The sequence below is a fragment of the Streptomyces sp. NPDC005794 genome (genome assembly GCF_042871445.1).
Taxonomy (GTDB): Bacteria; Actinomycetota; Actinomycetes; order Streptomycetales; family Streptomycetaceae; genus Streptomyces.
In genome coordinates, this window is record NZ_JBIAIN010000028.1 from 1 (window position 1) to 98547 (window position 98547).

89 protein-coding genes, 1 pseudogene and 2 riboswitches are annotated in these 98547 nt (G+C 70.6%); of the genes and pseudogenes, 59 read left to right on the plus strand and 31 right to left on the minus strand.

Annotated elements, in window-relative coordinates:
* From ACFYQ5_RS32570 to ACFYQ5_RS32580, 3 genes and pseudogenes are all read left to right on the plus strand, one after another.
* Window positions 1-389 (plus strand): annotated as a pseudogene (locus tag ACFYQ5_RS32570) (cytochrome ubiquinol oxidase subunit I); the annotation flags it as partial.
* On the plus strand, window positions 386-784 hold the full coding sequence (locus ACFYQ5_RS32575) for a cytochrome c oxidase subunit 4 (RefSeq protein ID WP_389202835.1): 399 nt from the start codon (window positions 386-388) through the stop codon (window positions 782-784). The pseudogene ACFYQ5_RS32570 and the gene ACFYQ5_RS32575, both read left to right, overlap by 4 nt.
* Before the next feature lie 125 nt (window positions 785-909).
* Window positions 910-2166, plus strand: coding sequence for an Ig-like domain-containing protein (locus ACFYQ5_RS32580; protein ID WP_389202837.1), 1257 nt, complete (start codon window positions 910-912; stop codon window positions 2164-2166).
* A gap of 62 nt (window positions 2167-2228) precedes the next feature.
* Here ACFYQ5_RS32580 and ACFYQ5_RS32585 read toward each other — a convergent pair whose 3' ends face one another.
* Entirely contained in the window at window positions 2229-2630 is a 402-nt protein-coding gene (locus ACFYQ5_RS32585; protein ID WP_389202839.1) for a hypothetical protein, read from the minus strand.
* A 187-nt stretch (window positions 2631-2817) separates the two neighbouring features.
* Here ACFYQ5_RS32585 and ACFYQ5_RS32590 point away from each other — a divergent pair, with 187 nt between their 5' ends.
* From ACFYQ5_RS32590 to ACFYQ5_RS32615, 6 genes are all read left to right on the plus strand, one after another.
* Complete coding sequence (locus tag ACFYQ5_RS32590; protein ID WP_389202840.1) at window positions 2818-3438, plus strand: heme-copper oxidase subunit III; 621 nt, start codon at window positions 2818-2820, stop codon at window positions 3436-3438.
* 54 nt (window positions 3439-3492) lie between these two features.
* A complete protein-coding gene (locus ACFYQ5_RS32595) occupies window positions 3493-4302 on the plus strand; it encodes a c-type cytochrome (protein WP_389202841.1) in 810 nt (269 codons plus the stop codon).
* Window positions 4299-5351 (plus strand): Rieske 2Fe-2S domain-containing protein, encoded by a 1053-nt coding sequence (locus tag ACFYQ5_RS32600; RefSeq protein ID WP_389202843.1) that lies wholly within the window; start codon window positions 4299-4301, stop codon window positions 5349-5351. Before ACFYQ5_RS32595 ends, ACFYQ5_RS32600 begins: the two co-directional genes overlap by 4 nt.
* The gene (locus ACFYQ5_RS32605) at window positions 5348-6973 is read left to right on the plus strand and encodes a cytochrome bc complex cytochrome b subunit (RefSeq protein ID WP_389202846.1); all 1626 of its coding nucleotides are present in this window, start codon (window positions 5348-5350) and stop codon (window positions 6971-6973) included. The genes ACFYQ5_RS32600 and ACFYQ5_RS32605 overlap by 4 nt, the downstream gene beginning before the upstream one ends.
* Before the next feature lie 123 nt (window positions 6974-7096).
* A complete protein-coding gene (gene trpD, locus ACFYQ5_RS32610; protein WP_389202847.1) occupies window positions 7097-8161 on the plus strand; it encodes an anthranilate phosphoribosyltransferase in 1065 nt (354 codons plus the stop codon).
* 81 nt (window positions 8162-8242) lie between these two features.
* A riboswitch (SAM riboswitch) is annotated at window positions 8243-8360 on the plus strand.
* A 182-nt stretch (window positions 8361-8542) separates the two neighbouring features.
* The gene (locus ACFYQ5_RS32615; RefSeq protein ID WP_389202849.1) at window positions 8543-9922 is read left to right on the plus strand and encodes an aminotransferase class V-fold PLP-dependent enzyme; all 1380 of its coding nucleotides are present in this window, start codon (window positions 8543-8545) and stop codon (window positions 9920-9922) included.
* A gap of 71 nt (window positions 9923-9993) precedes the next feature.
* Here the strand turns inward: ACFYQ5_RS32615 and ACFYQ5_RS32620 are convergent, their stop codons facing one another.
* Both ACFYQ5_RS32620 and ACFYQ5_RS32625 read right to left on the minus strand, forming a co-directional pair.
* Window positions 9994-10275, minus strand: a complete 282-nt coding sequence (locus tag ACFYQ5_RS32620) for an Lrp/AsnC family transcriptional regulator (RefSeq protein WP_389202850.1) — start codon at window positions 10273-10275, stop codon at window positions 9994-9996.
* Window positions 10272-11009, minus strand: a complete 738-nt coding sequence (locus tag ACFYQ5_RS32625; protein WP_389202852.1) for a rhomboid family intramembrane serine protease — start codon at window positions 11007-11009, stop codon at window positions 10272-10274. Before ACFYQ5_RS32625 ends, ACFYQ5_RS32620 begins: the two co-directional genes overlap by 4 nt.
* Before the next feature lie 170 nt (window positions 11010-11179).
* Between ACFYQ5_RS32625 and ACFYQ5_RS32630 the strand changes: the two genes are divergently transcribed.
* The 4 genes from ACFYQ5_RS32630 (at window position 11180) to ACFYQ5_RS32645 (ending at window position 15503) form a co-directional block, all read left to right on the plus strand.
* The gene (locus ACFYQ5_RS32630) at window positions 11180-11422 is read left to right on the plus strand and encodes a hypothetical protein (RefSeq protein WP_389202854.1); all 243 of its coding nucleotides are present in this window, start codon (window positions 11180-11182) and stop codon (window positions 11420-11422) included.
* 37 nt (window positions 11423-11459) lie between these two features.
* Window positions 11460-12821, plus strand: coding sequence for an NYN domain-containing protein (locus ACFYQ5_RS32635; protein WP_389202856.1), 1362 nt, complete (start codon window positions 11460-11462; stop codon window positions 12819-12821).
* A gap of 296 nt (window positions 12822-13117) precedes the next feature.
* Complete coding sequence (locus ACFYQ5_RS32640) at window positions 13118-14143, plus strand: NlpC/P60 family protein (RefSeq protein ID WP_389202966.1); 1026 nt, start codon at window positions 13118-13120, stop codon at window positions 14141-14143.
* 106 nt (window positions 14144-14249) lie between these two features.
* Window positions 14250-15503 carry a hypothetical protein gene (locus tag ACFYQ5_RS32645; protein WP_389202858.1) on the plus strand — a complete coding sequence of 418 codons (1254 nt, stop codon included), beginning with the start codon at window positions 14250-14252 and terminating at the stop codon, window positions 15501-15503.
* On the opposite strand, the gene ACFYQ5_RS32650 is transcribed toward ACFYQ5_RS32645, so the two are convergent.
* Window positions 15460-16716 (minus strand): glycosyltransferase 87 family protein, encoded by a 1257-nt coding sequence (locus ACFYQ5_RS32650; protein WP_389202860.1) that lies wholly within the window; start codon window positions 16714-16716, stop codon window positions 15460-15462. The genes ACFYQ5_RS32645 and ACFYQ5_RS32650 overlap by 44 nt on opposite strands.
* Before the next feature lie 77 nt (window positions 16717-16793).
* Here ACFYQ5_RS32650 and ACFYQ5_RS32655 point away from each other — a divergent pair, with 77 nt between their 5' ends.
* Window positions 16794-17936 carry a glycosyltransferase family 4 protein gene (locus ACFYQ5_RS32655; protein WP_389202862.1) on the plus strand — a complete coding sequence of 381 codons (1143 nt, stop codon included), beginning with the start codon at window positions 16794-16796 and terminating at the stop codon, window positions 17934-17936.
* Window positions 17937-17997: 61 nt separating this feature from the next.
* On the opposite strand, the gene ACFYQ5_RS32660 is transcribed toward ACFYQ5_RS32655, so the two are convergent.
* The gene (locus ACFYQ5_RS32660) at window positions 17998-19794 is read right to left on the minus strand and encodes an AMP-dependent synthetase/ligase (RefSeq protein WP_389202864.1); all 1797 of its coding nucleotides are present in this window, start codon (window positions 19792-19794) and stop codon (window positions 17998-18000) included.
* 280 nt (window positions 19795-20074) lie between these two features.
* Between ACFYQ5_RS32660 and ACFYQ5_RS32665 the strand changes: the two genes are divergently transcribed.
* From ACFYQ5_RS32665 to ACFYQ5_RS32690, 6 genes are all read left to right on the plus strand, one after another.
* A complete protein-coding gene (locus tag ACFYQ5_RS32665; RefSeq protein ID WP_389202865.1) occupies window positions 20075-20884 on the plus strand; it encodes a metallophosphoesterase in 810 nt (269 codons plus the stop codon).
* 120 nt (window positions 20885-21004) lie between these two features.
* Window positions 21005-21454, plus strand: coding sequence for an SRPBCC family protein (locus tag ACFYQ5_RS32670; protein WP_351282628.1), 450 nt, complete (start codon window positions 21005-21007; stop codon window positions 21452-21454).
* Window positions 21455-21458: 4 nt separating this feature from the next.
* Window positions 21459-22640: an ArsA-related P-loop ATPase gene (locus ACFYQ5_RS32675; RefSeq protein WP_389202866.1), complete on the plus strand. Its 1182-nt coding sequence runs from the start codon at window positions 21459-21461 to the stop codon at window positions 22638-22640.
* 80 nt (window positions 22641-22720) lie between these two features.
* Window positions 22721-23191: a DUF5304 domain-containing protein gene (locus ACFYQ5_RS32680; protein ID WP_389202867.1), complete on the plus strand. Its 471-nt coding sequence runs from the start codon at window positions 22721-22723 to the stop codon at window positions 23189-23191.
* 75 nt (window positions 23192-23266) lie between these two features.
* Complete coding sequence (locus ACFYQ5_RS32685) at window positions 23267-24208, plus strand: ROK family glucokinase (RefSeq protein ID WP_389202869.1); 942 nt, start codon at window positions 23267-23269, stop codon at window positions 24206-24208.
* 72 nt (window positions 24209-24280) lie between these two features.
* Complete coding sequence (locus ACFYQ5_RS32690) at window positions 24281-25042, plus strand: endonuclease/exonuclease/phosphatase family protein (RefSeq protein ID WP_389202870.1); 762 nt, start codon at window positions 24281-24283, stop codon at window positions 25040-25042.
* 78 nt (window positions 25043-25120) lie between these two features.
* Here the strand turns inward: ACFYQ5_RS32690 and ACFYQ5_RS32695 are convergent, their stop codons facing one another.
* Both ACFYQ5_RS32695 and ACFYQ5_RS32700 read right to left on the minus strand, forming a co-directional pair.
* Window positions 25121-25792, minus strand: a complete 672-nt coding sequence (locus ACFYQ5_RS32695) for a hypothetical protein (protein ID WP_389202872.1) — start codon at window positions 25790-25792, stop codon at window positions 25121-25123.
* A complete protein-coding gene (locus ACFYQ5_RS32700; protein WP_389202874.1) occupies window positions 25785-26564 on the minus strand; it encodes an alpha/beta hydrolase in 780 nt (259 codons plus the stop codon). Before ACFYQ5_RS32700 ends, ACFYQ5_RS32695 begins: the two co-directional genes overlap by 8 nt.
* Before the next feature lie 227 nt (window positions 26565-26791).
* Here ACFYQ5_RS32700 and ACFYQ5_RS32705 point away from each other — a divergent pair, with 227 nt between their 5' ends.
* The 4 genes from ACFYQ5_RS32705 (at window position 26792) to ACFYQ5_RS32720 (ending at window position 30740) form a co-directional block, all read left to right on the plus strand.
* Window positions 26792-27511, plus strand: coding sequence for a lysophospholipid acyltransferase family protein (locus tag ACFYQ5_RS32705; protein WP_389202875.1), 720 nt, complete (start codon window positions 26792-26794; stop codon window positions 27509-27511).
* Between the two features lie 60 nt (window positions 27512-27571).
* On the plus strand, window positions 27572-28789 hold the full coding sequence (gene macS, locus ACFYQ5_RS32710; protein ID WP_389202877.1) for a MacS family sensor histidine kinase: 1218 nt from the start codon (window positions 27572-27574) through the stop codon (window positions 28787-28789).
* On the plus strand, window positions 28786-29478 hold the full coding sequence (locus ACFYQ5_RS32715; protein WP_389202879.1) for a response regulator: 693 nt from the start codon (window positions 28786-28788) through the stop codon (window positions 29476-29478). The genes macS and ACFYQ5_RS32715 overlap by 4 nt, the downstream gene beginning before the upstream one ends.
* A gap of 218 nt (window positions 29479-29696) precedes the next feature.
* Complete coding sequence (locus ACFYQ5_RS32720) at window positions 29697-30740, plus strand: 2-hydroxyacid dehydrogenase (RefSeq protein ID WP_389202880.1); 1044 nt, start codon at window positions 29697-29699, stop codon at window positions 30738-30740.
* Here ACFYQ5_RS32720 and ACFYQ5_RS32725 read toward each other — a convergent pair.
* From ACFYQ5_RS32725 to ACFYQ5_RS32735, 3 genes are all read right to left on the minus strand, one after another.
* Window positions 30721-31242, minus strand: coding sequence for a hypothetical protein (locus ACFYQ5_RS32725; protein WP_389202882.1), 522 nt, complete (start codon window positions 31240-31242; stop codon window positions 30721-30723). The genes ACFYQ5_RS32720 and ACFYQ5_RS32725 overlap by 20 nt on opposite strands.
* 75 nt (window positions 31243-31317) lie before the next feature.
* Complete coding sequence (locus tag ACFYQ5_RS32730) at window positions 31318-33180, minus strand: anthranilate synthase family protein (protein WP_389202968.1); 1863 nt, start codon at window positions 33178-33180, stop codon at window positions 31318-31320.
* Window positions 33181-33324: 144 nt separating this feature from the next.
* On the minus strand, window positions 33325-33381 hold the full coding sequence (locus ACFYQ5_RS32735) for a trp operon leader peptide (RefSeq protein WP_124277238.1): 57 nt from the start codon (window positions 33379-33381) through the stop codon (window positions 33325-33327).
* Window positions 33382-33485: 104 nt separating this feature from the next.
* On the opposite strand from ACFYQ5_RS32735, the gene ACFYQ5_RS32740 reads away from it, so the two are divergent.
* Together ACFYQ5_RS32740 and ACFYQ5_RS32745 are read left to right on the plus strand one after the other, a co-directional pair.
* Window positions 33486-34832, plus strand: a complete 1347-nt coding sequence (locus tag ACFYQ5_RS32740; RefSeq protein ID WP_389202970.1) for a class II 3-deoxy-7-phosphoheptulonate synthase — start codon at window positions 33486-33488, stop codon at window positions 34830-34832.
* Window positions 34833-34990: 158 nt separating this feature from the next.
* A complete protein-coding gene (locus ACFYQ5_RS32745) occupies window positions 34991-35260 on the plus strand; it encodes a bacterioferritin-associated ferredoxin (protein WP_389202884.1) in 270 nt (89 codons plus the stop codon).
* 31 nt (window positions 35261-35291) lie between these two features.
* Here ACFYQ5_RS32745 and bfr read toward each other — a convergent pair whose 3' ends face one another.
* A complete protein-coding gene (bfr, locus tag ACFYQ5_RS32750) occupies window positions 35292-35771 on the minus strand; it encodes a bacterioferritin (RefSeq protein ID WP_389202885.1) in 480 nt (159 codons plus the stop codon).
* Window positions 35772-35926: 155 nt separating this feature from the next.
* Between bfr and ACFYQ5_RS32755 the strand changes: the two genes are divergently transcribed.
* Window positions 35927-36559, plus strand: a complete 633-nt coding sequence (locus tag ACFYQ5_RS32755; protein ID WP_389202887.1) for a sulfite oxidase-like oxidoreductase — start codon at window positions 35927-35929, stop codon at window positions 36557-36559.
* Between the two features lie 17 nt (window positions 36560-36576).
* Here ACFYQ5_RS32755 and ACFYQ5_RS32760 read toward each other — a convergent pair whose 3' ends face one another.
* The 5 genes from ACFYQ5_RS32760 to thiO all read right to left on the minus strand — a co-directional run bounded on the left by ACFYQ5_RS32760 (window position 36577) and on the right by thiO (window position 41721).
* On the minus strand, window positions 36577-37434 hold the full coding sequence (locus ACFYQ5_RS32760; protein WP_389202889.1) for a deoxyribonuclease IV: 858 nt from the start codon (window positions 37432-37434) through the stop codon (window positions 36577-36579).
* A gap of 22 nt (window positions 37435-37456) precedes the next feature.
* Complete coding sequence (gene pknB / locus ACFYQ5_RS32765) at window positions 37457-39382, minus strand: Stk1 family PASTA domain-containing Ser/Thr kinase (protein WP_389202891.1); 1926 nt, start codon at window positions 39380-39382, stop codon at window positions 37457-37459.
* Window positions 39383-39509: 127 nt separating this feature from the next.
* Window positions 39510-40304, minus strand: a complete 795-nt coding sequence (locus ACFYQ5_RS32770) for a thiazole synthase (RefSeq protein WP_389202892.1) — start codon at window positions 40302-40304, stop codon at window positions 39510-39512.
* A 2-nt stretch (window positions 40305-40306) separates the two neighbouring features.
* On the minus strand, window positions 40307-40531 hold the full coding sequence (gene thiS / locus ACFYQ5_RS32775) for a sulfur carrier protein ThiS (RefSeq protein WP_389202894.1): 225 nt from the start codon (window positions 40529-40531) through the stop codon (window positions 40307-40309).
* A complete protein-coding gene (thiO, locus tag ACFYQ5_RS32780) occupies window positions 40528-41721 on the minus strand; it encodes a glycine oxidase ThiO (RefSeq protein ID WP_389202895.1) in 1194 nt (397 codons plus the stop codon). Before thiO ends, thiS begins: the two co-directional genes overlap by 4 nt.
* Window positions 41719-41831, minus strand: a riboswitch (TPP riboswitch). (Overlaps the previous gene by 3 nt.)
* A 51-nt stretch (window positions 41832-41882) precedes the next feature.
* Between thiO and ACFYQ5_RS32785 the strand changes: the two genes are divergently transcribed.
* From ACFYQ5_RS32785 to ACFYQ5_RS32810, 6 genes are all read left to right on the plus strand, one after another.
* Window positions 41883-42224 carry a hypothetical protein gene (locus ACFYQ5_RS32785; protein WP_389202897.1) on the plus strand — a complete coding sequence of 114 codons (342 nt, stop codon included), beginning with the start codon at window positions 41883-41885 and terminating at the stop codon, window positions 42222-42224.
* Window positions 42225-42252: 28 nt separating this feature from the next.
* Complete coding sequence (locus ACFYQ5_RS32790; protein WP_389202898.1) at window positions 42253-43494, plus strand: NAD(P)/FAD-dependent oxidoreductase; 1242 nt, start codon at window positions 42253-42255, stop codon at window positions 43492-43494.
* A 59-nt stretch (window positions 43495-43553) separates the two neighbouring features.
* Window positions 43554-43919 (plus strand): Rv2175c family DNA-binding protein, encoded by a 366-nt coding sequence (locus ACFYQ5_RS32795; RefSeq protein WP_031081112.1) that lies wholly within the window; start codon window positions 43554-43556, stop codon window positions 43917-43919.
* 147 nt (window positions 43920-44066) lie between these two features.
* The gene (thiE, locus tag ACFYQ5_RS32800) at window positions 44067-44717 is read left to right on the plus strand and encodes a thiamine phosphate synthase (protein WP_389202900.1); all 651 of its coding nucleotides are present in this window, start codon (window positions 44067-44069) and stop codon (window positions 44715-44717) included.
* A 128-nt stretch (window positions 44718-44845) separates the two neighbouring features.
* Window positions 44846-45763, plus strand: coding sequence for a methylenetetrahydrofolate reductase [NAD(P)H] (metF, locus tag ACFYQ5_RS32805; RefSeq protein ID WP_389202901.1), 918 nt, complete (start codon window positions 44846-44848; stop codon window positions 45761-45763).
* 51 nt (window positions 45764-45814) lie between these two features.
* Window positions 45815-46720: a hypothetical protein gene (locus ACFYQ5_RS32810; RefSeq protein ID WP_389202903.1), complete on the plus strand. Its 906-nt coding sequence runs from the start codon at window positions 45815-45817 to the stop codon at window positions 46718-46720.
* Window positions 46721-46754: 34 nt separating this feature from the next.
* Here the strand turns inward: ACFYQ5_RS32810 and ACFYQ5_RS32815 are convergent, their stop codons facing one another.
* From ACFYQ5_RS32815 to ACFYQ5_RS32835, 5 genes are all read right to left on the minus strand, one after another.
* The gene (locus ACFYQ5_RS32815; RefSeq protein WP_389202905.1) at window positions 46755-48251 is read right to left on the minus strand and encodes a phytoene desaturase family protein; all 1497 of its coding nucleotides are present in this window, start codon (window positions 48249-48251) and stop codon (window positions 46755-46757) included.
* Between the two features lie 31 nt (window positions 48252-48282).
* Window positions 48283-48900 (minus strand): DUF4126 domain-containing protein, encoded by a 618-nt coding sequence (locus tag ACFYQ5_RS32820; RefSeq protein ID WP_389202906.1) that lies wholly within the window; start codon window positions 48898-48900, stop codon window positions 48283-48285.
* A gap of 350 nt (window positions 48901-49250) precedes the next feature.
* Window positions 49251-49862, minus strand: coding sequence for a TetR/AcrR family transcriptional regulator (locus ACFYQ5_RS32825; RefSeq protein ID WP_389202908.1), 612 nt, complete (start codon window positions 49860-49862; stop codon window positions 49251-49253).
* Window positions 49863-49891: 29 nt separating this feature from the next.
* Window positions 49892-51979: a YhgE/Pip family protein gene (locus ACFYQ5_RS32830; RefSeq protein WP_389202909.1), complete on the minus strand. Its 2088-nt coding sequence runs from the start codon at window positions 51977-51979 to the stop codon at window positions 49892-49894.
* Complete coding sequence (locus tag ACFYQ5_RS32835; RefSeq protein WP_389202911.1) at window positions 51951-52727, minus strand: ATP-binding cassette domain-containing protein; 777 nt, start codon at window positions 52725-52727, stop codon at window positions 51951-51953. The genes ACFYQ5_RS32830 and ACFYQ5_RS32835 overlap by 29 nt, the downstream gene beginning before the upstream one ends.
* A 170-nt stretch (window positions 52728-52897) precedes the next feature.
* Between ACFYQ5_RS32835 and ACFYQ5_RS32840 the strand changes: the two genes are divergently transcribed.
* The 3 genes from ACFYQ5_RS32840 (at window position 52898) to ACFYQ5_RS32850 (ending at window position 55004) form a co-directional block, all read left to right on the plus strand.
* Entirely contained in the window at window positions 52898-53437 is a 540-nt protein-coding gene (locus tag ACFYQ5_RS32840; RefSeq protein ID WP_389202913.1) for an SAV_6107 family HEPN domain-containing protein, read from the plus strand.
* Window positions 53438-53539: 102 nt separating this feature from the next.
* Entirely contained in the window at window positions 53540-54298 is a 759-nt protein-coding gene (locus tag ACFYQ5_RS32845; protein WP_389202914.1) for a class I SAM-dependent methyltransferase, read from the plus strand.
* 301 nt (window positions 54299-54599) lie between these two features.
* On the plus strand, window positions 54600-55004 hold the full coding sequence (locus tag ACFYQ5_RS32850; RefSeq protein WP_389202916.1) for a DUF3040 domain-containing protein: 405 nt from the start codon (window positions 54600-54602) through the stop codon (window positions 55002-55004).
* 205 nt (window positions 55005-55209) lie between these two features.
* Here ACFYQ5_RS32850 and ACFYQ5_RS32855 read toward each other — a convergent pair whose 3' ends face one another.
* The 4 genes from ACFYQ5_RS32855 to ACFYQ5_RS32870 all read right to left on the minus strand — a co-directional run bounded on the left by ACFYQ5_RS32855 (window position 55210) and on the right by ACFYQ5_RS32870 (window position 60797).
* Window positions 55210-57630, minus strand: coding sequence for a DUF3488 and DUF4129 domain-containing transglutaminase family protein (locus ACFYQ5_RS32855; protein WP_389202918.1), 2421 nt, complete (start codon window positions 57628-57630; stop codon window positions 55210-55212).
* Window positions 57627-58997 (minus strand): DUF58 domain-containing protein, encoded by a 1371-nt coding sequence (locus tag ACFYQ5_RS32860; protein WP_389202920.1) that lies wholly within the window; start codon window positions 58995-58997, stop codon window positions 57627-57629. The genes ACFYQ5_RS32855 and ACFYQ5_RS32860 overlap by 4 nt, the downstream gene beginning before the upstream one ends.
* Window positions 58997-60043, minus strand: coding sequence for an AAA family ATPase (locus ACFYQ5_RS32865; protein WP_389202922.1), 1047 nt, complete (start codon window positions 60041-60043; stop codon window positions 58997-58999). The genes ACFYQ5_RS32860 and ACFYQ5_RS32865 overlap by 1 nt, the downstream gene beginning before the upstream one ends.
* Window positions 60044-60233: 190 nt before the next feature.
* Window positions 60234-60797, minus strand: coding sequence for a beta-class carbonic anhydrase (locus tag ACFYQ5_RS32870; RefSeq protein WP_389202923.1), 564 nt, complete (start codon window positions 60795-60797; stop codon window positions 60234-60236).
* Window positions 60798-61205: 408 nt separating this feature from the next.
* Between ACFYQ5_RS32870 and rsmH the strand changes: the two genes are divergently transcribed.
* From rsmH to ACFYQ5_RS32950, 16 genes are all read left to right on the plus strand, one after another.
* Window positions 61206-62171 (plus strand): 16S rRNA (cytosine(1402)-N(4))-methyltransferase RsmH, encoded by a 966-nt coding sequence (rsmH, locus tag ACFYQ5_RS32875; RefSeq protein ID WP_014156740.1) that lies wholly within the window; start codon window positions 61206-61208, stop codon window positions 62169-62171.
* A 49-nt stretch (window positions 62172-62220) separates the two neighbouring features.
* Window positions 62221-62763 (plus strand): septum formation initiator family protein, encoded by a 543-nt coding sequence (locus tag ACFYQ5_RS32880; RefSeq protein WP_389202925.1) that lies wholly within the window; start codon window positions 62221-62223, stop codon window positions 62761-62763.
* A 4-nt stretch (window positions 62764-62767) separates the two neighbouring features.
* The gene (locus ACFYQ5_RS32885) at window positions 62768-64756 is read left to right on the plus strand and encodes a peptidoglycan D,D-transpeptidase FtsI family protein (RefSeq protein ID WP_389202927.1); all 1989 of its coding nucleotides are present in this window, start codon (window positions 62768-62770) and stop codon (window positions 64754-64756) included.
* Window positions 64757-64772: 16 nt separating this feature from the next.
* Window positions 64773-66503, plus strand: coding sequence for a UDP-N-acetylmuramoyl-L-alanyl-D-glutamate--2,6-diaminopimelate ligase (locus tag ACFYQ5_RS32890; RefSeq protein WP_389202928.1), 1731 nt, complete (start codon window positions 64773-64775; stop codon window positions 66501-66503).
* 4 nt (window positions 66504-66507) lie between these two features.
* The gene (gene murF / locus ACFYQ5_RS32895; RefSeq protein WP_389202929.1) at window positions 66508-67926 is read left to right on the plus strand and encodes a UDP-N-acetylmuramoyl-tripeptide--D-alanyl-D-alanine ligase; all 1419 of its coding nucleotides are present in this window, start codon (window positions 66508-66510) and stop codon (window positions 67924-67926) included.
* Window positions 67923-68993, plus strand: a complete 1071-nt coding sequence (gene mraY / locus ACFYQ5_RS32900; RefSeq protein WP_389202930.1) for a phospho-N-acetylmuramoyl-pentapeptide-transferase — start codon at window positions 67923-67925, stop codon at window positions 68991-68993. Before murF ends, mraY begins: the two co-directional genes overlap by 4 nt.
* Window positions 68990-70408: a UDP-N-acetylmuramoyl-L-alanine--D-glutamate ligase gene (murD, locus tag ACFYQ5_RS32905; RefSeq protein WP_389202972.1), complete on the plus strand. Its 1419-nt coding sequence runs from the start codon at window positions 68990-68992 to the stop codon at window positions 70406-70408. Before mraY ends, murD begins: the two co-directional genes overlap by 4 nt.
* A 129-nt stretch (window positions 70409-70537) precedes the next feature.
* The gene (ftsW, locus tag ACFYQ5_RS32910) at window positions 70538-71998 is read left to right on the plus strand and encodes a putative lipid II flippase FtsW (RefSeq protein ID WP_389202931.1); all 1461 of its coding nucleotides are present in this window, start codon (window positions 70538-70540) and stop codon (window positions 71996-71998) included.
* Between the two features lie 6 nt (window positions 71999-72004).
* Entirely contained in the window at window positions 72005-73099 is a 1095-nt protein-coding gene (murG, locus tag ACFYQ5_RS32915; protein WP_359466385.1) for an undecaprenyldiphospho-muramoylpentapeptide beta-N-acetylglucosaminyltransferase, read from the plus strand.
* A gap of 49 nt (window positions 73100-73148) precedes the next feature.
* Window positions 73149-73946 carry a cell division protein FtsQ/DivIB gene (locus ACFYQ5_RS32920; RefSeq protein ID WP_389202933.1) on the plus strand — a complete coding sequence of 266 codons (798 nt, stop codon included), beginning with the start codon at window positions 73149-73151 and terminating at the stop codon, window positions 73944-73946.
* Between the two features lie 276 nt (window positions 73947-74222).
* A complete protein-coding gene (ftsZ, locus tag ACFYQ5_RS32925; RefSeq protein ID WP_389202934.1) occupies window positions 74223-75434 on the plus strand; it encodes a cell division protein FtsZ in 1212 nt (403 codons plus the stop codon).
* 17 nt (window positions 75435-75451) lie between these two features.
* The gene (pgeF, locus tag ACFYQ5_RS32930; RefSeq protein WP_389202936.1) at window positions 75452-76192 is read left to right on the plus strand and encodes a peptidoglycan editing factor PgeF; all 741 of its coding nucleotides are present in this window, start codon (window positions 75452-75454) and stop codon (window positions 76190-76192) included.
* A 6-nt stretch (window positions 76193-76198) separates the two neighbouring features.
* Window positions 76199-76918, plus strand: coding sequence for a YggS family pyridoxal phosphate-dependent enzyme (locus ACFYQ5_RS32935; RefSeq protein ID WP_389202938.1), 720 nt, complete (start codon window positions 76199-76201; stop codon window positions 76916-76918).
* A 127-nt stretch (window positions 76919-77045) separates the two neighbouring features.
* The gene (locus ACFYQ5_RS32940; protein ID WP_033303289.1) at window positions 77046-77657 is read left to right on the plus strand and encodes a cell division protein SepF; all 612 of its coding nucleotides are present in this window, start codon (window positions 77046-77048) and stop codon (window positions 77655-77657) included.
* 67 nt (window positions 77658-77724) lie between these two features.
* Entirely contained in the window at window positions 77725-78021 is a 297-nt protein-coding gene (locus tag ACFYQ5_RS32945) for a YggT family protein (RefSeq protein ID WP_389202940.1), read from the plus strand.
* A gap of 49 nt (window positions 78022-78070) precedes the next feature.
* On the plus strand, window positions 78071-79231 hold the full coding sequence (locus tag ACFYQ5_RS32950; protein ID WP_389202942.1) for a DivIVA domain-containing protein: 1161 nt from the start codon (window positions 78071-78073) through the stop codon (window positions 79229-79231).
* Between the two features lie 346 nt (window positions 79232-79577).
* Here the strand turns inward: ACFYQ5_RS32950 and ileS are convergent, their stop codons facing one another.
* The gene (gene ileS, locus ACFYQ5_RS32955) at window positions 79578-82745 is read right to left on the minus strand and encodes an isoleucine--tRNA ligase (protein WP_389202944.1); all 3168 of its coding nucleotides are present in this window, start codon (window positions 82743-82745) and stop codon (window positions 79578-79580) included.
* Window positions 82746-83321: 576 nt separating this feature from the next.
* Here ileS and ACFYQ5_RS32960 point away from each other — a divergent pair.
* The 5 genes from ACFYQ5_RS32960 (at window position 83322) to ACFYQ5_RS32980 (ending at window position 88053) form a co-directional block, all read left to right on the plus strand.
* A complete protein-coding gene (locus ACFYQ5_RS32960) occupies window positions 83322-84152 on the plus strand; it encodes a TraR/DksA family transcriptional regulator (protein ID WP_389202946.1) in 831 nt (276 codons plus the stop codon).
* A gap of 155 nt (window positions 84153-84307) precedes the next feature.
* Window positions 84308-84922: a signal peptidase II gene (gene lspA, locus ACFYQ5_RS32965; RefSeq protein WP_389202948.1), complete on the plus strand. Its 615-nt coding sequence runs from the start codon at window positions 84308-84310 to the stop codon at window positions 84920-84922.
* Window positions 84923-84945: 23 nt separating this feature from the next.
* Entirely contained in the window at window positions 84946-85887 is a 942-nt protein-coding gene (locus ACFYQ5_RS32970; RefSeq protein ID WP_389202950.1) for an RluA family pseudouridine synthase, read from the plus strand.
* Window positions 85884-86360 (plus strand): GNAT family N-acetyltransferase, encoded by a 477-nt coding sequence (locus ACFYQ5_RS32975; RefSeq protein WP_389202951.1) that lies wholly within the window; start codon window positions 85884-85886, stop codon window positions 86358-86360. The genes ACFYQ5_RS32970 and ACFYQ5_RS32975 overlap by 4 nt, the downstream gene beginning before the upstream one ends.
* 106 nt (window positions 86361-86466) lie before the next feature.
* The gene (locus ACFYQ5_RS32980) at window positions 86467-88053 is read left to right on the plus strand and encodes a Na+/H+ antiporter (protein WP_389202953.1); all 1587 of its coding nucleotides are present in this window, start codon (window positions 86467-86469) and stop codon (window positions 88051-88053) included.
* A 26-nt stretch (window positions 88054-88079) separates the two neighbouring features.
* On the opposite strand, the gene ACFYQ5_RS32985 is transcribed toward ACFYQ5_RS32980, so the two are convergent.
* Complete coding sequence (locus tag ACFYQ5_RS32985) at window positions 88080-89222, minus strand: mechanosensitive ion channel family protein (protein WP_389202955.1); 1143 nt, start codon at window positions 89220-89222, stop codon at window positions 88080-88082.
* A gap of 37 nt (window positions 89223-89259) precedes the next feature.
* On the opposite strand from ACFYQ5_RS32985, the gene ACFYQ5_RS32990 reads away from it, so the two are divergent.
* Window positions 89260-89838 (plus strand): dienelactone hydrolase family protein, encoded by a 579-nt coding sequence (locus ACFYQ5_RS32990; protein ID WP_389202957.1) that lies wholly within the window; start codon window positions 89260-89262, stop codon window positions 89836-89838.
* A gap of 53 nt (window positions 89839-89891) precedes the next feature.
* On the opposite strand, the gene ACFYQ5_RS32995 is transcribed toward ACFYQ5_RS32990, so the two are convergent.
* The 4 genes from ACFYQ5_RS32995 to ACFYQ5_RS33010 all read right to left on the minus strand — a co-directional run bounded on the left by ACFYQ5_RS32995 (window position 89892) and on the right by ACFYQ5_RS33010 (window position 94651).
* Window positions 89892-91556 (minus strand): alkaline phosphatase D family protein, encoded by a 1665-nt coding sequence (locus ACFYQ5_RS32995; RefSeq protein WP_389202959.1) that lies wholly within the window; start codon window positions 91554-91556, stop codon window positions 89892-89894.
* A 123-nt stretch (window positions 91557-91679) separates the two neighbouring features.
* A complete protein-coding gene (locus tag ACFYQ5_RS33000; protein ID WP_389202960.1) occupies window positions 91680-92495 on the minus strand; it encodes a DsbA family protein in 816 nt (271 codons plus the stop codon).
* 49 nt (window positions 92496-92544) lie between these two features.
* Window positions 92545-93270: a hypothetical protein gene (locus ACFYQ5_RS33005; protein ID WP_389202961.1), complete on the minus strand. Its 726-nt coding sequence runs from the start codon at window positions 93268-93270 to the stop codon at window positions 92545-92547.
* A gap of 55 nt (window positions 93271-93325) precedes the next feature.
* A complete protein-coding gene (locus tag ACFYQ5_RS33010; protein ID WP_389202963.1) occupies window positions 93326-94651 on the minus strand; it encodes a DUF2252 domain-containing protein in 1326 nt (441 codons plus the stop codon).
* A 169-nt stretch (window positions 94652-94820) separates the two neighbouring features.
* Between ACFYQ5_RS33010 and dnaE the strand changes: the two genes are divergently transcribed.
* Window positions 94821-98366, plus strand: a complete 3546-nt coding sequence (dnaE, locus tag ACFYQ5_RS33015) for a DNA polymerase III subunit alpha (RefSeq protein WP_389202964.1) — start codon at window positions 94821-94823, stop codon at window positions 98364-98366.
* The last annotated feature ends 181 nt before the right edge of the window (window positions 98367-98547 follow it).

A 98547-nucleotide genomic window follows, 5' to 3' on the forward strand; every position in this document is an offset into this window, starting at 1 on the left:
TCCTGGTCCAGCACTGGCTGGGTGCCGAGGGCATGCCGCGCCGTTACGCGGACTACCTCGCCGCCGACGGTTTCACCGCCCTGAACACGATCTCGACGATCTCCTCGTTCGTGCTCGGACTGTCGATGCTTCCGTTCATGTACAACGTCTGGAAGACCGCGAAGTACGGCAAGAAGATCGAGGTCGACGACCCCTGGGGCTACGGCCGTTCGCTCGAATGGGCGACGTCCTGCCCGCCGCCTCGGCACAACTTCCTCAGCCTGCCGCGGATCCGTTCCGAATCCCCGGCGTTCGACCTGCACCACCCGGAGATCGCGGCGCTCGAGCAGCTGGATCACCTGTCCGAGGGTGAGAAGGTCCTCGTCGGCGGCAAGGAGGACGGCAAGTGAAGATCCAGGGCAAGCTCTTCATCTGGCTGAGCGTCTTCATGCTGGCCATGGCCGTCACGTACGGCGTCTGGTCCAAGGAGCCGGTCGGTACCACCGCCCTGGTCCTGTCCTTCGGCCTGACCCTCATGATCGGCTTCTACCTGGCCTTCACGGCCAACAGGGTCGACGCGATGGCCCAGGACAACAAGGAAGCCGACGTCGCGGACGAAGCCGGTGAGGTGGGCTTCTTCTCCCCGCACAGCTGGCAGCCGCTCTCGCTGGCCATCGGTGGCGCCTTCCTCTTCATGGCCGTCATCTTCGGCTGGTGGCTGGCCTACTTCTCGGCCCCGCTGCTCCTGATCGGCCTCTTCGGCTGGGTCTTCGAGTACTACCGGGGCGAGAACCGCACCCAGTAGGACACGCCTTCACCGGACGCGTCGCACCCGCACGGGGGCCCGGCCCGCTCAGCAATGAGCGGGCCGGGCCCCCGTTTGCAGTCACTGAACGCGCTGGATCGGATGAATCTTCTTAGCGTGGGTTCATGAACCACACGCCGCGCATCCGCACCGTAGTGAGCTGCACTCTGCTGGTCGTGACCCTGGTTGCAGGTGCGACCGCCTGTGGCGAGCCCGACGGTCATCCGCTGTCGCTGAAGTCCCACGACGCAGCCGACCTGGTCTCCTTCAACGGCCCTTCCAAGGGCGAGAAGGCCGACCCCGACAAGCCCCTCGAAGTCACCGTCAAGGACGACGACACGAAAGTCACGGACGTGACGGCCGTCGACACCGAGGGCCGCCATCTTGCGGGCGAACTCGACGCCGACGGCAAGCGATGGCACTCCACCACCCCGCTCGCGGCCGGCACCCGATACACCGTCAAGGTCTCCACCGAGAACGGCGACGGCGCTCCCGGCCGCCGTACGTACTCGTTCGGCACGACCTCGGCCAAGAAGTTCCTGAAGGTCGCCTTCGGCCCGCAGGCGGGCACCTACGGCGTCGGACAGCCCCTCACGGCGGAACTCAGCGCTCCGGTCACCGACAAGGCCGCCAGGGCCACCGTGGAACGCGGGCTCCAGGTCCGTTCCGCCCCGGCGGTCACGGGTTCCTGGCACTGGGTCGACGCCAAGACCCTGCACTACCGGCCCAAGGAGTACTGGCCCGCCGACGCCAGCATCGACATCCGCAGCAACCTCAAGGGCATAAAGGTCACCGACGCCCTCTACGGGGCCGCCGCGAAACCTCTGAAGCTCACCACCGGCGACCGCATAGAAGCGATCACCGACGCTTCGGACCACTCCATGACCGTCCTGCGCAACGGCGAAGTGATCAACACCATGCCGGTCACCACGGGCAAGCCGGGCTTCGAGACCCGCAACGGCGTCAAGGTCGTGCTCGCCAAGGAGCAGTTCGTACGTATGCGCGGCGAGAGCATCGGCATCGCCGCCGGTTCTTCGGAGTCCTACGACCTGCCGGTCTACTGGGCGACACGCGTCACCTGGAGCGGTGAGTACGTACACGCGGCGCCCTGGTCCACGGGTTCACAGGGCAACGCCAACGTCAGCCACGGCTGTACGGGGATGAGCACCGCCGACGCGGAGTGGTTCTTCGAGACCGTGCGCGAAGGCGACATCGTCAAGGTCGTCGGAAGTGACGGCGAGACGATGACGCCGTTCGACAACGGCTTCGGCGACTGGAACCTGTCCTGGGAAGCCTGGCAGAAGGGCAGCGCCCTGCACGGCGGCGGCACACCGGACACGGGCACCGACGTCCGGACGGCGCGGCTGCGCCCCCAGGTCTGATCCGGCCGGGAGTGAGCCGCACCCCGGAGGGACACCGCCCACAGGCCCGGGGACGCCCGGCGTCAGGCCTCCACGGACAGCCTCTGGCGCAGCAGGGAGGCCAGGGCGTCGGCGAAGCCGACCGGGTCGACCGGGTGGGTCACAGCGGCGTCCGCGCGGCTCCACGTGGCCAGCCAGGCGTCCTGCGGGCGCCCGATCAGCAGCAGTACGGGCGGGCAGTCGAAGATCTCGTCCTTGATCTGCCGGCAGACGCCCATACCGCCCGCAGGGGCCGTCTCACCGTCCAGCACGCAGACATCGACACCGCCCCGGTCCAGTGCGCTCAGGACGGCGGGCAGGGTGGCGCACTCCAGGTACTCCACCGGTGGGACGTCCGCCGCAGGCCTGCGCCCGGCTGCCAGCCTCACCTGCTCACGGGTGTTGGCGTCGTCGCTGTAGACCAGGACCGTGGCGGTCGGCTGCATTGTTCCTCCGTGACGTCTGTGTCTTCGGGGCTCTCCGGGCATGAACCGATGGGCGGATCGTACTCCGGCGGACTGCCTGTCAGCACCGGTAAGGACAGCGATTCGATGGGCCGTTCGGTGCGGACACACGGCTCTGACACACCGAACGGCACCCCCGGGAGTGAGGGCGGGATAAGCGACCGACATAATGTCGGTCGTGGCGACAGCAACGACAGTAGAAACCGGGCACGCGCACCCGTCGGTCAATCGACCGAACCTCACCAGCGTCGGAACCATCATCTGGTTGAGTTCCGAGCTGATGTTCTTCGCGGCCCTCTTCGCGATGTACTTCACCCTGCGATCGGTGATGGGACCCGAACACTGGAAGGAGATGGCTCACCATCTGAACTTCCCGTTCTCGGCGACGAACACCACGATCCTGGTGCTTTCCTCTCTCACCTGCCAGCTCGGCGTTTTCGCCGCGGAGCGGGGCGATGTGAAGAAGCTCCGCACCTGGTTCATCATCACGTTCGTGATGGGTTCGATCTTCATCGGCGGCCAGGTCCTCGAGTACACCGAGCTGGTCAAGGACGCGGGTCTCTCGCTGTCCTCCGACCCGTACGGTTCGGTGTTCTACCTGACGACCGGCTTCCACGGTCTGCACGTGACAGGCGGTCTCATCGCCTTCCTGCTCGTCCTGGGCAGGACATACGCGGCCTCGAGATTCACCCATGAACAGGCCACCGCGGCCATCGTCGTGTCCTACTACTGGCACTTCGTCGATGTCGTCTGGATCGGTCTGTTCGCCACGATCTACATGATCAAGTAACCGGGCTCGCACCCACCACCATCGACGCAGAAGATCCTGACACCGGGGTAATCCGTGAAAAAGCTCTCCGCACGACGACGCCATCCGCTGGCGGCGGTCGTCGTACTACTCCTCGCGCTGGCGGCTACCGGGGGGCTGTACGCCGCGTTTGCGCCTGCGGGTAAGGCGCAGGCCGACGAAACCGCCCAGTCCCTCGCCATCGACGAGGGCAAGAAGCTCTACTCCGTGGGCTGTGCAAGCTGCCACGGATCCGGCGGTCAGGGCACCACCGACGGGCCGTCCCTCGTGGGCGTCGGCTCCGCCGCCGTCGACTTCCAGGTCGGTACCGGACGTATGCCGGCTCAGCAGCCGGGTGCCCAGGTACCGAAGAAGCCGGTCATCTACACCCAGGCCGAGATCGACCAGCTCGCGGCGTACGTCGCGTCCCTGGGCGCCGGTCCGATCACGCCGACCGAAAGCCAGGTCGACCCCGCGGGCGCGGACGTGGCCAAGGGCGGCGACCTGTTCCGCAACAACTGCGCGCAGTGTCACAACTTCACCGGCAAGGGCGGTGCGCTGACGAACGGCAAGTTCGCCCCGGACCTGGACGGCGTGAGCCCGAAGCACATCTACGAGGCCATGCAGACCGGCCCGCAGAGCATGCCCTCCTTCCCGGACAGCACCATGCCGGAGCAGCAGAAGAAAGACATCATCGCGTACGTCCAGACCGTCAACGGTCATGAGTCCGAGACCCCCGGCGGGCTCTCGCTCGGTGGCCTCGGCCCCGTCAGTGAAGGTCTCTTCGGCTGGATCTTCGGCCTGGGCGGCCTGATCGCCATCGCCGTATGGGTCGCGGCCCACACCGCTAAGGCCAAGAAGTCATGAGTAGCCAACAGATTCCAGAAGAGAACCTGCCGGTTGAGCAGGGCACCGCGCACGGCGCGGTAGAGGGTGCGGGCGACCCGTTCGCCGACCCGGGGCTGCCGGCCCACCGGCCGCGCATCCAGGACATCGACGAACGTGCTGCGAACCGCTCCGAGCGAGCCGTCGCCTTCATGTTCACGCTGTCCATGCTGGCGACGGTCGGCTTCATCGCCTCGTACGTCATTTTCCCGGTCGACCGGATCGTCTACATCTGGCCGTTCGGCCACGTGAGCGCGCTCAACTTCTCCCTGGGCCTGACCCTGGGCCTGGCGCTCCTCCTCATCGGCGCGGGGGCCGTCCACTGGGCGCGCACCCTGATGTCCGACGTGGAGGTCGCCGACGACCGGCACGCCATCGAGGCGGAGCCGGAGGTCAAGGCGAAGGTCATGGCCGACTTCGCGGCCGGTGCCCAGGAGTCCGCGATCGGGCGGCGGAAGCTGATCCGCAACACCATGTTCGGTGCGCTGGCCCTCGTGCCGCTCTCCGGCGTGGTGCTGCTGCGCGACCTCGGTCCGCTGCCGGAGAAGAAGCTCCGCAAGACCCTGTGGGCCAAGGGCAAGCAGCTCGTCAACATGAACACCATGGAGCCGCTGCGCCCCGAGGACGTCGTCGTCGGTTCGCTGACCTTCGCCATGCCCGAGGGCCTGGAGGAGGACGCGCACGACTTCCAGACGCAGATCGCCAAAGCCGCCCTGATGATCATCCGCATCGAGCCGGACAACATCAAGGACAAGCGCGAGCGTGAGTGGGCCCACGAGGGAATCGTGGCCTTCTCCAAGATCTGCACCCACGTCGGCTGCCCGATCAGCCTGTACGAGCAGCAGACCCACCACGTGCTCTGCCCGTGCCACCAGTCCACCTTCGACCTCTCCGACGGCGCCCGCGTCATCTTCGGTCCGGCCGGTCACCCCCTTCCGCAGCTGCGGATCGGTGTGAACAGCGAGGGCAACCTCGAGGCGCTCGGTGACTTCGAAGAGCCCGTCGGTCCTGCCTTCTGGGAGCGCGGATGAGTACTGCGACGGAAACACAGCGCAAGGCGCCCGCCGGTGAGCGGGTTGCCGACTGGGCGGACGGCCGGCTCGGCATCTACGGCCTGGCCAAGGCCAACATGCGCAAGATCTTCCCGGACCACTGGTCCTTCATGCTGGGTGAGATCTGCCTCTACAGCTTCATCATCATCATCCTCACGGGTGTGTACCTGACGCTGTTCTTCAACCCGAGCATGAACGAGGTCGTGTACCACGGCTCGTACGAGCCGATGCAGGGCATCCGGATGTCCGCGGCCTACGCGTCGACGCTGGACATCAGCTTCGACGTCCGCGGTGGTCTGCTGGTCCGCCAGATCCACCACTGGGCCGCGATCATCTTCCTCGCCGGCATGTTCGTGCACATGTTCCGGGTGTTCTTCACCGGGGCGTACCGCAAGCCGCGTGAGATCAACTGGCTGTTCGGCTTCCTGCTGTTCGTGCTCGGCATGTTCACCGGGTTCACCGGCTACTCGCTCCCGGACGACCTGCTCTCCGGTACGGGTGTGCGCTTCACGCAGGGCGCGATCCTGTCGATGCCGATCGTCGGTACGTACATCTCGATGTTCCTGTTCGGCGGGGAGTTCCCCGGTACGGACATCATCTCGAGGTTCTACTCGATCCACATCCTGCTGCTGCCGGGCATCATGCTCGGGCTCGTGGTCGGCCACCTCATCCTGGTCTTCTTCCACAAGCACACGCAGTTCGCCGGCCCGGGCAAGACGAACAAGAACGTCGTCGGCATGCCGCTGCTGCCGGTGTACATGGCGAAGGCCGGAGGCTTCTTCTTCCTGGTCTTCGGCTTCATCGCGGTCCTCTCCGCGATCGCCACGATCAACCCGATCTGGGCGCTCGGCCCGTACCGTCCCGACCAGGTGTCCACGGGCGCCCAGCCGGACTGGTACATGGGCTTCGCGGAAGGCTTCGTCCGTGTGATGCCGGGCTGGGAGATCAACCTCTGGGGCCACACGCTGGTCCTGGGCGTACTCATCCCACTGGTGCTGTTCGGTGTCGTCCTCGGGGCGCTCGCGATGTACCCGTTCATCGAGTCGTGGATCACCGGCGACAAGCGCGAGCACCACATCCTGGACCGTCCGCGCAACGCGCCGACGCGTACCGGGCTGGGTGTCGCCTGGGTGACGATCTACTTCGTCATGCTGATCGGCGGCGGCAACGACATCTGGGCGACCCACTTCCACCTGTCGCTCAACGCGATCAGCTGGTTCGTACGGATCGCCTTCTTCGTCGGCCCGGTCCTGGCGTTCGTCGTCACCCGGCGGATCTGCCTCGGCCTCCAGCGCCGCGACAAGGAGAAGGTGCTGCACGGGCGCGAGTCCGGCACCATCAAGCGCCTGCCGCACGGTGAGTTCGTGGAGATCCACGAGCCGCTCAGCCAGGAGCAGCTGCACACGCTCACGGCGCACGAGCAGTACAAGCCGATCGAGATCGGCCCGACGATCGACAAGAACGGTGTCGAGCGCAAGCCGTCGGCGCTGCAGAAGCTGCGGGCCAGGCTCAGCAAGAGCTACTACGGCGAGGACAACCAGATCGCCAAGCCCACTGCCGAGGAGTACAAGGAGATCACCAGCGGCCACGGCCACCACTGATCACCTCAGCTGACCGCCACAGCGGGAGCCCCGTCCATCCGATGGACGGGGCTCTTCGCTGTCCCGGGGCCTGGATAGGGTAGGGGGCATCCTTGTATCGGCTGTGGACCCCAGGAGCGGACCATGAACGTTGTGACCCCGGACGGCGGCGACAGCGTGGCGGCCCGTACCTGGCCCGGTGTGCTGACCCCGCTTCTGCGCGGCGAGCACCTGAGCGCGGACGACACCGCGTGGGCCATGGACCGCATCATGAGCGGCGAGGCCACGGACGTGCAGATCGCCGGCTTCGCGATCGCGCTGCGGGCCAAGGGCGAGACCGTCGACGAGGTCACCGGACTCGTCCGCGCCATGTACGAGCACGCCCACACCATCCATGTGCCCGGCCGCACGGTCGACATCGTGGGGACCGGTGGCGACATGGCCAAGACGGTCAACATCTCCACCATGTCGGCGATCGTGGTCGCCGGTACGGGCGCGAAGGTCGTCAAGCACGGCAACCGGGCCTCCTCGTCGGCGAGCGGCGCCTCGGACGTGCTGGAGAAGCTCGGCGTCAATCTCGAACTGACGCCGGAGCGCGTCGTCGCCGTGGCCGAGGAAGCGGGCATCACCTTCTGCTTCGCGGTGAAGTTCCACCCCGCCCTGCGGCACGCGGCCAGGGCGCGCAAGGAACTCGGCACGCAGACCACCTTCAACATCCTGGGCCCGCTCACCAACCCGGCACGGGTGCGCGCCCAGGCGATCGGGGTCGCCGACCCGAAGATGGCACCCATCGTGGCCGGTGTGCTGGCGGACCGGGGGAATTCGGCGCTCGTCTTCCGGGGCGACGACGGCCTCGACGAGCTGACCACCACGGCGACCTCGCGGGTCTGGACCGTCCGTGACGGCACCGTCCGCGAGGAGCCCTTCGACCCGCGCGACGTCGGCCTGGACCTGGTTCCCGTCGAGGCGCTGCGCGGCGCGGACTCCTCGTACAACGCGGATGTCGCCCGCCGGCTGCTCGACGGGGAGACCGGTGCCGTACGCGACGCCGTACTGCTCAACTCGGCTGCCGCGCTGGTCGCGCTGGATCCGGGCGAGGGCACGCTGAACGAGCAGCTCGCGGACGGGATCGCCCGGTCCGCGGCGTCGATCGACTCGGGCGCGGCCAAGCGGGCGCTGGAGCGGTGGGTGGCGGCCAGCAACGCCTGAGGGAGCACGTGAGCAAGGGCGCAGTCCGGATCGCGGACTGCGCCCTTGCGCGTCGCCGAGGGTATGGCAAGATACTGCGCAGGTCATGAGTGACAGCGACTACGGCCCCGGCCCGCTGTCCGGCAACCCTCCGTCCGTGGCGGGGTGCCCCGGGTGAAGACCAGGCCGCAGGCAGCGAGGTCTGTGGCAAGCGCGGGCCCCTCGGCATCGTTGGATGCCACCCCTTGGGGTCCTGGTCCCAGGGAGCCTCTTGTGAGCAAGCGAATGCGATAGGGCGCGACGCCCTCCTCCGCACACCCCTTTTTCTTTCTTTTCCCGCGCTGCCGCGTCCTGTCGGGTCGCCGGCGCGAGGATTTCGCCTGCCTCTTACGGGAGTTCGCCATGTCTGTCTCCACCGCTGCCGTCAACCAGTCCATTTGTGCCCCGCTGCCGGTTCTGGGTGCGGATGTCACCGTTCCGCTGGTGACGGGCGGAGATGTCACCTATGCCGCCCTCGACTACGCGGCCAGTGCCCCGGCTCTCCAGCGGGTGTGGGACGACGTGGCCGCCTACGCCCCGTACTACGGCAGCGTGCACCGCGGTGCCGGATATCTCTCGCAGCTCTCCACCGACCTGTTCGAGAGCAGCCGGGTGACCGTCGCGGAGTTCCTCGGCTGCCGCGCGGACGACCAGGTGGTCTTCACCCGCTCGACGACCGACTCCCTCAACCTGCTGGCCGCTACGCTGCCCGCGGACTGCCAGGTGTTCGTGTTCGAGACCGAGCACCACGCCTCGCTGCTGCCCTGGCGCGACGCCCGGGTGACCTACCTCGACGCCCCCCGTACCCCGGGCCAGGCGGTCGCCACGCTGGAGCGTGCCCTGGCAGGCCGTGAACCCCACGGGCCCGCGCTGGTCTGCGTCACGGGTGCCTCCAACGTCACCGGTGAGCTGTGGCCGGTGAAGGAACTGGCCGCCACGGCCCACGCGCACGGAGCGCGGATCGTGCTCGACGCCGCGCAGCTGGCGCCCCACCACCCGGTGGACATCGCCGAGCTGGACGTCGACTGGGTCGCCTTCTCCGGGCACAAGCTGTACGCCCCCTTCGGCTCGGGTGTCCTCGCGGGCCGGGCCGACTGGCTGGTGGACGCGGAGCCGTACCTCGCGGGCGGCGGCGCCTCCCGTAAGGTCGCCCGGCGCACGGACGGCGGTGTGGACGTCGAGTGGCACACCACCGCGGCCCGGCACGAGGCCGGATCGCCCAACGTCATCGGCGTCTACTCCATCGCTGCCGCATGCAAGGCCCTGACCGAGGCCGGATTCGACCGGCTGGTCGCGCGGGAGCAGCAGCTGGTGACCCGGGTCCGTGAGGGGCTCGCCGCGGTCCCCGAGGTCAAGGTGCTCTCTCTGTTCGGCGACGACGCCCCGAGGGTCGGCGTCATCTCCTTCGTGGTCGAGGGGTGGAACAGCTCGCACTTCGCCGCGGCGCTCTCCGCCGAGTACGGCATCGGGGTGCGCGACGGACTGTTCTGCGCCCACCCCCTGGTGCGGACCCTGCTGGGCAGCGAGCCGCAGGAGCCGGGCGAATGCGGCGCGCCGGAGGCGGCCCCGGGGGAGAGGTCCCTCAACGCCATCCGGGTGAGCTTCGGCGCCGGCACGCCGGACGAGCACATCGAGCGGTTCCTGGGCGCGGTCCGGGAACTGGTGAGCAAGGGCGCCCGCTGGAGCTACCGCACCGAGGAGGGCCGCTGCGTGCCCGACCGTGGCGCCGCCGCGCAGGTCTGAACGGGTCAGGACACGGCTCCGGCCGGGACGGGAGGCGTGTCGCCCCGTCCCGGCCGGAGCCGTAGGTCTGCTCAGCCGTCGAGGCCGATGGCGAAGGCCGCCTCGAGGTCGTGCTGCGAGTACGTGCGGAAGGCGACGTGGGTGTCGGTGCCTTCGACGCCAGGGATCTTGCTGATCCGGCCTGGGATGACATCGGCCAGATCGTCGTGCCGGGCCACCCGGACCATGGCGATCAGGTCGTACGTACCGGTGACCGAGAAGACCTCGCTGACGCTGTCCAGCGCGGCGATGGCCTCGGCGATCTCGGGAATCCGGTTCACGCTGGTCTTGATGAGCACGATCGCGGTGATCACGGCTGGCTTTCTCCCTCGGTGGCCGTGGCTGGAGACTTCACTCTAGTCCCCCGGAACCGCGCCCAGGCGTAGAGGAACCCGGCCGCGAAACCCGCCACGTGCGCGAGGTACGCCACGCCCGGGCCGCTGCCCGCGCTCTGCGCCGCCAGCCACTGCAGGACGAACCAGAACACGAGCACGATCCAGGCCGGGAAGCGGAGCGGCAGGAAGAAGAGGAAGGGGAAGAGGCTGGTGACCCGGGCTCTGGGGAAGAGGCAGAGGAACGCGCCGAGCACCGCGGAGATCGCCCCCGACGCGCCGACCAGCGTCTGGTCGGAACCCGCGTGCACCACCGCGTAGGCCACCAGGGCGAAGTAGCCGCACGCGACGTAGAAGAAGGCGAACTCGACGCGGCCCATGCGTTCCTCGGCCATCGCCCCGAACACGTAGAGGAAGAGCATGTTGCCCAGGAGGTGCAGCCAGCTGCCGTGCACGAAGAGCGCGGTCAGCGGGGTCAGGGCCGCGTGGGCGGAGCCGTCCAGCAGCTCGCTGGGGATCACACCCCACCGCTCGAAGTACCCGGCCTGAGCGGCCAGGAGCGAGTCGCCGCCTCCGTAGGCGGGATTGAACCCGGAGAGAGGGCTGATCAGGAACACTGCGCAGCACAGGGCCATCAGCCCGTACGTGACCGGGGCGCCCCCCGCTCCGAGCTCTCTGGCCCGCTCCCGCCAGCCGACTTCACGCCAATCGATCACGTACAGAGCATGACGCACCCGATGAGAACGGGACAGACCGCCTCGCCGTGTCGATAGGTATGCGCAAGGCCGTAGGGTTGCGGCAGGACATCCGCAGTTCGACGGCGCACCGCGAGATCGAAGACCTGGGCACGCACAGGACTCGACGAACGACGAAAGAGGACGCAACGATGACGACGGTTCCCCAGCCGACGGACGGGACCCGCTGGCGCTGCACGCTCTGCGGCAATCTCACCCGTTTCGATGTGACACGCACCTCGAAGGTCGTGGAGTACGTGCATCTCGACCTGGCCGGGGAATCGAGTATCGAGGAGCGCGAGGTGGTCAGTGAGACCATCGAGTCGGTGCGCTGCCGTTGGTGCAACGCCGTGGACCAGATCGAGCTGGTCGACAGGCCTGGTGCCGACTCCTGACGGGGTCGTGCGCACAGACATATTGGGGTGATGGATGGTGGAGCAGCCGACAGGCGGCGCCGAACCGGCCGACGCGGCCGACGGCACCGTGGAGTCGCTCGACCGTCCGCTGCCCGAGGGCGTACGCCGCAAGGTGGTGGCGCTGGTCTCGGAGGCGTTCGGCGGTCTGACCGTCGGCGAACTCCCCTCCCAGCTCCGCCAGTACGCCCGTTTCACCCCGAACAGGCGGGCCAAGTTCGCGGGTAACGCGATGGCCGCCGCCCTGGAGGGCGACCCGGCGTTCCGCCGCCGCATCGGTGAGCGGATCACCCAGACCCAGCCGGAGCTGGCCGACGCGCTCACCTCCGGCGCGCCGCCCGCCGCCGCCGACCCCGTCGACGTGGCGGCGGCCGCCTATGTGCTGCGGCCGGCCGGCTGGGTCAAGCTGGTGGCGGCCGCCGGTGAAGAGGTCCAGAGGGCGCATGCCGAGCGGGTGGACGAGGAGACCAGGCGCGAGCTGGAGCGACTGCGCGAGGAGCTCGACCGCGCCCGCGGCCAGACCAGGGCCGACACCGAACGGCTGCGTTCGGAGCTGGAGGCCGCCCGCAAGGAGGCCGACTCCCTGCACCGCAAACTGCGCAGCGCCCTCAGTGAGGTGAAGCGCGGGGAGGCGGCTCTGCGCAAGGCCGGCGCCGAGACCGACGTCGTACGGTCCGAGGCCGCGGCCCAGGTCTCCGCCGCCGAGAGTGAGTCCCGTCGGCTCAAGGCGCGGCTGACGGAGGCGGAGGCCTCCGTCGAGGCGGGCCGCCGGGCTGCCAGGGAGGGCCGCTCGGTCGAGGACATGCGGCTGCGGCTGCTCCTGGACACCGTGCTCGACGCGGCGCAGGGGCTCCGCCGCGAACTGGCCCTGCCCCCTTCCTCGCTGCGCCCCGCGGACGGCGTCGAGGCGGTGGAGCCCGGCCGGATGTCACCGAAGGACATTGCGGCCAGGGCCCTTTCGGAGACCGATCCGGCGCTGCTCGACCAGTTGCTCGCCCTGCCGCAGGCCCATGTGATCGTCGACGGCTACAACGTCACGAAGACCGGCTATCCGCAGATGCCGCTGGAGAAGCAGCGGTTGCGCCTGCTGGGCGGGCTCTCCGTCCTCGCGGCTCAGACCGGCGCCGAGATGACCTGTGTCTTCGACGGCGCCGAACTGGCCGCCCCGGTCCTGCTGGCGCCACCGCGCGGCGTCCGGGTGCTGTTCAGCAAGGCCGGGGTGACCGCGGACGAGCTGATCCGTCAACTCGCGCGCGCCGAACCGCCGGGCAGACCCGTCGTCGTGGTCTCCACCGACCGTGAAGTGGCCGACGGGGTGGCGAAGGCGGGCGCGAGGCCGGTCACGTCCGCCTTGCTCCTGAAGCGCCTTTCGCGCGTCTGAGGCGTCTTGTGAGGCATGGGTGACATGCCGGAATTTACGGAACGTACCGTCAGGGCAGCGCTACACGCAGTGCGATGAAAGTAAAGAAGTGCCTGGTGTGACGAGATTTTGCCCGTGAGGATTTGAACTGATCACAAGATGGTCACTAGGGTCAGGCCTCGAACCTTCGCACGGTTGATTGCCCACCCGGGGTGACAGCGAAGGAACCGCCGAGTCCGTGAGTGCACGGAGCCGGGGATTCGTTCGTGTCCCCCCACAACCCGGTAGGCGGCTCGAGGAAGAAGGAGCTCGCCTTCGTGGCGTCCCACCGTCGTCCCAAGCAGCCGAGCCGCACCCGCGTGACCGTGCTCACCGTGACCGCCGCAGCAGCTGTGGCCCTGACCTCTCAGACGGCCCAGGCCGACCCCAAGCCGACCAAGAGTGAGGTCAAGGAAAAGGTCGACAAGCTCTACCACGAGGCCGAGGTCGCCACCGAGAAGGCCAACGGCGCCAAGGAGCAGCAGGACGAGCTCAAGAAGCAGGCCGACGCGCTCCAGGACAAGGTCGCCCGTGGCCAGGACGAGCTCAACACCCTGCGCGGCGAGCTCGGTTCGCTCGCCACCGCGCAGTACCGCTCCGGTGGTCTCGACCCGTCGGTCCAGCTGTTGCTCTCCTCGGATCCGGACGACTTCCTCGACCAGGCCTCCGCGCTCGACCAGCTGACGGCCAAGCAGGCCGAGTCCCTGCGGAAGATCCAGGCGAAGCAGCGCACCCTCGCGCAGCAGCGCAAGGAGGCGGAGGCGAAGCTCGGCGACCTCGCCGACGTCCGCAAGACGCTGAACGACAACAAGAAGAAGTACCAGGGCAAGCTCGCCGACGCGCAGAAGCTGCTGAACACCCTCACCGAGGCCGAGCGCGCCAAGATGCAGCAGGACCAGCAGCGCGCCAGCCGCGCCGCCGGTGACCGGGTCGAGCTCGGCAACGAGCTCCCCGCGTCCGCCCGTGGCGCCGCCGCCCTCCAGGCCGCCGCCACACAGCTGGGCAAGCCGTACGTCTCCGGTGGCTCCGGGCCCAACTCGTTCGACTGCTCGGGCCTGACCCAGTGGGCCTACGCCCAGGCCGGCGTCCAGATCACCCGCACCACGTACACGCAGGTCAACGACGGTGTGCAGATCGGTCGCAGCGCGCTCAAGCCCGGCGACCTGGTCTTCTTCAGCAACACCTCGCACGTGGGCCTGTACGCGGGCAACAACCAGGTCCTGCACGCGCCGTACCCGGGCCAGGTGGTCCGGTACGAGGCGATGGAGTACCTGGGCTCCTTCCAGTTCGGTGTGCGCGTCTGACACCCGAACGGTGAATCGCAGCACGCTTCAGTGACACCCGCCCCGTCGGAGACCACAGGTCACCGGCGGGGCGCCGCTGTGACGGCTCGGACCGTACGATCGGCAGGTGGCTGTTCGGAAGCGGGACGCGCGGCGGGGACACTCCCGCAGACGGTGCACGGCGGGTGCCGTGCTCGCCGCCCTGCTGCTCGCGCCCGGCTGTTCCGCCCCCGGGAACACCGAGACCGGCATCACCGCCCAGGAGGTCGGTGCCGCCCTGGACCGCCGGGCCGCGGCGCTCATGGCGCACGACACCGGCGCGTACCTGGCCGAGCTCGACCCCCGGGCCACCTCCTTCCGGGCCGCCCAGCGCACCGAACTGCACAACCTCGCCGACGTACCGCTGGAGTCCTGGGCGTACCAGGTGAAGGACGTGACGGACGAGGGCGCGGACCGGGCCACCGCCGAGGTCGAACTGCGCTACCGGATCAAGGGCTACGACAAGGCCCCCATGTCCTCCTCCCGCACGGTGGAGCTGGTCCGGCGCGGCGAGGGCCGCCCCTGGTACATCGCCGCCGACCGGGCCGCCGACGGATCCCCCGGACAGCTCTGGCAGCAGGGCGACGTCGAGGTCGTACGGGGCACGCACAGCCTGGTCCTGGGGGTCGGCCGCCCGACGGCGGAGCTGCGCGGGATCGCGGCCACCGCGGACCGGGCCGTCCCGGCCGTCACCGGCTCCTGGCCGGAGCCCTGGGCGGAGCGGGTCGTGGTGCTCGTCCCCGAGTCCGTGGAGGACATGGCGGGGCTCCTGGATTCACCCGTGTCCAGCTACCGGGGCATAGCGGCCGTCACCACCGGCGAGGTCGGCGGGAGCGGCCGGGCGCCCGCGGACCGGGTGATCGTCAATCCGCAGGCGTACGGACTGCTGGGTGACTTCGGGCAGCGGGTCGTCCTCACCCACGAGACCACCCATGTGGCGACCCGCGCGCACACCTCCGCCGCCACTCCTGTCTGGCTCTCCGAGGGCTTCGCCGACCGGGTCGCCTACCGCCAGGAGAGCCGGACCGCCGCCGAGGTCGCACCGGAGCTCGCCGAGGCGGTCCGCCGGGGGGAGTTGCCCGCACACCTGCCGACCGACGAGGACTTCGGGTTCGGCGAGGACGCGGGACGGCTCTCCCGGGCGTACGAGGGGGGCTGGCTGGCCTGCGAGCTGATCGCGCGGGACTGGGGCGATGAGGAGCTGATCGCCTTCTACAGGGCCGTGGGGAGCCGTTCGGAGCGGGACGGAGCCGTGGAGCAGGCCATGCACACCGTGCTCGGCACCACGCCCCAGGACTTCACGGCGCGCTGGCGGGAGTACCTGCGCGACCGGCTCGGCTGACGCCCTCCGTCGCGCGCACCTCCCGCACCGCCGGCACGGTGGCCCGCCACAGCCGCCGCCCCGCGCTCAGCGCCGCCACGACCAGCAGGCCGTTGCGTACGGCCATGAGCGCCACGCCCTCCGCGTCACTGGCCACCACGTGCGCGAAGCCCAGCGGGAACTCCAGCAGGGTGACAGCGGTGGCCACCAGGACCAGACACGCGGGCGGCGCCATGCGACTGCCCCGGAACACCAGGCACACCGCGGCGACACCGAGCGGCCACACCATGTACTGGGGGCTGATGACCCGGCTGGTCACGGTGAACAGCAGCACCGCGGTGAACGCCGCGTCCGCAGGGGTGTGCACCGCGAACGTACGGGCCCGCAGCCGCCACACCAGCAGCCAGCCGAAGGCGAGCACGCTCAGCGCCAGGGCCAGCGTGCTCACCAGCGCCACATGAGGGCCGACGAACTCCATCGAGCCGTAGCGGAGCTCCACCCGGCCCTCCCAGCCGAACTGCCGGGCCACATGGAAGACCAGTGCGCCCAGGGACTCGAGCTCCAGCCCCCGGTCCCGCTGGAACGTCAGGAAGGCGAACGCGCCGGGCGCCGCCACCGCCGCCGCCAGGACCAGCACGGCGGCCGTCACCGCCGCCGCCGACCAGGACCGGCGTGTGGCCCTCCCCCTGGCGGTGCCCACCAGCACCAGCACCGGCCACACCTTCAGCAGCGCGCCGAAGGCGGCCAGCGCCCCCAGCACCCTGGGACGGCGCACGCCCGCCAGCAGCGCCGCCACCGCGACGGCCGTCACCATCAGGTCGTAGCGGGCGTACACCGTCGGCCCGAGCAGCGGCACACCCGCCACCCACAGCCACGCGCCCGCCTCGCGGAAGCCCGGACGGCTTCCCGCGTACAGCAGGAGCCCGAACACGAGGGCGTCACACAGCAGGACGAGGGCGAAGAAGGCGGAGGCGTACTCCAGGAAGGGCAGCAGATCGGGGGAGAGCACGGCGAGCGCCGCTGCGGGCGGGTACTGCCAGGTGACGTCGTCCAGCGGATAGGTACCGGCGCGGAGCACCTCGTACCAGCCCCGGTAGATCACGGAGACGTCGACCGTGACATCCGGGCCCGGCACCGTGAACACCTTGAAGACGCAGAGCAGCAGCACCGCCCGGGTGAGGCCCCACACGGCGAGGGACAGCCCCCGGCCACTCGTACCCGTCCTGACCGTCATGCACGCCATGATGCAGGCCACGACTGTGCGGGAGCCGTCAGGCAGGGCCGTCGGGCCGCCCGGTACTGTCGGCGGCGATGGACAAGACGCTGATCGTGACGAACGACTTCCCGCCCCGCCCCGGCGGCATCCAGGCCTTCCTGCACAACATGGCCCTGCGCATGGACCCCGAGCGGCTCGTCGTCTACGCCTCCACCTGGAAGCGCGGCACGGAGGGCACCGAGGCCACCGCCGCCTTCGACGCCGAGCAGCCGTTCACCGTCGTACGCGACCGTACGACGATGCTGCTGCCCACCCCGGGGGTCACCCGGCAGGCGGTCCGGCTGCTGCGCGAACACGGCTGCTCCTCCGTGTGGTTCGGAGCGGCCGCGCCCCTCGGCCTGATGGCGCCCGCGCTGCGCAAGGCCGGCGCGCGCAGGATCGTGGCCACCACGCACGGCCACGAGGCGGGCTGGGCCCAGCTGCCCGCGTCCCGGCAGCTGCTGCGCCGTGTCGGTGAGGGCACCGACACGATCACCTACCTCGGCGAGTACACGCGCTCCAGGATCGCCGCCGCGCTCACCCCGGAGGCCGCCGGACGCATGGTGCGGCTGCCGCCCGGTGTCGACGGGAAGACCTTCCACCCGGCCTCCGGCGGCGACCGGGTCAGGGCCGGGCTCGGGCTCACGGACCGGCCCGTCGTCGTGTGCGTGTCGCGGCTCGTGCCACGCAAGGGGCAGGACACCCTCATCCTGGCCATGCCCGCGATCCTGGCGCGGGTGCCGGACGCCGTCCTGCTCGTCGTGGGCGGCGGCCCGTACGCGGGGCAGCTGAAGAAGCTGGCGGCCGAGACCGGTGTCGAGGACTCCGTGCGCTTCACCGGACCCGTGCCCTGGGAGGAACTGCCCGCGCACTACGGCGCCGGCGACGTGTTCGCCATGCCCTGCCGCACGCGGCGCGGCGGGCTCGACGTCGAAGGCCTCGGCATCGTCTACCTGGAGGCGTCCGCGACCGGGTTGCCGGTCGTGGCGGGCGACTCGGGGGGCGCCCCGGACGCCGTGCTCGACGGCGAGACCGGGTGGGTGGTGCGGGGCGGCTCCGCCGAGGAGTCCGCCGACCGGATCGTCACCCTGCTCGGCGACCCCGAGCTGCGCCGGCGCATGGGGGAGCGGGGCAGGGCGTGGGTCGAGGAGAAATGGCGCTGGGACCTGCTCGCCGGACAGCTGCAGACGCTGCTCTGAGCAGGTACGGGGAGGGGACCGCACCGGCCGGTGCGGTCCCCTCCCCGTACGGACGTCCGGCTCAGCCGCGGTAGATCGACTCCACCTCGTCCGCGAAGTCCTTCGCCACGACATTGCGCTTCAGTTTCAGCGACGGCGTGATGTGGCCCGCCTCCTCGGTGAACTGCGCCCCCAGGACGCGGAACCTGCGTACCGACTCCGCCTTGGACACCGCCGCGTTGCCGTCGTCCACCGCCCGCTGCACCTCGGCCAGCAGCTCGGGGTCCTCGCGCAGCGAGACCGCCGTCGAACCGGCCGGCTTGCCGTTCTCCTCGGCCCAGCGGGAGAGGAACTCCTCGTCGAGGGTGAGCAGCGCGCCGACGAACGGCCGTCCGTCGCCGACCACCATGCACTCGGCGACCAGGGCGTGTGCGCGGATCCGGTCCTCGATCACCGCCGGGGCGACGTTCTTGCCGCCCGCCGTGACGATGATCTCCTTCTTACGGCCCGTGATCGCGAGATAGCCGTCCTCGTCGAGCGTGCCGATGTCACCCGTGTGGAACCAGCCGTCGGCCAGAGCCTCGGCCGTCGCCGACTCGTTCTTCCAGTACCCGGTGAACAGGTGCTCGCCGTGCAGGAGCACCTCGCCGTCGTCGGCGATCCGCACGACCGAGCCCGGCAGTGGCTGGCCGACCGTCCCGATCTTCTGCCGGTCCCACGGGTTGAAGGCCGTGGCGGCACAGGTCTCGGTGAGGCCGTAGCCCTCCAGCACCGTGAAGCCGATGCCGCGGAAGAAGTGGCCGAGCCGCTCACCCAGCGGTGCGCCGCCGGAGATCGCGTACTCCCCACGGCCGCCCAGCACGGCGCGCAGCTTGCTGAACACCAGCTTGTCGAAGATCCTGTGCTTGATCTTCAGGCCCAGTGAGGGGCCCTCCGGTGTGCCCAGCGCCCGGCTGTACGCGATCGCCGTGTCGGCGGCCCGGTCGAAGATCTTGCCCTTGCCGTCGGCCTGGGCCTTGGCCCGCGCCGAGTTGTAGACCTTCTCGAACACCCGCGGCACACCGAGGATCAGCGTGGGCCGGAACGAGGCCAGCTCATCGGTGAGGTTCTTGATGTCCGGCACGCAGCCGAGCCTGATCGGCGCCATCACCGAAGCGACCTCGACCAGCCGGCCGAAGACGTGCGCTGCGGGCAGGAAGAGCAGGACCGAGCACTCGCCGGTACGGAAGAGGGGCTTCAGCCGCTCCACCACGTTGCCGCACTCCGCGAAGAAGCTGCGGTGCGTCAGCACACAGCCCTTGGGGCGGCCGGTGGTGCCCGAGGTGTAGACGATGGTCGCCGGATCGTCGGCCTTGGCGCTCACCATGCGCAGGTCCAGCGTCTCGTCCGTGACGCCGGCGCCCGCCGCCACGAGCTCGCCGACGGCGCCCCGGTCGATCTCCCAGACGTGCCGCAGACCGGGCAGCCCGTCCCGTACGGCGGTGACGGACTCCGCGTGGGCGGCGCTCTCCACGACGGCCGCGACCGCGCCCGAGTCGCCGAGTATCCACTGGACCTGCTCGGGGGAACTGGTCTCGTACACCGGCACGGTGACGGCGCCCGCGCTCCAGATCGCGAAGTCCAGCAGGACCCACTCGAAGCGGGTACGGGACATGAGCGCGACCCGGTCGCCGGGCTGGATGCCCGCCGCGATCAGGCCTCTGGCGGTGTCTCTGACCTCAGCGAGGAACTGGGTGGCCGTGACGTCCGTCCAGACGCCGGCCACCTTCCGGCTCATCACCGCGACATCGGGATGCTGAGCGGCGTTGCGGCGGATGAGATCCGTCAGGTTGCCGTCCGTAGGGACCTCGTACAGGGCCGGAAGGCTGAACTCGCGCAAGACTGCTGCTCCTCATCGGGCTCCGGTTCCACGCCTCTGTGCGACGCACCGGATCGGTCCAAGACTGGCAGATGCTCAGTGGGGTGAGCACGACTGGACTGGCGGGACGTTACCCACCGGTACTCGGTTCCGGAAAGGGGTTTCCGGCCAGATGTCTTATGCATCACACATATCCGCGGTCCTTCGGCGCACACTAGTCCACCCGCGTCCCGGTCCGGAAGTAATCGCAGGTCCGGCGGCCTCTACCCAGAGCGGCGGGCGGAGACCTAGGGTGATCTCCATGCGAGCCGGCACACCGCACCATCAGCACAGAACCACCATCCGACGGACACGCGTGCACGTGGTCAGCGACGTGCACGGCAACGCGGAGGCGCTGGCGCGCGCCGGGGACGGCGCGGACGCCCTGATCTGCCTGGGTGACCTGGTGCTGTTCCTCGACTACGCCGACCATTCGCGCGGCATCTTCCCCGACCTGTTCGGCGTCGCCAACGCCGACCGCATCGTCGAGCTGCGCACCGCACGCCGCTTCGACGAGGCCCGCGCCTTCGGTCGCGAGCTGTGGGCCGGTCTGGACCGCAACGCGGCCATCCTGTCCGCCGTACGCAAGCAGTACGCCGAGATGTTCGCGGTGATGCCCACCCCGACCTACGCCACCTACGGCAATGTCGACGTGCCCACGCTCTGGCCCGAATACGCCAATTCCGGTACCACCGTGCTGGACGGCGAACGGGTCGAGATCGGCGGCTGGGTCTTCGGATTCGTCGGAGGCGGCCTCAAGACCCCCATGAACACCCCGTACGAGATCAGCGACGAGGAGTACGCCGCCAAGGTCGAGGCGCTCGGGCCGGTGGACGTCCTCTGCTCGCACATCCCGCCGGAGGTCCCGGAGCTGACGTACGACACCGTGGCCCGGCGCTTCGAACGCGGCAGCCGCGCACTCCTGGACGCCATCCACCGCACCCGCCCCCGGTACGCGGTCTTCGGTCATGTGCACCAGCCGCTGGTCCGCCGGATGCGGATCGGCGCCACCGAGTGCGTCAACGTCGGCCACTTCGCCTCCAGCGGGCGCCCGTGGGCCCTGGAGTGGTGAGCGACACGGCCGCCGGCCCCGGGCCGGGGCGCGGGCGGGAGGGCTCCCCGCACGCGATAGCCTGCACACGGCAGGCCTCTGCCGAACGCGACCGGTACACCGCACTGGAGGGCCACGGCGATGGCTGAACACACCAGCTCGAGCATCACGATCGAGGCGGCACCGGCCGACGTCATGGGAGTGATCGCCGACTTCGCCCGCTATCCGGAATGGACCGGCGAGGTGAAGGAGTCCGAGATCCTGGCCACCGACGACCAGGGCCGTGCCGAGCAGGTCCGCCTCGTCCTGGACGCCGGAGCGATCAAGGACGACCACGTCCTCGCCTACACCTGGAACAGCCCGTACGAGGTCAGCTGGACCCTCGTCAAGTCACAGATGCTGCGCGCCCTCGACGGCAGTTACGCGCTGGCGCCGCTGGGCGACGGCGACCGCACCGAGGTCACCTACCGCCTCGCCGTGGACGTCAAGATCCCGCTCCTCGGCATGATCAAGCGCAAGGCCGAGAAGGTCATCATCGACCGTGCCCTCGCCGGGCTGAAGAAGCGCGTCGAGTCCGTCCCGAAGGCCTGATCACGTGCGTACGGTCCTCGTCACCGGCCCCGGCGGCGCAGGCCGTACCACCGTCGCCGCGGCGACCGCACTCGCCTCGGCCCGTGGCGGCCGGCGCACCCTCCTGGTCTCGTCCGACGCGGTGCCCGCCTTCCCCGCCGGTCCCGAACCCGCGGAGGTCGCCGAGCGGCTGTTCCGCGTACGCGTCGACTCGGCCGCGCACTTCCGCGGCGAACTGCTCGAGCTCCAGGACCGGGCATCCGGGGTGCTCGACCTGCTCGGTGCCAACCGGCTCGACGGCGAGGAGCTCACCGAACTGCCGGGCAGCTCCCAGCTCGCCGTCCTGCACACCCTGCGCCGGGTGGCCGAGGGGGACTGGGCCGGGAGCGGTTACGAGGTCCTCGTCGTCGACCTGCCCCCGCTGACCGAGGCACTCGCCCTGCTCGCCCTGCCCGGGCAGCTGCGCCGCTATCTGCGCCGCCTCCTGCCCCGCGAACGCCAGGCCGCCCGCGCCCTGCGCCCGGTGCTCGCCCAGCTCGCCGGTGTGCCCATGCCCGCCCAGTGGCTGTACGAGGCCGCTGCCCGCAAGGACGCCGAACTGGCCGCCGTCGAGGCGCTGATCGAGGACAACGCGACCACCGTGCGGCTGGTCGCCGAGCCGGGCCCGGCCGCCGGTGAGGCGCTGAGCGTCGCCCGTACCGGACTCGCCCTGCACGGACTGCGCGTCGACTCCGTCGTGGCCTCCCGGGTCCTGCCCCGCCACTCCGCCGACCCGTGGTTCGCCGATCTCGCCGCCCGGCAGGAGAAGTCCCTGGACGGCTGGCGCCAGGAGTGGGCGCCCGGGACATCCGTACGCGAGACCGCCCACCTCGGCCGCGAACCGCGCACCGTCGAGGACCTGGCGCTGCTCGCCGAGGCCTGCGCACCGGACGACCGGACGCCGGGCCACGCCGGGGACCCCTGGTGGACCGAGGACGCCGGGGACGGTGTCATCGCCTGGTGCCTGCCGCTGCCCGGCGCCGTCAAGGAGGACCTCCGGCTCGTCCGGCGGGGCGACGAACTGCTCCTCACCGCAGGACCGTTCCACCGGATCGTGCGCCTGGAGTCCGCGCTGCGCCGCTGCACCGTCACCGGAGCCGCGCTGACCGAAGGCGTCCTGCGTGTCCGGTTCACACCTGATCCCGCGCTCTGGCCCCGGACACAATGAACGGGGTGCCACCGTTCGGGTAACGTCGGTAGTACGTGGCTCGTACGGCCACGCAGGCAACCGCGTCGCAGGAGTCCGCCATGAGTGAAGCCACCGATCGTCCCGTCGACGACGACGCGTGGGCGGAGGCCTGCGCCGAGGATCTCGAGGCGGAGAAGGCCCGCCGCCGGGCCCAGTACGGACAGCAGCCGGGTTCCGCCGCCGAGGAGCTGCGCAAACTGATCGACGCGGTGGCCGACAAGGTCTCCTCGCTGCAGTCGCCGCTGCTCGGCATGGCCGCCCAGGGCACCGTCCAGCAGGTGATCCGGCAGGCCAAGTCCGCGGTCGAGCCCGTCATCGAGCGCAATCCGGACCTTTTCGATCATCTCGCCGCCGCGGGCAACGAGCTCCTGGCCGCCTACCGCTCCGCCGTCGAGGGCCAGGAAGGCCGCTGGACCCGGGGTACCGAAGGCGCCGGAGGTACCTCGGGCCCAGCGAAGAAGGCGTCCGAGAACCCCACGGACCCGCGTGACGAGGGCCCCGGCGGCAGCGAACACATCGACCTGGACTGAACCTGGGCAGGAAATACCCGTCCCCGGCTCGGGTACGGTTGGCCGTAGCGGGGCTCGACCGAAACTGAGGGATTCATGGGACTCACCATCGGCGTCGATATCGGCGGCACGAAGATCGCGGCTGGAGTGGTCGACGAAGAGGGCCGGATCCTCTCGACGTTCAAGGTATCGACCCCGCCGACGGCCGAAGGCATCGTGGACGCGATCAGCGCCGCCGTGTCCGGAGCGAGTGAGGGACACGACGTCGAAGCGGTAGGCATCGGCGCGGCCGGATACGTCGACGACAAGCGTGCCACCGTGCTGTTCGCCCCGAACATCAACTGGCGCCACGAGCCGCTCAAGGACAAGGTCGAGCAGCGCGTCGGCCTGCCCGTCGTCGTCGAGAACGACGCCAACGCCGCCGCTTGGGGCGAGTACCGCTTCGGCGCCGGCCAGGGCCACGACGACGTCATCTGCATCACGCTCGGCACCGGCCTGGGCGGCGGCATCATCATCGGCAACAAGCTGCGCCGTGGCCGCTTCGGTGTGGCGGCTGAATTCGGTCATATCCGGGTCGTTCCGGACGGGCTGCTCTGCGGCTGCGGCAGCCAGGGCTGCTGGGAGCAGTACGCCTCAGGGCGCGCGCTCGTGCGGTATGCGAAGCAGCGCGCCAACGCCACCCCGGAGAACGCCACGATCCTGCTGGGACTCGGCGACGGCTCCGTGGAGGGCATCGAGGGCAAGCACATCAGCGAGGCCGCGCGGCAGGGCTGCCCGGTGGCCGTCGACTCCTTCCGTGAACTGGCCCGCTGGGCCGGAGCCGGACTGGCCGACCTCGCCTCGCTCTTCGACCCGTCGGCCTTCATCGTCGGCGGCGGCGTCTCGGACGAGGGCGAACTGGTCCTCGATCCGATCCGCAAGTCGTTCCGGCGCTGGCTGATCGGCGGCGAGTGGCGCCCGCACGCGCAGGTCCTCGCGGCCCAACTGGGCGGCAAGGCAGGGCTGGTGGGCGCGGCGGACCTGGCACGCCAGGGCTGATCTCACCGCGGCTCGTCCGACGCCCGTCGCGCCCTCCGGGGAGCGGCGGGCGTCCGTCGTATCGTGCCTCTCATGGTCACGACGCCGACGCCGCTGCCCGACTCCCGTACCGAGCCGGACGGTTCGGCCGTCATCAGGGTACTCAGCTACAACGTCCGCTCGCTGCGCGACGACACCGTGGCGCTGGCCCGTGTCATCCGCGCCTGCGCACCCGACCTGGTGTGCGTCCAGGAGGCCCCGCGCTTCTTCCGCTGGCGCAAGGCGGCCGCCCGGCTCGCGGCCATGACCGACCTGGTGGTCCTCAGCGGCGGGGCCACGGCGGCGGGACCGCTGCTGCTCTGCTCCTTGCGCGCCACCGTGGAACGCACCGAGGACGTCCTGCTGCCGCTCACACCGGGGCTGCACCGGCGGGGCCTGGCCACGGCGGTCGTACGGATCGGCGGGGCGCGACTCGGTGTCCTGAGCTGTCACCTCAGCCTGCAGCGGGAGGAACGGCAGGCGCAGGCGGGGCTGCTGCTCGAGCGGGTCGACGCGATGGGCGTCCCGCACGCCGTCGTCGCCGGCGACCTCAACGACGTACCGGAGGGGGGCGCCTTCCGACGACTGGCGGGGCGGCTTCAGGACTGCCGGACCGTGCGGCCGTGGGGTGGCGAGCTCACGTTTCCGCCCGGCGCGCCGCGCAAGCGGATCGACGCGGTGTTCGCGACCGACGGCATCGAGGTGCTCGGCTGCGGCGTCCCCGAGAACCTGCCCGGCGTCAGTGACGCGGACCTGCGCGCGGCCACGGACCACCTGCCCGTGCTGGCCGCTCTCAGGGTGCCCGCGGGGGGCTGAGCCGGGGTATCCGGGACCGGGCCCCCTCCCGGGCTCCGGCCAGGGGGCGGTCCTGGCCCTTCCCGGCCCCCGGGCGGGTCAGACGACCGCGCCGCGCCCCGGGTCGTCGTCCTCTTCGTCGTCGTGGGGCATCCGCGCCACCAGGGTGGCGAAGCCGCCCAGGAAACCGCCGATGGAGAGCGTGGTGAGCCACCACGTCATCTCCCACTGCATCAGCACCGCGAGCAGCATCAGCACCGGGCCGCCGACGACCGCGAGCCAGGCGAACTTCGCCGTCACATCGGCCTCGGGAAGCGGCGGCGGCTCCGGCGGGACGAAGTGCCCCTCCTCGCTGTCGTCCGCATCGTCGACGCCGCTCTCCTTGGGCTCCTCCAGGCCGTAGTCACGCGGGCCGGCGACCCCGGGGGCGAAGACGACCGAACCGCCGAGCGGCATCTTCTCCGGCGGACCGGCGGGCGCCTTCCCGCCCATGCCCTTGTCCGCGTCGTCGCTCGCACCGGACTCCGGAGAGGGGTCCAGGACGTTGAGCTGGTCGTCCTCCAGCAAGGCCAGGTCCTCGACCGACTTGAAGGGCTTGGCACCCGGCGGGTCCGGCGGCTCCTCGCCGTATCCCGCGACGATCGCCTCCCAGGCCGCGGCCTCGTCGACCGGCCTGGCCCCCTCCGTGCCCTCCGGCACGCCTGTCCCCTCCGCGGGGCGCGGTTCGCGCTCCTCGTCACTGCCCGCGCGTTCCGCGTCGTGCTCAGCCACCGGACATGCTCCCCTTCTTGCCAGCATCGGGTGCGAGGCGGTCGATGAACCGGTAGCTCTCGTCGAAGATCCGCTCCGCATCGTGGTCCAACGTCGCCACGTGGTAGCTCTGTTCCAGGAGGATCTCCCCGACGTCCCTCGACGAGACCCGGCTGAGGATCCGCGCCGAGTCGGCCGGCGGCACGACGTGGTCCTGCGGGCTGTGCAGCAGCACGAGCGGCTGGGTGACCTGGGGCAGATCGGCGTCGACCAGCCGGAAGAACGCCCGCACGGAGTGGGCGGCGTGCAGCGGCACCCGGTCGTAGCCGACCTCCTCAGCACCCTCCAGGGCGATGTCGCTGGTCAGCCCCTTCGTCGTCCGCACCACGTGCCGGGCCACCGGCAGGGCGTACGCCGACAGGCCGTGCACCTTGTTCGCCGGATTCACCAGCACCAGGCCCGTGATCTCGTCCCCGTGCTTCGCGGCGAGGCGCAGTGCCAGGGCCCCGCCCATCGAGAGGCCGAAGACGAAGACCTGCTCGCACCGCGCCCGCAGCGCCCGCAGCTCCCGGTCCACCTCCGCGTACCAGTCCTGCCAGCCCGTGACCGCCATGTCCTCCCAGCGCGTCCCGTGCCCGGGCAGCAGCGGGAGGGACACGGTCAGCCCGCGGTCCGCCAGATAACCGGCCCAGGGGCGCAGCGACTGCGGCGAACCCGTGAATCCGTGACAGAGGAGCACGCCGACCTCTCCGCCCTCATGGCGGAACGGCTCGGCTCCAGGGAGGACCGGCACCGGGGTCTCCTGTTCGTGAAGCGGGCGGGGGTGCGAGAGGTGTGCAAAAGGATGACTTCACCGTACGCGACCGGACCGACACCGACCAGGGCCGTCACCGCCCGAGCCGCCGCCACCTGCGAGGCATGTGCGGGGGCCCCTGCGAGGGACACCGGCCGTGAGCGGGCGGGAGAGGCCGTGGTCCCACAGGTTAAGGTCTGTCGGACGGCACACAGGAGGCACCCGAGTTGATCTACGGCGCAATGAAGTTCTCCATCGGCGGGTCTCTGAAGCTCGCCTTCAGGCCGTGGGTGGAGGGCCTGGAGAACATCCCCGCACACGGGCCGGCGATCCTCGCGAGCAACCACCTTTCGTTCTCCGACTCCTTCTTCCTGCCGGCCGTCCTCGACCGCAAGGTGACCTTCATCGCCAAGGCGGAGTACTTCACCGCGCCCGGAGTGAAGGGCAAGCTCACCGCCGCCTTCTTCAAGGGCGTGGGACAGCTTCCGGTGGACCGCTCCGGAGGCCGCGGTGCCGGAGAGGCGGCCATCAAGGCAGGCATCCAGGTGATCGAGAGCGGCGGGCTCTTCGGCATCTATCCGGAAGGCACCCGGTCACCCGACGGGCGGCTCTACCGGGGCAAGCCCGGTGGCCTCGCCCGGGTGGCCCTCGCGACCGGCGCGCCGGTCATCCCCGTAGCGATGATCGACACGGAGAAGATCCAGCCGCCCGGCCAGGTGGTGCCCAAGCTGATGCGGCCCGGCATCAGGATCGGTGAGCCGCTGGACTTCACCCGCTACCAGGGCATGGACGGCGACCGGTTCATCCTGCGCTCGGTGACCGACGAGGTCATGTACGAGATCATGAAGCTTTCCGGCCAGGAGTACGTGGACATCTACGCGACCGCGGCCAAGCGGCAGATCGCCGACGAGGCGAAGAAGAAGGGCACGGAACGGTCCGGCGCGTAGCAGCGTCGACGGCCGTCCGGAGCGGGCAGCATGACAGGGGCGGGAACCGGGGGAGGGGCCATGGCCGCGCGTGAACGGGTCGTACGGATGTCGGTCGAACAGCCGCTGTGGCGGGCGCTGACCGCGTACCGCGTGCTGACGCTGATCTACGCGGGGCTGCTCGCGGGCTTCGGCCACGCGAAGTACGAGCGGCCCTGGGTGGCCGTCGCCTTCCTGGCGGTCCTCGCCGTCTGGACGCTGGCCACCCTCCCCAGGGTGGCCAACGCGGCGAGCTGCACCAAGCGCTTCCTCGGACTGGACCTCACCGTCGCCCTGACCGGGATCATGCTGACCCCGCTCGCCGACTTCGACGCCCAGCACATGGACGGCCCGACGATTCCGTCGATCTGGACCGCGGGTTCCGTCCTCGCCTTCGCGCTCAAGGGCGGCTGGCGCTGGGCGGCCTTCGCCTCCACCCTCGTCGCCGTCGCCAACATCATCGAGCGGGGCGAGCCCAGCGAGGACACCTTCCACAACGTGGTGCTGGTCTGGGTCGCCTCCATCGCCATCGGCTACGTCGTCGAGGTGGCCCGGGCCAGTGAGCGCACCCTGGCCAGGGCCCTGGAGATCGAAGCGGCCACCCGGGAGCGGGAGAGGCTGGCCCGCGACATCCACGACAGCGTCCTCCAGGTCCTGGCCATGGTCCAGCGGCGCGGCACGGCGCTGGGCGGCGAGGCCGCGGAGCTCGGCCGGATGGCCGGCGAGCAGGAGGTCGCCCTGCGGACCCTGGTCTCCAGCGGCCTGGTGCCCACGACCCGGGTCTCCGAGGACATCGCCGAGGGCGCGGTGGTCCGCGCGGGGGACACGGACGGGGAGGACGGCGCCGAATCCGACCTGCGCGCCCTGCTCGCCCCGCACGCGGGCTCGCGGGTCAGCTTCGCGGAGCCCGGCGCCCCTGTACTGCTCGCGGCAGGCGCGGCGCGTGAGCTCGCCGCCGCGGTGAGCGCCGCCCTCGACAACGTCCGGGTCCACGCGGGGCCGGACGCGCAGGCGTGGATCCTGGTCGAGGACGAGCCGGGCGAGGTGATCGTCACGGTCCGGGACGACGGCCCGGGCATCCCGGAGGGCAGGCTCGACCAGGCCGAGGGGGAGGGCCGCCTCGGCGTCGCCCTGTCCATCCGCGGGCGGCTGCGCGAGCTGGGCGGCACAGCAGAGCTGATCTCGGTCCCCGGCCAGGGCACCGAGGTCGAATTGAAGGTTCCGAAGATTTCACGGGGGAAGGCAGGATCGGCCCGATGAGTACACCGCACACACAGGCATCCGAGGAACGGGTCATCAAGGTGATGGTCGTCGACGACCACCCGATGTGGCGCGACGCCGTCGCCCGCGATCTGGCCGAGTCCGGTTTCGACGTGGTCGCGACCGCCGGGGACGGCCCGGGGGCCGTGCGCCGGGCCAGGGCTGCGGGCCCCGACGTCCTGGTGCTCGACCTGAATCTACCGGGAATGCCCGGTGTCCAGGTCTGCAAGGAGCTCGTCGGTTCGCTCCCCGGGCTGCGCGTCCTGGTGCTCTCCGCGAGTGGCGAGCACGCCGATGTCCTGGAGGCCGTGAAGTCGGGCGCCACCGGATATCTGCTCAAGTCGGCCAGTACCCAGGAACTGACCGACGCCGTGCGCGCCACCGCGGCCGGTGACCCGGTCTTCACACCGGGCCTCGCCGGACTGGTCCTCGGCGAATACCGCCGCCTCGCCTCCGACCCCGCGCCCGTGGCCCCCGATCAGCCGAAGGTTCCGCAGCTCACCGACCGCGAGACGGAGGTCCTGCGGCTGGTGGCCAAGGGACTCTCGTACAAGCAGATCGCCGAGCGGCTGGTCATCTCCCACCGCACCGTGCAGAACCACGTCCAGAACACCCTGGGCAAGCTCCAGTTGCACAACCGGGTGGAGCTCGTGCGCTACGCCATCGAAGCCGGGCTCGACGACGTCTGACGGACAACCGCCGCGTACCGCCACGGAATTCCGGCTCTGTACGCGGAGGCGGGAGTCTTCTTCGGCTGATCCCGGCTGATCCCGGCTGATCCTCGTCGGCCGATCCCTCTCCGGCCTGGCCCGGTCCGGCCGAGCGGCGCCCGGGGGGTGCGGGCCGTATATTCGCGAGGACCGGCACATGCGCGAGGACCGGCCCCGCCCCTCACCCGGGAGACGTCGTGGAAATCCTGGCATTCGGCGTGCAGTCCGACGAGAAGCCGCTGATCGAGAAGGCCTTCGCCGGCCTGCACGACATCCGCTGCCTGGACGTCTTCCTCAACAAGGACACCGCCCCGATCGCCGCGGGTTACGAGATCATCTCCACCAGCGTCAACGCCGACCTCGGCAGCCACGTCCTGCAGACCCTCGCGGCGGGCGGCACGCAGATGATCGCCCAGCGCTCCACCGGCTTCAACAACATCGACCTCGACGTCGCCGAACGGCTCGCCCTGCGCGTCGCCCGGGTCTCGTCCTACTCGCCCCACTCGGTCGCCGAATTCGCCTGGACCCTGGCCATGGCCGTCAACCGCCGCATCGTTCGCGCGGTGAGCCGTACCCGGGATTTCGACTTCCGGCTCGACGGGCTCCTCGGCCGGGACATGCACGGCCGGACGGCCGGTGTGGTCGGCACCGGGAAGATCGGTGAGGCGTTCACCCGGATCGCCCATGGCTTCGGCATGGATCTGCTCGGCTGGGACGTCGCCGAGAACCCCGCCTGCGCCGCACTCGGCATGAGGTACGTGGACAAGGAGCGGCTCTTCGCGGAGTCCGACCTGATCAGCCTCCACGTCCCTCTGCTGTCGGCCACCCAGCACATCATCGGTGGGGAGGCCCTGTCCGTGATGAAGGACGACGCGATCCTGGTCAACTCCAGCCGGGGCGGCCTCGTCGACACCCGCGCGCTCGTCACCGAGCTGCGGGCCGGCCGATTCACCGGTGTCGGGCTCGATGTCTACGAGGCGGAAGCAGGGCTCTTCTACGTCGACAAGTCCATGGAGGGCATCGACGACGACACGCTCGCCCGGCTCGTCACCTTCCCCAACGTCATCGTGACCTCGCACCAGGCGTACTACACGCGTGACGCCGTGGAGCAGATCATCGATGCCACCGTCCAGAACGTCACCGACTACCTGGCGGGCCGCCGCAGCGACAACGTCCTGGTCCCGGAAGTGCCCGCGCACGAGGGTCCCTCGGGACCGTCCCTCAGCCGGCGTGCTCCTTGAGGAACGCGCCCGCGTACGCCGCTGCCTCCTCCTTCGTGCCGCAGGGGAGATCCCCGTCGGCTGTGCCGTGTGTGCCGTCCGCGCCTCGCCCCGTCCACCGCCAGCCGCCCGACGACGGCTCCCGGAAGAGCTCTGCCGTCCCCCCGAACAGCTCGACCGTGCCCGGCTCCGCCACTGCCGCCGGCCGGCTGACCGCGTCCGGCCACTTCTTGCGGGCGCCCTGCCGCGTTATGCCCCAGGCCGCCCCCAGCTGTTCGTAACTGGCTCCGTAGGACCCGGCGGTCCGCGCGGCGCGTGCTGTGAGACGCGCGACCGTCGAGTCCACCACCTTCCAGCTCGCGAGGACGGACAGCGACACCTCGACGGGGTCCGCCGCCCACATGCGGTCCTCGGGGAGCCCGGTGGTGCGGGCGCGCGAGGCCGATGCGAGCGGAGCCAGAGCGTCGCAGAGTGACTGTTCGAGTGCGGTCATTTCATGGTGGGTGACCTCGTTCGCTGCCATGCCGACAACTTTAGTTACCGTGTTCTGTTTTGGCAACCGAAGTTGTCGATCGGCATATGCCGATACTGATTCCCTTCAGCCGGGCACCGGCAGCGCCGCCAGCAGCTCGGTGACGATGGTGGCGCCGCGCAGCGTCAGCACCGACTCCGGGTGGAACTGCACCGAGGCGAAGTCCCGGCCGCGCAGTGCGTGCAACTCCCCGGAGGCCGTGTCCCTGCTGGTCTCGATGCCGTGCGCGCTCAGCTCCGTGGCCGCCGCCTCGTCGCAGAGCGCGGTGAAACTGTTGTAGAAGCCGACGGTCTCGGGCCTGCCGAACAGGTCGATCCGGGTCTGCGCCCCCTGGTACGGCACGGCCTTCCGCGCGATCTGCAGGCCCAGTTCCGCCGCGATCAGCTCATGGCCGAGGCAGACACCGAGCAGTCCATGACGGTGTTCCCGCACGAGCTCGGCGGCCAGCCCTCGCAGCAACCGCATCTTCGGATCGGCCGTGTCCCCCGGATCACCGGGCCCGGGTCCCAGTACCACCGGCCCCTCGTGCGCCCGTACCGTCTCGCGCAGACCGGGCTCGTCGTACCGGCGCACCGACACCGTGAGGCCCGAGGAGCGCAGCAGATGCGCCAGCATCGCCGTGAAGGTGTCCTCGCCGTCCACCACCAGCGCATGGCCGGACAGATCCTGGGTGCGTTCCTGCATCCGCAGCCAGAAGGGAGCCAGTCCGCCGCGCCGGTCGTCCAGAGCCGCCTGTACCCGCGGATCGGAGGCCAGTCGCGGACGGTCCGCCTCCGACCTGGGCCGGGCCGGCCTGACACCCAGCGCCGCGAGTACGCCGGCCGCCTTCGCGTGGGTCTCGGCGACCTCCCCCGCCGGATCGGAATGGCGTACGAGCGTGGCCCCCACCGGCACCCGCAGCCGGCCGGCCGACGAGATGTCGGCGGTACGGATCAGGATCGGCGAGTCCAGCGTCTGCGCCCCGCCGGGCTCCCGGCTCACCAGCGCCAGGGCGCCCGCGTAGTACCCGCGGCCCCCCGGCTCGTAGCGCTCGATCACCCGGCACGCGTTCTGCACGGGGGAGCCGGTCACCGTCGCCGCGAACATGGTCTCCTTCAGGACCTCGCGCACATCGAGCGAGGAACGCCCGCGCAACTCGTACTCCGTGTGCGCGAGATGGGCCATCTCCTTCAGCCGGGGCCCGATCACCACACCACCCATGTCGCCGACGGTGCACATCATCTTGAGCTCCTCGTCGACCACCATGGAGAGTTCCTCGGTCTCCTTGCGGTCGCCGAGGAAGGCCAGCAGTCCCTCGGCGCTCGGCCCCTCGGCCGGGTAGCGGTAGGTCCCGCTGATCGGGTTCATCACGACCGTCCCGCCGGACATCCGTACATGGACCTCCGGGCTGGCGCCGACCAGCGTCCGGTCCCCGGTGTGGACGACGAACGTCCAGTACGCCCCGCGCTCACCGGCCAGCAGCCGCCGGAACAGCGCCAGTGCGTCGGCCCGGCCGAAGCCGGGGATCTCGCCGCCGAAGGTCCGCCGGATCACGAAGTTGGCGCCCTCGCCCTGTCCGATCTCGCCCTCGACGACCCGCCGGACGATGTCCTCGTACTCCTCGTCGGAGACGTCGAAAGCGCCGCCCTCGACCCGCACGTCATGGTCGGGCAGGTGCGCGAGCACCTCGGCCAGCGGCAGTTCGCGCACCTCCTCCGCGACCAGTACGGCGAGTGGGGTGCCGTCGTCCCGTACGTCGAACCCGCGCTCGGCGATCTGCCGGAAGGGCACCAGCGCCAGCGAAGGCAGCTCTCCCGCCGGGATGGCGGCGAGCCGGTCCACCTCCCGCACCTCGCCGGTCAGTACCTCGACGGTGTCGTGGTCCCGGCCGGGCGTGCGCCGGCGCAGCAGTGCGAAGGGCGGGGCGTCGTCACGGAGCAGAGCGGACATGAGGCCGGCGGCGTGAGCGGTCACGGGCTCGGGCAGGGGTTCGGGCACGGGCGTTCCTTCCTGATGGAGGAACGGCTCCCGGCTCCGAAACGCAGAGAAGGCCGCCCCTCGGGCGGCCTTCGCGAAGTCTGTACGCGCGATGAGTCAGCGGGCCGCCGGATGAGCGGTCCACCACCAGTTCTGGGTCGTCTGCGCGAACATGCCCCGTACCCTAACGGAAACGGTGCACGAACGAGCGCGCGTCTCAATTGCTGAGCGGCCGGAGGGGGCGCACCCGCCGACCCCGTAATGTTGTCGAGGTGACCGTGAACGCCAATACCTCTGTCGCCGGTGGCCACACCTGGCGAGACCTTCCCGCGGCGCAGCAGCCCGAGTACCCCGATGCCGAGGCTCTGCGCGACGTACTCGCGGACCTCGAGTCGTATCCTCCGCTCGTCTTCGCGGGTGAGTGCGACCAGCTGCGCGCCCGCCTGGGAGCCGTCGCCAAGGGCGAGGCGTTCCTGCTGCAGGGCGGCGACTGCGCCGAGGCCTTCGACGCCGTGTCCGCCGAGCACATCCGGGCCAAGCTGAAGACGCTGCTCCAGATGAGCGCCGTCCTGACGTACGCGGCCTCCGTGCCGGTCGTCAAGATCGGCCGGATCGCCGGGCAGTACTCCAAGCCGCGCTCCAAGCCGACCGAGACCCGTGACGGCGTGACCCTGCCGACCTACCGCGGCGACTCCGTCAACGGCTTCGATTTCACCGAGGCATCCCGCGTTCCGGACCCCGAGCGGCTGAAGCAGATGTACCACGCATCCGCTTCTACGCTGAACCTGGTGCGCGCCTTCACCACCGGTGGTTACGCCGACCTGCGCCAGGTGCACGCCTGGAACCAGGACTTCGTGAAGTCCTCGCCGTCCGGACAGCGTTACGAGGCCCTGGCCCGCGAGATCGACAACGCGCTGAACTTCATGAAGGCGTGCGGCACGGACCCGGCCGAATTCAAGGCGGTCGAGTTCTACGCCTCGCACGAGGCGCTGCTGCTGAACTACGAGTCGTCGCTGACCCGCACCGACTCGCGCACCGGTCAGCTCTACGACACCTCGGGCCACATGGTCTGGGTCGGTGAGCGGACCCGCCAGATGGACGGCGCGCACATCGAGTTCGCCTCGAAGATCCGCAACCCCATCGGCATCAAGCTCGGCCCGACGACCACCGTCGACGAGGCGCTCGGTTACGTCGACCGCCTCGACCCCGAGCGCGAGCCGGGCCGGCTGACCTTCATCGTCCGCATGGGCGCCGACAAGGTCCGCGACAAGCTCCCCGAGCTGGTCGAGAAGGTCACCGCCTCCGGCGCCACGGTCGTGTGGGTGACCGACCCGATGCACGGAAACACCTTCGAGGCCGCGTCCGGCCACAAGACGCGCCGCTTCGACGACGTCCTGGACGAGGTCAAGGGCTTCTTCGAGGTGCACAAGCAGCTCGGGACGCACCCCGGCGGCATCCACGTCGAGCTCACGGGTGACGACGTCACCGAGTGTGTCGGCGGCGGTCACGAGATCTTCGTGGACGACCTGCACCAGCGCTACGAGACGGCCTGCGACCCGCGCCTCAACCGCAGCCAGTCCCTCGACCTGGCCTTCCTGGTCGCGGAGATGTACCGCGACCAGTAGGGATCACCCTGGTGAAGCCCGTGGGGCACGGATCGATGTGATCCGTGCCCCACGGGCGTTCCGGGGCTTTTGCGTGCGGGGCCTCGCGGGTAAGGTTAGGTTGGCCTCACCGGGTAATCGGGACGGCGCAGCGATCGATCCGTCGGGAGGTGAACCGCATGTACGTCTGCTCCTGCTTCGGCATCACCGAGGATCAGGTCAAGCAGCATGCGGACGGTGGAGCGTGCACGCCTCGCCAGATCGCTTCCGCCTGCAAGGCAGGCACCGACTGCGGCGGCTGCGTCCGCAGGATCCAGGCGCTCCTCGGCCGTGGCGACTGCCCGCGCCGTGAGCTCGTCGAAGGACGTACGGCACCTGCGGGTGCCCTGGGCGGTGCGCCCGCGGCCCGCGGTGTCACTCCGGACGTCCGGCTTTCCGACGCCGCCTGAAAAGCCCGGAAACCCAGGTTCGTCCGGTGAGTCAGCTGTCCGGCTGCTCGATCAGCTGGGCGATGTAAAGCGGCTCACCGAGCTTCTCGACCAGCTCCAGCTGGGTGTCGAGATAGTCGGTGTGATGCTCCTCGTCCTCGAGGATGGACTCGAAGATGTTCGCCGAGGTGATGTCGCCCTTGCCGCGCATGACCTCGATGCCCCGCCTGAGGCGGTCGATCGCCTCCACCTCGACCTGCCGGTCGGCCTGGAACATCTCGGTCACCGTCTGGCCGACCCGCACATGGAAGAGCCGCTGATAGTTGGGCAGGCCCTCCAGGAACAGGATGCGGTCGGTGAGGATCTCCGCGTGCTTCATCTCGTCGAACGATTCGGCCCGGGTGTACTTCGCGAGCTTCGTCCAGCCGAAGTTGTCCTGCATCTTCGCGTGCAGGAAATACTGGTTGATGGCAGTCAATTCGGCGGTCAGCTGTTCGTTCAGGAACTCGAGGACCTCGGGGTCGCCCTGCATCGCAGAGGCTCCTTCCAACCGGTGAACTGGGCATGTTTGCGCGCATCCTCGCATCGCGTCACTCGACCGTCCAGTAAGTGCATGCTTAGTATGAGTTGTCCGAATCGGCTCTCCCCTGGTCATGACCACCTCTGCCTGTCTGTCACCATGGAGGCATGGGTCAGCCGGAAAGCCGGGAACGCGGCACAGCAGAGCAGTCCGGGCTTCCGCCGGGGCAGCGGCTGCAGCGAGGCTGGCCGGTCACCCATTACGGGCCCGTGCCCAAGTTCAAACCGGACCGCTGGGAGTTCCGGGTCTTCGGGGCCACCGTCGACGGCGAGAAGCACTGCTGGAATCACCAGGAATTCACTGCGCTCCCCTTCTCTTCCGTCGTCGCGGACCTCCACTGCGTGACGAAATTCAGCATGCTCGAAGCCGAGTGGGGCGGAACCCTGGCCCGCGAGATCGTGGAACTGGCGCCGCCCGCGCCCCATGTCACCCATGTGATGGTCTGGGCCGAATACGGATTCAGCTCGAATCTCCGGCTCGCCGACTTCGCGTCGGCCGACACGCTCTTCGCCACCCATAAGGACGGCGAACTGCTCACCGCCGAACACGGATTCCCGCTACGCCTGGTCGTACCGCATCTGTATGCCTGGAAGGGGCCCAAATGGGTCCGGGGCATCGAATACATGACGGCCGACCGCCGTGGGTTCTGGGAAGAGCGCGGTTACCACAACATCGGCGATCCGTGGAGCGAGCAGCGCTACTCCTACCAGGAGGAGCCCGGGGACGGCCCCGAGCTCTGACGCCCTCCCCGTCGGCTTCAGCGGGTGCCGCGGAGATCCTTCAGCCGTGCCACATCCGCCGCGTGGCCTTCCTTGCCGCCCGGCGTCTCGATGATCAGCGGCACACCCTCGGTCGCCGGGTGTGAGAACAGCTCACGGAACGGCTCGGCGCCGATATGCCCCGCCCCGATGTTCTCGTGCCGGTCCTTGTGGGCGCCCACCACGTCCTTGGAGTCATTGGCGTGGATGAGCTTCAGCCGTCCCTCGCCGACGGTGTCCACCAGCAGGTCCAGGGTCTGCCGCATGCCGGCCGGACCGGTCAGGTCGTGGCCCGCCGCGTAGATGTGGCAGGTGTCCAGGCAGATCCCCAGCTTCGGATGGGAGTCCAGGGCCTCGAAGTACGGGCCGAAGTCCCAGGTCCGCGAGCAGAGCGAGGAGCCCTGCCCGGCCGTCGACTCCAGCAGCAGGAACGGATCGTCGTCATGGGTCAGCTCGTCCAGCAGCGGGAGCATGTGCGTACGCACCTGGGCGAGGGCCTCGTCCCGCGGGCGTCCGCCGGTCGCCGAGCCGGTGTGCACCACCACGCCCAGGGCGCCGATCGCCCGTGCCCGGCGCAGCGAGTGGCGCAGCGACAGGACCGACCGCTCGACCGTGGCCTCGGTGTGCGAGCCGAAGTTGATCAGATACGGGGCATGGACGTACGCCGGAACGGACCGGGCCGCGCACCCCGCGCGGAAGAGCTCGTCCTGCGCCGGGTTCCCGGACGGGGTCGCCCAGCCGCGGGGATTGGCGACGAAGACCTGTACGGTCTCCGCCGCCAGCTCGCGCGCGTAGTCGAGGCCGACCTTGGCGAGTCCGCCGGCCACGGGAACGTGACCGCCTATCGGGTTGCGCATGTGCTGCCAGTCCTCGGGGGGTTCACAGGGCCTTGGTCCTGATGGTGATCGTGGAACCTTCGGCGGCCTTCTCGCCGCCCTCGACCGACTGGCTCCCGATCGTGTCGCTGAAGGAGAGGAACGGCCGGTCGACCTTGACCTCGAACCCCGCCTCCTCCAGTGCGCTCCGGGCCTCGTCGACGTCCTTGCCCGTGACATCGGGGACCTGGAGCATGCGCGGGCCCTTGGAGACCGTGAGCTCCACGGTGTCACCCTCGGCCGCCTCCGCGCCGCCGCCGGGCGTCTGCCGGGCGATCTCACCCTGGGCCTCGGGGGAGTTGACCCGCTCGGGCAGCACCTTCGCATCGAGCCCCGCCTCATCCAGCTCGGCCGTGGCCTCCTCGATGCCGAGTCCCGTGACGTCGGGCACGTCGACCGGGCTGCCCTTGCTGACGACCAGGGCGACCGCGGAGTCGGGATGACGCTCGGTACCCATGGCCGGATCCGTACGGATCACCTCGCCCCGGGCGATGTCCTCGCTGAACTCCCGGGTCACCATTCCGGGCGTGAGCCCCGCCTTCTTCAGCTCGCGCCGGGCGTCACCGAGTGAGAGGCCCTCCACATCGGGGACCTTCACGATCTCCGGGCCGCGCGAGATCACCAGCTTCACCGCGTCGTTGCCCCGGATCCGCTCACCGGAGCCCGGATCGCTACTGATCACCGTGCCGCGCTTCACCGTGTCGCTGTAGGCCCGCTCGACACGCTTCAGATCGAGCCCCTCGTCCGCCAGCCGCTTCTCGGCAGCACTCTGGGTCTGGCCCAGGAGGGAGGGGACCCGGGTGAACTGACCCGAGTTGATGTACCAGACGCCCGAGCCGACCCCCAGCACCAGCAGGACGGCGACGAGCACGGCGAGCGTCCCGCGCCGGTTCACGCGGCCGGCGAAGGGGCCGCGCCGCCCGTGTCCGGGCTCCTGGGGCAGGGCCGGTGGCATCTCCAGCCGACTGGTGTGGTGGGCGGTGCCCTGGCCGGCCGGGATCACCCTGGGGATCACGCTCGTACGGTCCTCGGCGGCGTCGTGCACCTCCGCGAGGGCCTGCGGAGGCATCGCGTCGAGCTGCTCCTCGGTGAGCGCCGCCCGTATCCCGCGGGACTTCGCGAGCAGGGCCACGGCGTCGAGCGGACGGACGTCGGGGTTGCGCGCGGTCGCGGCGGCCACCAGCTCGTCCAGCCCCGCGGCCAGACCGGGGACGGCGCCGGACGGCGCCGGGACGTCCTCGTTCAGATGCTGGTAGATGACCTGGGCGGCGGTGTCCCCGGCGTGGGGCTTGCCACCGGTCAGCATCTCGTAGAGCACCACACCGCAGGCGTACACGTCGGACCGGGTGTCGGCCGTGCCCTGCTCGATCTGCTCAGGGGCGAGGTACGAGACCGTGCCCAGGAGGGAGCCCGTGGTGTCCGTGGCGGTCCCCACAGCGCGTACGAGACCGAAGTCGGCGACCTTCACCCGGCCGTCGTCCCCTATCAGGACGTTCTCCGGCTTCATGTCGCGGTGGACGAAGCCCGCGCGGTGCGCGGCGCCGAGGGCGGCCAGGACCGGTTCGAGGATGTCCAGCGCGGCCCGGGGCTGCAGCGCCCCGCGCTCGCGCAGTACGTCGCGCAGGGTGCACCCCGCGACGTACTCCATCGCCAGGTACACGTACGCGCCCTGGGCGCCCTGGTCGAAGACGGCCACCACATTGGGGTGGGCGAGCCGGGCGACGGACTTGGCCTCGCGGATGAAGCGTTCGACGAACGCGGCGTCGGCCGCCAGCACCGGGTGCATCACCTTGAGCGCCAGCACCCGGTCGAGCCGGGTGTCCATGGCCCGGTAGACCGTGGCCATACCGCCGACGGCGATGCGCGCATCGATGCGATAGCGGCCGTCGAGCAGCTGCCCGACAAGGGGGTCCTGGAGGGTCGTGTCCACGGAGCGAGTCTACGAGCTGCCACGGACACGACGGGCGTGCCGAGGGGCCCGTGGGGCGGTTCCGGTGCCGAGCCGTGACAGGGACATGCACGTGTTGTGACCGGGAGGCCGTCACCGGGCCCGGATCTCAGAAGGCCGGGCGCTCCGGATCCAGCACCGCGCGGCCCTCCGCAGGCGAGGACGCCTCGGCGAAATGGCGGCGCGGGATGCGTCCCGCGCGGTACGCCAGGCGCCCGCCGTCCACCGCGTGCCGCATCGCCGCCGCCATCAGCTCCGGCTCCTGCGCCCGGGTCACCGCCGAGGCGAGCATCACCGCGGCACAGCCCAACTCCATCGCCAGCGCCGCGTCCGACGCGGTCCCGGCCCCGGCGTCCAGGATCACCGGGACGGCGGCCTGCTCGACGATCAGCTGGAAGTTGTGCGGGTTGCGGATACCGAGCCCGGAGCCGATGGGGGAGCCCAGCGGCATGACGGCCGCGCACCCCACATCCTGGAGCTTGCGGGCCAGGACGGGGTCGTCGTTGGTGTACGGCAGGACCGTGAAGCCGTCGTCGACCAGGGTCTCGGCGGCGTCCAGCAGCTCGATCGGGTCGGGCAGCAGGGTCCGCTCGTCGGCCACGACCTCCAGCTTGATCCAGTCGGTGCCCAGCGCCTCCCGGGCCAGCCGGGCGGTCAGCACGGCCTCGCCCGCGGTGAAGCAGCCCGCGGTGTTCGGCAGGACCTGGATGGAGAGGCGTTCCAGCACGGAGAGCACCGAACCCTGCACGGTCGGGTCGAGCCGGCGCATCGCCACGGTGGTCAGCTCGGTGCCCGAGGCGATCAGGGAGCGCTCCAGCACGTCGAGGCTGGGCGCCCCGCCCGTCCCCATGATCAGCCGTGAGGAGAACGTCGTGGAACCGAGGGTGAAGAGATCGTCGGACATGGTCAGCCTCCCTGGACCGCGGTGAGGACCTCGACCCGGTCACCGTCGGCGAGCGCGGTGGCGGACCACCGGCCGCGCGGCACGACGGCCTCGTTGACCGCGGCGGCGACCCCGGAGGGGGCTACGGTCAGGGTCGCGACCAGGGCGTCCAGCGGGGTCCCGGCGGGGACGCTGCGGTACTCCCCGTTGACGGACACGGACACGGAGGTGGGTACGGGCTCTGTCATGCGGGCTGCTCCTGGGGCGCCGGGGCGGGGGAGAGGGATCGGCGGGCCGGACCGAAGCGGTCCGGCGTGAAGGGACGGGCCACCTCGGGCAGTTCGCCGGTGGTCAGTACCTGGGCCATCACATCGCCGGTGACGGGAGTGAGCAGCACTCCGTTGCGGTGGTGTCCGGTGGCGAGGTGCAGGCCGGGCAGCGCCGTGGGACCCAGCAGCGGCGCGTTGTCCGGCGTGGTGGGCCGCAGACCGGCCCTGGTCTCGGTCAGCGGAAGCTCGGTGATGCCGGGCATCAGCTCATGGGCGTCACGCAGCAGTTCGTAGACCCCGCCCGCGGTGACCGTGGTGTCCCAGCCCTGCTCCTCGGTGGTCGCGCCGACCACCAGCTCACCGTCGGCGCGCGGGACCAGATAGACCTGGCTGCCGCGCACGACGGCCCGCACCGTCCTGCTGAGGAAGGGGGCGTACGCGGGCGGCACGGTCAGCCGCAGCACCTGCCCCTTGACCGGGCGTACCGGCGGCACGACGGCCTCGGGCAGCCCCTCGAGCCTGCCGCTGAGGCTGCCGCCGGCGAGAACCACCTGGCCGGCGACGAGCTCCGTACCGTCCGCGAGGACGGCTCCCGTCGCGCGGCCGGCCGTGACGGAGAGCCGCCGGACCCAGGTGCGGTGGAGGACGACCCCCGCCCGTTCGCAGGCCGTGACCAGCGCCGAGGCCAGCCGTCGGGGATCCACCTGGTGGTCGCCGTCGACCCGCAGCCCGCCGCGTACGCCGGGGGCGAGCATCGGTTCCAGACGGCGGCACTCGCGCCCGCTCAGCCACTCGGACTCCAGCCCCGAACGCAGCTGCAGAGCGTGCAGCTCCCGCAGATGCGCCCGGTCGTCGGAGTCCAGCGCGACGGACAGGGTGCCGCAGGCGCGGAAGCCCGTCTCCTGCCCGCTCGCCTCCTCCAGCTCGGCCACGAACGCCGGATAGCGCGCGGCGGAAGCCACGTTGAGGCCGAGCAGCATCTGTTCGCCGTAGTGGAGTTCGGTGACGGCGGCGAGCATCCCGGCCGCGACCTGGGCCGCCCCGCCGCCCGGTGCCGGGTCGGCCAGCGTGGTGCGCAGGCCGTGCTGGGCCGACCGCCAGGCGGTCACCAGACCGATGATGCCGCCTCCGACGACCAGGACGTCGGAACTGTCTGCGGAGATGCGCATGGGCGTCCAGCCCCTCCCTTCGCCAGCATGACCCGGATCAGGTTCGTACGGTCGGAGGCCGGCCAGCCTCCCTCTCAGCCCGGTACGCCCGGACTCCCGCGAGTGCTTTACGGTGGCCAGCCTAAACCCCGCCACCCGCAGCCAGTAAGGGAGCCGTACCCGTGGCCCGTTCACTTGACGGACTCGTCCTCTCGCCCGTCGCCGACCAGGCCCCCGGTCAGGTCGGCACCCGGACCAAGTTCACCTACCACGAGCGGGAGGGGCGGATCTGGGCCGAGTACGCGGGCGGTGACGTCGTCCGCGGCCACCTCGTCGGCACCCGGGACGCGGACACCCTCGATTTCCGGTACGTCCAGCTGAAGCAGGACGGGACGACCTCCTCCGGGCACTGCGTCTCGACCGTCGTGGACCTGCCGGACGGCCGGGTCCGGCTGGACGAGCGGTGGGAGTGGGAGTCCCAGGAGGGCAGCGGGACGAGCGTGGTGGAGGAGCTCGCGAGCTGACGACGCGTCGGGTGTCTAGGGTGGACGGGTGAGCGAGCAGACGAAGGACACGGCAGTGGGACAGCGGCCGCACGGAGTCGTGATCGTGGGGGCCGGCATGGCCGGCGTGCAGACAGCCGTGGCCCTGCGTCAACGGGGCTTCACGGGCCCGGTCACGCTGATCGGAGCCGAGCCGCACCAGCCGTACGACAGGCCGCCGCTGTCCAAGGCGGTCCTGCTCGGCAAGGCCGAGGACTCCGCCTTCGACATCGACTTCGAGGCGCTGGACATCACGCTGCGCCTGGGCGTCGACGTGGCCGGCCTGCGTGCCGAGGCGCATGAGCTGGACACCCTCGCGGGCCCCGTTCCTTATGACGTGCTGGTCCTCGCCACCGGCGCGGAACCCGTCGGGCTGCCCGGTTCCGAGGGGGTGCCAGGCGTCCATCTGCTGCGCACCCTCGACGACGCCGCACGGCTGCGGCCCGTCCTGGAACGCCGGCACGACGTGGTCGTCGTCGGAGCGGGCTGGATCGGCGCCGAGTTCACCACCGCGGCCCGCGTGGCCGGCTGCGCGGTCACCGTCGTCGAGGCCGCGGACCGCCCCCTCGCGGGCACGCTGCCCGCCGAGGTCGCCGCTCCGATGGCCCGCTGGTACGCCGAGAGCGGAGCCGAGCTCCTCACCGGCGCCCGGGTCGCACGCGTCGAAGAGGGCGCGGTCCACCTGGCGGACGGCCGGGTGATCCCCGCCGGAGCGGTGGTCGTGGGCATCGGCGCCCGCCCCGCCACCGCGTGGCTCTCGGGCTCGGGCATCGCGCTCGGACCGGACGGCTCGGTCACCGCGGACAGCTCTCTGCGCACGTCCCTGCCCGATGTCTACGCGGTGGGCGACTGCGCCTCCTTCCCCTCCGCCCGCTACGGGGAGAGGCTCCTGGTCCACCACTGGGACAACGCCCTCCAGGGGCCCTGGACGGTCGCCGCCGCCCTCGTGGAGGGCGCGGCCGGGACGTACGACCCGGTGCCCTACTTCTGGTCCGAGCAGTTCGGCCGCTTCGTGCAGTACGCCGGTCACCACGACCATGCCGACACGCTGCTGTGGCGGGGCGACCCCGCAGAGGAGTCCTGGACGGTCTGCTGGCTGCGGGAGGGCGTCCTGGTCGCGGTGCTGGCCGTCGGCAGGGTGCGCGACCTGGCGCAGGGGCGCAAGCTCCTCGAAGCCGGGGCACGGATCGATCCGGCCCGCGCCGCCGACTCCTCCGTACCGCTGAAATCGACGGTCGTCCAGGGGCCGTGACGGCCGCGTACGGTCGGCCCGGGTACCGACTGTCGGTCCGGGATGGCACGCTTGTCCTTGTGACCGAGATTGACGCAAAGATCGATGCTCTCGTCCCCGCCTGGCTCCACCTTCCCGACATCGCGGAAATGCTCGATGTCGAGGTGACGCGTGTACGGCAGCTGGTGAAGGAAGGCCAGCTCATCGCCGTACGACGTGGTGAGAACCGGACGCTCCAGGTGCCTGCCGCCTTCATCGACGGCGACAAGGTGGTCAAGGGTCTCGCAGGGACCCTGACGCTCCTGAGGGACGACGGCTACAACGACGAAGAGATGCTGGACTGGCTCTTCACCCCCGACCCGACCCTGCCCGGCACCCCCGCGCAGGCCCTGAGCGAGAATCGCGGTACGGAGGTGAAGCGCCGGGCCCAGGCGCTCGCCGTCTGACCGGACGACCGTGAGTGGGGTGCGGGCCGTGGCACACGCGGCCCGCACTCCGCCGTTACCGGGCTCGCCGGCACGGCGATCCATCGACGAAAGGGCGATTCGTCGCCGCATCAGTGATCCATCGACACATCGACGGGGGAAATCGTCATGTCCACGTCTCACTCTCAGCTCTCCGGCGCCCGGCTCTACCTGTGCACGGACGCCCGCAAGCGGCAGGGTGACCTCCCCGAGTTCCTCGACGCGGTGCTGTCCAGCGGAGTGGACATCGTCCAGCTGCGCGACAAAGGCATGGAGGCGGCCGAGGAGCTCGAACACCTCGCGGTGTTCGCCGACGCCTGCGAGCGCCACGGCGCGCTCCTCGCGGTGAACGACCGGGCCGATGTCGCCCATGCCATCGGCTCCGACGTTCTGCACCTCGGGCAGGGTGATCTGCCGGTGCCCGCCGCCCGCGCCGTCATCGGCGGCGACGTCGTGATCGGCCGCTCCACCCACGCCGAGGCCGAGGTCGACGCTGCCGTCACCGAGGCGGGCGTCGACTACTTCTGCACGGGCCCCTGCTGGCCGACCCCGACCAAACCCGGCAGGCACGCCCCCGGCCTCGGCCTCGTGCGCTACGCCGCCTCGCTCGGTACGGCGCGCCCGTGGTTCGCCATCGGCGGGATCGACGCCGGCAATCTGGACGAGGTGCTGGACGCCGGCGCACGACGTGTCGTCGTCGTGCGGGCGATCACCGAGGCGGCGGATCCGGGCGCGGCGGCCGCCGCGCTCGCGCGACGCGTCCGGGCACGCGCCGTCTGAACGGCGGCCCGGCCCTCGGGGCGCCGACTGTGCGAAGGGCTGTCCGAAGGGTGGACAAAAGCCTCCTCATTTCGGGCAATTCTCCCCCTGCGGTTGGGGTACCGCCTGGCCCTGGTTAACCTCCCGGTATGGCCCTTGGCACACCTTCCACCAGGACAGATCACGCGCGGACCGTGGGGGAGATGCTCGCGACCGGCGAGACGTTGTTCTCGTTCGAGTTCTGGGCGCCCAAGACCGAGAAGGGCGAGCGGAATCTCTGGAACGCCCTGCGCCGGGTCGAGGCGGTGGGGCCGAGCTTCGTCTCCGTGACGTACGGGGCCGGTGGTTCGACCCGCGCCGGGACGGTCCGGGCGACCCAGCAGATCGCCGCGGACTCCACGCTCACCCCGGTCGCGCACCTGACCGCCGTCGACCACTCCGTCGCCGAACTGCGCAACATGGTCGGGCAGTACGCCGATGCCGGGATCCGCAACATCCTGGCGGTGCGGGGAGACCCGCCCGGCGACCCGATGGGTGACTGGATCGAGCACCCGCAGGGCGTGCGGTACGCGGCGGATCTCGTCCGGCTGATCAAGGAAGCCGGTGATTTCTGCGTCGGCGTCGCAGCATTCCCCGAAATGCATCCGCGGTCCGCCGACTGGGACTCCGACATCCGTCATTTCGTGGACAAGTGCCGCGCCGGTGCCGACTACGCGATCACCCAGATGTTTTTCCAGCCGGAAAGCTATCTGCAGATGCGTGACCGTGTGGTCGCTGCGGGTTGCGACACTCCGGTCATTCCCGAGGTCATGCCGCTCACCAGCGTCAAACAGCTGGAGAGATTCGCGCAGCTCAGTAACGCGTCCCTGCCTTCCGCGCTGAAAGAACGCATCCTCGCCGCCAAGGACGACCCGGCCGCTGTACGCTCCATTGGCATCGAGTTCGCCACGGAGTTCTGCGCGAAACTGCTCTCCGAGGGAGTCCCGGGGCTGCACTTCATCACGCTCAACAACTCGACGGCGACACTCGAGATCTACGAGAATCTCGGACTGCACAAGCAGTCGTGACCCGGCCGTACCCGCCACGATCCGGGGCGGTGGCCGTAGGAGGGGGCGGGCGTGGGCTGGACGGTCCTCTACATCGCATTCGGCATAGTGGCCTTGTGGCTGCTGGGCGAGGTGCTCCTGCAGTACAAGGCACGTCTGCGCTGGCGGCTGCTCGCCTTCGCGGGCTTCCTCGGCGTGGTCCTCGGTGTCCTGATCCCCTCCGTGCTGGTGATCATCATCGGGGCGATCGCCTTCGCGACGGGCCAGACGTATGTGACGCTCTCCTTCAGGCGTGGCTTCTCGACGGGATGGGCCATAGGCGGCAGCCCCGGCGAGAGCCGTCGTCGCCGGAGGGCGGGCGGCACGAAGCCCACACTCGAGGTCTCCGACCTGGAGTACGAGGCCTCCGCCCAGCAGGCGGAGGCCGCCCCCCAGGCGGTCTACGCACCTGAGCCGTTGCCGGACGACACCGGACAGTACGGCGTCTACACCGACCCCGCACCGGCCGGCGGGGGTGACCGGCAGGACCAGCACGGCGAGCAGCAGCAGTACGCCGCCTACGACCCGTACACCGGCTACGGCCAGCAGCCAGCCCAGGATCCCTATGGCGGCCAGGGGGGCTACCAGGGCCAGGACACCTACCAGGACCAGGGCACCTACGCCGGCCAGTACGGCCACGGCAGCGACCCGGCGGGCTACGCGGCCTACTCCGACCCCTACATCGGCACGGACACCACCAACGGCACCGGGCAGTACGCCGCGCACGACAACTACGGCAACGGCGCCTCCTACGGCGCCGGGCAGCAGCCCACCGACCCGTACGCCGGGCAGTACACGGACACCCCGCCGGGCGGGGTGTGGGTTCCGCAGCAGCGCGAGAACGACCAGTACCCCCCGATGCCGCCCGAAGCACCCGTCCAGCCGGCCCCGTACGGGAACGGATACGACACCGGCCAGAACGAGCAGTACCGCTACTGACCTGCCGGCCGACAGCCGACGCACCTTCCGCGGCTCACTGGGAGCCGCGGAAGCCGTCCCCCTCCACGACGAGTCCGGCGACCAGGGCACCCGACATCCCGGCGTGGGCCAGCCCGCCGCCGGGATGCGACCAGCCGCCCGCCAGATACAGCCCCGGCAGGGGGGTGCGGTTCCCGGCGTGCAGATATGCGCCCCCCGCCCCGGCCAGAGCCGGGGCGGGCACCGAACCGCCCTCGGCGCCCGTGTCACCCGCGGTCTCGGCGGGCGTGCGCACCTCGGCGTGGAGTATCCGCTCGCGGAGGCCGGGAACCGCCTCGGCGGCCCGGCCGACCACCGCGTCCGCGAACCGCTCGCGCAGCGCCGCGTCCGCCCAGTCGACCGGACCGTGCGGTGCGACCGTCACCGTCAGGGTCACCGCCTCGTGCTCCGCGTCGGGGCGGGTGGCCGGGTCGTCCGGACGCAGCACCGTCACCGTCGGCTGCTCCACCGTCCGGCCGCCGAACACCGCTTCCTGCTCCGCGACCGGGTCCACGGTGTGCACCACGGTCCGATGCGCGGCGCCGGCCTCGCGGGCGCCGCGCAGTGACAGCAGGACGAGGAAACGGCCCGGCACCGGAACTCCGTCCGCCCCGGCGGACCGCTCCTCCCCTGCCGGCAGGAGCCCGGCCGACGGCTGCGCGCCCAGGACCACATGATCGGCCTCCACGCTCCCGCCGTCCGCCAGTTCGATCCCTGCCGCCCGCCCGTCCTTCTCGGACACCCGGACGGCCTCGGCGCCGAAGACGAACTCCACCCTGCGCGCCAGGCACCGCTCGTACACCGCGTCGGCCAGCGCGCGCATGCCCCCGGCGACGTACCAGCTGCCGAAGGTCTCCTCCATGTACGGCAGGAGGGCGGCGGCGGCCGGGGCGCGGCGCGGGTCGAGTCCGTACGACAGGGCGTACCCGTCGAGCAGGGCCGCCAGACGGGGGTCGCCCAGCTCCCAGGCGCCCACCTCCGCCACCGTCCCCGCCTGCCGGGCGGCGCGCAGCAGTCTGCGCAGGCGCACCGAAGGATAGGGGTCGCGGCCCAGCACCTGCCGGTCCTCGGGCAGAGGCTCCTCCAGCAGCGGTCTCCGCGATCGGTTCCAGGCGGTGCCGGCACGGTCCAGGAAGTCCCCCCACCGGGCCCCGGCGCCCGCGCCGAGCGCGCGGTCCAGCGCGCCGACCACTCCGGCACGTGAGGCGTTGGGCAGCGACACCGCGGTGCCGTCGGCGAACAGGTGGCGGCTCGCCGGGTCGACCTGGGTGAGCGTGACGCACTGCTCCAGGCTTTCCTTGCCCGTCTTCACGAACAGGTCGCGGTAGACCGCGGGCAGATGCAACAGCCCCGGTCCGGTGTCGAAGACGAAGCCGTCACGGGCATATCGGCCGAGCGAGCCGCCGTAGGTCTCCGTCCGCTCGTACACCGTCACCCGGTGGCCTGCCACGGAGAGCCGGGCGGCCGCCGCCATCGCGCCGGTCCCGGCGCCGATCACCGCAATTCGTGCCATGTCAGTGACCCTAAGGGGTGCCACCGACACTTCAGTCGTGAGGCCATCGCCTGCCCGCCCCGGCCATACGTTTCTCCTCGCGGCGCTGCGCCCTGCGGCGCAGGAACCGGCGGATCCGGGAGGCCAGGAAGAGGACTGTCACGAGGCCGAGCAGCAACAGGACTCCGGCGACGACGGCCGCCGCCACCGGGTTGAAGACCGCGAAGGTGATGATCCCGGCGACGCCGAGATCCTCCGCGATGCTGACCCCGGCGTTGCTGAACGGCTCGGGTGAGGTGTTGACCGCCATCCTGGTGCCGGCCTTCACCAGATGGCTCAGCAGAGCGGTGGAGCCGCCCACGGCCCCCGCCGCGAGCTCAGGCAGCGATCCGCTCTCGCCGGCCAGCAGCGCCGCGACGACCGCGCCGGACACGGGCCGGATCACCGTGTGGGCCGTGTCCCAGGCCGAGTCCACGTACGGGATCTTGTCGGCCACCGCCTCGAACAGGAACAGCACACCGGCGGTTACGAGCACATCGGTGCGCTGCAGGGACTCGGGCACCTCGTCGGAGAGGCCGGTCGCGCCGAAGACGCCGAAGAGGAGGACCACCGCGTAGGCGTTGATCCCGCTCGCCCAGCCACTCGTGAACACCAGGGGGAGTACGGACACGGACGCGATCGTAGCCAGTCGGGCCCCGCCCCGGTGGGTACGGCCGCACAGGCCTGAGTATCCCTACCTAGTACGGGAGATGAGTAGGGATGCGGATAGGCCCCCACCTGCGCAGACGGAAGAGTGGAGACCACGGAAGGGGCGCGGTGCCCGGACCGCCGGCACGGGGCGGCGGAACGGCGCGGCACCCCGGACGGAACGGGGGCGCACGGCGCGGAGCTCCGGGACCACGGGGGACACGGGGTCACGGGGGAGGGCTCCGCGACGGTACGGGACGCCGGTCCGGTGGAATTCGGGGGGATCGAATTCCACCGGACCGGCGTTTCTCGCGTATGGGGACCGCAGGGCTCTCAGCGCCCGCTGACCCGGCCGTGCAGCAGCAGGGACAGGGCGGAGTGCACGTCGTCGATCGTCCGCTCGGGCTGGAACGCCTGCCAGTCGAGAGCCGCCACCAGCACCATCCCGACCAGCGCGGCGGCCGTCAGCTGGATGTCGATCTCCTCGCTGAGCTCACCGCCCGCGACGCCCTCCCGGAGCACCTCCTCGACGACGGCGACGGCCTCCTGGCGCAGCACCAGGAGGGTCGACTGCCAGGCACGGTTGGTGCGCCAGAGTTCGGCGACGTACAGCTGGGTGAAGGCCGGGTAGCGGTCGATGAAGACCAGACCGGCCCTGATCATCGCGTCCAGCGCTTCGACCCGGGTGCCGCCGCGCGCGTCCGTCGCTTCTGCGGCGGACCGCAGCGACTGCGTGAGCAGCCCGACACCGTGCCGCAGCAGCTCCTCGAACAGCTCGGTCTTGCTCTTGAAGTTGTAGTAGACCGTGCCCTTGGCGACCCCGGCGCGCTCGGCTATCTCGTCCACCGTCGTCGCGGAGAAGCCCTTCTCCGCGATGAGGGTCACCGCCGCCTCGTAGAGCTTCTGCCGGGTGGCCTGGCGGCGCGTGGTGCTACTGCTGTCCATACCGACGATTCTCACAGGTCCGGGCGCGCTCACAGACTGAGCTCCGGATGCAGCCGGTCCAGGGTCCACACCTGCTTGCGGCGGGCGGACAGCGCGGTCAGCGCCAGGGCGCCCGCGGTGAAGGCCAGCAAAACGGCACACGCCTGCCAGACCGGGCCGAGACCGCCGCCCGTGATCAGCCTGCGCAGCCCGTCCACGACGTACGTCATCGGCAGGTAGGGGTGGATCGCACCGAAGAAGCCCGGGCTGGTCTGGACGGGGTACGTGCCCCCGGCCGAGGTCAGCTGGAGCATCAGCACCGCGAGGACGAGAATGCGTCCCGCCGCGCCGAACCGGGCGTTCAGCCACTGCACGATCGCGGCGAAACAGCAGGTCACCAGGGCGAGGAAACCGATCGTGCCGGCTGCGTGCGTCATCTCCAGACCGAGCCGCCAGTGCAGAACGGACATCAGGGCGACGACCTGGAGCAGACCGATCGCGGCGACGGGAAGCCAGCCCGCAAAGGCGATGCGCCAGGCCGGGGCGCCGGCTGAGAGCGCCCGGCGGTTGAGCGGCTGGATCAGCATGTACGCCACCATCGCGCCCACCCAGAGCGAGAGCGGGATGAAGTACGGGGCGAAGCCGGTGCCGTAGTTGGGTGCCGCGTGCAGCGAGGAGGAGGCCAGCCGCACGGGGTCGGCCATGACACCCGTACGGGCGTCACGGTCCTCCTTGTCGTAGTCGGGGATCTTGCCGACGCCGTCGTTCAGGCCCTGGGCGAGCGTCGCGGAGCCGTCACCCAGTCGGTACAGACCGCTTTTCAGGGCTTTGGCGCCGGTGTCCAGCTTCTTGACGCCGGTGTTCAGGTCCCCGGCGCCCGTCCTGGCGGTGCCGAGACCGGTGTGGAGCGCGTCGGCGCCCTTGGCGACCTTGTGCGCCCCGGTGTTGAGCTTGTTGATGCGCGCGACGGCGGACTCCAGGTCCGTGTCCAGATTCGGCGAACGCTTCGCCAGGGCGTCGGCCTGCTTCTCCAGGCCGGCCAGCTGGGCGCGCAGCTTCGTCAGGTCGCCCTTCTGGTTGGTGACCAGGGCGTTCACGTCGTCGGAGACGTCCGCGACATCCGCCGCCGCGGTCCTGGCGCGCTGCAGCTGCGGGCAGATCCCCGGGTCGGGCAGTGGCTGCTCCTCGCAGCGGAGGCGGTACACCTCGGCCAGGTCGTCGGATGCGGTGTGGGCGGCGGCCGAGGCGGTGGGCGCCGCTTCGGCCAGCAGGCCGAGGTTGTCCCGCACGGCCTTCGAGGAGTCGGCGACCAGCCGGGCGGTGTCCCCGATGGCCTTGCCGTTGTCCTTGAGGAAGGGGCGTACGTCCGCCGCGACCGCGTTGACCTTGTCGGCGAGCAGCTGGGTGCCGCCCGCGACCTGCCGGGACCCCGTTTCCAGGTCACCCGCGCCCTTGTCCAGCTCGGTGATGCCGGTGGAGAGCGTGCCGCTGCCCGACTTGGCGTCCTTGAGACCGTCCGCGAGGTCCTTGGAGCCCTTCTTCGCCTTCGTGAGGCCGCTCTCGAGGTCGTCGGCCCCCTTGGCGGCCTTCGCGGTCGCGTCGTGCAGACCCGAGAAGTCGATGAAGATCCGGTCCAGGAAGCCGCGCGAGGCCTTGGCCGAAGCGGCGCTGCGGACCTCGGCGAAGACCGTCCTGGAGATCTGCCCGACGATGTAGTTGTTGGCGTCGTTCGTGCGGACCTGAAGGGCGCCCGTCCCGGGTGAGTCCCCGGCGCTCGACGCGATTCGCTCGCTGAAGTCCGCGGGCATGGTCAGCGAGAGGTAGTACGTCCCGTCCTCGACGCCCCGCTCCGCCTCCGCGGAGCCGACCTCGTGCCAGTCGAAGACCTTGGAGTCGAGCAGCCGGCCGGCGATCTCGTCCCCGGCCGCGAGACGTTCGCCCCCGGTTCTCGTGCCCTTGTCGTCGTTGACCAGCGCGACGGGGACGCGGTCGAGCCGCCCGTACGGGTCCCAGAACGACCAGAGGTAGAGCGCCCCGTACAGCAGGGGCAGCAGGAGGAGCGCCACGAGTGCGGCGCGCGGCATCCGGCCCCTGCCGAACCTCCGCAGCTCAAGCGCGGCCAGTTCCGGCGATCGCATCGGCCGTCTCCTTCTCCGTCGTCGTGTCGTCGGCGGGCGTTTCCGCCTCGCCCGCCGGGCGGGTGCGCACGGTGAGGGCTTCCTCGGGCGCCTCGCTGCACACGGCCAGCACCGTGGTCCCGCCGTCCGCGAGGGTGCGCAGCAGCTCCCAGGCCCGCGAGCGGTCCGTGGCGGAGAGCTTGAGGTCGGTGTCGTCCACGGCGAGGAGCCGCGGGCGGCTCATCAGGGCGAGGGCGACGGACAGGCGCAGGGCCTCCAGGCGCTCCAGGTCGCGCACGGAGGTCCGTTCGGCCTTGGGCAGAGCGGCCAGGTCCAGTCCCGCCGCCGCCAGCGCGGTGTCGATCGTCGCCCGCGCCGTGGCGGCGCGTTCGGCGCGGGGCCGTAGCAGGGAACGCGGCGAACCGTCGAAGCGGCGCCGCAGCAGGGCACGCTCCCGCAGGTGCTCGGCGACCGTGAAGGAGGGGTCCAGTTCGCTGACCCCGGGGACCGGGCCCAGCGCGCTGCACCCGCGTACGGCGGCGAGCCGGCCGGGCAGGCGCTCGCCGCCCACCTCGGCGTGCCCCTGAGTGGAACGCATCCGGCCCGTGAGCGCGAGCAGCAGACACGTACGGCCGGATCCGGAAGGTCCCTCGACCGCGACGAGCGATCCGGAACCGGCGGTGAACTCCACTCCCCGGAAGGCCCAGCCGCGTGGCCCCTTCAGTCCGAAGTCTTCGGCGCTCAGCGCCACCCCGTGCGGGCTGTCCACGATCCCACCCCATTTTGTTGCACTGACCAGTCAGTGCAAAAAACCTACCCGAACTCGCGCTCGAAGCAAAAGTGCCTGGTCGGAGGCGGGTCCTGAGGGATTGTCAGTGGGGGCCGTCACCATGGACACATACGGCCACGGAGCCGTCACACGACGACAGGAGGCTCGTCATGGCCAGCTCGTCCGCAGCCGCCGCCCCGCGGCGCCGCGCAGGCAGCCCTGCCCCGTCACCGACCGGTCCGGCAACCGACGTCCACCCCGTTCCGCGCCGCGCCACGGCGCCGCCCGCCGCACTCGATCTGCTCGTCCAGGCCCACGCGGGCCTGGACGAGGCCGCCGTGCTCGACGTGCCCAACGAGCGGTACGCCACCGCACACCTCGCCGCACTGCGCACCGCGGCCGCCGTGCTCGCCGCCCGCGGGCGGCCCGAGACCAGCAGGCGCCGCAGGGAGCGGATCCGCAGCGCCTGGGAAGTCCTTCCGGACATCGCGCCGGAACTCACCGAGTGGAGCGCCCTGTTCGCCTCCGGGGCCCGGCGCAGGGCCCGGGCGGAGGCGGGCATACCCGGCGCGGCGACCAGCCGCGACGCCGACGATCTGCTGCGCGACGCGGCCATGTTCCTGCGCCTGGTCGAGCGGCTGCTGATCCTCCAGCCCGTCCTTCCGCAGCCGCGGAAGGACGGCCCGGGGCGGCGGCCCGACACGGAGTGACCGCGAGGACGGTGCGAGGCCATAGGGTGGAGAGCACCCGTATCACCTGCACTGTTCACGCTCCGCCGTCCGTGGCGGCACCGTGCCGAGGAGTCAACTGCCGTGTCGGACCAGCTGCGCCCCCGCGCCTCCCTCCGTACCGCCGTGGTCTGGGAGGTCCTCAAGGACGCTCTCGAGCGCCGGGTCAAGGCGACCGGCAGGGAAGCCCTGGACGTGCTGGACACCGGCGGCGGCACCGGCAATTTCGCGGTGCCCGTCGCCCGGCTCGGCCACCGGGTCACCGTCGTCGACCCCAGCCCGAACGCCCTGTTCGCGCTGGAGCGCCGCGCCGAGGAGGCCGGCGTCGCCGACCGGGTCCAGGGTGTCCAGGGCGACATCCTCGGCCTGTTCGAAGTGGTGGACCGCGCCGGCTACGACGCGGTCCTGTGCCACGGAGTCCTGGAGTACGTGGACGACCCCGCCGAAGGCGTACGGAACGCGGTCGACGCGCTCCGCCCGTCCGGTGCGCTCAGCCTGCTCGGCGCCGGCCTCGGCGGGGCCGTCCTGGCCAGGGCGCTCGCCGGACACTTCGCCGAGGCCCGGCACGGCCTGACGGACCCCTCCGGGCGCTGGGGCGACGGTGACCCGGTGCCCCGCAGGTTCACGGCCGACCAGCTGACCGGACTGGTCGACGCCGCGGGCGTCGAGGTCGGCGCGGTCCACGGGGTACGGGTCTTCGCCGACCTCGTGCCGGGCGTTCTCGTGGACACCGAACCGGGCGCGATGGAGGAGCTCCTCCGGCTGGAGGCGGCAGTCGCGGAACTGCCGGCGTTCCACTCGGTGGCGACCCAGCTGCACGTTCTTGGTGAGAAGCGCGCCTGAGCCGGGCGGTGACACCACCGGAGTACGGGCGCGAAAGCAACGGCAGCACGGCTGATCAGCAACGCAGCTGCAGATGGAGTACGGCCTAGAACACCCGATCGCGCCGCGAGCCCCGTATGATCGGGTGACACCATCCGGCATGACGGATCGGAGGTCGGGGAATCTACGCCTCAGCAGCCGAGCCGAAATGGCGGTCCGGACTGGCTATGGCTAGAGGGCGGGTTTCACGGGGGCGAATCCCTGCCTATCCTGGAAGGGCCGCATACCGGTCGCCCCCGCGGCCGACGACGAGGAGGACTCCGTGCCGCTCTCGGAGCACGAGCAGCGAATGCTCGAGCAGATGGAGCGAGCGCTGTACGCCGAAGATCCCAAGTTCGCTACAGCGCTTGAGGGAAGCGGGCTGCGCAGGTACACCCGGCGACGGGTCTACCAGGCGGTGGCCGGTTTTCTGGTGGGTATCGCACTCCTCATGGCCGGAATGGTTTTCCAGCAGACCTGGGTCAGCGTGGCGGGATTCCTCGTCATGCTGGGCTGCGCCGTGCTGGCGGTCACCGGATGGCGCAAGGCGCCGAAGCCCGGTGAGCAGCAACCGGCGGGGAGTGCGAGCGGGGGCGAAGGCGAAAGCCGACACCCCAGGCAGCGCCGGTCGATGATGAACCGGATCGAACAGCGGTGGCAGCGCCGCCGCGACGAACAGGGCCAGTGAGCATGCCGCTTCCCGGCCGGCGGTGGGCAGGATCGGCCACCGGCCCCGGAAGCGGACCGCACACACCGAGAACTTGACGCTGGACCCCACACGTGAGGGGCGGTCGCATCACAGCGACCGCCCCTCACGCGTTTCCCCTACGGCACCGGGCCCCGGGGACCTTCCTCCGCCCTTGGGGACCGGCCGGGAGCCGGCCCCCGGGGGATCAGCCCTGCTGCCGTGACGGGCGGCGCAGCCGCGCCGCCCAGCGGCCGCGTTCCGTGCGGTCCGACCAGCGGCGGCCGATCTCCGTCCGGCGTTCCGAGACCGCCCAGACCACCCGGACGGCCGAACGGGGCGCGAACGCCGCCCGCAGCCTGCCCCAACGTCCGGCCGACGCCGACAGCGCGGCCCGGACGGCCCGCACATCCCCGGCCGATACCGAGACCGCGCCCGGCTCGGGTGCGTACAGCACCTGCTCCACCGCCCCCGCCGCCCGGTGGACCGCGGTGGCCGCCGGTCCGTCGAGGCCACCCAGCCGTACGACACGTGCCGCGGCTTTGCGAGGGGTCTGCGACTCGTCCGGCGGGATGCCGTGGTCCCAGGCCGTATCGGTGATCTCCCGCCAGGCGGCCATCACCCTGGCCGCCGCGTCAGCGGGCGAACGGCTGCCCGAGGAACCGAGCCGGCGGCCGCGGGCCCGTACCCGCCAGAGCATCGGCACCAGCGGGAGCGTGAGCACCACCAGGGAGCCGAGCACCCACAGGATCACCGCGCCCGCCGGTGAGCCCGGATCGTCGGAATCCGCCGCTCCGGTAGCCACGGACGCACCGCACTCGCCCTGCAGGCGCATCTGCGCGGGGCAGGACTCCGATGCGGAGGGGGCGGCCGTGGGCGCCGCGGAGGCACCGTCCGCCGGCAGCGCGGGATCGCTCGGATCCTGGGAGGGTGCGTCCGGCAGGGTGTAAGCGGGAGTGCTGCCCCGGGAGGGCGTCGGCTCGAAGCGGGTCCAGCCCACGCCCTCGAAGTACAGCTCGGGCCAGGCGTGCGCATCCCGCAGCCCGACCGAGACCGAGCCGTCCGCCTGGACCGTGCCGGGCGTGAAGCCCACCGCGACCCGCGCCGGGATGCCCAGGGTCCTGGCCATCGCGGCCATCGTGAAGGAGAAGTGGACGCAGAAGCCCTCCCTGTCGTTCAGGAACCGCTCGATCGCCGCCGTGCCGGTCCCCGACGTCACCGTCGTGTCGTACCGGAAACCGCCCTCCGACGCGAACCAGTCCTGCAGCTTCACGGCACGCTCGTAGTCGTTGGCGGACCCCGCGGTCACCCGCTCGGCGGTCTCCTCGACCACATCGGGAAGCGACGAGGGAACCCGTGTGTACTCACGGGCCACATCCGCACGAGGCGGCCTCGCAGCGGCGAGCTGTGCGGCCGTCGGCTCCACCACCAGACTGCTGACCTCGTACCGCGCGCCGCGCGTCGTCTGGCCGTCGTCGCCGACGAGGGTGCGCCCCTCCGGTTCGTACCGCCAGCGGCCCTGGACGTCCACCTCGCTCGCCGGGTAGGGGAGCGGCAGATACGTCTGCTGGTACGAGCGTGATGCCGTGATGTTCGTCCGGATCTCCGTGACGGCGACATCCCCGTCCAGTCCCGCCGGCTGCGGCAGCCGGTCCGGGACGTCGCTCAGGCGACGGGTCGACGGACGCCACTCGCCGCCGTTGAACTGATCCAGGGCGAGGATGCGCAGATAGAAGTCCTGCGGACTCCCGGAGTTGGTGCGGTACGACATCACCTCCCGGTTCTCCGGCTGATTGAGGTTGTTCTGCAGCGAGACCAGCGGGTTCACCGCGGAGATCGTGCCCCCGCCGCCTGTCTTGCCCGACCCGCCGCCGGTGCCGCCCAGCAGCCCGCCGTCCAGTGCGGGCAGGGCCGCGGGCACGGCCAGCGCGATGCCCAGCGCCGCCGCGCCGATGCGCCGCCCCGTACGCACCGGCGCCTGGGTGGACCCGGCCCCGCCCAGGCCGGCCGCCAGACCGCCCGACGTGCGGGACACACCGCCGAAGACCCGCCCCCACCGGGACAGCCGGTCCCGGCCCTCGGCCAGCAGGAGAAGCAGATAGCCGCACGCGGCGAGCAGGAACCAGAGCCATCCCGCACCGCCGTCGGAAAGGCCCGCCGCGACCGAGTAGAGCGCGAGCAGCGGCAGACCTGCCGGAGCCGCGGCGCGGCAGGTCACCGCCAGGACGTCCACGGTGAGTCCGATCAGCAGCACTCCGCCGATCAGCATCAGCCGGATGCCGTCCGTCGCCGGTGCGGGAATGGCGTACCTGCTGACGTCCTCGGCGCCCGCGCTCAGCAGATCGGCGAGATGCCGGACCGCCTGGGGGCCGGGCAGCACACCGAACAGGGCGTGCTCCCTGGCGAACGCCACGGTCAGCGTCAGCAGGGTGACGAGCACCTGGAGGGAGACCGTCAGGACCCGTGCCAGACGCAACCGGCGGGCGAGCGCACCCACACCGCACTGAACGGCCAGCATGAACGCGGCATGCAGGACCCACTTCGACGTCTCGATCAGGGGCAGCAGGGCCCCTGCCGCCATCATCGTGGCCGCGAAGGCGCTCAGCGCCAGTCGGGTACGCCCGCTCATGACCAACCCCCGGAGAACCCCGTCGTCGTCCCGGCGGCGGTGGACTGCCCGCCGGAGTCCTCCTGGCCCGCCTGCTGCCACAGCCGGGCGAGCTCCGCCCCGGGTGGCACCGCCACCGCCGTCCATCCCGCTTCGCGCAGCAGGCGCAAGCGCTCGGAGGCCGGCGCGGGAGGCGCGGCGGATCCGCCACGCGCCCAGTCGTCGCCGTCCAGCACGAACGCGACGGCCCCGCGGCTGCGCTGCCGCATCCTGGCCGCCACCGCTGCCTGCTCCTCGTCGAGATCGCCGAAGAACGCCACCAGCAGCCCCTCGTTGCTCCCGCGCAGCACGTCGTGCGCGCGGGAGAGACCGCCCCCGTCGGAGTGGTCGACGACCGCGAGGGTGTCCATCATCAGCCCCGCCGAGTCCGCTGACTCCTGGGTCGAGCCGGCGAAGCCGTCGGCGCTCTCACCCGGCACGGCACTCCCCTCGTCCGTGAGCAGGCGCACCGCGAAACCACGCTCCAGCATGTGCATCAGGGCGGACGCCGCCGCGGACACCGCCCATTCGAAGGCAGATCCGGGTCCGGCCCCCCGGTAGGCGATCCGCCGGGTGTCCAGCAACACCGTGCATCCGGCCCGCTGCGGCTGTTCCTCCCGCCGCACCATCAGCTCGCCGTAGCGCGCGGTGGAGCGCCAGTGCACCCGGCGCAGGTCGTCACCGTGGCGGTAGCCGCGCGGGATGATGTCGTCCTCGCCGGCCAGCGCCAGCGAACGCTGTCTGCCGTCGCCGTAACCGGAGGCCTCCCCGGCCAGACGTAGGACGGGGAGCGGCTCGGTGCGGGGGATGACGACGAGGGTGTCGTAGGCGCTGAAGGATCGCGTCAGCTCGCACATCCCGAACGGATCGCTCAGTCGCAGCTGCAGCGGCCCCAGCGGGTAGCGCCCGCGCAGGTCGGAGCGGACCCGGTAGGACACCTCCCGTACGCCGCCCGGCTCCACCCGGTCCAGTACGAACCGGGGCCGGGGACCGAGGAAGTACGGAACCCGGTCCTGCAACATGAGCAGGCCCGTGTGCAGCCGGGACTCGTTGTCCATGCGCAGATGGACCCGCGCCTCCGTACCCGTCGGCACTCTGGACGGCGACAGCCACCGGCTGCCGGACACCCTGTAGCGGGTGCGGTGGAGGACGATGACACAGACCAGGGGCAGAACCGCCAGCAGCAGGCCGACCCGGAGCAGGTCGCCCTGGCCCAGCACATAGGCGCAGACCGCCGCCGCCACTCCGGCGGCCAGGAAGGACCGCCCCCGCGTCGTCAGTCCGCTCAGAGCCGCCCGCAGGCTGCCCTTGTCGCTGTCGTCCACAGGACCGGGTGCCCCGGCCGGCATCACAGCCGCCGTGCGCCGGGCTGCCGGCCGTACACCGGACCGCCGGGCAGGGGCTGGGGATGCGCGGGGGCAGCCGCGCCGCCCGAGGTCGGCACCGGTGTGCGCTGCAGGATGTCCAGCACGACCTGCTCGGCCGTACGACGGTTGAGCTGCGCCTGCGCCGTCGGAAGCAGCCGGTGGGAGAGCACCGCGACCGCGAGCGCCTGGACGTCGTCCGGCAGGGCGTAGTCCCGCCCGGCCAGCGCGGCGGACGCCTTGGCGGCGCGCAGCAGATGCAGGGTCGCGCGCGGCGAGGCCCCGAGCCTGAGATCCGGGTGCTGACGGGTCGCGCCCACCAGCTCCACGGCGTACCGCCGGACGGATTCGGCCACATGGACCGTGCGTACCGCGTCGATCAGCTTCACGATGTCGTGGGCGTGCGCCACCGGCTGCAGGTCGTCCAGCGGCGAGGCGCCACCGTGCACGTCGAGCATCTGGAACTCGGCTTCCGCGCTCGGGTAGCCGATGGACACACGGGCCATGAAGCGGTCGCGCTGCGCCTCCGGGAGGGGATAGGTGCCCTCCATCTCCACCGGGTTCTGGGTGGCCACGACCATGAACGGATCGGGCAGCTCGTAGGTGTGGCCGTCGATCGTGACCTGGCGTTCCTCCATGGACTCCAGCAGTGCCGACTGGGTCTTGGGCGACGCGCGGTTGATCTCGTCGCCGATCACGATCTGGGCGAAGATCGCGCCCGGTTTGAACTCGAAGTCCCGGCGCTGCTGATCGAAGATCGAGACCCCGGTGATGTCCGAGGGCAGCAGATCCGGTGTGAACTGGATACGCCGCACCGAACAGTCGATGGACCGTGCCAGCGCCTTGGCCAGCATCGTCTTGCCGACCCCGGGCACATCCTCGATCAGGAGGTGCCCCTCGGCGAGCAACACGGTCAGCGAAAGCCGTACGACCTCAGGCTTGCCCTCGATCACACCCTCGACCGACCTGCGTACCCGCTCGGCTGTGGTGGTCAGATCTGTGAGGCTCGCTCGATCGTCATAGGTCGTCACCCGGCCCTCCTCGGCCCCTTGTGCACGGGCCGACGCACAAAGCTGCCCGGCCCGCCCTGAAATACGGACACTCTCCGGAGGACCCGGAGAGATGTCACACCCGCATTCTTGTTGCCGTTACCGCTTCGTGTCACTCGCCTGTGGATAAGTGGGTGCGATATGCCGGATGCGGGCCCGTATGTCGGGTGCTTCAGGAGGTGGGCAGAATCTCGCGCAGCTTGCCCGTGGTCACGTCGAAGACGAAGCCGCGGATGTCGTCCGTGTGCAGGAGGAACGGCGAGGTGCGCACCCGCTGCATCGACTGCCGCACGTCCTGGTCGGCGTCCGAGTAGGCCTCCACCGCCCAGACGGGGCGCTGTCCGACCTCGAGCTCCAGCTCCTGCCGGAAGCCCTCGGTGAGCGACTCCAGGCCGCAGTTCGTGTGGTGGATGAGTATGACGCTGCGGGTGCCGAGCGCCCGCTGGCTGATGGTCAGCGACCTGATGACGTCGTCGGTGACCACGCCGCCCGCGTTGCGGATGGTGTGGCAGTCGCCGAGCTCCAGGCCGAGCGCGTCGTGGAGGTCGAGGCGGGCGTCCATGCAGGCGACCACGGCGACGTGCAGTACGGGCCGCGCGTCCATGCCCGGGTCGCGGAACGCCTGTGCGTAGCGCGTGTTCAGTTCGACCAGGCGGTCGGTGACGGTCCCTCCGGAACGAGCCGTGGAGGAGGCGGGTGAACCGGTCTCGGCGGAAGACTGCGCAGAAGTCGACATGGCTACGACGTTAGCGTTCGTGACCGCTCCTGGCGTGTTGTGGAAGGGGACAAAGAACATCAACGGCCCTTGTTGTGAGGTAACCCACAAGCCTCACGTTCAGGCGCCCGGCCGGGTGAGGTCCGCGGCCCACCGCAGCGGTGCGACGCGCTGCCCGGTTCGTTGATCGGGAATCAATCGAATGGCAGGGTGGACTAAAGTGACGCGAAGTTACCGACACGCCTGCACATTCTGCATATTTTTATATGTTTCGAGTTCCCCGTGATGTGCGGCGTACATGCGGCCCGGCCCTCTCCCGCTCGTCGGCCGGCCGACGCCTCTTCCCCGGCGCCGGCCGGCCTCCCCTTCCGGGCGGGCGGGGACCAGGCCGTATGTGCGGCCACACGGGACATAGCCTGAGAGGGCGCTTTGAGCCAGACCCGACACGTCCCGGTGATGCTCCAGCGATGCCTGGACCTGTTGGCCCCGGCTCTGGAGGCGACCGGGCCACAGCCACCGGTCGTCGTCGACTGCACCCTCGGGCTCGGCGGGCACAGCGAAGCCCTGCTCGCGGCCTTCCCCGCGGCCCGGCTGGTCGCCCTGGACCGGGACAAGGAGGCGCTGCGGCTCTCCGGCGAGCGCCTCGCCCCGTACGGCGACCGCGCCACCCTCGTGCACGCCGTCTACGACGAACTGCCCGAGGTCCTCGACCGGCTGGGGATCCCCAAGGTCCAGGGCGTGCTGTTCGACCTCGGTGTCTCCTCCATGCAGCTGGACGAGGCCGACCGCGGCTTCGCGTACGCCCAGGACGCGCCGCTCGACATGCGCATGGACCAGACGACAGGGATCGGCGCTGCCGAGGTGCTCAACACCTACCCGCCGGGCGAACTCGTACGGATCCTGCGCGCGTACGGCGAGGAGAAGCAGGCCAAGCGCATCGTCTCGGCCGTCGTGCGCGAACGTGAGAAGGAACCCTTCAGCAACAGTGCCCGTCTCGTCGAGCTGATCCGCGACTCCCTGCCGCAGGCCGCCAAGCGCACCGGCGGCAATCCGGCCAAGCGCACCTTCCAGGCCCTGCGCATCGAGGTCAACGGTGAACTCACCGTCCTGGAGCGGGCCGTTCCCGCCGCGGTGCGAAGCCTCGCCGTCGGTGGCCGGATCGCGGTCCTCTCGTACCACTCGCTGGAGGACCGTCTGGTCAAGCAGGTCTTCGCGGCCGGTGCGGCCAACACGGCGCCGCCCGGACTGCCCGTCGTCCCCGAGCGCTACCAGCCCCGGCTGAAGCTGCTGACCCGCGGTGCCGAGCTGCCCACCGAGGAGGAGGTCGCCGAGAACCGGCGCGCCGCCCCCGCCAGGCTGCGCGGCGCCCAGCGGATCCGCGAGGAGGAACGATGAGCGGATCCCGCCGGGCCGGCCGGACAGCCGAAGGGCCGGTGGCGCAGCGGTGACCGCAACGGCCGAGCAGATGAAGGGGCGGGCAGGCCGGCTCGCCCGGCTGATGCCGTCGGGGCCGAGCACCGCCGCCCGTACCCCCTTCGTCCTGCTGGTCGTGCTGCTGCTCGCGGGTGGCCTGATCTCGCTCCTGCTGCTGAACTCGGCGCTCAACGAAGGATCGTTCAGGCTGAGCAAGCTGGAGCGGGAGACCACCGAACTCACCGACGAGCAGCAGGCCCTCCAGCGGGACGTCGACAGCTATTCCGAACCCGACGCCCTGGAGCGCCGGGCCAGGGAGCTCGGCATGGTGCCCGGCGGCAGCCCCGCCTTTCTGGACCCGGACGGCACGGTGCGCGGAGTGCCCGAGCGGGCCACCGCGCAGCCCTCCCCGACCGCGGCCCCCGAACCGGAGACGAACCCGGCCGGGCCCGCCGGGTCGGCCACCATGTCCGGCTCCGTGACGCCGTCTCCCTCTCCTTCCCTCGCGACGCCGACCACGAGTCCGGCCACACCGCTCCCGACCACACCGCCCCCGACGAGCTCCGGCAGGTGACGCAGTGCCGTCCAAGGAAACGCCGCGCCGCCGCGTACCCGGCCCCGCGCGCTCCCGTAACGCGGCCGGCGGATCGGGGCGTCCCCGGCCCGCCGCCCGTCCCGAGGCCAGGCGTCCCCGGCGCCCGGCGGCCAGGAAGCGGCGCGGCGGCTCCCCGCAGTCCATCCGCCTGGGCAGTCCGCGCCCCCGGCTGCGGCTGATCAGCCTCTGTCTGACCCTCGTCATGCTGGCGTTCGTCGTCCGGCTCCTCCAGGTCCAGGCGGTCGACGCCAGTACGTACGCCGCCAAGGCCGAGGCGAACCGCTACCTGGAGTACACGATCGCCGCCGAACGCGGTGAGATCACCGACCGCAGCGGTATCGCCCTGGCCACCAGCGTCGACGCGCACGACATCACGGCCGACCCGAAGCTGTTCACACCCGAGGAGAGCAAGGCCCCGGACGCCCCGCAGCAGGCGGCGGCCCTGCTCGCCCCGATCCTCGGCAAGGACGAGGCGGAGCTGGCGAAGAAGCTCGCAGCCAAGACCCGCTACGAGGTGCTGGCGCGGCGGCAGACCCCGCAGGTCTGGAAGCAGATCAAGGACCTCAAGTCGGTCTTCGCGGAGAAGGCTGCCGAGGACATGGCGAACGGTGGCCCCGGGGCCAACGTGCTGGCCGGTGTCCTCCAGGAGTCCACCACCAGGCGCGTCTACCCGAACGGGGACCTCGCCGCCGGGATACTGGGATTCGTCAACGCCGAAGGCAAGGGAGGCGGCGGCCTGGAGTCACAGCTGAACAAGCAGCTCCAGGGCGAGGACGGCAAGATCCGCTACGCCCAGGCGGGCGGTCGTCCCGTACCGACCGCCGGCTCCACGGAGGTCCCGGCCGTCGCCGGTACCGACGTCGAGCTGACGATCGACCGGGACATCCAGTGGGCGGCGCAGCGCGCCATCGCCGACCAGGTCGAGAAGTCCGAGGCGGACCGTGGCTACGTGGTCGTCCAGAACACGAGGACCGGCGAGGTGCTGGCCATGGCCAACGCCCCCGGCTACGACCCCAACGACCTCGCGCAGAGCAACTCGGCGGCCCTCGGCAACGCGGCCCTCCAGGACGTGTACGAACCCGGCTCCACCAGCAAGGTCATGTCCATGGCCGCGGTGCTGGAGGAGGGGGCGGCCACGCCGGGTACGCACGTCACCGTCCCCAACCGGCTGCACCGGGGCGACCGGCTCTTCAGGGACGACATCGACCACCCCACCTGGTACCTCACGCTCAACGGCGTCCTCGCCAAATCGAGCAACATCGGCACCATCCTGGCCACCGGACAGCTCGGGAAGACCCAGGCCGAAGCCAACAAGGTCCTGTACTCCTACCTGCGTAAATTCGGCATCGGCAGCACCACCGGGCTCGACTACCCGGGAGAGTCGCCCGGCATCATCGCCAAGCCCCAGGACTGGTCGACCTCGCAGCAGTACACGATCCCGTTCGGGCAGGGACTCTCGCTCAACGCCATGCAGGCCGCGTCGGTCTACCAGGCCATCGCCAACGGCGGGGTCAGGATCGAGCCGACCCTGGTCCGCGGCACCAAGGACGCGGACGGCAACTACACGGCGTCCGAGGCACCCGAGCGCACCCGGGTGGTCAGCGAGAAGACCGCCAAGACCCTGGCCAGGATGCTGGAGTCCGTGGTGGACGACGAGGAGGGCACCGGGACCAAGGCCCACATCCAGGGCTACCGGGTAGCGGGCAAGACCGGCACGGCCAACCGGGTAGATCCCGTACGGGGTGTCTACAAGGGCTACACCGCGTCCTTCGCGGGCTTCGCCCCCGCCGACGACCCGCAGATCACCGTCTACTGCGCGATCCAGAACCCCACCAAGGGAAGCTACTTCGGCGGCCAGATCTGCGGCCCGATCTACAAGAAGGTCATGGAGTTCGCCCTGAAGACCCTCCAGACACCTCCGTCCGGCAGCGATCCTGCCCGGCTTCCCGTGTCCTTCGATCCCGGCGAGTAACTCGGGGGAACCCTCAGTGACGACCATCACGCCTGATCCCGGGAACCGGAATGAGAAGTACCGCAACCCCGGCCCCTCACTTCGCGAGAGGCCGGGTCCGCCCGGTACGCTCACCGCCGTGCCCCACGCTGATCAGTGCCAAACCACTCAGAAGGACGCGCCTGTGAACTACCCGGGAGCGCCCCGACCGGACCGGCTCAGGCCGACCTCCCTCGGAGAGCTGGCAGCCCGGCTCGGCGCCGAACCGCAGGATTCCGGTGAGGTCACCGGCATCACCCACGACTCCCGGGCCGTGCGCCCCGGAGACGTGTACGCGGCTCTGCCCGGTGCCCGCTTCCACGGTGCCGACTTCTCCGCCCAGGCCGCAGGCCTCGGAGCCGCCGCGATCCTCACCGACCCGGCGGGTACCGAGCGCGCCGCCGCCACCGGCCTCCCGGTCCTCGTCACCGAGGACCCGCGCGGCCGGATGGGCGACATCGCGGCCGAGATCTACGGACGGCCGGGCGTCGGCCTCCTCCAGATCGGCATCACCGGCACGTCCGGCAAGACCACCACGGCGTACCTCGTCGAGGGCGGGCTGCGCGGAGCCGGACGAAGCACCGGGCTGATCGGCACCGTCGAGATGCGGATCGGCGACGAGCGCATCAAGTCGGAGCGCACCACCCCGGAAGCCACCGACCTCCAGGCCCTGTTCGCGGTCATGCGCGAACGCGGTGTCGAGGCGGTCGCCATGGAGGTCTCCAGCCACGCCCTGGTGCTCGGCCGGGTGGACGGCTGCGTCTTCGACGTAGCCGTGTTCAACAACCTCAGCCCGGAGCACATGGAGTTCCACTCCGGGATGGAGGACTACTTCCAGGCCAAGGCGCAGCTGTTCACCCCGCAGCGCAGCAAGACCGGTGTCGTCAACTTCGACGACGAGTACGGCCGCAGGCTGGTGACGGAGGCATCCGTTCCGGTCGTGACCTTCTCCGCGGAAGGGCACCCGGACGCCGACTGGCGGGCCGAGGACGTCCAGGTCGGCCCCCAGGACAGCAGCTTCACGGTGATCGGCCCCAAGGGCGAGCGCATCACCGCCAAGGCTCCGCTGCCGGGCCCGTTCAACGTCGCCAACACCCTTGCCGCGGTCGTCACCCTGGCCGTCGCGGGCGTCGACCCGCAGACCGCCGCCGACGGCATCGCGGCCGTCCCGGGTGTTCCCGGCCGGCTGGAACGCGTCGACGCCGGACAGCCGTACCTCGCCGTCGTCGACTACGCGCACAAGACCGACGCCGTCGAGTCCGTCCTGCGCTCCCTGCAGAAGGTCACCGAGGGCCGGGTACACATCGTGCTCGGCTGCGGCGGAGACCGGGACACGACGAAGCGCGGGCCGATGGGAGCCGCCGCGGCCCGGCTCTCCGACACCGCCGTACTGACCTCCGACAACCCCCGCTCCGAGGACCCCCTCGCGATCCTCGCCGCCATGCTCTCCGGCGCGGCCGAGGTGCCCGTCCACGAGCGCGGGGACGTGCTCGTCGAGGCCGACCGGGCCGCGGCGATCGCCGCCGCGGTCGCCAGGGCCGAGCCCGGCGACACCGTGCTGGTGGCCGGAAAGGGACATGAGCAGGGCCAGGACATCCACGGAGTGGTACGGCCTTTCGACGACCGGAAGGTCCTGCGCGAGGCCATCGAGCGCTCCCTGGGGCGCACGGCCGCCGCGCACGCTCCCGAGGACCGCGTACACACCCATGAGAACAACAGTCAGGGATGACCAAGTGATCGCCCTTTCCCTCGCCGAGATCGCCGGAATCGTCGGCGGGCAGCCGTACGACGTGCCGGACCCGTCCGTCGTCGTCACAGGCCCCGTCGTCATCGACTCCCGGGAGGTGCGGCAGGGCTCTCTGTTCGCCGCGTTCGCGGGCGAGCGGGTCGACGGACACGACTACGCGCAGCGCGCCGTCGAGGCGGGTGCGGCAGCCGTGCTCGCCGCCCGCCCCGTCGGTGTTCCGGCGATCGTCGTCGACGACGTCGTGGGCGCGCTCGGCGCCCTCGCCCGTGCCGTCGTCGAACGCCTCGGTACCACCGTCGTCGCGCTGACCGGCTCGGCCGGCAAGACGTCCACGAAGGACCTGATCGCCCAGCTGCTGGAGCGCAAGGCGCCCACGGTCTGGACACCCGGCTCCTTGAACAACGAGATCGGACTGCCGCTCACCGCACTGCGCGCCACGGCGGAAACCCGCCATCTCGTGCTGGAGATGGGTGCGCGGGGCATCGGTCACATCCACTACCTCGCCGACCTGACGCCGCCGCGGATCGGCCTGGTCCTCAACGTGGGCAGCGCCCACATCGGGGAGTTCGGCAGCCGTGAGGCGATCGCCCAGGCCAAGGGCGAGCTCGTCGAGGTCCTCCCGGAGGACGGCACCGCGATCCTCAATGCCGACGACCCGCTCGTGCGGGCCATGGCGTCCCGCACAAAGGCCCGGGTGCTCCTCTTCGGAGAGGCCCCGGATGCGGACGTACGGGGAGAGAACGTGCGGCTCACGGCCGACGGACGCCCCGCTTTCGCGCTCCACACACCCACCGGGTGCAGCGACGTGACCTTGCGCCTGTACGGTGAGCATCACGTGTCGAACGCGCTCGCCGCGGCCGCCGTCGCCCATGAGTTGGGCATGTCCGTGACCGAGATCGCCGAGGCGCTCTCCGGGGCGGGCACCCTCTCCCGCTGGCGCATGGAGGTCACCGAGCGTCCGGACGGTGTGACGGTCGTCAATGACGCCTACAACGCGAACCCCGAATCCATGAAGGCCGCACTCCGTGCGCTGGCCGCCATGGGCAAGGCCCGACGGGCAGACGGGGGACGCACGTGGGCGGTGCTCGGTCAGATGGCCGAGCTCGGTGACGCGTCGCTCGCCGAGCACGACGCGGTCGGACGGCTCGCCGTCCGGCTCAACGTCAGCAAGCTCGTCGCTGTCGGAGGAAGAGAAGCCTCCTGGCTGCAACTGGGCGCATATAACGAGGGTTCGTGGGGTGAGGAGTCGGTGCACGTGTCCGACGCACAGGCGGCCGTCGACCTGTTGCGCAGTGAACTGCGCCCGGGAGACGTCGTGCTGGTGAAGGCGTCCCGGTCGGTCGGCCTGGAGAGGGTCGCCCTGGCACTGCTGGAGACGACCGAGGGCGAGGTCGCCGTCCGATGAGGCAGATCCTCTTCGCAGGGGCCATAGGGCTCTTCCTGACCTTGGTCGGCACTCCGCTGCTGATCAAACTTCTGGCCCGCAAGGGCTACGGGCAGTTCATCCGGGACGACGGTCCGCGTACCCACGGCAGTAAGAAGGGCACGCCCACCATGGGTGGGATCGCCTTCATCCTGGCGACGATCATCGCGTACGTCCTGGCAAAGGTGATCACCGGCGAGCCGATGCGCTTCTCCGGCGTCCTCGTCCTGTTCCTCATGGCCGGAATGGGCCTCGTCGGCTTCCTCGACGACTACATCAAGATCGTGAAGCAGCGTTCGCTGGGTCTGCGGGCCAAGGCCAAGATGGCCGGTCAGCTGATCGTCGGCATCGCCTTCGCGGTGCTCTCGCTCCAGTTCGCGGACGCCCGCGGCAACACCCCGGCCTCCACCCGGCTGTCGTTCGTCGAGGACTTCGGCTGGTCGATCGGCCCGGTGCTGTTCTGCGTCTGGGCGCTGTTCATGATTCTCGCCATGTCCAACGGCGTGAACCTGACGGACGGTCTGGACGGCCTGGCCACCGGCGCGTCGGTGATGGTCTTCGGCGCGTACACCTTCATCGGGTTGTGGCAGTTCCAGGAGTCCTGCGCCAACGCGATCACCCTCACCAACCCACAGGCGTGTTTCGAGGTACGCGACCCACTCGACCTCGCGGTCGTCGCCTCGGCCCTGATGGGCGCCTGCTTCGGCTTCCTGTGGTGGAACACCTCGCCCGCGAAGATCTTCATGGGTGACACCGGTTCCCTCGCCCTCGGCGGCGCGCTCGCGGGTCTGGCCATCTGCTCCCGCACGGAGTTCCTGATGGCGATCCTCGGCGGCCTCTTCGTGATGATCACCATGTCCGTGGTCATCCAGGTCGGTTCCTTCAAGATGACCGGCAAGCGGGTCTTCCGGATGGCACCGCTCCAGCACCACTTCGAACTGAAGGGGTGGTCCGAAGTCCTTGTCGTGGTCCGCTTCTGGATCATCCAGGGCATGTGCGTGATCGTCGGACTCGGCCTCTTCTACGCGGGATGGGCAGCCAAGAAGTGAGCAACGTGGACTGGCAGGGCAAGCACGTCACGGTCGCCGGGCTCGGGGTGAGCGGTATCCCCGCCGCCCGTGCCCTGCACGGGCGGGGGGCCCTCGTCACCGTCGTCAACGACGGTGACGACGAGCGCTCCCGTGCCCAGGCCGCCGAACTGGAGGCGCTCGGCATCACCGTGCGCCTCGGCGACGGCGTGACCCTGCCCGAGTCCACCGAGCTGATCGTCACGGCCCCCGGCTGGAAGCCGGACAAGCCACTCTTCCTCGCGGCCGCCGAGGCGGGCGTCCCCGTCTGGGGCGACGTCGAACTCGCCTGGCGGCTGCGGGGCCCCGGCGCCGCGCCCTGGCTCGCGGTCACCGGAACCAACGGCAAGACCACGACCGTGCGGATGCTCGCCTCGATCCTCGAAGCGGCCGGCCTGCGCACGGCCGCCGTCGGCAACATCGGGGTGTCCCTGCTGGACGCTGTGCTCGGCGACGAGACGTACGACGTACTCGCGGTCGAGCTGTCCAGCTACCAGCTGCACTGGGCGCCCTCGCTGCGCGCGCACTCCGCGGCCGTGCTCAACCTGGCCCCGGACCACCTCGACTGGCACGGCTCCATGGCCGGTTACGCCGCCGACAAGGGCCGGGTCTACGAGGGCAACAGCGTCGCCTGCGTCTACAACGCGCAGGACCCGGCGACGGAGGACCTCGTGCGCGAGGCCGACGTCGAGGAGGGCTGCCGGGCCATCGGCTTCACCCTCGGCACTCCGGGCCCCTCGCAGCTCGGGGTGGTCGACGGCATCCTCGTCGACCGGGCCTTCGTCGCCAACCGCCAGAAGCAGGCCCAGGAACTCGCCGAGCTCGGCGACGTCAATCCGCCGGCCCCCCACAACATCGCCAACGCCCTGGCCGCGGCGGCACTGGCCCGCGCCTTCGGCGTGGAGCCCGCCGCCGTACGGGACGGACTGCGGGCCTTCCGCCCCGACGCCCACCGCATCGAACACGTGGCCGATGTCGCCGGTGTCACGTACATCGACGACTCCAAGGCCACCAACACCCACGCCGCCGAGGCGTCCCTCGCGGCCTACGAACCGATCGTCTGGATCGCCGGCGGCCTCGCCAAGGGCGCCACCTTCGACGAACTGGTCGGCGGGGCCGCGAAGCGGCTGAGGGGTGTCGTCCTGATGGGCGCCGACCGGGCGCTGATCCGCGAAGCCCTGGCGCGACACGCCCCCGAGGTACCGGTGGTCGACCTCGACCGGACCGACACTGGGGCGATGTCCGCAGCGGTCCGCGAGGCGGCACGGCTGGCCGGCCCGGGTGACACCGTCCTGCTGGCCCCGGCCTGCGCCTCGATGGACATGTTCGTCAACTACAACAAGCGGGGCGAGGCGTTCGCGGACGCGGTCCGCCAACTCGCCGACGAGAGCGCCTGACGGGCCCGGCTTCCGCGTCGTACCGTCCCGGAGGGCCGGAGCGTCCGGTCACCCGGTCACGAGCAGCGCCGCCAGGCCCCCGGGCCCCGGCGACAGCCCCGGGCACGAGCAGTGGAGGGGACAGCGACAATGCCGGCCGACGAGAGCTCAGCCGCGCGCGGAGCCGACCGCTCACGGGCGACCGCCGCGATCCGCAGGGCGCTCACCCCGCCCCTGCTCGCCGGTCCGCTGCCCGTCGGCCCCGGGCCCCTCGCGGGGCTCGCCCTGCGGAGCCGGCCCGCCACCGGCTCCCGGCGGCCCCCCGCGCCGCGTGGCGGAGCCCGTTCATCAGGGAAACCGCCCCGGCCGCGCCGGGGTTCCGGGATGCGGCGGACGTACGAGCGGGCACGACGGGCCTGGGACCGCCCGCTGACCGCGTACTACCTGATCCTCGGCGCAGGCCTGCTGATCACCGTGCTCGGCCTCGTCATGGTCTACTCCGCCTCGATGATCAAGGCGCTGGAGCTGGCACGGCCCAGCACGTACTTCTTCCGCAAGCAGTTCCTCGCCGCCGTGATAGGGGCGGGCCTGATGCTGCTGGCCTCCAGGATGCCCGTCAAACTCCACCGGGCGCTGGCCTACCCGCTGCTCATGGGCACGGTCTTCCTGATGGTCCTGGTCCAGGTGCCGGGGATAGGGATGTCGGTCAACGGCAACCAGAACTGGATCTATCTCGGCGGCCCCTTCCAGCTCCAGCCCAGTGAGTTCGGCAAGCTCGCCCTCGTCCTCTGGGGCGCGGACCTGCTCGCCCGCAAACAGGACAAGCGGCTGCTCGCCCAGTGGAAGCACATGCTCGTCCCGCTCGTGCCGGTCGCCTTCATGCTGCTCGGGCTGATCATGCTCGGCGGGGACATGGGGACTGCGATCATTCTCACCGCGATCCTCTTCGGCCTGCTCTGGCTGGCCGGTGCCCCCACCAGGCTCTTCGCCGGTGTGCTCGCCTTCGCCGGTCTCATCGGATTCCTCCTCATCAAGACCAGCCCCAACCGGATGTCCCGGCTCGGCTGCATCGGCGCGTCCGAGCCCGGCCCCGGGGATTCCTGCTGGCAGGCGGTGCACGGAATCTACGCCCTGGCGTCCGGCGGATGGTTCGGTTCCGGGCTCGGCGCGAGTGTGGAAAAATGGGGTCAACTTCCGGAACCGCACACGGACTTCATCTTCGCCATCACGGGGGAGGAGCTGGGCCTGGCGGGGACGCTGTCGGTACTGGCCCTCTTCGCGGCTCTAGGCTATGCGGGTATCCGCGTGGCCGGACGCACGGAGGACCCCTTCGTGAGGTACGCAGCGGGAGGCGTGACCACCTGGATCACGGCGCAGGCCGTGATCAACATCGGTGCGGTGCTCGGCCTGTTGCCGATCGCCGGTGTCCCGCTCCCGCTGTTCTCCTACGGGGGTTCGGCCCTGCTGCCGACCATGTTCGCTGTCGGGCTCATGATCGCCTTCGCGCGAGAGGATCCTGCGGCGAGAGCGGCCCTGGCCATGCGGAGGCCCGGGGTCAGATGGAAGACGATGAGACGGCGCGTCATGAAGCGTCCGTCCGGAGAGCGGTGAATTTCGGTGCATGTCGTACTCGCCGGCGGGGGGACCGCCGGGCACATCGAGCCCGCGCTTGCCCTCGCAGACGCCCTGCGGAGGCAGGACCCGGCCGTGGGCATCACTGCCCTCGGCACGGAGCGCGGACTCGAGACCAGGCTCGTACCCGAGCGGGGGTACGAGCTGGCACTGATCCCTGCCGTACCGCTGCCGCGCAAGCCCACACCCGAGCTGATCACCGTCCCGGGGCGGCTGCGCGGCACCATCAAGGCCGCCGAGCAGATCCTGGAGCGCACCAAGGCGGACTGTGTGGTCGGCTTCGGTGGCTACGTGGCCCTGCCCGGCTATCTCGCGGCCAAGCGCGCCGGGGTCCCGATCGTCGTCCATGAGGCCAACGCCAGGCCTGGCCTGGCCAACAAGATCGGTTCCCGGTACGCCCACGGGGTCGCCGTCTCCACCCCGGACAGCAAGCTGCGCGGCGCCCGCTACATCGGCATCCCGCTGCGCCGCACCATCGCCACCCTCGACCGGGCCCGGGTCCGCCCGGAGGCGCGTGCCGCCTTCGGTCTCGACCCCAACCTGCCGACGCTGCTCGTCTCCGGCGGCTCACAGGGCGCCCGCCACCTCAACGAGGTGGTCACGCGGATCGCGCCGCTGCTCCAGCGGTCCGGAATCCAGATCCTGCACGTGGTCGGACCGAAGAACGAATTGCCGCGTATCGACAACATGCCCGGGATGCCGCCCTACATCCCGGTACCGTACGTGGACCGGATGGATCTCGCGTACGCCGCGGCCGACATGATGCTCTGCCGCGCGGGCGCGATGACCGTCGCCGAGCTCTCCGCCGTCGGGCTGCCCGCCGCCTATGTCCCGTTGCCGATCGGCAACGGCGAACAGCGGCTCAACGCCCAGCCGGTGGTCAACGCCGGCGGCGGCCTGCTGGTTGACGACGCGGCGCTCACCCCGGAATGGGTGCAGGGCAACGTCCTTCCGGTGCTCTCGGATCCGCACCGGCTGTACGAGATGTCCCGTGCCGCCGCGGAGTTCGGGCGACGGGATGCCGACGACCTGCTCGTCGGCATGGTGTACGAGGCGATTGCCGCGCGCCGCCAGGCGTGAGGCGGGGCGGACCCGGGGCGCACGCCCCGGGTCCGGCGAAGGAGCGAGCGTGGCCGGACCGACGACCGCCCAGCGCGGCGAGGCCGAGCGGGCCGACACCCCGGCCCGCCCGCCGCACATCGGCCCCGAGGGGCGACGACGGCTGACCGGCCGTATGCGGCTGATCCTGGCCGCGGTCGGCCTCGTTCTGACCGCCGCGGCCACCGTCTGGGTTCTCTACGGCTCGTCCTGGCTGAGACTGGAACGGGTGACGACCACCGGAACCGGCGTCCTGACCAGGAGTGAGGTGGAGGCCGTGGCGGCTGCGCCGGTCGGCTCTCCGCTGATTTCCGTGGACACCGACGCGATCGCGGACCGTCTGCGCCGGAAGCTGCCTCGTATCGACTCGGTGGATGTCGTACGGTCATGGCCACACGGTGTCAGCCTTGAGGTGACCGAACGAAAGCCGGTCCTGTTGGTCGGAAAGGGCAAAAAATTCATTGAAGTGGACGTAAAAGGTGTTCGCTTCGCAACCGTGGACAAAGCGCCCCCGCATGTGCCGCTGCTGGAATTGACGCCCGATCAGTCGGCGAGCTTGCGCCGCTTCGGCGGTGACCGTCTGCTGCGGGAGGCGGTGCGTGTCGCGGGAGACATCCCGGCAGGCATCGCCAGGCAGACCGAGACCGTACGGGTCACCTCGTACGACTCCGCCGTCCTCGAACTGACCCGAGGGCGCACCGTGATGTGGGGAAGCAGTGAGGAAGGGCCCGTGAAGGCGCGGGTGCTCACCGCTCTCATGAAAGCGTCTCCCGAAGCGGGGCACTTCGACGTGAGCGCCCCCACCGCCCCTGCGGCATCGAAGAGTTGACGCACGTCTGACCTGGCCAGCCCCCTGGTTGGTCAGCGCTACGGGTGATCACATAGGGTGAAAAGAAAAACGGGAGGTTCGGCGTGTTCGTTGAACGTGCGCCACTTGTCGACTTAGTGTCCTGTTCGGAAGAGTCCAAGAAGCAGACACACTGGTAACCCTAAACTTCAACGTTAGGGTTTGGGTCGGCGTCCGGACCGACCCAATCGGCATCCGTCGTCGCGGCGGGACTACCGCGAAGCGACGACACGTAACTCGAGGCGAGAGGCCTTCGACGTGGCAGCACCGCAGAACTACCTCGCAGTCATCAAGGTCATCGGTGTCGGCGGCGGTGGTGTCAATGCCATCAACCGAATGATCGAGGTCGGCCTCAAGGGCGTCGAGTTCATCGCGATCAACACCGATGCGCAGGCACTGTTGATGAGCGACGCCGACGTCAAGCTCGACGTCGGCCGTGAACTCACCCGTGGCCTCGGCGCCGGGGCGAACCCGGCCGTCGGTCGTAAGGCGGCAGAGGACCACCGTGAGGAGATCGAGGAGGTCCTCAAGGGGGCCGACATGGTCTTCGTCACCGCCGGAGAAGGCGGCGGCACAGGCACCGGCGGCGCACCCGTCGTCGCCAACATCGCACGCTCGCTGGGCGCCCTGACGATCGGTGTGGTCACCCGCCCGTTCACCTTCGAGGGCCGGCGACGCGCGAACCAGGCGGAGGACGGCATCGCCGAACTCCGCGAAGAGGTCGACACCCTCATCGTCATCCCCAACGACCGGCTGCTGTCCATCTCGGACCGCCAGGTGAGCGTGCTCGACGCGTTCAAGTCGGCTGACCAGGTGCTGCTCTCGGGTGTCCAGGGCATCACCGACCTCATCACGACCCCGGGTCTGATCAACCTCGACTTCGCCGACGTCAAGTCGGTCATGTCCGAGGCCGGATCGGCACTCATGGGCATCGGCTCCGCCCGCGGGGACGACCGTGCGGTGGCCGCCGCGGAGATGGCGATCTCCTCGCCGCTCCTGGAGGCGTCCATCGACGGCGCTCGCGGTGTGCTGCTCTCCATCTCCGGCGGCAGCGACCTCGGTCTCTTCGAGATCAACGAGGCAGCCCAGCTGGTGAGCGAGGCGGCCCACCCGGAGGCGAACATCATCTTCGGCGCGGTCATCGACGACGCGCTGGGCGACGAGGTGCGGGTCACCGTCATCGCCGCGGGCTTCGACGGCGGACAGCCGCCGACGCGTCGGGAGAACGTCCTCGGATCGAGTGCCGGCAAGCGCGAGGAGCCGGCTCCGCCGGCCCGGGCCGCCGAGCCGGCGCGCCAGACCGGCGGACTGGGTTCCGTGCCTCCGCGTGAGGAGCCCCAGACACCGGCCGAGCCGGCGCCGTTGGCGAACGAGACCTCGCTGCCGGTTTCCCCGCCGCACGTCCCGACGGCCCGGCCCTACCAGGACACCCAGGCCGAAGAGCTGGACGTACCGGACTTCTTGAAGTGATAGGTCCGCAGCACGCGGTGAAAGCCGCGGAGTTCTCGGCGGGCGGCGCCCATTTCGCCTTCACCGACAGGTGGGGCGGAGTGAGCGCCGTTCCGTACGAGGAACTCAACCTCGGCGGTGCGGTCGGCGACGACCCCACCGCCGTCCGTGCGAACCGTGCCCGCGCCGCCCGTACACTCGGTCTCGACCCGGCCCTGGTGGTCTGGATGAATCAGGTGCACGGGCGCGACGTGGCCGTGGTCGACGGCCCTTGGAGTGACACCGTCGACGCCTCGGGCATCCCCGCGGTGGACGCGGTGGTGACGGCGCGGCGCGGACTCCCGCTCGCGGTGCTCACCGCCGACTGCACGCCCGTGCTGCTCGCCGATCCGGCGGCCGGTGTCGTCGCCGCCGCCCACGCGGGACGGCCCGGTCTGGTCGCGGGAGTCGTCCCGGCCGCAGTCGAGGCCATGACGGCACTCGGCGCCGAAACGTCCCGGATCGTCGCCCACACCGGACCGGCCGTCTGCGGGCGGTGTTACGAGGTTCCGGAACAGATGCGCGCGGAGGTCGCGGAGGCCGTCCCGGCGTCGTGGTCGGAGACCAGTTGGGGAACACCCGCGGTCGACGTCACGGCCGGAGTCCACGCCCAGCTCGACGAGCTCGGCGTCGTCGACCGGCACAGCTCGCCGTTCTGCACCCTGGAATCCGGCGACCACTTCTCGTACCGCCGCGACCGCACCACAGGACGGCTCGCCGGATATGTCTGGTTGGACTGATAGGGCATGACGGATCGCAGGACTCAACTCGCGGCAAACCTGGCACAGGTGGAGGAGCGTATTGCTTCCGCCTGTGCTTCGGCCGGCCGCAAGCGGGGAGAGGTGACCCTGATCGTCGTCACCAAGACGTACCCCGCGAGCGATGTGCGAATTCTGCACGAACTCGGTGTGCGCCAGGTCGCGGAGAATCGTGACCAGGACGCGGCACCAAAAGCCGAAGCTTGTGCGGATCTGTCGCTCACATGGCACTTTGTCGGACAGTTGCAGACCAACAAGGTTCGCTCCGTGGCCGCTTATGCCGATGTGGTGCAATCGGTGGACCGGGTGAAACTGGTCACCGCGCTCTCGGCCGCGGCGGTCAGGGGTGAGCGTGAACTCGGCTGCCTCATCCAGGTCGCTCTCGACGCTGAGAGCGGTGAACGCGGGGACCGGGGCGGCGTCGCACCGGACGCGATCGAGGAGTTGGCCGCGTCGGTCGAGGCGGCGGAAGGACTCAGGCTCGACGGCCTGATGACCGTGGCCCCGCTCGCCGGTCCTTACGCCGGTCGGCAACGGGCCGCATTCGACCGCTTGATGGAAATCTCATCCAGCCTGCGCGGGAACCATCCGGCTGCGAGCATGGTCTCTGCTGGGATGAGCGCGGATCTCGAGGACGCGGTCGCGGCCGGGGCGACACATGTACGCGTCGGTACGGCGGTGCTCGGAGTCCGACCCCGGCTCGGGTAACGTCGCGAAGCAAGTCGGACCACAGCAGAAAATATGGTCATTCCCGCTCGGAGCGGGCAGGCCGGAGTGGATCTCGGGCACTTGGTGACACGAATGCCGATCCACCACAGAGCGGAGGACTCGGAGCATGGCCGGCGCGATGCGCAAGATGGCGGTCTACCTCGGCCTCGTGGAGGACGATGGGTACGACGGTCCGGGGTTCGACCCCGACGACGAATTCGAACCCGAGCCGGAGCCCGAGCGGGACCGGCGGCGGCACCAGCCCGCGCATCCGGTGGAGCGGGAACGGGACGAACCGGTGCGAGCGGTGCAGCCGCCCGCACCACGGGAACCGGTTCAGCTCCCGGCGGAGAGCGGACGACCCGCCCGAATCGCCCCCGTGGCATCCATCACACCTGACCGCCCGAACATGGAGAAGAACGCACCGGTGATCATGCCCAAGGTCGTGTCCGAGCGTGAGCCCTACAGGATCACCACGCTGCACCCCAGGACCTATAACGAGGCCCGTACCATCGGGGAACACTTCCGCGAGGGCACCCCGGTGATCATGAACCTCACGGAGATGGACGACACGGATGCGAAGCGACTTGTCGACTTTGCTGCGGGACTCGTCTTCGGTCTCCATGGCAGCATTGAGCGTGTGACGCAGAAGGTGTTCCTGTTGTCGCCTGCTAACGTCGATGTCACGGCGGAGGACAAGGCTCGCATCGCAGAGGGCGGGTTCTTCAACCAGAGCTGAGAGCAACGGGAACAAACCCGGCCGGGAGGCCGGGGCAACGAGAGCCAGGGGAGAGGGAAGCGCGGACATGGGCGTCGCACTGGATGTGGTCTATATCGCGCTGATGTGTTTCCTCATCGTGCTGATCTTCCGGCTGGTCATGGACTATGTCTTCCAGTTCGCACGTTCATGGCAGCCAGGCAAGGCGATGGTGATCGTTCTCGAGGGCACTTACACTGTCACGGATCCGCCGCTGAAGCTTCTGCGGCGGTTCATACCGCCGTTGCGTCTCGGGGGCGTGGCACTTGACCTGTCCTTCTTCGTTCTAATGATCATCGTCTACATTCTGCTCAACCTCGTGGGCAAGCTTGCGAGCAGCGTGTGAACGATACGGTCTTGCCGACTGCCGACGACTACGTAGAGGTGAAGAAGAGATGCCGCTGACCCCCGAGGACGTGCGGAACAAGCAGTTCACGACGGTCCGCCTCCGAGAAGGCTATGACGAGGACGAGGTCGATGCCTTCCTCGACGAGGTCGAATCGGAACTGACCCGCCTGCTCCGTGAGAACGAGGACCTGCGCGCCAAGCTGGCCGCCGCCACGCGTGCGGCCGCGCAGAACCAGCAGCAGCAGGGAATGCGTAAACCACCGGAGCAGCAGGACCGGCCAGGGGCTCCTGTGCCGGCCGCCATATCTGGTCCGCCGGTACAGCAGCAGCAGCCCCCGCAGATGGGTCCCCCCCAGCTGCCCGGTGGAGCTCCGCAGCTGCCTGCCGGTCCCAGCGGCCATGGCCCCCAGGGCGGCCACGGTCCCGGTCCGCAGGGCCCGCACGGCCCCGGCCCGATGCAGGGCGGTCCCATGGGTGGCCCGATGGGCGGCCCCATGGGCGGTCACGCCCCGCAACAGCAGCAGCAGATGCAGCAGCAGCAGATGCAGCAGCAGCAGATGCAGCAGCCCGGTCAGGGCCCCGGTGGCGACAGCGCCGCCCGTGTCCTCTCCCTTGCCCAGCAGACCGCTGACCAGGCGATCGCGGAGGCCCGTTCCGAGGCCAACAAGATCGTCGGCGAGGCGCGCAGCCGTGCCGAAGGCCTTGAGCGTGACGCCCGTGCCAAGGCGGACGCCCTTGAGCGGGACGCGCAGGAGAAGCACCGCGTGGCGATGGGCTCGCTGGAGTCGGCCCGCGCGACGCTGGAGCGCAAGGTCGAGGATCTGCGTGGCTTCGAGCGCGAGTACCGGACCCGTCTGAAGTCCTACCTGGAGAGCCAGCTGCGTCAGCTGGAGACCCAGGCCGACGACTCGCTGGCTCCGCCGCGGACCCCTGCCGCCGCCTCGCTGCCGCCGTCGCCTTCGCTGGCTCCGGCCGGTGCGGGTGCGATGGGGCACACCATGGGCGGCAACCACGGTGGCCACGGCAACCAGCAGATGGGCGGCGGCAACCAGTCGATGGGCGGTGGCCCGTCGTACGGCGGCGGCCAGCAGCAGATGTCGCCCGCGATGACGCAGCCGATGGCGCCGGTGCGGCCGCAGGCGCCGCAGCCGATGCAGCAGGCGCCGTCGCCGATGCGCGGGTTCCTGATCGACGAGGACGACAACTGAGCGGTTCGCGCTCGCTGAGCGCGTAGCCGTCGGCAGGCTGAGGGCCGGGCCCCGGGGATTTCCCCGGGGCCCGGCCCTTTTGCGTGAGCGTCGCCCGGGTGGGTGGGGCTCCTGCGGCGAGCTGTCCCCCTACCCGTCCCTTCCCGACACCGGGGCTCTGTCCAGGACTCCGCCCCGGGGAACGCCGGAAGGGCTGGAGAGAGGGCCTACGGGACGTAGGGCACGGGGGGCGGCCGGAGAGGCGCGGTGCCGGAAGGGCTGAGGAGGTGATGGCCGGTGGGGCCGGAAAGGGAAGGGCCCGGCCGGACTGTGGGTGTCCGGCCGGGCCCTTCGGGTGTGATCCGGGTTACCGCTCCGTCTTGCGGAGGCGGAACGCCAGCGCCAGGCCCTCGTCCTCGAACGGGGCGCCGTACGTGTCGTCCGCCTCACCCTGCGCGTAGTCCAGGGCCAGGACCTCGTCCGCGATCAGCGTCGCGTGGCCGGTCAGGGCCTCGGCCGTCGCGGGGGACGTCGACGTCCAGCGGACCGCGATCCGGTCCGCCACGTCCAGGCCGCTGTTCTTGCGTGCCTCCTGGATCAGCCGGATCGCGTCACGGGCCAGGCCGGCCGCCCGCAGCTCGGGGGTGATCTCCAGGTCCAGGGCGACCGTCGCGCCCGAGTCGGACGCGACCGACCAGCCCTCGCGCGGGGTCTCCGTGATGATGACCTCGTCGGGGGCCAGGGTGACCCGCTCGCCGTCGACCTCGACCGAGGCCGTGCCCTCGCGCAGCGCCAGGCTGAGCGCGGCGGCGTCGGCGTTCGCGACGGCCTTCGCCACCGCCTGGACACCCTTGCCGAACCGCTTGCCCAGGGCACGGAAGTTCGCCTTCGCCGTCGTGTCGACCAGCGAGCCGCCGCCCGCCTGACCGGCGGAGGAATCGGTGAGCGAGGCCAGGGAGGTGACGTTCAGCTCTTCCGTGATCTGGGCGCGCAGCTCGGGTGTGAGCGACTCGAAGCCCGACGCCGCGACCAGAGCCCGCGACAGCGGCTGCCGGGTCTTGACCCCCGACTCGGCGCGGGTGGCCCGGCCGAGCTCCACCAGGCGGCGTACCAGCGCCATCTGCGAGGAGAGCGCCGGGTCGATCGACGCCGGGTCCGCCTTCGGCCAGGTGGAGAGGTGCACCGACTCCGGGGAGTCCGGAGCGACGGGGACGATCAGGTCCTGCCAGACCCGCTCCGTGATGAACGGGGTGAGTGGGGCCATCAGCCGGGTGACCGTCTCCACGACCTCGTGCAGGGTGCGCAGAGCGGCCTTGTCGCCCTGCCAGAAGCGGCGGCGCGAGCGGCGGACGTACCAGTTGGACAGGTCGTCGACGAACGCCGAGAGCAGCTTGCCGGCGCGCTGGGTGTCGTACCCCTCCAGAGCCTTGGTGACCTCGTCCACCAGAGTGCCGAGCTCGCTCAGCAGCCAGCGGTCCAGGACCGTGCGGTCGGCGGGGGCAGGGTCGGCCGCGGACGGCGCCCAGCTCGACGTACGGGCGTACAGGGCCTGGAAGGCCACGGTGTTCCAGTACGTGAGGAGCGTCTTGCGGACGACCTCCTGGATCGTGCCGTGGCCCACACGGCGCGCCGCCCACGGGGAGCCGCCCGCAGCCATGAACCAACGGACCGCGTCGGCACCGTGCTGGTCCATGAGGGGGATCGGCTGGAGGATGTTGCCCAGGTGCTTGGACATCTTCCGGCCGTCCTCGGCGAGGATGTGGCCGAGGCACACCACGTTCTCGTACGACGACTTGTCGAAGACGAGCGTGCCGACGGCCATCAGCGTGTAGAACCAGCCGCGGGTCTGGTCGATGGCCTCCGAGATGAACTGCGCCGGGTAGCGGCTCTCGAAGATCTCCTTGTTCTTGTACGGGTAGCCCCACTGCGCGAACGGCATGGAACCCGAGTCGTACCAGGCGTCGATGACCTCGGGGACGCGGTACGCCTCCAACTGGCAGTTCTCGTGCGAGCAGGTGAACGTGATCTCGTCGATGAACGGGCGGTGCGGATCCAGGTCCGACTGGTCGCGGCCGGTGAGCTCGGAGAGCTCGGCGCGGGAGCCGACACAGGTCAGGTGGTCGTCCTCGCAGCGCCAGATCGGCAGCGGGGTGCCCCAGTAGCGGTTGCGGGAGAGCGCCCAGTCGACGTTGTTGTTCAGCCAGTCACCGAAGCGGCCGTTCTTGACGGAGTCCGGGAACCAGTTGGTCTTCTCGTTCTCCTGGAGCAGCCGGTCCTTGACCGCCGTCGTGCGGATGTACCAGGACGGCTGCGCGTAGTACAGCAGGGCCGTGTGGCAGCGCCAGCAGTGCGGGTAGCTGTGCTCGTACGGGACGTGGCGGAAGAGCTTGCCGCGCGCGGCCAGGTCCTCGGTCAGGGCCTCGTCGGCCTTCTTGAAGAAGACGCCCCCGACCAGCGGGAGGTCCTCCTCGAAGGTGCCGTCGGGGCGGACCGGATTGACGACCGGCAGGCCGTACGAGCGGCAGACGACGAGGTCGTCGGCGCCGAAGGCGGGGGACTGGTGGACCAGACCCGTACCGTCCTCGGTCGTGACGTACTCGGCGTTGACGACGTAGTGCGCCTCGGCAGGGAAGTCGACCAGGGAGAACGGGCGCTCGTACGTCCAGCGTTCCATCTCGCGGCCGGTGAAGGTCTGGCCGGTGGGCTCCCAGCCCTCGCCGAGGGACTTCTCGACCAGCGGCTGGGCGACGACCAGCTTCTCCTCGCCGTTCGTCGCGACGACGTAGGTGACGTCGGGGTGCGCGGCGACGGCGGTGTTGGAGACCAGGGTCCAGGGGGTCGTCGTCCAGACGAGCAGTGCGGCCTCGCCGGCCAGCGGTCCGCTCGTCAGCGGGAAGCGTACGAAGACCGAGGGGTCGACGACCGTCTCGTAGCCCTGGGCGAGCTCGTGGTCCGAGAGGCCGGTACCGCAGCGCGGGCACCAGGGGGCCACGCGGTGGTCCTGGACCAGCAGGTCCTTGTTGAAGATCTCCTTGAGCGACCACCACACGGAGTCGACGTACTCCGGGTCCATCGTGCGGTAGGCGTCGTCCAGGTCGACCCAGTAGCCCATGCGGGTCGTGAGCTCGGTGAACGCGTCGGTGTGACGGGTGACGGACTCACGGCACTTCGCGTTGAACTCGGCGATGCCGTAGGCCTCGATGTCCTTCTTGCCGTTGAAGCCCAGCTCCTTCTCCACCGCGAGCTCGACCGGCAGGCCGTGACAGTCCCAGCCGGCCTTGCGGCCGACGTGGTAGCCCTGCATGGTGCGGAAGCGCGGGAAGACGTCCTTGAAGACGCGGGCCTCGATGTGGTGGGCCCCGGGCATGCCGTTGGCGGTCGGCGGCCCCTCGTAGAAGACCCACTCGGGGCGGCCGTCGGACTGTTCGAGGCTCTTGGTGAAGACCTTGTTGTCGCGCCAGAAGTCGAGCACGGCGTGCTCGAGGGCGGGCAGGTCGACCTGGGCGGGTACCTGGCGGTACTGCGGCGATGTCATGTGCGGGCTTCCTCCGGCGGACGTATTCCACTTCCGTCGGAGGGACGAGAGCCGGTTCGGCTCCCGCGGTACCACCCTCCTTGGCCCCGGGCATGCACCCGTGGCCCCCTCATTGGGGTCGCGATGCCGGGTCTAGTGGCCTTGTGCCCGTGGGCGGAGCCCACTGTCCAAAGCTTTCTTCCGGCGGCTCCGGGGTGATCTTCACGGCGCGCTCGCCCCCGGGCTTCCACCGTCCCCGGGTCGCTCGTGGCTGCGTACGACGCTACTCGTCCCATCCATGCCTCTCGCTGCGGCCAGTGTACGGGCCCGTACGGGCGACGGCCGACCGGTTTCGGACCGACCGGCACAAGGGAGGGGCGTGCACCCGAATGGCCAGTCGTCGCGGACGGAGTCCGCGAGAGCGCGCGGGGGCGGATTACCGCGCGGGGAGCTGGGCACAACGGTTGCAGGCGCGCCGCTCCCCGGCCGCGGGGAGGGGCGAACCGGCGGCGTGCCCCGTTGCCGCGGAGCTGAGGTCGATTTATCGTCCCAGCACGATTCGCGTGCAAGATCACACTATGTGAAGGGGCCGCGGCCATGGTGGCGAAGAAGACCGCCGTATCGAGAACGGCGTCCGCGAGATCCACGGCTGCGGCTGCCGAGGAGGAGACCGGGAGCACGGGCGAGGAGGCCGGTCCGGAGACGGACCAGGAGACGCCGGTCAAGAGGCCGGCGAAGAAGACGGCCGGGAAGACGGCCGCAGCGGAGAAGGCGGCGGCACATCCGCCGCGACGGGCCGGGCAGGATCCGGCGCACCACGAGCCGGCGAAGAAGAGCGCGGCGAAGAAGAGCGCAGCGAAGAAGAGCGCAGCCAAGAAGGCGTCGAAGAAGGCCACGGGGGCGGCCCAGGCCGCCGAGCAGACAGGAGCCCACACGGTGGTAGCCAAGAAGAGCGCGGCCCGCACCACGGCTGTAGGAGAGGGCACAGCGACAGCGGTCCCCCCGGCCAGGGCCGGCGCCGCGACGGCGCTCGGCGACCTGGCGGTCAGGCCGGGGGAGGACCCCTGGACCCCGGAGGAGGTCGACGCGGCGCGGGCCGAGCTGACCGGTGAGGTCACGCGGCTGCGCACCGAGCTGGAGGCGTCCGGAGCGGCGCTGGCCGGCCTGATGCGCGACTCCGGGGACGGGGCCGGCGACGACGACGCGGACACCGGCACGAAGAACATCACCAGGGAGCACGAGCTGTCCCTGGCGGCGCACGCCCAGGAGACCCTGGACCAGACCGAGCGCGCCCTCGCCAGGCTCGACGCGGGGACCTACGGGCTCTGCGAGGTCTGCGGCAAGCCGATCGGCAAGGCGCGGATGCAGGCGTTCCCCCGGGCCACGCTCTGTGTGGAGGACAAGCAGAAGCAGGAGCGGCGCGGTTAGGAATCCTTCCTCCGGATCAGGCCGGATCGGGCCTGATCCGGACGAAAGGATCAGGCGACCGGGGGCGCCCGGGGCGGTACTGGGCCTGACGCCCCCGAAACCCCGGGTGTGTCGTACCCTCGTCCTCAGTCAGGCACCTAGGTTGAGGGACTCACGTGGCAGAGGCGGAGCGCATCATCGGTACGCCGGATATCCCTGATGCCGAGGGGGCCGACAGGGCTGAGCCCCAGGGGGCGTCCGAGGGCTCGACCCCGGCGGGGGCCGACGAGCCGGGCAGCGGCCGGGGCAAGAAGCGGATCCTGGTTCTCCTCGGTGTGGCCGTCCTGGCCTATCTCCTGGACCTGGTCAGCAAGATGATCGTGGTCGCGAAGCTGGAGCACGAGGAGCCGATCGAGATCTTCGGCGAGTGGCTGAAGTTCGACGCGATCCGTAACGCGGGCGCCGCCTTCGGGATCGGCGAGGCCTTCACCGTGATCTTCACGGCCATCGCGTCCGTCGTGATCGTCGTGATCATCCGGCTCGCCCGCAAGCTCTACAGCCTGCCCTGGGCCATCGCCCTGGGCCTGCTGCTCGGCGGAGCGCTCGGCAACCTCACCGACCGCATCTTCCGCGCGCCCGGCGTGTTCAAGGGCGCGGTGGTCGACTTCATCGCCCCCGCGCACTTCGCCGTCTTCAACCTCGCCGACTCCGCGATCGTCTGCGGCGGCATCCTGATCGTGATCCTCTCCTTCAAGGGCCTGGACCCCGACGGCACCGTGCACAAGGACTAGCGGGCGCAAGGCATACTCGACTGGTGAGTACGTATCCCGAGGTCCGCACCCTGCCCGTACCCGACGGCCTGGAAGGCGAGCGTGTCGACGCCGCCATCTCCCGGATGTTCGGTTTCTCCCGCACCAAGGCCGCCGAGCTGGCCGCTGCCGGGAAGGTCCAGGTGGACGGCGCGGTGGCCGGGAAGTCCGAGCGGGTGCACGGCGGTGCCTGGCTGGAAGTGGAGATGCCCCAGGCACCCGCTCCCGTCCAGATCGTCGCCGAGCCCGTCGACGGCATGGAGATCGTCCACGACGACGACGACATCGTCGTCATCATGAAGCCGGTCGGCGTCGCCGCCCACCCCAGCCCCGGCTGGACCGGTACCACCGTCATCGGCGGCCTCGCCGCGGCCGGCTACCGCATCTCGACGTCGGGCGCCGCCGAGCGCCAGGGCATCGTGCACCGGCTGGACGTCGGCACCTCCGGCCTGATGGTCGTGGCCAAGTCCGAGCGGGCCTACACCCTGCTCAAGGCGCAGTTCCGCGACCGGGTCGTCGAGAAGAAGTACCACGCGCTGGTGCAGGGCCACCCGGACCCGATGAGCGGCACCATCGACGCCCCCATCGGCCGCCACCCGCAGCACGACTACAAGTGGGCCGTCACCGCCGAGGGCAAGCCCTCCGTGACGCACTACGACCTCATCGAGGCCTACCGCGCGGCCAGCCTGCTCGACATCAAGCTGGAGACCGGGCGCACGCACCAGATCCGCGTGCACATGGCCGCGCACCGCCACCCCTGCGTCGGTGACCTGACCTATGGCGCTGACCCCACGATGGCCAAGCGCCTCGGCCTGGCCCGGCAGTGGCTGCACGCGGTCCGGCTCGGCTTCGAGCACCCGGCCGACGGCAGCTGGGTCGAATTCGAGAGCGGCTACCCGGACGACCTGCGCCACGCCCTCGACACGATCGCCGCGGAGAGCGAATGACCCCCGGGTCCACCCCTTACAGCACCCGCAGGGCTCTCGCCGAGAGCGACCTCGCGGCGTGCTTCCAGGTCCGCAAGGACGTCTTCGTCGGTGAGCAGCAGGTGCCCGAGGAGATCGAGTACGACGCCCATGACGCCACGGCGGTGCATGTCCTCGCCGTGGACGAGGACGGCTGCGCGCTCGGCACGGGACGGCTGCTGCACGGTGAGGCCGCGGCGGACAGGACCGGCGGTGACCACACCGTCGGGTCGCTCGGCCGGCTCGCCGTGACCCGCGCGGCCCGTGGCCTCGGAGTCGGGGCCGCCCTGGTCCGCGCCGTGGAGGAGGAGGCGCGCACCCTGGGCCTGGCCGCCGTGGACCTCCACGCCCAGACACACGCCCTCGGCTTCTACGAGCGGCTCGGCTACACGGCGTACGGCCCGGAGTTCCCGGACGCCGGGATGCCGCACCGGGCCATGCGCCGCGCGCTCTGACCGAGCGGGGGGTACTGCCGGTCCGTCGGTCCCGCGTGGCACGCTGGGAGCCCTGACCGGCTGATCAACGGGCCCAGGAGGCCCGGCGCGCTGCGGAAGGCACCACGTGGACCAGATGGCACTCCTGCTCCTGCTCCTGCTCGGAGCGGTGGTCACGGTCCCGCTCGGGGAGCGCCTGGGTCTACCGGCGCCGATCCTGATGACCCTCGCCGGGATCGTCATGGCCTTCGCCAGCTTCGTCCCCGATGTGGACATCCCGCCGGAGTTCATCCTCCCCGCCGTGCTGCCGCCGTTGCTCTACGCCTCGGTGCAGCGCACCTCCTGGCGGCAGTTCGCGGCCAACAGACGGCCCATCTTCCTGCTGGCCGTCGCCCTCGTCTTCGTCACGACGGCCGCCGTGGCCACAGTCGCCCACGCGATAGTGCCCGGCCTGCCCATCGCCGCGGCCGTGGCCCTCGGCGCGCTCGTCGCCCCGCCCGACCCGGTCGCCGCGACGGCCGTCGCCGGCTCGGTCGGGCTGCCACGCCGGCTCGTGTCGATCCTGGAGGGCGAGGGGCTGTTCAACGACGTCACGGCCATCGTCCTCTACCACGTGGCGATCGCCGCGGCCGTCAGCGGCACCTTCTCCCTGCCCGCCGCGTTCGGGCTGCTCGTCCTCTCGGCGGTGGTCGCCGTGGCGGTCGGCCTGGTGCTCGGCTGGCTCACCATCAAACTGCTGGGATACCTGGGCGACACGACCCTTCAGGTCGGCCTGACCCTGCTCGTGCCGTTCGTCAGTTACGTACTCGCCGAGGAGCTGATGGGTTCGGGCGTCCTCGCCGTCCTCACCACGGCGCTCTTCCTCGCCGAGCACACCGCGGACGCCGACGACGTCCTCGGCCGGCTCACCGGCCGGTCCTTCTGGGAGATCGTCGACACCCTCGTGACCGGCGTCGCCTTCGGCCTGATCGGCCTCGAACTCCACAACGTCTTCGGTACCGCCGACGGACGTGAACTGCGGCTGCTGGGCTGGGGGCTCGCCGTCGTCGCGGTCGTCGTCGGCGTACGGCTCCTGTGGCTGCTGCCCGCCACCTGGCTCGCGAAGCGCCTGCACACCCGCCGCGACTACAGCGAGGAGATCCCCACCAGCTGGCGCGAGACCGTCATCATGTGGTGGGCCGGAATGCGCGGAGTGGCCTCCGTCGCGCTGGCGCTCGCCATCCCGCTGGAGACGGACGACGGCAAGCCGTTCCCCGGCCGGGACGAGATCGTCTTCATCGCCTTCGCCGTCATCATGGCCACCCTGGTCCTCCAGGGCCTGACCCTGCCGTGGCTGGTGCGCAAGCTCGGTGTCCGGGCGGACACCGACGCCGAACAGGCCCTGGAGCGGGACCTCGCGATCCGTGCCGCCACGGCGGCCAAGACCCGGCTCAAGGAGGTCCAGAACACCGAGGAACTCCCTGAGGAGGTCCTGGAGCGTCTGCATCGCGCGGCGTACGACATCGGGGCGCGGATCAGTCCCGACATGGTCGACGAGGAACGGCGCGAGGCCTACGCGCAGCGCGCCGAGCGGTTCAAGGAGATCGGCCGGATCCAGCGCGAGATGATGTCGGCCGCCCGCCACGCCGTGCTCGACGCCCGCAGCGAGCCGGGCGCGGACCCCGAGGTGGTGGACCGGGTGCTGCGCTACCTGGACGTACGCAGCCTCCGCTGAAGGGCCCTGCCGCCTGCGACGGGGGTTCAGCCGCGCCCTGTGCGGGGGGTCTTGTCCAGCGTCGGCGTCCGGCCGTCGGACGTGTCCCGGCCGGTGTCCGAGCCCGTCGGTTCCCGCCGGCGGCCGCCCGGCGGCAGCGCCGCGGGCGACGTCACGACGCGGGGCAGCGCGTACGGGTGGTGGTCCCTGAGCCAGCCGATCATCTGCTCCCGCACGGCGCAGCGCACCGTCCAGATGTCGGCCGCGTCCTTCGCGGTGACCACCGCACGCACCTCGATCGTCGTGGGGGCGGTGTTCGTGACGGCCAGGGACCAGTCCCGGCCGTCCCAGGCGGCGCACTCGCCGAGGATGTCCCGCAGCCTGGCACGCATCGCCGCGACCGGGGCCGAGTGGTCGAGCTGGAAGAAGACGGTGCCGGTCATCTGGACCCCGCCGCGCGACCAGTTCTCGAACGGCTTGCTGGTGAAGTAGGACACAGGCATCGTGATCCGTCGCTCGTCCCAGGTCCGCACCGCGAGGAAGGTGAGGGTGATCTCCTCCACGGTGCCCCACTCGCCGTCCACCACCACGGTGTCGCCGATCCGGACCATGTCTCCGAAGGCGATCTGGAAGCCGGCGAAGAGATTGCCGAGGGTCGACTGGGCGGCGACACCGGCGACGATGCCGAGTACACCGGCGGAGGCCAGCATCGAGGTGCCGACGGTGCGCATCGCCGGGAACGTGAGCAGCATCGCCGCGACGGCGACCGTCGCCACCACGGCGGTGACCACACGCTGGATCAGCGTGACCTGGGTCCGGACCCGTCGGACCCGGGCGGGATCGCGGGTGGACGTCGCGTAGCGGGCGTACGAGGACTGCACGACGGTGGCAGCGATACGGATCACCAGCCACGCCGATGCCCCGATCAGGACGAGGGTCAGGATCTGGCCGATCGCGTCCCGGTGGTCCCGCACCGCGTCCAGCCGGAGCTGGTCGAAGCTGGCCCGCAGCAGTGCCGTGCAGAGCACCACCTGCAGGGGAGGGCGGCAGAGCCGGAGCAGGCCCCAGACGGGGGTCTCGTGGTGCCGGCTGTCGGCGCGCCGGAGCAGCAGGTCGACCAGCCAGCCCACGGCCAGCGTGATCACCAGCGATCCGCCCACGACCAGCAGCGGTCGCAGTATGTTCTCCATTCCCTCGTCCTCCAGGCGTCGGGGCACAGCTGGCACCATGGGCCTCATGAACATCATGCTTTTCCACTCGACCTTTGGTCTGCGGCCCGCTGTGCATGCGGCTGCCGACCGGCTGCGTGCGGCCGGGCACGAGGTGCGCGTGCCCGATCTCTTCGAGGGGCACACCTTCGACACCGTCGAGGACGGAATGGCCTTCAAGGAGGAGGTGGGCAAGGACGAGCTGCTGAAGCGCGCCGTCCTGGCTGCCGCGCCCTACTCCGACCAGGGCCTCGTCTACGCGGGCTTCTCCTTCGGGGCGTCGGTCGCGCAGACCCTGGCGCTCGGCGACGCGAAGGCCCGCGGGCTGCTGCTGCTCCACGGCACCTCGGACATCGCCGAGAGCGCCTCGGTGGACGAACTGCCCGTCCAGCTGCACGTGGCCGACCCCGACCCGTTCGAGTCGCACGACTGGCTGAACAGCTGGTACCTCCAGATGCAGCGGACCGGCGCGGACGTCGAGGTCTACCGCTATCCCGGCGCCGGGCACCTGTACACCGACCCCGACCTGCCCGACCATGACGCGGACGCGGCCGAGCTGACCTGGAAGGTCTCCCTGGGCTTCCTCGCCACGCTGTAGCCGCGGAGAGTCCGGCGGAGGGGCCGCGCACCCGGGTGCGCGGCCCCTCCGGGTCAGCGCACCGGGGCGTCGGCCCGCTCGGTCTTCTGGGTGCCGCTGCGCGTGCGGTACGAGCGGACCCAGGAAGCCGTCGCCTCCTTGCTCGTCTTGTCGGAGACCACGTAGTAGTCCATCTGCGAGCGCTCCGCCGTCACGTCGAGAACGCCGTAGCCGTGCGCGTCCATGTCGACCCACTTCACATGACGGTTGGCGGCCCTGACCGCTGTCGCCGCCGCCACGGAGACGGTCTGGGGAGCGACCCGCAGGATGTCGTCCAGGTTGTCCGAGGTGACCGACGTCACCACGAACTCCGTGGCCGCCGACGCGGACAGCGGATACGTCGCCGCCTTCACGGGCACGTCGTTGGCCCACGCCATGTGGATGTCCCCGGTCAGGAAGACCGTGTCGGTGACGGCGTGGTCCCGCAGATGGGAGATCAGCTCCGCGCGGTCGTCCGTGTAGCCGTCCCACTGGTCGACGTTGACCGCCAGCCCCTCCGCCGGCAGCCCCAGCAGCTCCGCGAGCGGGGCCAGCAGATGGGCCGGCAGCGCCCCGAAGGCGACCGGCGAGATCATCACCGAGGTGCCGACCAGCTTCCAGCGGGCGTCCGACGCGGTCAGCCCGGACTTCAGCCAGTCCAGCTGCGCCCGCCCGGTGATCGAACGCTCCGGGTCGTCGACCGCGCCGTCGCCGGTCGACGCCTGCTCGGACCGGAAGCTGCGCAGGTCGAGCAGGTGGAGCTCGGCCAGGCCGCCGAAGCTCAGACGCCGGTGGACGGTGCCCTCGGTGGAGGCCCGGACCGGCATCCACTCGAAGTACGCCCGCTTCGCGGCGGCCACCCGGTCGGCCCAGGCGCCCTCCGTGCCGGGGGTGTGGTTCTCGGCTCCCCCCGACCAGGCGTCGTTGGCGAACTCGTGGTCGTCCCAGATCGCGATCACCGGATGGGCCGCGTGCAGCGCCTGGAGGTCGGCGTCCGTCTTGTACGTGGCGTGCCGGAGGCGGTAGTCGGCGAGGGTGCGTATCTCGTGGAGCGGGGCGTGGGGGCGTACGACGGTGTCCTGGGTCGGGTAATCGCCCGACGCGTACTCGTAGATGTAGTCGCCCAGGTGCAGGACGGCGTCCAGATCGGCACGGGCCGCGAGATGGCGGTACGGGGAGAACCAGCCGGCCTCCCAGTTGGCGCAGGACACCACGCCGAAGCGGATGCCGGGGACGGCCGCGCCGGCGGCGGGCGCCGTGCGGGTGCGGCCGACGGGGGAGAGGACGCCGTGCCCGCCCTCCGGCACGGCGGGTGCCGCCGTGAAGCGGAACCAGTACGTCGTCGCCGGGCGCAGCCCCCGGACATCGGCCTTGACGGTGTGGTCGGCGTCGGCCCGCGCGACGGCCGTGCCCCGGGCGGCGACCCGGGAGAAGGCCATGTCCTCGGCCATCTCCCAGACCACCGGCGTATGCGCGCCGAGGCCCGAGCCGGGCACGGCGTCCGGGGAAGGGGTGACGCGGGTCCACAGGAGCACGCCGTCGGGCAGGGGGTCGCCCGAGGCCACGCCGTGCAGGAAGGCGGGACCGCCGGCGGCGCGGGCGCCGGTGGCGGTGAGCGCGGGGGCGGCGACCGCGGTGGCGGCAACGGCCTTGACGACCGTGCGGCGGCTGGGTGCGGCGGAGAGGTGTCGTCTGGTCACGGACGATCACCCTACTGACGGGTAGAGCCAACAGGCGGGCGAACAAAGGAAGTTCGCCCGCCTGTTGGCCGGATGACACCCGGAGTCACATCGGTGGTCCCCGCCGTGCCGCCGGTTCTCCGGTCAGCCCTTCAGCGCCTTGGTGACCGCCGTGTTGAAGTCGGCCACCGTCATGGGCGCGTTCTCGCTGCCCTCGGCGGTGAGCTTCTTGCCGTCCATCTTGAGGGTCGGGGTGCCCTGGACCCCGCTCTTGTCGAACGCCTTGGACATCTTGATCGCCCAGGCGTCGTACGTGCCATCCTCGAGGTCCTTCTGGAACGCCTTGTTGCCCTTCAGCGCGTCCACCGAGTCCGCCACCTCGATCAGGTAGCTGTCCTTGGCGAACTTGTCGCTCGTCTCCTCGGGGTGGTACTTCGCGGAGTACAGCGCGGTCTTGTACTCAAGGAACGCGTCGGGGCTCACGTTCAGCGCCGCGCCCAGCGCGCTCAGCGCGTTCTTCGAGCCCTCGCCGCTGTCCGCGTTGTCGATGAACGTCGCGCCGACGTACTTGATCTTGTACTTGCCGGCGTCGACGTCCTTGGCCACGGTCTCGCCGATCGTCTGCTCAAACGTGGCGCAGACCGGGCAGCGCGAGTCCTCGTACAGCTCCAGGGTCTTCTTCGCGCTCGACTCGCCGATCACGACGGTCGTGCCGTCGTCGCCCGAGGTGTTCTTGGGGGCGGTGACGTTCTTCGCGTCCGCCGCGGCCTCCCAGGCGGAGGGCTTGTTCAGCTGCATCACGCCGTAGCCGACGGCGCCGGCGACCGCGAGAACCGCGACGACCGAGACGCCGACGACGATCTGCTTGCGTGCCTTGTCCTTCTTGGCCTGGCGCTCGCGCTCCTCGCGCAGCCGCTCGCGGGCGGCGGACTTGTTGGCCTGGCTGTTGCGCTTGCTCATGAGGGTGCTCCGTAGAAGTGGGGGTGGCTCGAAAGGGCTTACCGCGTACTCAGGCAGGGGTGAAGGCCGAGCGCGGCGGGCCCCTCCGTCCCACGGAGTGAACCAGGAAGCGGGCAGGGGCGAGCGGGTGCGGGCGCCCGGTGCGCCGGGAACCGGCCGGTACGCGACGCCCCGCCGTACCCACCACGGCGACCGCGGTGAGCAGCGGACGGAAGGCGACGGCGGCCGCCGCGCGCAGCAGCCCCGCGAGTGCCGACTCGCCCCGCCGCAGCCAGGCGGCGGCCAGCAGCCCGACCGTCACGTGCGCGGCCAGCAGCAGCCACGGGACCGCGGGTCCCGGCGAGACCAGCAGAGCGGCGGCGTGGTCGCCCTCGCCGGTCACCCCGGCCAGCGGTGTGCCGACCGAGGCCACACCGGCGAGCCCGTCCGCACCGCGGACGGCCTCGCCGCCGCAGAGCACATGGACGCCCACGGAGCGCAGTGGGCCCGCGATCGGCCCGCCCGCCGCCCCGTAACAGAGGTGCTGGCCGGTGGTGAACACCGTGTCGGCGGCCAGCTCCAGGGGAACCAGCAGCCCGGCGATCGCCCCGAAACCGCGCTCCCGGCCCGCCAGCGCGAACGCCACGGCGAAGACGGCCCCGGCCAGCAGCGCGACAGCGGTGACCGGCAGCGGGACCCGGGAGAGCAGCACATGGGACGCGGACGAGAGCGTGACGACGAGCGCGGTGAACAGCGCCGCGCGTACCGCTCTGATCCGTGTCCCTGATACGTCCATCGCCGCCGAGTGTGCCATGTGTTCCTGTAAGTACCCGCTAAGGGTGTACCCGGGTCTACAGGCCCGGGATGCGGCCGTTGCGGAAGAGGTCGACGAAGATCTGGTGGTCGGCCCTGGCCCGCGCGCCGTAGCTGTGCGCGAAGTCCACCAGCAGCCCGGCGAAGCCCTCCTCGTCGGCGGCGATGGCCGCGTCGATCGCGCGCTCCGTGGAGAACGGCACCAGCGAGTGCCCGCTCTCGTCGTCCGCCGCCGAGTGCATCGTCGCCGTGGCCCGGCCGAGATCGGCGACCACCGCCGCGATCTCCTCCGGCTCGTCGATGTCGGACCAGTCCAGATCGACCGCGTACGGAGAGACCTCGGCGACCAGCTGACCGGAGCCGTCCAGCTCGGTCCAGCCCAGCCACGGGTCGGCGTGCGCCTGGAGCGCGCGCTGGGAGATCACCGTGCGGTGCCCCTCGTGCTGGAAGTAGTCCCGCACGGCGGCGTCGGTGATGTGCCGGGACACGGCCGGGGTCTGCGCCTGCTTGAGGTAGATCACCACATCGTTCTCCAGGGCGTCGCTGTTGCCCTCCAGAAGGATGTTGTACGAGGGCAGGCCGGCCGACCCGATGCCGATGCCCCGGCGGCCGACAACGTCCTTCACCCGGTAGGAATCGGGCCGTGTGAGGCTCGACTCCGGCAGTGTCTCCAGATAGCCGTCGAACGCCGCGAGCACCTTGTAGCGCGTCGCCGCGTCCAGGTCGATCGCTCCGCCGTCGGCGGTGAACCGGCGCTCGAAGTCCCGGATCTCCGTCATCGAGTCCAGCAGGCCGAACCGGGTCAGCGCGCGGGCGTCGCGCAGCGCGCCGAGCAGCGGGCCCTCGGCGGTGTCCAGGGTGAAGGGCGGCACCTCGTCGTTCTTGGCGCCCGTCGCCAGGGCGTGGATCCGCTCCCGGTACGCGGCGGCGTAGACCCGGACGAGCTCGGTGATCTGGTCGTCGCCCAGCGCCTTCGCGTAACCGATCAGGGCGACGGAGGCGGCGAAGCGCTTGAGGTCCCAGGTGAAGGGGCCCACATAGGCCTCGTCGAAGTCATTGACGTTGAACACGAGACGGCCGTTGGCGTCCAGGTAGGTGCCGAAGTTCTCGGCGTGCAGGTCGCCGTGGATCCACACCCGGCTCGTGCGCTCGTCCAGATAGGCGCCGTTGTGCTGCTCGCGGTCCAGGTCGGCGTAGAACAAGCCGGCGGAGCCCCGGTAGAACGCGAAGGCCGAGCCCGCCATCTTGCGGAACTTGACCCGGAAGGCTGCGGGGTCGGCGGCGAGGAGCTGCCCGAACGCGGTGTCGAATACGGCGAGAATCTGCTCCCCGCGCCGCTCTGCGCCGGTCTGCGTGTCCGACATCGCTGAGTGCCTCCTGGTACATGGCGTTCATGACAAAAGGGACGGGCGTCCCCGGTCTTCCAACGCGCGACCGTACCCCGGAGTGCCCGTCGCCTGTCATCCCGGAGACGTAGACTTCCACGCTGTCCCCCCAAGCCGTCATCCCGAGTTCTTCCGGAGGCACAGCGCCGTGAGCAAGCCGCCATTCACGCACCTGCACGTCCACACCCAGTACTCGCTGCTGGACGGTGCCGCGCGGCTCAAGGACATGTTCGAGGCGTGCAACAGCATGGGCATGTCGCACATCGCGATGACCGACCACGGCAACCTCCACGGGGCGTACGACTTCTTCCACTCGGCCCAGAAGGCCGGGGTGACGCCGATCATCGGGATCGAGGCGTACGTCGCCCCCGAGTCGCGCAAGCACAAGCGCAAGATCCAGTGGGGCCAGCCGCACCAGAAGCGGGACGACGTCTCGGGCTCCGGTGGTTACACGCACAAGACCATCTGGGCGGCCAACAGCACCGGACTGCACAACCTCTTCAAGCTCTCCTCGGACGCGTACGCCGAGGGCTGGCTGCAGAAGTGGCCGCGCATGGACAAGGAGACCATCTCCCAGTGGTCCGAGGGCCTCATCGCCTCCACCGGGTGCCCCTCCGGCGAGGTGCAGACCCGGCTGCGGCTCGGGCAGTTCGACGAGGCGGTCCAGGCGGCCTCCGACTACAAGGACATCTTCGGTGAGGGCAAGTACTTCCTGGAGCTGATGGACCACGGCATCGAGATCGAGCGCCGGGTCCGCGACGGGCTCCTGGAGATCGGCCGGAAGCTGGACATCCCGCCGCTCGTGACGAACGACTCGCACTACACGTACGCCAACGAGGCGACCGCGCACGACGCCCTGCTCTGCATCCAGACCGGCAAGAACCTCTCCGACCCCGACCGCTTCCGCTTCGACGGCACGGGCTACTACCTCAAGACGACGGACGAGATGTACGGCGTCGACTCCTCCGACGCCTGGCAGCAGGGCTGCGCCAACACCCTCCTGGTCGCGCAGCAGATCGACACCACCGGCATGTTCGAGAAGCGCGACCTGATGCCGAAGTTCGACATCCCGGAGGGCTTCACCGAGATCACCTGGTTCCAGGAGGAGGTCCGGGTCGGCATGGGCCGCCGCTATCCCGGAGGTGTCCCCGAGGACCGGCAGAAGCAGGCCGAGTACGAGATGGACATCATCATCCAGATGGGGTTCCCGGGGTACTTCCTCGTCGTCGCCGACTTCATCATGTGGGCCAAGAACAACGGCATCGCGGTGGGCCCCGGCCGTGGTTCCGCCGCCGGCTCGATCGTCGCGTACGCCATGGGCATCACCGACCTCGACCCGATTACCCACGGGCTGATCTTCGAGCGCTTCCTCAACCCCGAGCGCGTGTCCATGCCCGACGTCGACATCGACTTCGACGAGCGCCGGCGCGTCGAGGTGATCCGGTACGTCACCGAGAAGTACGGCGCCGACAAGGTCGCCATGATCGGCACCTACGGCAAGATCAAGGCCAAGAACGCGATCAAGGACTCCGCGCGCGTCCTGGGCTACCCGTACGCCATGGGCGACCGCCTGACCAAGGCCATGCCCGCCGACGTCCTCGGCAAGGGCATCGACCTCAACGGCATCACCGACCCGAAGCACCCCCGCTACAGCGAGGCGGGCGAGATCCGGGGGATGTACGAGAACGAGCCGGACGTCCAGAAGGTCATCGACACCGCGAAGGGCGTGGAGGGCCTGGTCCGGCAGATGGGTGTGCACGCGGCCGGCGTGATCATGTCCAGCGAGCCGATCGTCGACCACGCGCCGATCTGGGTGCGGCACACCGACGGTGTGACCATCACGCAGTGGGACTACCCCCAGTGCGAGTCGCTCGGCCTGCTCAAGATGGACTTCCTGGGCCTGCGCAACCTGACGATCATGGACGACGCCATCAAGATGGTGAAGGCCAACAAGGGCGTCGACCTGGAGATGCTCTCCCTGCCGCTGGACGACCCCAAGACGTACGAGCTGCTCTGCCGCGGTGACACGCTCGGGGTGTTCCAGTTCGACGGCGGTCCCATGCGCTCGCTGCTGCGCCAGATGCAGCCCGACAACTTCGAGGACATCTCCGCCGTCTCGGCCCTCTACCGGCCGGGCCCGATGGGCATGAACTCGCACACGAACTACGCCGAGCGCAAGAACGCCCGGCAGGAGATCACCCCGATCCACCCGGAGCTGGAGGAGCCCCTCAAGGAGGTCCTCGGGCTCACCTACGGCCTGATCGTCTATCAGGAGCAGGTGCAGAAGGCCGCCCAGATCGTCGCCGGCTACTCGCTCGGCGAGGCCGACATCCTGCGCCGCGTGATGGGTAAGAAGAAGGCCGACGAGCTGGCGAAGAACTTCGTCCTCTTCGAGGCCGGCGCCAAGAAGAACGGCTTCTCCGACGCGGCGATCAAGGCCCTGTGGGACGTCCTGGTGCCCTTCGCCGGCTACGCGTTCAACAAGGCGCACTCCTCGGCGTACGGCCTGGTCACCTACTGGACCGCCTACCTCAAGGCGAACTACCCCGCCGAGTACATGGCGGCCCTGCTGACCTCCGTCAAGGACGACAAGGACAAGTCCGCGGTCTACCTCAACGAGTGCCGGCGCATGGGCATCAAGGTGCTCCCGCCGAACGTCAACGAGTCCGAGTCGAACTTCGCCGCCCAGGGTGACGACGTGATCCTCTTCGGGTTGACGGCCGTACGCAACGTCGGGCAGAACGTGGTCGACTCGATCATCAGGTGCCGCAAGGCGAAGGGGAAGTACTCCACGTTCCCCGACTTCCTCGACAAGGTCGAAGCGGTCGTCTGCAACAAGCGCACCGTCGAATCGCTCATCAAGGCCGGGGCCTTCGACGAGATGGGACACACCCGCAAGGGACTCGTCGCCCACCACGAGCCGATGATCGACAACGTGGTGCAGGTCAAGCGCAAGGAGGCCGAGGGGCAGTTCGACCTCTTCGGCGGCATGGGCGACGCGGACGACGGCGCCTCCGAGCCGGGCTTCGGGCTGGACGTGGAGTTCTCCGACATCGAGTGGGAGAAGTCCTACCTGCTCGCGCAGGAGCGCGAGATGCTCGGCCTGTACGTCTCCGACCACCCGCTCTTCGGTCTGGAGCACGTCCTGTCCGACAAGTCGGACGCGGCGATCTCGCAGCTCACCGGCGGTGAGCACTCCGACGGCGCGATCGTCACCGTGGGAGGGATCATCTCCGGCCTCCAGCGCAAGATGACCAAGCAGGGCAACGCCTGGGCCATCGCGACCGTGGAGGACCTCGCGGGCTCCATCGAGTGCATGTTCTTCCCCGCGACCTATCAGCTGGTCTCCACCCAGCTCGTCGAGGACACCGTCGTCTTCGTCAAGGGACGCCTCGACAAGCGCGAGGACGTGCCGCGCCTGGTCGCCATGGAGATGCAGGTCCCCGACATCTCCAACGCCGGGTCCAACGCACCCGTCGTCCTGACGATCCCCACGGTGAGGGTCACCCCGCCCATGGTCAGCCGGCTCGGCGAGGTCCTCAGCAACCACCGGGGCGACACCGAGGTCCGCATCAGGCTCCAGGGCCCCCGCAAGACCACCGTGCTCCGGCTCGACCGGCACCGCGTCAAGCCGGACCCCGCCCTCTTCGGCGACCTGAAGGTGCTGCTCGGTCCGTCCTGCCTGGCCGGCTGACGGCCGTCACCGCACACCCGCGAGAGGGGGGGGGCCCCCCCGCGGGGGGGGGGCCCCCCCCCCCGGGGGGGGGGGGGGGGGGCGGGGGGGGGGGGGGTGGGGGGGGGGGGGGGGGGGGGGCGGTGGTGACGAGGGTTCCGGATCGGGTGGGGGGGGGGTGGGGGCAGGCGGTGGGGGGGGA

Excerpts from the sequence above, each read along its gene's own strand:
- ACFYQ5_RS32580 (WP_389202837.1), top strand. The coding sequence starts at position 910 with ATGAACCACACGCCGCGCATCCGCACCGTAGTGAGCTGCACTCTGCTG.
- ACFYQ5_RS32585 (WP_389202839.1), bottom strand. The coding sequence starts at position 2,630 with ATGCAGCCGACCGCCACGGTCCTGGTCTACAGCGACGACGCCAACACC.
- ACFYQ5_RS32590 (WP_389202840.1), top strand. The coding sequence starts at position 2,818 with ATGTCGGTCGTGGCGACAGCAACGACAGTAGAAACCGGGCACGCGCAC.
- ACFYQ5_RS32600 (WP_389202843.1), top strand. The coding sequence starts at position 4,299 with ATGAGTAGCCAACAGATTCCAGAAGAGAACCTGCCGGTTGAGCAGGGC.
- ACFYQ5_RS32605 (WP_389202846.1), top strand. The coding sequence starts at position 5,348 with ATGAGTACTGCGACGGAAACACAGCGCAAGGCGCCCGCCGGTGAGCGG.
- trpD (WP_389202847.1), top strand. The coding sequence starts at position 7,097 with ATGAACGTTGTGACCCCGGACGGCGGCGACAGCGTGGCGGCCCGTACC.
- ACFYQ5_RS32615 (WP_389202849.1), top strand. The coding sequence starts at position 8,543 with ATGTCTGTCTCCACCGCTGCCGTCAACCAGTCCATTTGTGCCCCGCTG.
- ACFYQ5_RS32630 (WP_389202854.1), top strand. The coding sequence starts at position 11,180 with ATGACGACGGTTCCCCAGCCGACGGACGGGACCCGCTGGCGCTGCACG.
- ACFYQ5_RS32650 (WP_389202860.1), bottom strand. The coding sequence starts at position 16,716 with ATGACGGTCAGGACGGGTACGAGTGGCCGGGGGCTGTCCCTCGCCGTG.
- ACFYQ5_RS32655 (WP_389202862.1), top strand. The coding sequence starts at position 16,794 with ATGGACAAGACGCTGATCGTGACGAACGACTTCCCGCCCCGCCCCGGC.
- ACFYQ5_RS32665 (WP_389202865.1), top strand. The coding sequence starts at position 20,075 with ATGCGAGCCGGCACACCGCACCATCAGCACAGAACCACCATCCGACGG.
- ACFYQ5_RS32670 (WP_351282628.1), top strand. The coding sequence starts at position 21,005 with ATGGCTGAACACACCAGCTCGAGCATCACGATCGAGGCGGCACCGGCC.
- ACFYQ5_RS32680 (WP_389202867.1), top strand. The coding sequence starts at position 22,721 with ATGAGTGAAGCCACCGATCGTCCCGTCGACGACGACGCGTGGGCGGAG.
- ACFYQ5_RS32685 (WP_389202869.1), top strand. The coding sequence starts at position 23,267 with ATGGGACTCACCATCGGCGTCGATATCGGCGGCACGAAGATCGCGGCT.
- ACFYQ5_RS32690 (WP_389202870.1), top strand. The coding sequence starts at position 24,281 with ATGGTCACGACGCCGACGCCGCTGCCCGACTCCCGTACCGAGCCGGAC.
- macS (WP_389202877.1), top strand. The coding sequence starts at position 27,572 with ATGGCCGCGCGTGAACGGGTCGTACGGATGTCGGTCGAACAGCCGCTG.
- ACFYQ5_RS32715 (WP_389202879.1), top strand. The coding sequence starts at position 28,786 with ATGAGTACACCGCACACACAGGCATCCGAGGAACGGGTCATCAAGGTG.
- ACFYQ5_RS32725 (WP_389202882.1), bottom strand. The coding sequence starts at position 31,242 with ATGGCAGCGAACGAGGTCACCCACCATGAAATGACCGCACTCGAACAG.
- ACFYQ5_RS32730 (WP_389202968.1), bottom strand. The coding sequence starts at position 33,180 with ATGTCCGCTCTGCTCCGTGACGACGCCCCGCCCTTCGCACTGCTGCGC.
- ACFYQ5_RS32745 (WP_389202884.1), top strand. The coding sequence starts at position 34,991 with ATGTACGTCTGCTCCTGCTTCGGCATCACCGAGGATCAGGTCAAGCAG.
- bfr (WP_389202885.1), bottom strand. The coding sequence starts at position 35,771 with ATGCAGGGCGACCCCGAGGTCCTCGAGTTCCTGAACGAACAGCTGACC.
- ACFYQ5_RS32755 (WP_389202887.1), top strand. The coding sequence starts at position 35,927 with ATGGGTCAGCCGGAAAGCCGGGAACGCGGCACAGCAGAGCAGTCCGGG.
- ACFYQ5_RS32760 (WP_389202889.1), bottom strand. The coding sequence starts at position 37,434 with ATGCGCAACCCGATAGGCGGTCACGTTCCCGTGGCCGGCGGACTCGCC.
- ACFYQ5_RS32770 (WP_389202892.1), bottom strand. The coding sequence starts at position 40,304 with ATGTCCGACGATCTCTTCACCCTCGGTTCCACGACGTTCTCCTCACGG.
- thiS (WP_389202894.1), bottom strand. The coding sequence starts at position 40,531 with ATGACAGAGCCCGTACCCACCTCCGTGTCCGTGTCCGTCAACGGGGAG.
- thiO (WP_389202895.1), bottom strand. The coding sequence starts at position 41,721 with ATGCGCATCTCCGCAGACAGTTCCGACGTCCTGGTCGTCGGAGGCGGC.
- thiE (WP_389202900.1), top strand. The coding sequence starts at position 44,067 with ATGTCCACGTCTCACTCTCAGCTCTCCGGCGCCCGGCTCTACCTGTGC.
- metF (WP_389202901.1), top strand. The coding sequence starts at position 44,846 with ATGGCCCTTGGCACACCTTCCACCAGGACAGATCACGCGCGGACCGTG.
- ACFYQ5_RS32815 (WP_389202905.1), bottom strand. The coding sequence starts at position 48,251 with ATGGCACGAATTGCGGTGATCGGCGCCGGGACCGGCGCGATGGCGGCG.
- ACFYQ5_RS32825 (WP_389202908.1), bottom strand. The coding sequence starts at position 49,862 with ATGGACAGCAGTAGCACCACGCGCCGCCAGGCCACCCGGCAGAAGCTC.
- ACFYQ5_RS32830 (WP_389202909.1), bottom strand. The coding sequence starts at position 51,979 with ATGCGATCGCCGGAACTGGCCGCGCTTGAGCTGCGGAGGTTCGGCAGG.
- ACFYQ5_RS32840 (WP_389202913.1), top strand. The coding sequence starts at position 52,898 with ATGGCCAGCTCGTCCGCAGCCGCCGCCCCGCGGCGCCGCGCAGGCAGC.
- ACFYQ5_RS32855 (WP_389202918.1), bottom strand. The coding sequence starts at position 57,630 with ATGAGCGGGCGTACCCGACTGGCGCTGAGCGCCTTCGCGGCCACGATG.
- ACFYQ5_RS32860 (WP_389202920.1), bottom strand. The coding sequence starts at position 58,997 with ATGCCGGCCGGGGCACCCGGTCCTGTGGACGACAGCGACAAGGGCAGC.
- ACFYQ5_RS32870 (WP_389202923.1), bottom strand. The coding sequence starts at position 60,797 with ATGTCGACTTCTGCGCAGTCTTCCGCCGAGACCGGTTCACCCGCCTCC.
- mraY (WP_389202930.1), top strand. The coding sequence starts at position 67,923 with ATGAGGCAGATCCTCTTCGCAGGGGCCATAGGGCTCTTCCTGACCTTG.
- ftsW (WP_389202931.1), top strand. The coding sequence starts at position 70,538 with ATGCCGGCCGACGAGAGCTCAGCCGCGCGCGGAGCCGACCGCTCACGG.
- ACFYQ5_RS32935 (WP_389202938.1), top strand. The coding sequence starts at position 76,199 with ATGACGGATCGCAGGACTCAACTCGCGGCAAACCTGGCACAGGTGGAG.
- ACFYQ5_RS32940 (WP_033303289.1), top strand. The coding sequence starts at position 77,046 with ATGGCCGGCGCGATGCGCAAGATGGCGGTCTACCTCGGCCTCGTGGAG.
- ACFYQ5_RS32945 (WP_389202940.1), top strand. The coding sequence starts at position 77,725 with ATGGGCGTCGCACTGGATGTGGTCTATATCGCGCTGATGTGTTTCCTC.
- ACFYQ5_RS32950 (WP_389202942.1), top strand. The coding sequence starts at position 78,071 with ATGCCGCTGACCCCCGAGGACGTGCGGAACAAGCAGTTCACGACGGTC.
- ileS (WP_389202944.1), bottom strand. The coding sequence starts at position 82,745 with ATGACATCGCCGCAGTACCGCCAGGTACCCGCCCAGGTCGACCTGCCC.
- ACFYQ5_RS32960 (WP_389202946.1), top strand. The coding sequence starts at position 83,322 with ATGGTGGCGAAGAAGACCGCCGTATCGAGAACGGCGTCCGCGAGATCC.
- ACFYQ5_RS32975 (WP_389202951.1), top strand. The coding sequence starts at position 85,884 with ATGACCCCCGGGTCCACCCCTTACAGCACCCGCAGGGCTCTCGCCGAG.
- ACFYQ5_RS32985 (WP_389202955.1), bottom strand. The coding sequence starts at position 89,222 with ATGGAGAACATACTGCGACCGCTGCTGGTCGTGGGCGGATCGCTGGTG.
- ACFYQ5_RS32990 (WP_389202957.1), top strand. The coding sequence starts at position 89,260 with ATGGGCCTCATGAACATCATGCTTTTCCACTCGACCTTTGGTCTGCGG.
- ACFYQ5_RS33000 (WP_389202960.1), bottom strand. The coding sequence starts at position 92,495 with ATGAGCAAGCGCAACAGCCAGGCCAACAAGTCCGCCGCCCGCGAGCGG.
- ACFYQ5_RS33005 (WP_389202961.1), bottom strand. The coding sequence starts at position 93,270 with ATGGACGTATCAGGGACACGGATCAGAGCGGTACGCGCGGCGCTGTTC.
- ACFYQ5_RS33010 (WP_389202963.1), bottom strand. The coding sequence starts at position 94,651 with ATGTCGGACACGCAGACCGGCGCAGAGCGGCGCGGGGAGCAGATTCTC.